Below are 109503 nucleotides of genomic sequence, written 5' to 3' on the forward strand. Positions count from 1 at the left end.
CAATGCCGAGGCGCGCATTGCGCCCACGCGCGAGGGCTACGTCAATGCCATTCAGGTCTGGCCCTTCACTGATGGCGCACTGTACCAGGTCTATGCGGCCGTGGGCCGCGTGACTGTGATCGCGCTCCAGCCGGGCGAAGAACTGGTGACGGTCGCCGCTGGCGATACCGTGCGCTGGATCGTGGGTGACACATCGAGCGGCAGCGGCGATGCGCTGCGCGTCAATGTGATGGTGAAGCCCATCCGTTCGGGCCTGAAGACCAATCTCGTCATCACGACCAGCCGCCGGACGTACCTGCTGGAGCTGACCTCGACCGAGAAGACGTGGATGGCCTCGGTGTCCTGGGAGTACCCCAAGGACAAGATGCTGGCCCTGCAGCGCCAGGCGCAGGCAGCGAGCGCCGCTGCGCCGGTCGATACCGGCTTGTCGCTGGAGAAGATCCGTTTCCGCTACGCGGTCAGCGGCAGCAATCCGCCGTGGAAGCCGCTGCGCGCTTTTGATGACGGGGAGAAGGTCTACATCCAGTTCCCGCCGGGCATTGCCCAGGGCGAGCTGCCGCCGCTGTTCGTGATCGGCGCGCAGGGTGACGGGCAGTTGGTGAACTACCGATTCCGCTCCCCGTACTACATCGTGGATCGGCTGTTCGGCGCGGCCGAACTGCGCCTGGGCGGGGACAAGGGCGACGTGGTGCGGATCGAACGCACGGATGGCACGCGGAGGAACTGACCATGAGCCAGGACGACATTTCTGACCATGCCGCGCCGCAGGCCGGCAAGGTGGCGCCCGAGGCAATGGCGCTGCGCGCGCAGCCGCGCCCGGTCACGCGCCTGAACCGGCGCACGTTGGCCATCCTCACCGGCGGCCTGTCGGTCGCCGTGCTCGGCGCCACGATCTGGTCGTTGCAGCCGCATCGGCGCAATGCGGGCGAGCAGACCGAGCTGTACAACGTGGATCGCGTGTCCAAGTCCGAAGGGTTGGACGGCCTGCCTTCGGACTATTCCAAGCTGCCGCCGAAGGTGCCGGAGCTGGGGCCGCCGTTGCCGGGCGACCTTGGCCCGGCCATCGTGAAGTCTCAGCAGCCCGTGACACCGACCTATGCGCCGCCGGGCCACGACCCGGAGGATGCGCGGCGCAAGGAGGCCGACGCTGCGGCGGCCTCGACGGTGTTCTTCCGCGCGGGCCAGCAGGGCAAGGCCGCAGCGCCTGCCGCTACGGCTGTGCCGGGCGGCGCCTTGGCGGGCTTCGACCCGCTCGCCGCTGGGCCAGCCTCGACGGCGGCCCAGCCATCCGACCCGACTGCCGTGCAAAACCGGCAAGACCAGAAAGAGGCTTTCCTGAAAGGCGGTTCTACGGAAACTCGCAATTCCGGCAATCTGCAAATGCCGGCCTCGCCCTACCAGGTGATGGCCGGAACGGTGATCGCGGGCGCGCTGGTGACGGGCATCAAGTCCGACCTGCCGGGCGACGTGATCGGCACGGTGACGGAGCCGGTCTACGACTCGGCCGCGGGAAAGTTCCTGCTGATCCCGCAGGGCTCGCGCATCCTGGGCAAGTACAACAGCCAGGTGAGCTATGGGCAGAGCCGCGTGCAGGTGGTGTGGAACCGCATCATCCTGCCCGACACGTCTTCGCTGAAGCTCGACAATCTGGCAGGCACCGACCCGGCCGGCTACGCCGGCCTGGAGGATGGGGTCGATTGGCATTGGGATCGCGTCTTTGCCGGCGCGGCGCTGACCACGCTGCTGGGCGTAGGCGCCGAGTTGGCCGCACCACAGAACCGGCAGAACGGCAACCGCGTCATCATCGCCGGACAGGGCAGCTTGCAGGACAGCGTGAACCAAGTCGGTCAGGAGATGACCCGGCGCAACATCAACATCCAGCCGACGCTGACCGAACGGCCGGGCCTGCCGGTTCGCATCATCGTCAACCGCGATTTGGTGCTGCGGCCGTACCAGCCGCTTTTCTTCAACAGGGGGGCAATGCGATGAGCACGACCAAGAAGCTGCGGCTGGGGCCGCTGCCCAATACCGAGAGTGTCAAGCTGACCTTTGCTTGTCCGGCCAGCTTGAAGGCCGACCTCGACCGCTACGCCGCGCTGCACGCGCAGGCGTATGGCGAGGTTGTAGATGTCGAGAAGTTGATCCCGCACATGCTGGAGGCATTCATGGCGGGGGATCGTGGATTCAGGAAAGGAACGAGCGCCAAGGTCGTCCCTCAGAAACAGACCTGACGACCTTGTCGTTCCGGGGGGCAGTTGGGCTACTATGGAGAAAGGCAAGTCGGCCTGCTGTTGGGAAACGTACCCGATGCAACGCGCCCCGGCTTTCTCCCTCGTCGCTCTTATGTGGCACCTAGCCCACAACGCAGCAGTCAATCCAAACTGCCCGAAACAGAGCTAACCTAACGTCCCATATAGAGTTTCAAGCCCTGGGCAATTTTCACTCAGGGCTTGACACGAGAAATTTTTTGTGCCGCCGCCCATTGCGGGTAGGCTCGCCCGCATGCCCACGCGCCGCCCCGTTCTCGCTGCCGCCACCGCTGCCCTGCTGCTGACCGCCTGCGGCGCGCCCGCACCCACGCACCGCGGCGAGGTCCAGGGCGACGGCGCCAGCGTGCAGGAATGGGGCCAGTCCGACATGAACCGCGTGGCCACCGTGGCCATGCGCGAGAACCTGCTGGCCCTGCACCGCCTGGCCGACAAGCTCTACCGCCGCAACCCCGCCGAGTGGCGCCGGGGCGGCGCCGCCAGCCGCGAGCAGGCCGTGGCGCGGCTGCGCAGCGCCACCCTCCAGCGCAGCGGCTGGCCAGCGCTGGGGCAGCGCCGCGACATCGACGCGCTGGCGCTGGCCCTGTCGCCGGGCTACGAGGGCGACCGCGTGGCCGGCTTCCTCTACGCCGTGGCCGACATGCTCATCACCGCCCACGGCGGCAAGACCGAGTTCTATCTGCTCGACGGCCAGGACGCGCAGCACCTGTACAACGCCGCGCGCAACCTGGAGGTCGCCGTATGGATGCTGGCCCAGCGCCGCGGCGCCGGCGGCGCGCCGCTGCTGCTGGCCGACGAGATCAACGGTGCCGAGCGCAACCTGAGCTACGAGCGCGAGTTCGGCAAGATCATCGCGCGCCTGGACCTGCTGGCCCAGGTGTCCACCGAGAAATACCGCCGCGCCGTCATCGGCTACGCCCAGGGGGTGGCGGGCGGCACCTTCTTGCAGTTCCTGCCGGTGCGGTGAGCGTCGGCCGCCGCGCTCACAACGCACAACGCCCCGGCCGTATCGCTACGGCGGGGGCGTTGGGTTGCTATGCAAACAGGAGCTGTCAGCGCTCGACCGACAATGGATTGACAGTCAAATGACCTGCAAATCCTTATACAGACAGCGCAAGCAGCTCACCTTTTTGCAGCATCCGCTCAGAAGCGGTAGCGGCGCATGTCGTCCACGGCGATGCCGTTCATGGCGCGACTCAGGTCGGCCATGAGGCGGGCGTCGTGCAGGGCGGCGTTCCAGGTGCGCTCGTCTTCCTGAGCGCGGCGGCGGGCCTCGGCCCAGCCGCGGGCGCCCTGGCGCAGCAGGCCCACCACGCGGCGCGCAGGGGCTGCCAGCAGCGCCAGCGAGGCGAAAGCCACCAGCCACAGCACCATCCAGGCGGCCAGCAGGTGGCCGTCGGCCCAGGCCTCGATCATTTGTGCGGCCACCACCATCAGAGCCGCAGCCACGGCCGCCAGCACCAGCGAGGACGCGCCGCGCAGCCCTTCACCGCCAAGCCGCAGGTGCTTGACGGCCTGCATTGCCTCTTCCACACGCTGCACACCCATGTGCACGGCAGAACCTTGGGTATATGCAAAACTCGTCATCATCTTCCACTCCTTGATGGGCCCGCGGTCGTCGTTTCAAGCGGGCCATGGCGCAATACTAGGGTTTTCCCTAGATTTATTCAACTTTATATCTTGAATCTAGACTATTCATCACAGTGATGATGAATCAGACACCCAACTTCCGCACGCTGGACCTGAACCTGCTGCGCGTGTTCGACGAGGTCATGGCCGAGCGCAACCTGACGCGCGCCGCCGACAAGCTAGCGCTCACCCAGCCGGCCGTCAGCAACGCGCTGCGCCGCCTACGGCGCGCCCTGGGCGACGAGCTACTGGTGCGCAGCGGCGCCGGTGTGGCGCCCACGCCGCGCGCGCTCAGCCTGTGGCCGGACGTGCGCCAGGCGCTGGCGCAGCTGCAGGAGGCGCTGGCACCGGGCGAGTTCGAGCCGGCGAGCGCCCACACCAGCTTCGTGCTGGCCATGGCCGACGCCACCGGCGCCACGCTGATCCCGCCGCTGGTGGAAATCATGGAGCGCGAGGCCGCCGGTGTGTCGCTGCGCCTGGTGCCGCTGACCACGCGCGACCCGCGCCGGCTGCTGGAGGACGGCAGCGTGGATCTGGCCGTGGGGCACTTTCCCGCGGCAATAGCCGACCTGACGGCGCGCGCGCAAAGCGAACAGCCCGTGGCCTTCGACAGCCAGCGCCTGTACGACGGCGAATACGTCTGCGTCATGCGCGCCGACCACCCGCTGGCGCGCACGCCTCTGAGCCTGGACGCCTACTGCGCCGCGCGCCACCTGCTGGTGAGCTTTTCCGGCAAGCCCTTCGGCTTCATCGACCAGGCCCTGGCCGGCCTGGGGCGCGAGCGGCGCATCGTGCTCACCGTCAACCAGTTCTTCACCGCCGGGCGCGTGGTGGCCGCCAGCGACCTGCTCACCGTGCTGCCGCGCCACTTCGTCGGCGTGGCCAGCCTGGGCGGCGAGCTGGTGTGGCGCCCCCTGCCCATGGCCGTGCCCAGCGTGCACGTGGACGCGCTGTGGCACCGCCGCCGCCAGGCCGAGCCGGCGCACCGCTGGCTGCAGCAGACGCTGGCGCGCGCCGCCCGCCGCGCCGGCACGCCGCTGCCCTTTTCCACCTCCACCGCCCCCGACGAACCGGAGCCGACGTGAACATCCAACTGCTGTCCGACCTGCACCTGGAAACCCAGCCCCAGTTCGCCGCCAGCCCAGCGCAGGGTGCCGACGTGCTGGTGCTGGCCGGCGACGTCGGTTCCTACCAGCGCGGCTCGCGTCTGGATGACGACGACTTCGGCCTGGCGCGCTTTTCGCCGCTGCCGCAGTACGGCGGCTGGCCGACGCCGGTGCTGTTCGTACCCGGCAACCACGAGTACGACCTGCTGGACTTTGACGCCACGCACGAGCGCCTGCGGTCCACCTGCGAGCGCCTGGGCCTGATCTGGCTGGAGCGCGAGAGCTTGGTGCTGGACGGCGTGCGCTTCGTCGGCACCACGCTGTGGAGCGACTTCGACGCCATCGCGGACGCGCAAGGCCTGCCCGAAGGCCCGGCGCGCGCGCAGCAGCGCACCAAGGCCTTCCGCGCCGCCAACTACTACCTGGAAAAGGCCGGCGGCACGCGCCACGGCCAGCCCTTCCTGGCTGCAAGCGTGCGCGAGCAGGGCCTGGCCTGCCAGGCCTGGCTGCGCCAAGCGCTGGCCCAGCCCTTTGCCGGGCCCACGGTGGTGGTCACGCACTTCGCGCCCAGCCTGCGCAGCGCTGACCCGCGCTACGGCCTGTCGCCCGGCACTGCCGGCTTTTGCAACGCCCTGGATGAGCTGCTGCCCAGCGCCGACCTGTGGCTGCACGGCCACCTGCACGCCCCCAGCGACTACGTGGCCAGCGGCACGCGCGCCGACGGCACGCCCTGGCGCTGCCGTGTGGTGGCCAACCCGCTGGGATACCGAGGCAAGGGCGAGCAGCGCACGTTCCAGCCGCACTGCGTGCTCACCGTATGATCCGCCGCGGAGGTGGCGCGCGCCCGCGCCGCCCATGAGGACCTTTGGGAGAAACAAGCACATGAACATCCTGCTCGCCGTGGACGGCAGTCCCTACACCAAGAAGATGCTGGCCTACCTGGCCGCGCACAACGAGATGCTGGGCACCTCGCACACCTACACGGCCCTGACCGTGCAGCCCCCGCTGCCCCCGCGCGCCCGCGCGGCCCTGGGCAAGGAGGTGGTCGAGAAGTACTACCAGGAAGAGGGCGAGAAGGTGCTGGCCACGGTGTCCAAGTTCCTCGCCCGCCACGACGTGGAGGCACGCGCCATGGTCAAGGTGGGCTCGGCCGGCGAGACGATTGCCAAGGTCGCCCAGTCGGGCAAGTTCGACCTGATCATCATGGGCACGCACGGCCACGGCGCCCTGGGCAAGCTGGTCATGGGCTCGGTCAGCACGCAGGTGCTGGCCAAGTGCAGCGTGCCGGTGCTGCTGGTTCCCTGAGCTTTTTTCTGACGCTCAGCGCGAGCGCAGGCCATCCAGGCAGGTCTGCACGGCCCAGCCGATGACCTGCTCCTTGTCATAGGCGCCGCATTCGCGCAGCAGGGCCACCATGGGCTCGGCGGTGCGCGCCAGCAGGGCGCACAGCGCAACGTCTGCCGGCAGGTCGGCGCGCAGCTGGCCGGCGGCCTGGGCGGCCTCGATCCACTCCACCAGCGTGGCGCGCAGGGACTGCTGCGCCTGCTGGTAGGCGTCGCAGCCGCGCAGCGCCTGCGCCAGCGCCGAGTGGCGCGGCGCCAGCCACAGCGTCACCTCATGGCCCAGCTGCCACTGCAGCTGCCAGTGCAGCAGCGCCTGCAGCCGTGCCAGCGCCGGCAGCTCGGGCGCCAGGCCGTGCACGAAGGCCTGCAGCTGCTGCATGCCGTGCGCCATGGCGGCGGCGCACAGATCGTCCTTGCCGGCGAAGTGCTTGTACAGGCTGGCCTTGGCGATGCCCACGGCGGCGGCCACTTCATCCACCGTCATGGTTTCGAAGCCCTTCTCGCACAGCAGGCGGCTGGCTGCCTCGACGATGGCGTCCTCGCGCGCGCGGTGCATCTGCGCCTTGAAGGACAGGCGGGGCGGCTGCGCGGTTTGGGGGGTGCTCATCGCACCATGGTAGTGCCGCCGTGGCGCGCCGGCCCGAATGCCCGCAGAAGCCCCACGCGGCGCAGCGCCATCGGCGCGCGCGGCGGCTACTGCACCAGCGCCTGCGCGGCCCCGGCGGTCAGGGCGTCGGCCAGGGCGTCCAGCACCTCGGACTGGAGGTTCCAGGAATGCCAGTACAGCTGCACCGCCACAAAGTGCCCGGGCGCCAGGTCCAGCAGCCGGCCATCGGCGATCCAGCTGCGCGCCAGCAGCTCCGGCACCACGCCAACGCCCCAGCCGGCGGCCACGGCGCGCACCTGGCCCTCGGAACTGGGCACGAACACCCGGCTGACGGCCGCGCGCTTCAGGCCAAAGGTGCGCATGATGAACTCGGTCTGCATGTCGTCCTTGCGGTTGAAGGAGACGAAGGGCACGTCGCGAAAGCTGTGGCTGGTCAGGCCCTGCGGCAGGTAGCGCGCGGCGAACGCAGGCGCGGCCACGGCCACGTAGTGCATGGCGCCCAGCGGCAGCACGCGGCAGCCACGCAGCGCGGCCTTGAGCGTGGTCACGCAGCCCAGCACCTGGCCGGAGCGCAGCCATTCCTGCGTGAAGTCCTGGTCGTCGGCAATGATCTCCAGCGGCAGCCGCTCGCGCACCAGGTCGGACAGCGCGTCCAGCGCCCAGGTGGCGATGCTGTCGGCGTTGATGGCAATCGCGATGCGCTCGTCCTCGCGGGCGCCGCCGCGCGCGCTGGGCGCCAGATCCTGCAGGTCGCGCTCCAGGTCGGCGCGCAGCAGGCGCAGCTGGCGTGTGTGCTTGAGCAGCAGCTGCCCGGCGCTGGTGGGCTTGAGCGGGCGGCTGCGCACGATGAGCACCGAGCCGACCTGGGCCTCCAGCGCGCGCAGGCGCTGCGAGACGGCGGACTGGGTGATGTGCAGGCGCTGGGCGGCGCGTTCGAAGCCGCCCTCCTCCACGATGGCGGCCAGGCATTCCAGGGCGGCGGGGTCGAAGGTGCTCATGGCCGCGGATTATTAGCGCATCTGATGAATTTCGAAGAAGGTTAATCAGGCTTTTGTTTACGCGGCCCTTCTCCGACACTGCGCGCCATGAACACCATCGTCCTGGGCGCCGGCATCATCGGCATTTCCACCGCCTGGCACCTGCGCGAGCGCGGTCACGAGGTCACCGTGGTCGACCGCCAGCCCGGCCCCGCCCTGGAGACCAGCTACGCCAACGCGGCGCAGATCTCCGTCAGCTACTGCGAGCCCTGGGCCAATCGCCAGGCGCCCTGGAAGGCGCTCAAGTGGATGTTCGACCACGAGGCGCCGCTGCTGTTTCGCCCGCAGCTGGACTGGGACCAGTGGCGCTGGGGCTTGAAATTCCTGGCACAGTGCAACGATGCGGCCTTCGCCCGCAACGTGCAGCAGATCGTGGCCCTGGGCGCCTACAGCCACGCGGCGCACAAGGAGCTGATCCGCGCCACCGGCATCGAGTGCCACCGGCTGGAGCGCGGCATCGCCCACTTCTACACCGATCAGAAAGCCTTCGAGGAAGCCGGCGCCGCCGTGGAGCTGATGCGCCAATACGGCGTGCAGCGCCGCCTGGTCAGCCGCGACGAGCTGCTGGCCATCGAGCCGGCCTTCAGCCCCTACCGCGAGCACATCACCGGCGGCACCTTCACCAGCACCGACGAGAGCGCCGACGCCCGCGTATTCACCGAGCGGCTGGCGCAGCGGGCGGCGGACCGGGGCGTGCAGTTCCTGTACGGGCACGAGGTGCGCGGCCTGCAGCGCGACGGTGACACTATCAAATCAGTAGCTGTCCGCGCAAGCCAGGCGGGCGCTGGAGGCCAAAAAGACCAGATATTGCAGGCCGATGCCATCGTCGTCGCCTGCGGCAGCTACAGCGCGCCGCTGCTGCGCGGCGTGGGCGTGGATCTGCCCATCTACCCGGGCAAGGGCTACAGCGCCACCTTTCCCATCCTCAGGCCCGAGGCCGCGCCCATGGTCTCGGCCATCGACGACGGCAAGAAGATCGCCATGAGCCGCCTGGGCAACCACCTGCGCGTGGCCGGCACCATCGAGCTGGCGGGCTTCGACCTGTCGCTGGACAGCCCGGTGGCGCGGGCGCGCTGCCACATGCTGTCGCGCCGCATCGAGGAAATCATGCCCGGCGTGTGCGACACGCGCACGCCCGAGCAGGGGGGCAACCCGCAGTACTGGTGCGGCCTGCGCCCGGCCACGCCGACCAACATTCCCTTCATCGGCCAGACGCCGCTGCGCGGCCTGTGGGTCAACGCCGGCCACGGCACGCTGGGCTGGACGCACGGGGCCGGCTCGGGCAAGGCCCTGGCGGAGCTGATCAGCGGCGAGCGCCCGGCCATGGCTTTCCGCTTCCTGGGCGAGGACGTGCAGGCCGCCCGGCCGGTGCTGGCGCAGCGCGCCTCGGCCTGAGCGGGCGCCCGGCGTTCAATACCCGGCCGGCTTTTTCTTGTGCTGCCAGACGGTCTTGTAGCCAAAGCGCCAGTCCGGCGGCAGCTCGCAGCTGCGGGTGTCAAAGCTGGCGTGGCGCGCCGGCTGGCCGCGCACCACGTCGCCCTGGTGCACGCTGGGGATGGGGTTGGCGGTGTAGGGGAAGGAGTCGGCCGACGAATACACGGGCAGCAGCAGCAGCCGCGGATCGGCCGAGCGGTTGGGGCTTGAGCCGTGCACGGTGCGGCAGTTCAGCAGCACGGTGGTGCCGGGGCCGCCGGTGGGGCGCGCCACCATGTCCTCGGTGACCCAGGCCAGGTCCGCCTCGCGGATGCGCACGACAAAATTGCCCTCGTCGTCGTACATGCTGTACAGCGGCCCGTTGTGCGAGCCGGGCAGGAAGGACAGCGGCCCCTGGTCCGGCCGGCAGCCGTTGATGTACACGCCCACGGTGACCGGGCTGTAGTCGGTGTGGGGCCAGGCGGGGATGTCCTGGTGCCAGTCAAAGCCGCCGCTGCCCTTGCCTGACTTGACGTTGAGCTTGGCGTGGTGGAACTTCACGTCCGGCCCGACCACGTCGGCCACCAGGTCGGTCATGACCGGGTCGCGCATGAAGGCCCACATCTCCTCGTGGTGGTCCTGCGGGCTGCTGACGCGGTGCAGGCGCGGGCTCTCGGCGCTGTGGCCTTCCTCCAGGATGAAGGTCGCGTCGGACTCGCGGACGGCGCGGCTGCGTTCGACCAGGTCGCGCGTGGCGGCGCGCAGGCGCTCCAGCCATGGCTCGGGGACATAGTTCTCGACGACCAGGAAGCCGTCGCGGAAAAACTGCAGGCGCTGGGCCTCAGTCAGCACGTTGCAGGGATGCTGCAGGACCTTCTCGGCAATCATGGCTAGGGTCTCCTTGGGGGCTTACGGGCCCGTGTGCACGGGCAGCGTGGCGGACACGATGCTGGCCGTGTCCGATTCGGTGATGTAGAGCGTGCGTCCGTCGGGCCCGCCGAAGACGCAATTGGTGGTCATGCGGCCGACGGGCGAGACCACGCGCCACAGCGGCTCGCCGTGGCGCGAGAAGATCCAGACCGAGGCCAGGCCCGGGTGGCACACGGCGATGCAGCCGTCCGGGCCGATGGCCAGGCCGTCCGGCCCCACGCCGCCCGAGAGATTGATAAACGCTCCCACCTTGGATACCCCGCCGCCCAGCAGCAGCGGCAGCCGCCAGACCTGGTTGGCGCGGGTGGCGGCCACCAACAGGGCCTCGCCGGAGGCCTCCAGCACCACGCCGTTGGGGCTGGGCACGTTGTCCAGCAGGCACTGCAGCCGCCCGTCGGGCGACAGCTGGTAGACGCGGCCCGTCGGGTCGTGCAGCCCTGTCTGCCCCTGGTCGGTGAAGTACAGGGTGCCGTCGGCGGCCAGGTACAGGTCGTTGACGCCCTTGAAGCGCTCCAGCAGCGGCCGGTCGCAGTGGGGCGTGACGCGGCCCTGCTCCAGGTCCAGCAGCAGGATGCCGTGCTTGTGGTCGGCGATCAGCCAGCGGCCCGGCGCCAGCGACTTGAGACCGTTGGGCTCGCCGTCGTACTCGAAGACCAGCTCGACCTGCCCGCCGGCCTGCATGCGGAAGATGCGGCCGTAGGGAATGTCGGTGAACAGCAGGCGACCCGCCTCGTCGAAGGCCGGTCCTTCGATGAAGCTGTGGGCCGGCCGGCCGCGCTGCTGCACCTGCAGCCAGGGAGCGGTCTGACCCTGCCGGCGCAGGTGCACGGGCAGTGTGGCGATCTGCTCGGCCCGCAGGATGGGAGGTGCGCTGAACATGGTGGTGGTGCCTCCTGGCGCTATTTCAGGCCCTGCGGCATCCACAGCGCCAGGGCCGGAAACAGGTAGAGCAGCGCGATCAGCACGTAGAACAGCAGGCAGAAGGGAATGCTGCCGCGGATGATCTCGCCCAGGCTGAAGCCCGAGACGCTCTTGACCACGAAGAGGTTGAGCCCGGTGGGCGGCGTGACCTGGCCCAGCTCGATCAGCACCACCAGCAGCACGCCGAACCACACCGGGTCGAAACCGTAGCCGACCACCAGCGGATAGAGCAGCGGCACGGTGATGACGATCATGCCGATGCTGTCCATCAGCATGCCCAGCAGCGTGTAGAAGACGATGATCAGCAGCAGGAATTCGCCACTGCTCAGGCCCAGGCGCTGAAGGCCGTCCGCCAGCTCATCCGTCACACCCACCATGCCGATGGCATAGGAGAACAGATAGGCGGCGTAGACGATGAACAGGATGGTGCCACTGACCATCACGGTCTTCTCCAGCGCCGCCCGCAGCTGCTTCCAGCCCAGAACGCCCCAGATCTTGGAGATGGCGAAGGCCAGCACCGCACCCACGCCGGCCGCCTCGGTGGGCGTGGTGAAGCCCAGGTACAGACCGCCCAGCACCAGAAGGATGAGCAGGAAAAAGGGCAGCACGTCGCCGGCCAGCTCGCGCATGGACGTGTTCGCGTGCTCGCCACCGCCCCGGGGCGCCAGGCGCGGGTTGATCAGGCAGCGCACGCCCACGTACAGCATGAACAGGCCGCACAGCAGCAGCCCCGGCACCACGCCGGCCATGAACAGCTTGGCGATCGAGGTATCGGTGAAGGTGCCGTAGATGATCATGGCGATGCTGGGCGGAATGAGGATGCCCAGCGTGCCGCCGGCCACCAGCGTCCCCGCGGCCAGCGGGTTGTCGTAGCCGCGGCTGCGCAGCTGCGGGATGGCGATGGAGCCGACCGCCGCCGCCGTCGCCACGGACGAGCCACTGATGGCGGAGAACGCCGCACAGCCCGCCACGTTGGTCTGCAGCAGTCCGCCGGGCAGCGGGCGCACCAGGTAGCTCATGCCGCGATACACGCGCTGGCTCAGCCCGCTCTCGAGCATCAGCTCGGCCATGAGCACGAACAGCGGGATGGCCGTGAGAGTGAAGCTGTAGGTGCTGCCCCAGGACACCAGCCCCAGCCCCTGCAGGCCGGCCCAACCGCTGGCCATCAGGATGTAGAGCACCGAGGTCAGGGCGATGGCGAAGGGGATCCACATGCCGCCCACCAGCAGCACCACGAACACGGCCGCGATCAGGCCCATCTGCGCCATCTCACTCATCGCCAGCTCCCGTGCGGATGCGCCGCACATCCCGCACCACCTGCACGACCAGCACGCCGGCCAGCGCCCCCATGCCCAGCACCATCACCGCCTGCGGCAGGTACAGCGGCGTGGCCAGCACCGTGGGCGCCCTCACTCCGCGCTGCCATGAGTCCACGGCAAAGCGCCACAACTCGCGCAGCAGCACCAGCGTGAGCGCCAGCGACAGCAGGTTGAACCCCAGCTCGAGCCAGGCGCGCAGGCGGGCCGGCAGGCGGTTGAGCACCAGCTCTACCCGGAACAGGGCGCCGCGCGCCATGGTCACGGGCATACCCAGAAAGGTGAGTGCCACCAGCAGGTAGCCGGCAATCTCGTCGGTGACCATGAGCGAAAAGCCCAGGAAGGCACGACAGACCACTTCGGCGCAGATCAGCAGGGCCATGGCCACCACCATGATCTCGATGAGGCCCTGGCCCGAGCGCAGCAGCGTGCGCGCAAGCCGGCCGGCGGCCGGGCCGCGGGCGGCGGGGGAGACATTCATGTTGCTTGGCCTTGCGTCAGCGGTTGATCGCCGCACGCACCTTCTGCAGCGCCTCGACCGCCTCCGGCCCCTGCTGGCGCGCCCACTGGTCCCAGTAGGGGCGGATCAGCTCGGTGGCCTTGTCGATGTCCGCCTGCTGCGCCGGCGAGACCTTCATGCCGGCTTCCGCGAAGCCGCGGCCCAGCTCATCCTCCTCGGCAAAGAGACCGCGGGTGGTGGCGGGGGCCAGCTCCTGCACGATGGCACGGATTTTTTGCTGCACCTCGGGCTTGAGACGCTCGAAGCGCGCCTTGTTGACGATGTACAGCCCGTCGAAGTAGTTGACCGGGAAACGGTAGTTGAAGTTGAGCGACTCGCGCCACAGCCGCCCGCCGCCGGAGTTGGCCGTGAGCGCGCCGTCGATGGCGCCCGACTGCAGTGCCGAGGCGACCTCGGGCGTGCCCATCGACACCGGAATGCCGCCGAAGCGCGTGATGATCTCCGACTGCTCGGCCGAGGTCACGCGGATCTTTTGCTGGCTGAAGTCGGCCAGGCTGGTCAGCGGCTTGGCCGAGTACGCCGTCTGGTGCGGGTAGATGTAGCGACCCAGGACGATGACGCCCTGCGCCGCGAATTCCTTCTCGATGTAGGGCTGCAGCGTCTTGGCCGCCAGCTCGTACTCCTGCGGCGTCTGCAGCAGCATGGGCAGGCGCAGGATGTTGGAGATCTTCACGTTGCCCAGGAAGAAGCCGTCCTCGGCGAATTGGATGGAACCGTTGCCCACGGCCTGGGTGATGTTGCTGGCCTGGATCGGCAGCGAGCCGCCCAGGCGCAGGCGGAACTTCAATTCGCCCCCCGTCTCCGCGGTGATGCGATCCAGGATGGTCTTCAGGCCCTTGGTGGTCGTCATCGTGTCCGACGGGCCATAGGTGTAGGCCGTCCACGTCTCGGCCTGCGCCGCCGGGGCTAGGGCCAGGGCCGCACCCGTGGCCGCTGCTGCAAACAATCGCTTCATGCTGGTCGTCTCCTTGGATGGTTTTTCCGTCACTTGTTGTCTGCGCGCGGCGGGCCGCAAGGCGCATCTGGAAAACCAGTTTAGGAAGGCCACCGTAAATAAAAAGCGATATTTATTCATCACCTCTCATTCGGAAAACGATAGGCAGAGCCAGTGCACGCCCAGCCAGCAACGGGCGGCGGCCGCCGCTCCCATCAGGAGTTTGCTCTTATTTTTATAGCTTTTCGCGCTTGACTGGCATGCGTTGGAGGCCAATTCGACACTCAGTCCCAGGGCAGGGTGCGACGACGAACCATAATAGGCGGCTCCGGCAACGCCAGCCCGTCCCCGCCCACGCGGCGCGCCTCGTGACCAGTTCCCTGCATCCCCCCTCTCCCGCCGCCCCGTCGTTTTCCGCCAGCGAGTTCCGCAACGCCCTGGGCATGTTCGCCACGGGCGTGACCATCGTCACGGCGCGCGGCAACGGGGGCGAGCCCGTGGGGCTGACGGCCAGTTCGTTCAATTCGGTGTCGCTGCACCCGCCGCTGGTGCTGTGGAGCCTGGCGCACAAAACCTCCACGCACGAGCTGTTCACCCGCTGCGAGCGCTATGCCATCCACGTGCTGGCGGTGGAGCAGCGCGAGCTGGCCGAGCGCTTCGCCACCCGCGGGGTGGACCGTTTCGCCGGCGTGCCCTGGGGCGAAGGCCGCGGCGGCGTGCCGCTGCTGCCCGGAGCGGCAGCGGTGTTCGAGTGCGTCAACCGCAGCCAGTACGTGGAGGGCGACCACACCATCTTCGTGGGGCAGGTGGAGCGCTGCGCCCATCGCGCAGGCGCCTCGCCCCTGCTCTACCACGGCGGCATGTTCTACACCGAACACCCGCTGGGCAGCCTGTCGGCGCGCGCCGCGCGCCCGCTGCACAAATAACCGGTCGGACCGACTTACTTGCCCGGCTCGGGCAGCTCGATCTTGACTTCGAGCACTTCCAGGTTCTCCTGGCGCTCGAAGTGCACCCGCAGGTCGTTGGAATCGATCTTCACGTATTTGGAGATCACCGCCAGCAGTTCGCGCTGCAGCGCCGGCAGGTAATCCGGCTGGGCGTTGCCGCGCCCGCTGCGCTCGTGCGCCAGGATGATCTGCAGCCGCTCCTTGGCGACCGAAGCGGACTTTTTCTTCTCTCCGAGAAACAGCGATAGCAGGGACATGACGGCTTACCTCCCGCCGAAGATGCGCTTGAAGAAACCGGGCTTTTGCGCCTCGGTGAAGCGCAGGGGGCGTTCCTCGCCCAGGAATCGCGCCACCACGTCCTTGTAGGCATCGGAGACGTCGGTGCCCGACAGGTGCACGGCCGGCAGGCCTTGGTTGGAGGCCTGCAGCACGGCCTCGGACTCGGGGATCACGCCGATCAGCGGGATGCGCAGGATGTCCTGGATGTCCTCCAGGCTGAGCATCTGACCGTCCTGCACCCGCGCCGGGTTGTAGCGGGTGATGAGCAGCCGCTCGCGCACGCCCTCGCCGCCCTGGATGGCGCGGCGCGTCTTGCTCGACAGCATGCCCAGGATGCGGTCGGAGTCGCGCACCGAGGACACCTCCGGGTTGGTCACCAGAATGGCCTCGTCGGCGAAGTGCATGGCGTACAGCGCGCCGCTCTCGATGCCGGCGGGCGAGTCGCAGACGATGTACTCAAAACCCATCTCGGCCAGGTCCTTGAGCACCTTCTCCACCCCTTCCAGCGTCAGCGCGTCCTTGTCGCGCGTCTGGCTGGCGGCCAGGATGAACAGGTTCTCGCACTGCTTGTCCTTGATGAGGGCCTGGTGCAGGTTGGCCTCGCCCTGGATAACGTTGATGAAGTCATACACCACGCGGCGCTCGCAGCCCATGATGAGGTCCAGGTTGCGCAGGCCCACGTCGAAGTCGATGACGGCGGTTTTGTGGCCGCTTAGGGCCAGGCCGGAGGCAAACGCGGCGCTGGTGGTGGTTTTACCCACCCCCCCTTTGCCGGAGGTCACGACGACGATCTTGGCCATGTGTGCGGTTTCCTTGCGTTGGTCTGCGAAAGTTGTGGATGGGGATGGGGATGGGGGCGATGTCAAAGGGGCTCGATCAGCAGCTTCTCGCCCTCCAGGCGCACCTGGGCGGGCTTGCCGCGCACGCTGTCGGGCAGTTCGGTCTCGGTGGTGCGGTAGATGCCGGCCACGGACACCAGCTGCGGCTCCAGACAGGTGCTGAAGATGCGCGCGCTGGTGTCGCCGCGGGCGCCGGCAATCGCCCGCCCGCGCAGCGGCGCATAGACGTGCACGTTGCCGTCGGCGATCACCTCGGCGCCGAAGCTGACCATGGCCAGCACCACCAGGTCGGCGCCGCGCGCGTACACCTGCTGGCCCGAGCGCAGGGGCTTGTCCACCACCACGGCGCCCGGCCCGGGCGACGGCGCGGCAGCCTCCAGCACCACGGCCGGGGCCGGCTCCTGCGGGGCAGGGGCGGCAGCAGGGGGGGCCACGGGGCGCGCGGCCTCGGGCGCGGCGATCAGGCCCTGCTCGTGGGCGGCCTGCATCTGCGCGCTGCTGCCGCCGCGCACGGCCACCGGGCGCGCGTGGTAGCGGCGCAGCTCGGTCACCAGGGCGGGGAAGTCGATGGGCGAGGGGTCGTCCTGGACGGCGCCCAGGTCGATCAGCACCGGGTCGTTGTCGAAGAACCCGGGCTCGTCCTGCAGCCGCGCCGCCAGTTCGGCAGCCAGCACCTGGGTGTCGGTGCTTTTGAGCACCACCGCCACCACGGGCAGCTGTGCGCTTTTGAGATCGATGCTGCTGCGGACGTGGCCCGCGGTGTCGTCGGCCATGGGAAAAAACTGCCCCTTGCGGGCGATACTGCTCAAAGCCGCAAAGTGTACCGTGCGGCCCCCCCGAAACACCGCCGGCGCCCGGCCGGCTTGCAACCGCTGGCTACGGCTTGGGGATGCGGATGCGGCTGATCATGAGCGAGCCCGACAGGGCGAACAGCAGCACCAGCGGGTGCAGCGTGAAGCCGCCCAGGGTGACGGAGCCCAGCCACAGGTTCTCCCGCACGGCGCCCAGCCAGGCCGCCAGCGACAGCAGGCCCACCAGCACGATGGAGGTGGGAATCGGCGTGCCCTCGAAGTGCGTGACCTTGCCCAGCGGCGAGCCGCCCGACAGCGCCTCGGCCGTGACGTTGTAGCGCGCCAGGCGCGAGACGCCGCAGGCCACGAAGTAGGCCAGCACGATGCGGTCGTACAGCCCCTGCATGCCGCAGGCATAGGCCAGCACCGCGGGTGCCACGCCGAAGGAGATGACGTCGGCCAGCGAGTCCAGCTCGCGCCCCAGGTCGGAGGACTTGCGCCGCCAGCGGGCCACGCGCCCGTCCAGCACGTCGAAGACCAGCGCCGCCAGCACCAGCGCCGCCGCGAAGTGCACGTGGCGCGTGTCGCCCGTCTCCAGGTAGCTCATGGCGGCGAACAGCGCGCCCACGCCGCACACGGCGTTGCCCAGGGTGAACCAGTCGGCCAGCTGGAACTGGCGGATCATGGAAAAGTGCTTGCGCGGGGGTGTGGGAGTGGCAGCCATGGCGCATTGTCCCGTGCGTGGCGGCGCGGGCGCTGTCGGACACCGTAGCGTTGTTGCGCGCCGCTTTCAGCCCTGCCCGCGCCGCTGGGCGTAGGTCACGTACCAGTCCAGGCACCCCGGGTTGGCCATGGCGTCGCGGTTGACCACGCGCTCCAGGGGCTGGCCCAGCAGCAGCTTCTTGATGGGCAGCTCCTGCTTCTTGCCGCTCAGGGTGCGTGGCACCTCGGCCACCTGCACGATGGCGTCGGGCACGAAGCGCGGGCTCAAAGCGCTTCGGATGGCGGCGCGGATGCGTTCGCTCAAGGCCTCGTCCAGCGCGCTGCCTTCGCGCAGCACCACGAACAGCGGCATGAAGCTGTCTCGGCCCAGGTATTCCAGGTCTACCACCATGCTGTCCAGCACCTCGGGCAGGGCTTCGACGGCGCTGTAGATCTCGCTGGTGCCCATGCGCAGGCCGTGGCGGTTGATGGTGGCGTCGCTGCGGCCATAGATGACGCAGCCGGGGTGGGCGGGCGAGCCGATCTCGATCCAGTCGCCGTGGCGCCAGACGCTGCCGGCCTCGGGCCCCAGGTCGCCGCCGCCGGGGCGCCGGCCCTGGCCGGGCGGGTACATCTCGAAGTAGCTGGCGTGGTAGCGCGCCCCGTCCTCGTCGCCCCACAGGTACAGGGGCATGGAGGGGATGGGCTGGGTGCACACCAACTCGCCCACGGCGTCCAGCACCGGCTGGCCGCCGTCGTCCCAGGCCTCGACGGCGGCGCCCAGCATGCGGCACTGCATGCGGCCAGGGGTCTGCGGCAGCTCGCGGTTGCCGCCGATGAAGGCGCCCGCGAAATCCGTCCCCCCAGAGATGTTGCACCACCAGACCTGGGGCACGCCCGCGCCCGCCATGAAATCCCTGCCCCACTGCTGCACCTCGGCCGACAGCGGCGAGCCGGTGCTGCCCAGGGCGCGCACGGCCGACAGGTCGCCGCACTGCGCGGGCGTGATGCCGGCCTTCATGCAGTTGGCGTAGAAGGCGGCGCCGGCGCCGAAGAAGGTGACGCCGGTCTCGGCCGCCATGCGCCACAGCACGGTCCAGTCGGGCCGGTCTTTGCTGCCGCCGGGGCTGCCGTCGTACAGCACGCAGGTGGTGCCGCCCAGGAGGCCGCCGACCTGGGCATTCCACATGATCCAACCGGTGGTGCTGTACCAGTGGAAGCGCTCGCCCAGGCTCAAAGGGTCGTAGCTGCAGCCGATGTCGTTGTGCAGCGTGCCCAGCTGCAGCATGACCAGCACCATGCCGCCGTGGCCGTGCACGATGGGCTTGGGCAGGCCGGTGGTGCCGCTGGAGTAGACGATCCACAGCGGATGGTCGAAGGGCAGCCACAGCGGCTCGAAGTCGGCCACTTCATGGTCATTTCGGGCTGTGACGCTTGTCCAGTTTGCGCAACCAGCTATGGTTTTTGATGCATCCAGGTGGTTTACCAGCACCACGTGGCGCACGCTGGGCAGCTGTTCGCGCAGCTCGGCCAGCACGCCCGTGCGGTCCAGAGCGCGGCCGCCGTAGGCCACGCCGTCCACGGCCAGCAGCACCTTGGGCTCGATCTGCCGGAAGCGGTCCAGTACGGCGCTGGTGCCCATGTCGGGGGCGCACACGCTCCACACTGCGCCGACGCTGGCGCAGGCCAGGAAGGCGACGATGGTCTCGGGAATGTTGGGCAGATAGGCGGCCACCCGGTCGCCCGGCTGCACGCCCTGCGCTCGCAGATGCAGGGCCAGCGCGGCGACCTGGCGGCGCAGCTCGGGCCAGGACAGCTCGCTCTGGCGGCCGCCTTCGCCCCGGGCGATCAGCGCCGGCTGGCCGGCGGCATGGGCCGGCTCCACATGGCGCAGCACTTGGCGTGCGTAGTTCACCTGTGCCCCAGGGAACCACTGCGCGCCCGGCATGACGTTGCACGCCAGCACCGCGCTGTGCGGTGTGGGCGACTGGATGTCGAAATAGTCCCAGATGCTCTGCCAGAACGCGTCCAGCTCGGTTACCGACCAGCGCCACAGGGCGTCGTAGTCATCGAAGGCCAGGCCGTGACGGGCTTGAAGCCACGCCTGGTAGCGGCGGATCTGCGGGACGCGGGGCGTAGCTGCCCGCGAAGCGTGGGGGGTGCTGGTCGTTGTCTCCATGGCGCCAGCGTAGCGCCTGCATGGCAGGCGCGCTGCGCAGTTGGCGACAGGGGCTCAGCGCCGCGGCTGCTCGTCCACGCTGGTGATGGCGTAGCCCTTCTCGCTCAGCTGGCGGCCGGGCTCGGGGATGCCGTAGCGATCCCAGTGCGCCTGGGTCTCGTCCATCTCCGTGCCGCGTGCCTCGCAGTTCCAGTCGGTGTTGATGGCCTCCTGGGGGATGGGGCGGCCTTCCGGCACAACCAGGTGGGAAAAGCGCCCCTCGGCTTCGGCTCGGCGGTACAGATCCACGCGCATGTCAGCTCCTTTGCTCGGCAGTTGCAAGGCTTTTCACTCTACCGACGGCCCTGAAACGGCAGCGTAGGAAGAGGCCGCACCCGGCCGCGCCTCTTGACCCAGGCCAAGGCGGGGCGCGCCCCGCTGCGGACAATGGCGCCCAGGCGCCGCCCTTCTTCCTGCCCCGCTTGCTTGCCTGCTGCCATGACCGACCCGAATCCTTCCCCTACGCCCCCCGACTGCGACGTGCTCATCGTGGGCGGCGGCCCGGCCGGGCTGTCGCTGGCGGCCAGCCTTGGCCAGGCCGGCCTGCGCGCCACGGTGCTGGAGCTGCAGGCCCGCGAGCAACTGGCCGCGCCCGCGCCGGACGGGCGCGAGATCGCCCTCACCCACCCCAGCGTGGCCCTGCTCTCGCGCCTGGACAGCTGGCAGCGTCTGGCCGCGCACGAGGTCGGACTGCTGCGCGCCGCCCAGGTGCACGACGGCCCCGTGGGCCGGCGCGGCGCTCTGGACCTGCACGCCGGCGGCACGGGCGTGGACCACCTGGGCTGGATCGTGCCCAACCACGCCCTGCGCCGCAGCGCCTGGGAGGTGGCCAGCACCACGCCACTGGTGCGCGTGGTGCCCGGCGCGCGCGTGCTGCGCGTGGCCGCCGCGGCGGCGCAGGCCAGCGTCGAATACACCCTGGCGGACCAGCCCCAGGCACCCGTGCAGCGCCTGACCGCCCCGCTGGTGGTGGCCGCCGACAGCCGGCTGTCGGCCACGCGGCGCCAGCTGGGCATCGGCGCGGCCATGACGGACTTCGGCCGCACCGTGATCGTCTGCCGCCTGCGCTGCGAGCGGCCGCACGGCGAGGTGGCGCACGAGTGCTTTGGCTACCAGCGCACGCTGGCCATCCTGCCGCTGCCGGCCGACCCGGCCGACGGCGCGCCGCTGTGCTCGGCCGTGGTCACGGCCGACAGCGCCCAGGCCCAGGCCCTGCTGCAGCTGCCGGCGCAGGCCTTCGCCGACAGCGTGGCCGAGCAGTTCGGCCACCGCCTGGGCGCCATGCAGCTGGTGGGCGAGCGTCACGCCTACCCGTTGATTGCCGTCTACGCCCAGCGCTTTGCCGCCGCCCGCTGCGCCCTGCTGGGCGACGCCGCCGTGGGCATGCACCCGGTGACGGCGCACGGCTACAACCTGGGCCTGTCCGGCGTGGCCACGCTGACCCGGGTGCTGGCCGAGGCGCGCGAGCGCGGCGAGGACATCGGCGCAGCCCGCGTGCTGGCCCGCTATGCCCGCGCCCACCACCTGCACGCCTGGCCGCTGTTCGAGGGCACCAACGCCGTGGTGCGGCTGTACACCGACACCCGCGCGCTGCCGCGCCTGGCGCGCCGCGCGGTGCTGTCCGGCGCGCGCGTCCTGGCGCCGCTGCAGGCGCTGATCGTCAGCCAGCTCACCGGGCGACGCCCGGCCTGGCCCGCGGCAGGGCGCGGCCGATAATCCCGCGCCATGACCGCCGTCGTCGAACAGCTCGCCCAGTCGCTCACCCGCGCGCACACGCTGGAAGAACTGACCCGCCCGCTGCTGCAGCTGCTGCAGGACGTGACGGGGCTGGAGTCCACCTACCTCACCACCATCGACCTGCAGGCCGGCCAGCAGCACGTGCTGTACGCGCGCAACACGCAGCAGCACGCGCTGGAGATCCCCGAGGGTCTGACGGTGCCCTGGCACGACACGCTGTGCAAGCGGGCGCTGGACGAGGGCCGGCCCGTGACCGAGGACGTGGCCTCCTGCTGGGGCGACTCGGAGGCTGCCGCGGCGCTGGGCATACAGACCTACGCCAGCGCCCCGGTGCGCCTGTCGGACGAGCGGCTGTACGGCACGCTGTGCGCGGCCAGCGCCAGCCGCCAAGCCATGGCGCCGGCGGCGCAGCACACGCTGGCGCTGTTCGCCCGGCTGATCGCCCAGCAGGTGGAACGCGAGCAGCTGGTGCACGAACTGATGCAGGCCAACAGCCACCTGGAGCGCTTTGCCAGCACTGACGCCCTGACCGGCCTGCCCAACCGCCGCGCGCTGGAGCAGGCCCTGGCGCGCCAGCTGGCCCAGGGCCAGCGCCAGCACACCACGGTGCTGGTGGCCTTCGTGGATCTGGACGGCTTCAAGGCCATCAACGACGTCCACGGCCACGAGATGGGCGACCTGTTTCTGGTGCACACCGCGCGCCGCCTGCAGGGCGCGCTGCGGGCGCAGGACCTGGCGGCGCGCCACGGCGGCGACGAGTTCGTGGTGCTGGGCCCGGGCCCCGCACCCGGCGAAGCCGTGCCGGCCGCCGTGCAGGCCTTCGCGCGGCGCATCGCCACAGCCACGGTCGGGCCGTTCGAGGCCGATGACCTGCGCATCGACTACGCCGGCGCCAGCGTGGGCGCGGTGGCCGTGGACCCCGGCGCCATGACGGCGCAGCAGGCGCTGCGCGCGGCCGACCAAGCGATGTACGCCACCAAGCAGGCGCGGCGCGCGCAGGCGGCGCAGCCCAGGCACTGAGCGGCCGCCTTTCACTCACTTATTGATAGCTGTCAGCGCTTGCCAGTCAAGCGCTGCGGCCGTTTTTTGCCTAAAACTTACAACCGGGCACCAAACCCTCTACCATCGCCCCACCTTTTTCAGGCAGGAGAACAACGCTATGGGGTGGTTTCAATGGCAGGAGCGCGGCGCCGAGGTGCTGCACGCCGGTGGGGTCATAGGTCCGGATGAGCGGCTGCCCTGGCCGCAGACCGGGCTGATGGGCGTGCAGCACGTCATCGCGATGTTCGGCTCCACGGTACTGGCGCCCATCCTGATGGGGTTCGACCCCAACCTCGCCGTGCTCATGAGCGGCATCGGCACGCTGATCTTCTTTCTCATCACCGGCGGCAAGGTGCCCAGCTACCTGGGCTCGTCGTTCGCCTTCATCGGCGTGGTCATCGCGGCCACGGCCTATGCCGGCACGGGGCCGAATGCCAACATCGGCGTGGCGCTGGGCGGCATCATCGCCTGCGGCGCGGTGTATGCCCTGGTGGGCGTGGTAGTGCACCTGATCGGCACCGGCTGGATCGAGCGCTTCATGCCGCCGGTGGTCACCGGCGCGGTGGTGGCCGTGATCGGCCTGAACCTGGCCGGCGTGCCCATCAAGAACATGGCAGCCAACAACTTCGAGGCCTGGATGCAGGCGCTGACCTTCGTCTGCGTAGCGCTGGTGGCGGTGTTCACGCGCGGCATGGTGCAGCGCCTGCTGATCCTGGTGGGCCTGATCCTGGCCAGCATCGCCTACGCACTGCTGACCAACGGCCTGGGGCTGGGCAAGCCGGTGGACCTGTCGGGCGTGGCCGCCGCGCCGTGGCTGGGCCTGCCGCAGCTGCACGCGCCGGTGTTCAGCGCGCCGGCCATGCTGCTGATCGTGCCGGTGGTCATCATCCTGGTGGCCGAGAACCTGGGCCACATCAAGGCCGTCACGGCCATGACCGGCAAGAACCTGGACCAGTACATGGGTCGGGCCTTCATCGGCGACGGCGTGGCCACCATGGTCAGCGGCGCCGCCGGTGGCACGGGCGTGACGACCTACGCCGAGAACATCGGCGTGATGGCGGCCACGCGCATCTACTCCACAGCGGTGTTCCTGGTGGCGGCGCTGATCGCCGTGCTGCTGGGCTTTTCCCCGAAGTTCGGCGCGCTGATCCAGGCCATTCCGCTGCCGGTGATGGGCGGCGTGTCCATCGTGGTGTTCGGCCTGATCGCCATTGCCGGCGCCAAGATCTGGGTGGACAACAAGGTGGATTTCTCGCGCAGCAGCAACCTGCTGGTGGCCGCCATCACGCTGATCCTGGGCACGGGTGAGTTCACGCTGAAGTTCGGCGAGTTCGCCCTGGGCGGCATCGGCACCGCCACCTTCGGCGCCATCTTGCTCAACGCGCTGCTGTCGCGCGGCGAGCCGGCGGCCCTGCTCAGCGCGCCGCGGTCGCGGGACTGAAGCCGAAGAACGCGGCCGCCGGCTGCGTCTCGGGCAGCACGTAGACCACGCCGGCGTGCTGCCCGAACGTGGGCGCGACGAGGCGGTCGTAGAACGCCACCGGCACGTTGATGCAGCCGTAGGAGATGCGGTTGTCGCTGATGGTGGCGCTGGCCAGGCGCTGCAGCCGGCGCTCCGAAGCCTTGGTGGCCCGCACACGGTGCATGGAAATGGCATCGTCGTAGTCGACCCAGACGATGTCCTCGCCCTTCAGGTTCTGGCCCGGTTCGCTGACGAACCGGCCCGCCGGCGTGGTGCGCTCGTGCGGCGCGATTTGTGCCATGGGGCGCTCGCCGATGCCAGGCACCGAACGGTCCCCACGGGCCAGGCCCAGCAGCACGACAGACGAGCCTTGCCAGGCGCCCTCGGCGTCGAAGACGTGCACGGCGGCAGAGCGTTTGTCCACCAGCGCAAAGGGCAGCTCGGCGTTGTTGCCGCTGGCGCGCACCCAGTCGAGCACCTCGCGCGCCTCGCCGGACAGGGCGGGGCCGTGGCGCTGCTGGCCGTGCTCCGAAGCAGCAGCTGCCGGCAGGCCACAGGCCAATGCGACGCCCAACGCTGCGGCCATCAGGGCTGCGCGGGCATGTCGGGGCGGATGCGCCATGGAAGGTTCAAACGGACGGAAGAGGGGGTACATGCCCGCCAGGATGCGCCTTTTGCGAAGCCATGGCGCATCCGGGGGCTGGGAGCGCAGATGCTTAGTTGCGATCGGCGCGGGCTGCGCGCATGCCGGAGCGGTTGTTGGAGGTGTCATTCATGCCGGCCTGCTGGTTGCCGCTCATGCCCGTGTTGTTGCCGGTGGTGGAGTTCATGGAGCTGGCACCGGTGTTGGCATTGGCACCGTTGTTCGTGCCCGTCGCGCCGCTGTTGCCCATCGCGGCCTGGCTGTTGCTGACCTGGGGTGCGGGAGAGTTACCCTGCGGCGACGGCGCCACCGGAGGCGTGGTGTCGCTATTGGGCGAGGTGCTGTTGGTCTGGGCCCAGACACCCGTGGCGGACAGGGCCAGGGCGGCGGTCAGGGAGAGAGTCTTGATGGCGGTCTTCAACATGGTGTGCTTTCCTGCAAAAGGTGGTGGTGGATGAACTTGCCTGGCCCGATCCGGCATGCCTTCGATCAGCGCTGTCGGCAGAGCCTTGGGCCGTCCCCTCAACTGTCGCTAGTGATGCTTCTAGTGTTTCTGAACACCAGGAATGGCCCGTGGACAGTCTTCCCCTGACCCTGTAGGCAGTTTGCCCAGCACCGCGCCGGGTGGCGGCGGGCACGATTTGCATGAAATCGAGCTACAGCCCGCCCTGGTCATGCGCAAGCAGCTATATTTTCAGTAGCAAAAGTCAGCGCCTGAACCATGACCAGACCAGCTCGATGCCCGCGCTCAGCAGGTCGAACTGGTCGTTGCCGCCGCCCTCCAGCCGCTGGCGCTGGCGTTCGCGCTCCTCGCGCGAGCGGTTGCGCTCCAGGGCGATGAGGGCATCGGCCAGTTGCTCGGGCGAGCCTGCCTGGCCGGCGCCGGCCGGCGCGGCGTTGCTCGCCGCCTGGCCGTAGCGCGACAGCGCCTGCTGCACCGCCTGCGGGTCCAGCAGCGACAGGGCCGAGCGGCACCAGGGGCAGGCGTGGTCGCGGCGGATGTCCACCGTGCCGCCGCAGGCCGTGCAGGCGATGGTGCCCAGGCGCTGCGCCAGGGCCTCGATCTCCAGGCTGGTGAGATGGCGCACGAAGCCCTTTTCCACCATGAAGGCGCCGAAGGTGCCGAAGCGCCCGTGCCGCTGCGGGCAGCGGTAGGTGACGTAGCGCCCGCTTTGCGCCATGTCGTAGCCGCGCACCAGCGCCTGGCGGCAGCGCGGGCAGCCCAGGCGCTCGGCCACGGGGCGGCTGGTCTCGCCGCGGCGCTCGTGCAGCAGCTTGAACAGCGCCAGCACCGAGGCCGGTGCCAGGCGCGTGTTCTCCTGCGGATCGAACCACAGGCCCTGGCAGGCAAAGCACACGTCCAGCACCAGGTCGCCGCTGTGCCCGGAGGCGAAGCGGTGCTGCTCCATGGTCTGGCGGCAGGAGGGGCAGGCAAGGAGAGAGGCGGGCATGAGGGCGCGATCGTATACAACCGCCGCACCCGGGTTAACCCTGGCTAAGATGCCGCTTCCTTCCGTTCGAGCGAATGCCTGGAGCCCGCGTGCCTTCTTCTTCCTCTTCTGCCCCTTCCTCCCCTCCTGTTTCCTTCGAAGCCATGGCGGCCATGGCGGCCGCGCGCATCCAGCATCCCGGCATGGCCGCCCGCGTGATGGACGCCGCCCAGGCCGCGGCGCTGATCCCCGCCGGCGCCACGCTGGGCATGAGCGGCTTCACCGGCTCGGGCCACCCCAAGCGCGTGCCCCAGGCCCTGGCCGCGCGCATCGAGGCCGAGCACGCGGCCGGCCGGCCCTTCAAGGTCAACCTGTGGACGGGTGCCTCCACCGCGCCCGAGCTGGACGGCGCCCTGGCCAAGGTGGGCGGCATCGCCCAGCGCCTGCCCTTCCAGTCCGACCCGGCCTGCCGCGAGCGCATCAATGCCGGCGAGATCGATTACGTGGACGTGCACCTGTCGCACGTGGCGCAGCAGGCCTGGTTCGGCTTTCTTGGGCCTTTGAACGTGGCGGTGATCGAGGTGCTGGGCATCCTGCCCGACGGACGCCTGATCCCCTCGGCGGCGGTGGGCAACAACAAGACCTGGCTGGACATCGCCGAGCACGTGATCCTGGAGGTCAACACCCTGCCGCCCGCCGGCCTGGAGGGCATGCACGACATCTACTACGGCACGGCCATTCCGCCGCGGCGCAAGCCCATCCACCTGGAGCAGGCCACCGAGCGCATCGGCGAGCCCTACCTGCGCGTGGACCCGGCCAAGGTCATCGCCGTGGTGCCCACGCACCACGCCGACCGGCACACGGCCTTCGCCAAGCCGGACGCGGACTCCAGGGCCATTGCCGGGCACATCATCGACTTCCTGGACCACGAGGTGAAGAAGGGCCGCCTGCCGCGCAACATGCTGCCGCTGCAGTCCGGCGTAGGCAACGTGGCCAACGCGGTGCTGGCCGGGCTGCTGGACGGCCCGTTCGAGGACCTGCTGGGCTTTTCAGAGGTGCTGCAGGACGGCATGCTGGAGCTGCTGCGCACGGGCAAGATGCGCGCCGCCTCGGCCACGGCGATCTCGCTGAGCCAGGAGGCGATGCGCGAGTTCACCGACCACATCGGTTTCTACCGCGAGCGCATCGTGCTGCGCTCGCAGCAGATCAGCAACCACCCGGAGCTGGTGCGGCGCCTGGGCGTGATCGCCATGAATGCCATGATCGAGGCGGACATCTACGGCAACATCAACTCCACCCACCTCATGGGCAGCGCCATGATGAACGGCATTGGCGGCTCGGGCGACTTCGCGCGCAACGGCTACCTGTCGTTCTTCGTCACGCCCTCCACGGCCAAGGGCGGGGCCATCTCGTGCATCGTGCCCATGGTCTCGCACGTGGACCACACGGAGCATGACACGCAGATCATCGTTACCGAGCAGGGCCTGGCTGACCTGCGCGGCCTGAGCCCGCGCCAGCGCGCGCAGCTGATCATCGACCGCTGCGCCCACCCGGACTGGCGGCCGCTGCTGCAGGACTACTTCGACCGCGCGCGCCAAAGCGGCGCGCAGCACACACCGCACCGCCTGGCCGAGGCGCTGTCGTGGCACCAGCGCTATCTGGAAACGGGCAGCATGCGGCCCTGAGGCCTGGGCGCCGCGCGCCCCAGGCGCGGGAAGCCGAGCAAGGGCCACCCCGCAGCGACGGCTGCGTCCCCCTGCCCGCATTGCGCAGCAATGCGAGAGCGGGGGAAAGCGGCGCAGCCGCTCAGGGGGGTGTCCCCATCAAGCGATGAAGCGGCCGGTGGCGCCCAGCACGCCCAGATCCAGGAAGCGCGAGCCCACGTAGGGCGGTTGGCCGCCGTAGTCCACCACGAAGCCGCCCAGGTCGAGCTGGCGGATGCCGGCCAGCGCCGTGCGCAGCTTGGCCGGCGTCACATCCTTGCCGGCGCGCTCCAGGCCCTCCAGCAGCACGCGGGCGTTCACATAGGCCTCCAGGCTGCCCTGCGAGAGCTCGTTGTGGCCCTGGGCGCGCATGGCGCTCTGGTAGTCGCGCACCAGTTGCAGTTTGCCGCGGTGCGGGTCGGGCACGATCATGGACAGCGCGATGCCGCTGCCGTCGTCACCCAGCTGGGGCAGGCTGGAGCCGGGCAGCGTGACGCTGACGCAGGCCATCAGCACGCCGGGCACCTGGGCCTTCAGGCCGCGCACCAGGTTGACCGACACCGTACCGGCCGTGGCCAGCAGCACGGCCGAGGGCCGGCCCGCGGCCACGGCCTTGAGCACCTCGGGCAGGTTCTTGCCGTCGGTGGCGACGGCCACCTGCACGGCCGGCTTCACGCCCAGCTTTTCCATCGAGGTGGTGGCCACCTCCAGCAGCTCGCGGCCGTAGCCGTTGTCCAGGTAGACCACGCCCAGGCCTTTCAGGCCCATGCCGGTCAGGCGCTCGATCAGCCGCTGCACCTCGTCGGTGTAGCTGGCGCGCACGTGGAAGGTGTTGCGCATGCCCTTGCGCAGCGAGGCCGCGCCGGTCAGGGGCGCGACGTGGGGAATGCCGCCCTCCTCCACCACCGGCAGGATGGCCGTGTTGTTGGGCGTGCCCACACACGACAGCAGGGCCAGCGCACTGCCCTGGGCAATGATCTGCTTGACGTTGGCCAGCGTGCGCTCGGGCACATAGCCGTCGTCCACCAGCTGCAGCTGCACGTTGCGCCCGTGCACGCCGCCGCGCGCGTTGACCTGCGCGATGGCCGCGCCCGCGCCCTGCTGGATCTCGTTGCCAAAGCCCAGCAGCGGCCCGGTCACCGGTGCCGAGCAGCCGATGGTGATGCTGCGCGCGGTGACGCCCGGCGCATCCTGCGCGTGGGCGCTGGGCAGGAATGCGGGCGCGGCGGCCATGGCGGCGCCGGTACGGCAGGCGAGGGAGACGAATTGACGACGTTGCATGGCGAAAAGAACGAGCAGGAAGGAAGAAAAAGGCGCAAGCGCCGTGGCCGCGCAGCATGCAGCGACGGCGCCGGGGCCATTGTTGCGCGCGCGACAGCGGGTGGACAGCCGCCGCCAATAATGGACGCCCACGGGCGTGGCGCGGGTGGGCGGATTCTACGGAGCCCCCGGCCCCTCCCTTTGTGCCTTTTTTCTTACGCTACTCACGCCATGACGACTCTCTGGACCCAGCCCATCACCGTCGAACAGCTCAACGCCATGGGCGCCAACACCGCCGTGTCGCACCTGGGCATCGAGTTCCTGGAGGTGGGAGAGGACTGGCTGCGCGCCCGCGTGCCGGTGGACGAGCGCACACGCCAGCCCTATGGCCTGCTGCATGGCGGCGTGAGCGTGGTGCTGGCCGAGACCATGGGCTCGATCGGTGCGGCCTGCTCCTGCCCGCCGGGCCACCGCGCGGTAGGCCTGGAGATCAACGCCAACCACCTGCGCGCGGCCACCAGCGGCTGGGTGACGGGCACGGCCCGCCCGTTGCACCGCGGGCGCACCACGCAGGTCTGGCAGATCGAGATGGTCAACGACGCGGGCGAGTCGACATGCGTGTCGCGCATCACCATGGCAGTGCTCAAACCAACCCCCTGAGCGGCTTACGCCGCTTCCCCCTTCTCTGGCGCACTTCGCGCGCAGGGGGACGACGCCACTGGGCCGGCGCAGCCGGACCCACGGCCTCTGCTGGGGTGAGTAAGCGCCTATGCTGGCGTTGCCAGATTTTTGAGCGTTTTTGGCCTCTGGCGCTTATCCAGCAAGCGCTGACAGCTATCTATTCAGTAGCACTCTGCCGCGCCAGGCGCTCGCTCTTCCAGTACACGTCGTCGCCGCCATCCATGCGGTTGAGCACGCGCGACAGCACGAACAGCAGGTCGGACAGGCGGTTCAGGTACTGGCGCGGGGCGGCGCGCATGTCCTCGGCCTCCTGCAGCGCCACCACGGCGCGCTCGGCGCGGCGCGCCACGGTGCGGCACACGTGGGCCTGCGCGGCGGCGCGGGTGCCGGCGGGCAGGATGAATTCCTGCAGGCGCGGCAGCTGGGCGTTGTAGTGCGCAAGTTGCTGGTCCAGCTGGGCCAGCGCATCGTCCTTGAGCAGCGTGAAGCCGGGGATGGACAGCTCGCCCCCCAGGTTGAACAGCTGGTGCTGCACGTCGATCAGCAGCTCGCGCACGTCCTGCGGCAACGGCTCGCACAGCAGCAGACCGATGTGCGAGTTGAGCTCGTCCACGTCGCCCATGGCGTGCGGGCGTCCGCTGTTCTTGGACACGCGGGTGTTGTTGCCCAGCCCGGTCGTGCCGTCGTCACCGGTGCGGGTGGCTATCTGTGTCAGTCGGTTACCCATGTGCGTTGTCCTTCCTGTGCGTCAGAGGCAGCGGGGCATTGTGCGTTACAAGTTCCCGGGCCATTGGCGACAGGGGAAACAGCGGGCAAAAGTGCTGGCCCCGGCAACGCATGCTGCGATGCAATGAAGCCTTGTTCCACTCTTTCTCTCCGGAGATCGCATCGATGCCTCAGACGACACGACGACACCTCCCCTCCTTCGATGCCCGCAGCGTGATGCTGTTTGCAGCGCTGAGCATGGGAGGCGCACTGGCGCAGGCCCAGCAGCCCGCCTCGGCGCCTTCCGCCCAGCCGAAATACCAGATCGGCCCCAGCGCCCCCGCGGCCCAACCCACCATCGGCCCGGCCTCTGCCGGCTCACCCACCGCCAGCGCCTTCGAGCGCGCCGACACCAACCGCGACGGCCAGCTGAGCGCCGCCGAGGCCGCCCAGCTGCCCGCCATCGGCAACCGCTTCAAGCAGCTGGACAAGGACCACAACGGCAGCCTGTCGCGCGCCGAGTTCGAGGCCGGCGCCAAGCCCTGACACCCGGCTGAATGCCCGGCCCCGCCTGCGCTGTACTCCAGGGCGCGGGCGGGGCTTTTTTCGCCCCGGCCGGGCGCCACCCCCCATCCTAGAATGGAAGGCTCTTTTCCCCTGCCGCCAGGAGCCTGCCATGAACGCGCCCACCTCCGCCCACCACCTGCAGCCCCCGCGCGACACCCCCCCTGCCCTGCTGCAGGCGCTGGCCGCGCGCTTCGGCGCCCAGTACTCGGTCGCCGCGGCGGTGCGTGAGCAGCACGGGCGCGACGAGGGCTCCATCAGCGCCCCGCCGCCGGCCGCCGTCGTTTTCGCCGAAAGCACGCAGGACGTGCAGGACGCCGTGCGCCTGGCCTCCAGCCACGGGGTGCCGGTCATCCCCTACGGCGCCGGCTCGTCGCTGGAAGGCCACCTGCTGGCCGTGCAGGGCGGCATCAGCCTGGACGTGAGCCGCATGAACCGCGTGCTGTCCATCGACGCCGACGACCTGACCGTCACCGTGCAGCCGGGCATCACGCGCAAGCAGCTCAACGAAGCCGTCAAGCACACCGGGCTGTTCTTCCCCATCGACCCGGGCGCGGACGCCAGCATCGGCGGCATGGCCGCCACGCGCGCCTCCGGCACCAACGCCGTGCGCTACGGCACCATGCGCGAGAACGTGCTGGCGCTGGAAGTCGTCACCGCCAGCGGCGAGGCCATCCGCACCGGCACGCGCGCGAGGAAAAGCAGCGCCGGCTACGACCTGACGCGGCTGATGGTGGGCAGCGAGGGCACGCTGGGCATCTTCACCGAGGTGACCGTGCGCCTGTACCCGCTGCCCGAAGCGGTGAGCGCGGCGATTTGCTCCTTCCCCAGCATCGAGGCGGCCGTGCGCACCGTCATCCAGACCATCCAGCTGGGCGTGCCCATCGCCCGCGTGGAGCTGATCGACGCCAACAGCGTGCGCGTGGTCAACGCCCACAGCAAGCTCGCCCTGCGCGAGGAGCCCATGCTGCTCATGGAATTCCACGGCTCGCCCGCCGGCGTGCAGGAGCAGGCCGAAACCGTGCAGCAGATCGCCCAGGACTGGGGCGGCAACGCGTTTGAATGGGCCACCACGCCCGAGGAGCGCACGCGCCTGTGGACGGCGCGGCACAACGCCTACTTCGCCGCCGTGCAGAGCCGTCCGGGCTGCAAGGCCATCAGCACCGACACCTGCGTGCCCATCTCGCGCCTGGCCGACTGCCTGCTCGATTCGGTCGCCGAGGCCGACGCCAGCGGCATCCCCTACTTTCTGGTCGGCCACGTGGGCGACGGCAACTTCCACTTCGGCTACCTGCTGGACCCGAGCATCCCCGAAGAGCGCGAGACGGCCGAGCGGCTGAACCACCAGCTCGTCGCCCGTGCGCTGAGCATGCAAGGCACCTGCACCGGCGAGCACGGCGTGGGCATTCACAAGATGGGCTTTCTGGTGGACGAGGCGGGCGAAGGCGCGGTAGAGATGATGCGCGCCATCAAGCGCGCGCTGGACCCGCAGAACATCCTGAACCCGGGCAAGATCTTCGCGCTCTGAACGCGCTATACATTCAATAGCTGTCCGCGCTTGCTGTAAGCGCGCTGCAGCCTGATTTGCCTCAATGCCCGGGCTGCGCCAGCGGGTAGCGCACGGGCGCGGCGGCATCGCCCGGCACGTGCAGCAGGTTGACCACGCCCGCCACGTCGTCCACCAGCCCCACCGCCTGCTCCAGCGCGCGGCCCTGCTGCACGGAGCGCACGCAACCCATCAGCGTGACGATGCGCCGCTGGCCCAACAGCCACACGCTGGTGTCGCCGAAACGCCCGTCCTCGCGGATGAACTGGCGCACGCGCGGGATGATCTCCGCGTCGTACAGGTACGAGTTGGGCAGCCGGCAGCGGCCCGAGCGGTAGCAGCTGCCGCCGTGCTGGGCGCGGATATGCGCCAGCGCGCGCACCTCCTCGGCGGTGTAGAGCGGCCCCTCGGGCACGGGGCAGCCCGCCAGGGCGGACGTGGCCTGGACGAACGGGTCATCGAAGGCGTTGGTGCGCGGCTGCGCCCCCGCCGCGGCACCGGCCAGCAGCAGCGTCAGCGTGGTGCACGATAAAACAAGCCTCCAACGCCCGTCCATCCAACGCCTCCAGCTCTCTTTTCAGGAGCAAACGGCCGTCCCGCCTCAGGCCGGCACGGCAGCCCGGCGCGAGCGCGCGGCCACGCCCACGCCGACAAAGCCGGCCGACACCACGCCCAGCACCAGCGCCAGCGCCGAGCCGTAGAAAATGGCGCCGTTCATGCCGCCGTCCAGCAGGGCGCCGAATACCGGCGCCGCCACGCTGAAGCCCAGGTCCAGCCCCGAATACACCGTGCCGTACACGCGCCCCGTGGCGCCGGGCGGCGCGGCGCGCTTGATCAGCATGTCGCGCGAAGGCCCGGCGATGCCGATGCCCGCGCCAGCCAGCGCCGCCACGGCCAGCGCCACCATGCCCGGCAGCACGCCCAGGCCCACCAGCGTCAGCAGCGCGGCCGAGGCCAGCAGGCAGACGCTGATGGTCTTCTCCAGCCGCTGCACCCGCCCCACCAGGAAGCCGCCCAGCACCATGCCGGCGGCCCCGCACAGCATGTAGCCGGTCACCACCAGCGCCGTGGTGGTCAGCGGGATGCCATAGAGGTTTTGCAGTGCCGGGCCGGCAAAGCTCTGGATGGCGCTGAGCGAGCAAGTGCTCCAGAAAAAGAACGAAAAGCACAGCCACACCGCCGGCAGCCGCAGGAAGGCCAGCGGATGCTCGGGCACGGCGCCCGCCGTGCCAGCCCCGGCCGGCTGCGTGCCGCGTGCGCCGTGGCGGTCGTCCAGCGCGTCGCGGTTGATGACCATGATGGCCAGCACCACCAGCGCCAGCACCGCTCCGCTGGCGCAGGCCACGCGCCAGGAGCCCGCGGCCGTGGCGATGCCGGCCATGAACACCGGCGCCGTGGCCCAGCCCAGGTTGCCCGAGATGCCGTGCACCGAGAAGCCGTGGCCCAGGCGCGCCGGCGATACGCGCTTGTTCAGAATGGTGAAGTCCACCGGATGGAAGGGCGCGTTGCCCAGCCCGGCCAGCACCGAGGCCACGAGCAGCCCTGCATAGCCACTGGCGCTGGCGGCCGTCAGCCCGGCGACGGCGAAGCACGCCAGGGCGAAGAACAGCACCGGCCGCGCGCCCACGCGGTCGACCACGAAGCCGGCCAGCGCCTGCCCCACGCCCGAAACCACGAAGAACACCGACAGCAGCAGCCCCAATTCGGAATACGAGAAGCCGAAGTCCGCGATCAGGAACGGGAACAGCGGCGGCAGCAGCATGTGAAAAAAGTGCGACGAGCCATGGGCCAGCCCGATCAGGCCGATGGTGCGCGCGTCCTCGCGCAGGGAGGCCGGGGCGCTGGCGTTGGGAGTGGGTTGCATGGGGCCGATCTTAGGCAGGCCGGGCGCGGCGTGATTACGATAGCTGGCCAAACCCTGTCGCGATCATGCCAAGCATTGCCGCCGCCGGCCCCGGCCGGGCCCTGTCCTATGTCGAGTCGCTCACGCCGCACCTGTTCGTGCCCAGCCGGGCGCGGCCCGTGCGCGCCAAGTACCGCCAGCTGGGCGCCGACACCCAGGTGCGCCCGCACAGCCACGCCTGGGCGCAGGTGGCCATCTCCACCAGCGGCGTGCTGCGCCTGACGGTGCCGGGCGGCACCTTCATCGTGCCACCCTCGCGGGCGCTGTGGATCCCGCCCGGCGTGGAGCACGCCGTGACCATGGTGGAGGACGCCGACCTGCGCACGCTGTACTGCCACCAGCCGCCCGGCCACTGTGGCCCCGCCGTGGCGCGCGCCGAGCAGACGCCCTGGCGCCAGTGCCGGGTGCTGGAGGTCTCGCAGCTGCTGCGCGCCCTGGTGCGCGAGATGCCCACCGCCGCCGACGGCGAGCCGCTGCCGCCCGAGCAGCTGCGCCGCGAGCGCCACCTGAGCGCCTTGATCCTGGACGAGCTGCGCCGCGCCGCCAGCGTGCCGCTGGGCATCGACCTGCCAAGCGACAAGCGCCTGCGCCAGCTGTGCGAGGCCGTGCTGGCCGATCCCACGCGCCACGAGACGCTGGCCCATTGGGCGCGCGGCACCGGCGCCAGCCCGCGCACGGTGGCGCGGCTGTTTCGCCAGGAGCTGTCCAGCACCTTTACGCAGTGGCGCCAGCAGGTCATCCTGGCCCAGGCGCTGGCCCTGGCGGCGCGGCGCCGGCCCATCAACCAGATCGCCGCCGAGCTGGGCTACAACAGCCCCAGCGCCTTCTCGGCCATGGTGCGGCGCGCGGTGGGCATGTCGCCGGGGCGCTTCCTGGGCACGCCGCAACCGTGAGGCGGGCGCACTGTTATATGAAAAACGGCTCCAGCGCCCGCCCCTCTTGCGCAAGCAGCTATCAATAGAGAAGCATCACAAATCCAAACTCACTGCGCAATACAAGGGTTTTCCCTGACGTGCGGTATGGAATGGATCAAGGCGCCGACCGCTCCTAGTCCCCATGATTTCCACGGCCGAGTCGCGCTACAACCAGTGGGTACGCGAGCACTACCGCTTCCTGCTGCGCAGCGCCTGGGCGCTGACGGGCTCGCGCGCGCTGGCCGAGGACGTGGTGCAGGACTGCTTCACCAGCGCCTGGCGCCACCGCGACCAGCTGCGCGACGCCAGCCTGGCGCGCGCCTGGCTGTTTCAGATCATGCGGCGCCACGCGCTGCGCCACCTGCTGCCGCAGCAGCCGCTCCAATACAGCGCCGACGACCCGGCGCACGACGTCCCCGCCCCGCCCTCGCCCATCGACGACCGGCTGGACGTGGTCAAGGCGCTGGCCCGCATCGCCCCCATCCACCGCGAGGTGCTGGTGCTGTACTACTTCGACGACATGTCCACCGCGCAGATGGCCGAGGCGCTGGACATCGCGCCCGGCACGGTGCTGTCGCGCCTGGCCCGGGCGCGCGATGCACTCAAGGCCGCGCTCGGCCCGGCGCCGGCCGCCGGCGCCAGCGTGATCCCTCTGCGAAAGGCCAGCCGATGACCCGTCCCACCCCGCCGCAGGACACACCCGTGCAGACGCTGCAGGAGACCGATTTCGACCTGCGCGCACGCGCCGAGATGGCCCTGGCCTTTCCAGCCGACGAACCGCCCGCGCACCTGTTCAGGCACACGCCCTGGCATGCGCGCCGCGGCGTGCGGCGGCTGCTGGCCGCGCTGCTGGCCGGCAGCACCGCGGCGTCCGCCGTGTTCGCCATGCGCCCGCCCTCGCTGGTGCGCTCGGCCATCGAGCACGAGTACTACGAACGTACGCTGCGCGGCAGCTTCATGCCCGAGGCCGAGGTCGCCCGCCACCTGGACCTGCCGCCCGGCCAGCCCTTGCCCGGCTTCACCCAGCTGCTGCGCCCCTGCGAGATCGAGGGCAGCCGCGCCTACCACCTGACCACCTTCTTCGAGAAGGGCGGCATCGTCACCGTCATGGCCTTCGACCAGCCCACGGCCCTGCCCGACGGCCAGGGCTGGTGGGCCAACAGCTACTGGCAGGTGGCACGCTCGCGCGAAGGCCGCCCGCTGGTGCTCATCGCGCAGAAGAAACAGGCGCTGGCGGTGGCCAGCCGGGCGCTGGCGGCGCCGGCGCCCGCCAACTGAGCGGCCTGCCGCCCACCGATTTTTCTTTTTTTCCTTTTTTCCCACCAACGACTCCCAGGAGACACGCCCCATGCACACCCAAGCCCCTGCCTCCCTGCCCCGCCGCCGCCTGCTGGCGGGCAGCGCCAGTGCGCTGGCCGCCGCCGGCCTGGCCAGCTTCCACCAGGGCGCCGCGGCGCAGTCGGCGGCGCCGGCCGCGGCCAAGCCGCTGCCCGGCTACGCCGGCTGGAAGAACGCCGATGCCGTCATCGTGCACAGCAGCACCACCATCGAGACGCGCCGCGGCGCCTTCGGCACCAGCGTCATCACGCCCTCGGACCAGCTGTACGTGCGCAACAACCTGCCCACCCCGCCCGAGTCCATCGTCGCCGACCGCGACGCCTGGCAGGTGCAGGTGAGCGGCGTGAAGGAGCCGCGCCGCCTGTCGGTGCGCGAGCTCAAGTCCATGGGGCTGGAGACGGTGACCATGGTGCTGCAGTGCTCGGGCAACGGCCGGGGATTTTTCCCCAGCAAGCCCAGCGGCACGCCCTGGACGGTGGGCGCCGCCGGCTGCGTGGTCTGGAGCGGCGTGCCCGTGCGCGACGTGGCGCGCGCCCTGGGTGGCGTGGCCGATGGCATGAAGTACATGACCGGCACCGGCGGCGAGGTACTGCCCCCGGGCATCGACCCCAAGACGGTGGTCGTCGAGCGTTCGGTGCCGCTTGAGGCCATGCAGGACGCGCTGCTGGCCTGGGAGATGAACGGCGAGCCCGTCCCGCTGGCGCACGGCGGGCCGCTGCGCCTGATCGTGCCGGGCTACACCGGCGTGAACAACATCAAGTACATCGGCCAGCTCGCCTTCACCGACAAGGAGAGCGAGGCGCGCATCATGAGCCACGGCTACCGCATCTCGCCGCCGGGCGGCAAGGGCGACCCCAGCCAGCCGTCGGTGCAGCAGATGAGCGTCAAGTCCTGGATCAACGGCCCGCTGCCCGAAGATGGCGAGCTGGCCCCAGGCCGCGTGCAGATCCACGGCGTGGCCTTCGGCGGCATGCACGCCGTCAAGGGTGTGGAGGTGTCCGTGGACGGCGGCAAGACCTGGCAGGCCGCGCGCCTGGTGGGCCCGGACATGGGCCGCTACGCCTGGCGCCAGTTCGTGCTGCAGGCCGATCTGCCGCGCGGCAGCCACACCCTGGCCAGCCGCGCCACCGACGCCCAGGGCAACGTGCAGCCCGAGCAGCGCGAGGAAAACCAGGCCGGCTACAACAACAGCAGCTGGGCCGATCACGCGGTGACCGTCAAGGTGGGCTGAAGCAGCGCCCGCCCCGCCCTCTCCTTTCCTCTTTCACCCTGCGCGGCAGCTGCCGCCCGTCCCCAGCGGGGCCGGGTGGCGCGCTGCGACTCGTCCTCGCCATGATCCAGAAACTGCCCTCCCTCGCCCTGTCCACCCTCTTGCTGGCCGCCGGCCCCGCGCTGGCCGATGACGCCGCCCAGATGGCCCTGGGCAAGAAGCTGTTCAACACCGCCACGCCGGCCTGCGCCGTCTGCCACACCCTCAAGGACGCCGGCGCCGAGGGCGCCATCGGCCCGGTGCTGGACGAGCTGCAGCCCGACGCCGACCGCGTCACGCGCGCCATGCGCAACGGCATCGGCAGCATGCCGTCCTTCAAGGGCACGCTGAGCGATGCGGAGATCGCCGCTGTCGCCCTGTACGTGAGCCGCGCCAGCCGGGGCAAGTGAGCCTGGCGCTCCGGCGCGCCTCGGCGGATTTGGAGCCAAAACCACCTCCAGCCCTTGCTGTACAAGCGCTGGCAGCTACCAAAAAGAGAGTTGGAAGCAAAAACGCCAGCGCGGCTCAAGGCCGCGCTGGCGTTTTTTAATCAAGGGTACCGGTGGATCAGCGCGACAGCGCACCCGCCGTGGCCGTGTCCAGCCGGCCCGTCACCGGCAGGCCCTGGGCCTGCTGGAATTCGCGCAGCGCCCTGGCCGTCTTCGGACCTGCGGAGCCGTCGGGCGTGCCGACGTTGTAGCCCAGCGCATTCAGGCGCTCCTGCGCCTCGCGCACCGACATGGCTGCGCCCGCCCTGGTTTGCGACGGAGCGGCCCCGCCGTCCACCGACAGCTTGCCGCCGCCGCCCAGGCCCTGGCCCTGCACGCTTTGCGCGCGGTAGCTGCGCAGCGCCACGACCATCTGGTTGTACGCGTCCATGAAGGCGGCCGTCAGCACCTTGCCCTGCGCGGTGTTCTGGTAGCCGCCCAGGCCGCCGGCGCCACCGCCGCCGAACACGCTGCCGAAGCCGGCGAAATCGGTCTTGGAGGCGCTGCCCTCGGAAGCCGCCACCTGCACGCCCGAGCGGTTGTCCACCAGCGTCAGCATGGCGCTGGCCTCGCGCGTCTTCATGCTGCCACCGATGGCCGCCACCGCCCGGCCGCGACCGCCGCCGATCAGGCCGCCCAGCGCGGCGCCCATGCCGCCCGCGTCGTTGTTGCTGAAGATGATCTCGGGCGACAGGCCGTAGTCGGAGGCCACCATCTGGCCCTTGCCGAAGTTGCTGCCGCCGCGCATCTCGCCCGAACCCATGAGCTGGCGCTCGCGGTCCATGGCGCGCATGCCGGCTGCACCGCGCTCCACCACGATGAAGCAGTTGGACTGCTGGATCAGCAGACGCAGCAGGTTGGAGGTGGGCGGCAGCTTGTATTCGTTGCGCAGGATGGTGTACCAGCCGGCGTCTTGGTTCTCCACCAGCGACACGGTGCCCAGCGGGGCCGGGCAGCGCTCCAGCTGGCTGCTTTCATTGGCGGCGCTGCCGCCGGCGGCAGCGCCGGTGGCCACGGTCTTGGACTCGGCGCTGCCCATCTTCATGTTGGTGGTTTCGCAGCCGGTCAGCACCAGCGCGGCGCAGGCTGCAGCCAGCAGCGTCAGGGTTTTCTGGGACATGGCTCTCCTTACCTCTGTCTTTCTTGTCGTCATTCGGTTGATGGGAAAAGGGATGGCCCGCGCTGCCGCAGTCACTGCTGCGGCGCGCGGACCGGCGGCGCAAAATCCTAGCAGCCCCTTCCAGACCGCAACTTTTTCTTTCAGTTTGTTTCTTCTGCCGTTGCTTCCACGGCCACGGAGGGGGCGAAAGGCAGGCGGTACAGCCACAGCGGCGTCCCGCCTGCCGCTTGTGCCTGCAGTCGCGCCTGGGGCACCGCGCCGGGCACGGCGAACTCCAGGCTTGCCAGCCACGCTCCGGGCGCCATCTGCTGCTGCGCCTTGGCCGCCGCGCGGCCCATGGTCTCGGGGCGCTGGAACAGGTAGACCAACTGATAGTCCCCCCAGTCGGCGGCCCAGATGTCGCCCCGGCGCACGCGCGCGAAGCGGCAGCGCAGCCGGCAGGCCAGGGCCAGCGGCCAGCTCCATTCGATGCCCTCCAGGCGCGCACCCGGGTAGGCCTGGCGCAGCGCCAGCAGGCCGTCGCCCAGGCCGCAGCCCGCGTCCAGCACGCGCGCACCGGCGGCCAGCGGCGCGGCCCGCTCCAGGCCGGCCAGGGCGCCGCGCGGCGTGGGGAACACCGGCGCGTCGCGCCAGGCGTGCAGCGGGTACAACAGCAGGAGCAGGCCCAGAGGCAGCAGCCAGGCCCAGGCGGGCAGCGCCGCCGCGCCCGACAGCAGCAGCGACAGCGGAAAGCCCAGCGCGATCAGCAGCCGGCGCCACCAGGCGGCAGCCCACAGGCTGGCCGCCACGCCCACGGCGCTGGCCAGCAGCAGGGCCGTCAGCGCGCCCAGCGCCGGCCGGGCGGCGGCATGCACCAGCCACGCTGCGGCCCACGCCAGCACGGCGGGCAGGGGCCAGCGCAGGCGGGGCATGGGTTGTTGGGTATGAGGGGGCGAGGCCGTGGCAGCGCGTCAGTCTTGCTCGGCGCTTCCGCCGCGCAGGCGCTCGATCAGGCCGTTCAGGGCCTCCAGCGAGCCGAACTGGATGGCCAATTCGCCCATCTGCTCGGTGCGCCCGCCGCGGCGCACGCGCTTTTTCACGCGCACCTCGACCTGGGCGGTGAGCAGGTCGGACAGCTCTTCTTCCACCCGGCGCAGGTCACGCGGTTTGTCGTCCTTGCGCGCCCTGCTGGCCGCGCCGCTGGCGCCGCCGTCCGGTGCGGCAAGCTTCTTCGCCAAGCCCTCGGCCTCGCGCACGGACAGCTTCCTGGCGGCGATCTGGTGGGCCGCGGTGATCTGCTGCGCGCGCTCCAGCGCCAGCAGGGCGCGCGCGTGGCCCATGTCCAGGTCGCCGGCCATCAGCATGGTCTGCACCGGCTCGGCCAGGTTCAGCAGGCGCAGCAGGTTGCTGGCGGCGCTGCGCGAGCGGCCTACGGCCTGCGCCGCCTGCTCGTGCGTCAGGCCGAACTCGCGCGTCAGGCGCTGCAGGCCCTGCGCCTCTTCCAGCGGGTTCAGGTCCTCGCGCTGGATGTTCTCGATGAGCGCCATGGCAGCGGCGGCCTCGTCGGGCACGTCGCGCACCAGCACCGGCACCTCGGCCAGGCCGGCCAGGCGCGAAGCGCGGAAGCGCCGCTCGCCGGCGATGATTTCGTACTTGCCGGCGTTCTCGCCCTTGGTCAGGCGGCGCACCAGGATGGGCTGCATCACGCCCTGCGCGCGGATGCTCTCGGCCAGCTCGTACAGCGCGCCCTCGTCCATGCGAGTGCGCGGCTGGTAGATGCCGGGCACCAACTGGTCCAGGGCCAGCGCATGCGGCACGCCGTCGGCGGCGCCGGGCTGGGCCGGCGTGTCTGCGACCTTGGGGCCGAGCAGCGCTTCGAGCCCGCGGCCCAGACCCTTGGGTTTCTTGGTGGCCATCGTGATGTATCTCTTTTCGTCAAAAAGGGGCGCAAACGCCCGTGCCGCTGCCGCTGCCGTCATCGCTGTCGCCCTCGGCCAGCGCCTGCAGCAGCGCCCGCCCCTGCGGCCACAGGCCCAGGGCGGATTCGGCGTTGATGTGCCCGCGCTCGCCCAGGTCGACGAAGCGCGCGCCCCAATCCGCCGCCAGCGCCTGTGCGCGTGCGAAGCTGCAGTACGGATCGTTGCGGCTGCCCACCAGCACGGCGGGAAACGGCAGCCGCTGGCGCGCGATCGGCGCCCAGCCGGGGATCTGCGCGGCCAGGCCGGGCTGCTCCACATCACCCGGTGCCACCAGCAGCGCGCCGCGCACCTTGTGCGCATGGCGCGTGTGCACCGCCCACCAGGCCGTGAGGATGCAGCCCAGGCTGTGCGCGGCCAGCACTACGGGGCCGGGTGCGTCGGCCACCACATCCTCCAGCCGCGCCGACCAGTCGCCGCGCTTCGGAGCCATCCAGTCGTGTTGCTGCACGCGCAGGTCGCCATAAGCCCGCTCCCACTCGGTCTGCCAGTGGCCTTCGGTGGAGTTCTGCCAACCGGGCAGGAGGAGCACTTCGGGGCGGGTCATTGCTATTGATTCAGGAGCTAGCGGCGCTTGATGGGTGGGCGCTGGAGGCCGATTTCATTGAAATTTTCAAAACGGTATTCTGCCCTAGCCCACAAAACACATCGCCGCCGCGACACCCTGGCGGGCGTGGCGGCGGCGATGTGGCTCGTGTCAGCGCGGCGCGGCGCTTACATGCGTCGGCCCGGCTGGACGCCAGAGCGGCGCAGGGCGAAGCCGGCCATGAGCATCGAGAGGATGATCAGACCCCACTCAGAGAGGGTGGGGATGGCCTGGGCCGGGGGCGGGCCTTCGACGGGCAGTTCCTTCTCGTCGGGATCGTTACCGGGGTTCGGGTCGCCAGGGGCATTGACCGTGGCACGGTTGACCAGCGGACGGGACCCCTTGTAGGGCGTGTCGAGCATAACGGTAACGGTGAAGGCGCGTGTGGCCTGCGGCGCCAGCGTGCCGACCTGGCAGGTTACGGTGCGGGTGGCAGTGTCGTGGGCGCAGCCCGGAGCGGAGACGAAGGTCACCCCGGTGGGCAGGACGTCGGTTACCACGCCCAGGGTGCTGTTGCGACCGGCCTCGGTTTCTTCGTTCTTCACGGTCAGCGTGTAGACCACGGTGTCGCCAGCCTTGAGCCTGTCGGTGGGTCCAGCCAGGGCGGAAGATGTGCCTTCCTTGTTCAGCGACAGGTCCACGTCTTCGATGGAGCCGGGTGGCACGCTCGGATCACGCGTGGAGGTGCGGTCGTTAGTGTCGTTGTTGGCCAGCACGTCGAGGGCTGGGTCGGTCAGGCCCTCTTCCAACGCGCTCACCGAGGCGTTGTGGAAGATGGTGCCGGTCAACCGGCCCGCGGGCAGGCTTTGGGCCGTCATCTTAAACTTGATGGTCACGATTTCGCCCGGCGCCATCGTGCCGAGATTGCAGACCAGCGGGCCGGCAGTGGCCCCAGCGGTAAGGTCAGGACACGCTGTCGCCACCGGAACCAGCGTGGTAGCGCCGTTGCTGGAGGCTACCTCCAGCGTGCCGGCCTGCCAGTTGAACGTGGCCGACGAGGCCGCCGAGCCCGGCACCTTTGGGTTGAGCACGCCGGGAAACACGTCTGTCATCACCACGTTGGTGGCGAATGCCGGGCCGTTGTTGGTGACGGTGATGGTGTATTGCGTCTCCTGGCCCAGGGCGATGGCATCGGCGCTGTGCGACATATTGATGAGCACGTCCAGTTCGGTCCGGTCGAGGGGAACCACGGCTTGCGCGTCGTTGTTGTCCTTTTTCGGTTCGTGGGTGGACGTGTCCACATGCACCGTGTTGCTCAGTTCCACGGGCGGCGTAAGGCCGCCGACATCGCCGGACGAGCGCTGCTCGTAAGTCACCGCGTACTGGGCGCCGCTGTTCAGCGTGGGCCACGAGCATTCGAGCGTACCGCCCAGCTCGCCGTTAGCGGGCTGCGTGGCGCAGGTTCCGCCGTTATTCACCTGCAGGCTGTCGCCGATCCAATAGCCGTTGGTGGGCAGGGTGTCCACCATCGTCACGTCACGGGCGACGGACGGGCCCAGGTTTTGCACGACCACTGTGTAAGTGACTGGCTCGCCGGCCTTCGCGGGCGAAGGGGTGGGAGTCTTGTGGGCTGCCAGATCGACGATCGGGCGCACCAGGATTTCCGTCCTGGCCTCATTGTTTCCGTCATTCGTGTCGCGCACCTGGGTGCTGCTGACACGGGCTATGTTTTCCTGGCGGTAGTAATTCGCCGGGTCGGTGGGAGTCGGGGTCTGCGGGGAACGGTCGGGGGCGAAGTGACGCACCACCAGCGTGATCGTGGCCGAGGCGCCTGGCTCGAGCTCCATGCCCTCGCAACTCCACTCGCGGGTTGTGTTGGTCGCATTGCCGCCGATCGAGCCGTTGCCAGCACCGAGGGCGGAGCCGTTGGTGCAAGCGCTTCCTTGGGCGGCACCGCCATTGATAGAGACCGAGGCAGAGACAAAACCGCCGTCCGGGAACGGCGCGGTGGCGCCGGCGACGGGCGTGCCGTCGGCGTTGCGTGCCAAGCCGTGGGTGGACGTGATCAGGTTGGTCAACTGATCTGTCACGGTGATGCCGGTCGAGCGCTGGAAGCCGGCGCCCGGGGCATTGGTCACGGTGAGGGTGTAGGTCACCTCCTCGCCGAAGTCATCGACCCGTACCTTGCTGGCCGATTTGGTGATGCCCAAGTCGCCCAGCTCAGGCGACGCGGCCACGCTGACGCTGTCGCTTGGCGTGATCGGGAAGGCGCGGTCGCCCACGCCGGTGATGCCGACGTGGTTGATGATGGCAGTGGAATAGCCAGCCGGCAGGGGCATGACCGTGGCGTTGAGCGTCAGGTCCTTGTAGCCGTTAGGCTCGAAGCCCGCGGCGTTGGTGCAGGTCAGGTCAGCGGCCCCTGTAACCGGCAATCCTGGACAGTTCCATCCTGCCGCGGTGGATGCCGCGGAGATGCTGTCGATGCGGATGTACTGCGGCACGTTGTCGACCACGGTGACCGTGGACGCGATGGGCAGCGTGCTGGTGTTGCGCGCACGGATGCCGTAGGTAAACGTCTCGCCCTGTCGCACGACCGGCAGGCTCGTCGACTTGCTCACGCTCATGGAAACGGTGTCGCTGTAGGTCACAGTGCTGGTGTCGGTGTTGAGCGCGTTCACGCAGGCCGTGCATTCGTTGGAAGCGGATACGGTGCCGGTGTTCGTCACCGCCGCTCCATCCGCCCCTCCGGCGGGCACCGTGGTCTGGAGCCTGAGAGCCGAATAGGCACTCCCCACTGCGGGCGCGCTGCCGCTGTAGTCACAGGTGATGACCTGGCCTGCCGCGGAGCAAGCCCAGCCGTTACCGGTGAAGCCGTTGTAGACGACCCCTGCGGGCAGGGTATCGACCACTCGAACGTTTTGCGGCGCGTCGCTGCCGCTGTTGCGGGTCACGCTCAGCGTCCATTCGACGGCGGTCGGCGCGTCTGTGTCGACAACCCGGGGAACGGGACGGCTGTTCCACTTCTCCAGGCTCACGTCCACTTCTAGGTTGGCGCCGACATTGGCGATTGTTGCCGAGCGGGTGTTGTTGTCGATCACCGCATCGGGGAAGGGCGTCGTGCCACCGCCGCCCGCATCGAAGCCGCTGACGTTGACGCTCGCGGCAATCGACGAGCCGGGTGCAGCCGTGGCGATGGCCGGGAAGGTGAGCTCGGGAAGCACGTCACCCAAAGCAATGCCGCCCGCGGGCGCGGGGTAGTTGCAGGTAAAGACGGTACCCGGGTTCTGATTAACGGCCGAGGGCGTGCAGTTCCAGCCGCTGCCGGAGGGTGTGCTCCCGGTCGCGCCCACGGGCACTGTAAAGGTCACCTGTGCCGAACCTCCACTAGGGACGGTCGATGGCCCGTGGTTGGTAACCACGGCGGTGTAGCTGTAGGGGGAATACTGCGTAGGCGTCGTGACCGGGCCGTTGAAGACGATGCCCAGGTCGGCTGCCTTGGTGGTGGTGATGTTGCGTTCAAGATCCTGGTTGTTGGTTGGATCGGAATCCGTTTCGCTTGACATCGCCGAGGCATACGCCCGCCACTTGTTGGTTTCAACGCTGGGTAGCGTGACGTTGAAACCGATGACGCGGCTGTCGCCTGACGAGGACAGCGTGCCCAGGGGGCAGGTGAAGGTCTGGTTGCCTGCCGTGATGGTTGTGCCACTGGCCAGCACGGGCGTGCAGCTCACGCCTGCCGGCGCGCTGATGGAACGGAAGATCGCATCCACCGGCAACCGCTGCGTCATCACGACATTGGTGGCCGCCGCCCCCAGGTTGAGCTGTGTGGTCACTTCATAGGTGAAATCCCCGCCCGCCAAGCCTGTGGCGCTTGCAGGAATGGCGTTGTGGTTGACCAGAACGTCTACCGCCTGAGCCTGCGCGCCTGCGGCGAACAGGACCAGCGGCACGGCGAGAAAAAAGGCGCGAGGGCCGGACTCAAGCAGGTGAGGCTTGGCGGCGAAGAGCGACGCCAGCGGCACGGCGGCACCACGTGAAAGCAAATGTTTAGGCATGGCTGTAACTTTCTTGAGAAAGTGCCGAAGTGGGTTCCCTGAACAGGCCGTTAACTTCGGAGAAACGATGCAACTGCAGTAACCGCAGGTTGCGACCCAGCCGAGTCTAAGTAGACCTGTTCAGCAATTGCCTACATTCGCTCACAAGCACCCACACAAATAGTAATTGTTTGCAATTCGTATGGTTTTGTACGGCTTTAACGCACGTTCGTGCCCTTACATCCGCTTGATGCGACCCACCATTTCCTGTGCGAACTCGACGAAAGCCTGGCTTCCCTTGGCGTTCGCGTCGAAAACCACCCCCGGCAGGCCATAGCTGGGCGCCTCGGCCAGCCGCACGTTGCGCGGGATGACGGTGTCGAACACCTTGTCGCCGAAGTGCTCCTTGAGCTGCTCGCTCACTTGCTGCTGCAGCGTGATGCGCGGGTCGAACATGACGCGCAGCAGGCCGATGATCTGCAGGTCGGGGTTGAGGTTGGCGTGCACCTGCTTGATGGTGTTGACCAGGTCGGTCAACCCTTCCAGAGCGAAGTATTCGCACTGCATGGGCACGATGACGCCGTGCGCGGCGCACAGGCCATTCAGGGTCAGCAGGCTGAGGGACGGCGGGCAGTCGATCAGGACGAAGTCGTACTCGCCGCCCACCTCGGCCAGGGCGTTTTTCAGGCGCCTCTCGCGCTGCTCCAGCTCCACCAGTTCCACCTCGGCGCCGGCCAGCTCACGGTTGGCGCCCAGCACTTGGTAGCCGCCGGGCTCGGACAGCACGGCGGCGTCGCGCACACCGGCTTGCCCCAGCAGCACGTCGTAGATGGTCTGCTGCAAAGCCCGCTTGTCCACGCCCGAGCCCATGGTGGCGTTGCCCTGGGGGTCCAGATCCACCAGCAGCACGCGCTGGCCTATCTTGGCCAGACCGGCGGCCAGGTTGACGGTGGTGGTGGTCTTGCCGACGCCACCCTTTTGGTTGGCGATACAAAAAATCTTGGCCATGCGGTGCAGGGGTGGCGCGCGAAGCGCGCTTAATTAGAGACGGCCAGCTTGATGCCGAAGCCGATAAGAAAGGTGCCTGCCGTTTTTTCCAGCACCCGGGTGATGCGGGGGCTGGCGCGCATGCGCTCGGCCAGGCGGTGCGTGAGCAGCACGACGATCAGGCAGTAGATGAAGGTCAACACGGCGATGGTGGCCGCCATGACGGCGAAAGTCAGCAAGCCCTGGTGGCGCGCCGGATCTACGAACAGCGGGAAGAAGGCCATGTAGAACACGATGGCCTTGGGATTGAGCAGCGTGATGATGGCGGCCTGCTTGAAGTAGTGCCGCGACTCCATGCGCAGGACGGGGGCGTCGCCCGGTTTGGCGGTGAACATCTTCAAGCCCATCCACGCCAGGTAGGCGGCGCCCAGCCACTGCATTGCGTGGAAGGCCGCGGGCCAGGACGCCAGCAGCGCGGCCACGCCGGCCACGGCCGCCCACATGAGGACTTGGTCGGCGGCGATCACCCCGGCGGTGGCCTGCAGGCCGGCGCGCACGCCCCCCTTGCCGGTGGAAGTGATGAGGGCCAGGTTGCCCGGCCCGGGGATGGCCAGGAACAGGACAATGGCGGCGACGAAGGCGCCGTAATCAGCGATGCCGAACATGGTGACCAGCCTCAGAGGACAAGCTGGCAAGTGTACGCGGGCGGCCGCTCAGGCGGGCCGCATCCAGACGATGCAGCGCTCGGCATCCAGTCCGGGTACGGCGATTTGTTCCACGTGAAACACCTGCACGTCGGCGCCCAGCGCGGCCATCTCGTACTGTGGATACTTGCCCTTCATGGCCAGCCACGCGCCGTCCGCACGAATGGCCGCGCGGGACCACTGGGTGAAGTCCGCCAGCGAGGCAAAGGCGCGGCAGCTGACTACGTCGTAAGGACCATCCAGCGTCTCTACCCGGGCATGCAGGCCCTGCAGGTTGGGCAGGCGGAGGGTGGCCGCCGCCTGCTGGATGAAGGCAGCCTTCTTGGCCACCGTATCCACACAGTGCACCTGTAGCCGCGGGCAGCAGATGGCAAACACCACGCCGGGCAGGCCGCCGCCGGAACCTACGTCCAGCAACCGCGCACCCGCGCCCTGCCCTGCCAATGAGCCCAAGTGCCGGCGAAGGGGAGCGACGGCCGCCAGACTGTCCAGCAGATGGTGGGTCAGCATCTCCTGCGGGTCGCGCACGGCCGTCAGGTTGTAGACCTTGTTCCACTTCTGCAGCAGCTGCAGGAAGTCCAGCAGCTGCTGGCGCTGCACATCGGAAAGTTCCAGGCCCAGCGCCTGTGCGCCTTCGCGCAGGCCCTTGGCCAAACTCTCCAAACCCGTCAGGCCGCTCATGCCGCGCTCTCCGCCTCGGCAGCAGCAAAACCCTTGAAGCCGCCCTTCTTCAAGTGAACCAGCAGCAGCGAAATGGCCGCCGGCGTGACGCCCGAGATGCGCGATGCCTGGCCCAGCGTCTCCGGCCGATGCTTTTGCAGCTTTTGCCGCACCTCGATGGACAGGGCCGCCACCTGCATGTAGTCCAGCTCCGGGGGCAGGCGCAGCTTTTCGTAATGGGCAGCGCGCTGCACTTCTTCCTTTTGCCGGTCGATGTAGCCCGAATACTTGGCGGCGATCTGCACCTGCTCCACCACACTGTCGGCCAACTCACCCAGTGTTTCACGTGAAACGTTGGCGCTGGCATGCCTGCCGTCGTCCAGCGTCATCAGGCTGGCGTAGTCCACATCCGGGCGGCGCAGCAGGTCGAACAGGTTGTATTCGTGCTCGATGGCCTTGCCCAGCACGCGCAGACTCTCCTCGGCGGGCAGGTTGCGCGGATTGACCCAGGTAGCCTTCAGGCGCTGCGTCTCAGCCGCCACGGCGTCGCGCTTGCGGCTGAACAGCTCCCAGCGAGCGTCATCCACCAGTCCCAGACGGCGGCCGATCTCCGTCAGACGCATGTCGGCGTTGTCCTCGCGCAGCTGCAGACGGAACTCCGCACGGCTGGTGAACATACGGTACGGCTCCGTCACGCCGCGGGTCACCAAGTCATCCACCAGCACGCCCAAATAAGCCTCGTCGCGCGCCGGCAGCCAGGGCGATTCGCCATGGCACTGCAGGGCGGCATTCAGGCCGGCGAACAGGCCCTGGGCGGCGGCCTCTTCATAGCCCGTCGTGCCGTTGATCTGGCCGGCAAAGAACAGGCCCTGGATCTGCCTCGTCTCGAAGCTGCTCTTGAGCGAGCGCGGGTCGAAATAGTCGTACTCGATGGCGTAGCCCGGGCGCAGGATGTGGGCGCTCTCCAGCCCGCGCATGCTGCGCACCAACGCCAGCTGGATATCGAACGGCAGGCTGGTGGAGATGCCGTTGGGGTAGTACTCGTGCGTGGTCAGGCCCTCGGGCTCCAGGAAGATCTGGTGGCTTTCCTTGTCGGCAAAGCGGTTGATCTTGTCCTCCACGCTGGGGCAGTAGCGCGGCCCCACCCCTTCGATCTTGCCGGTGAACATGGGACTGCGGTCAAAGCCCGAGCGGATGATCTCGTGCGTGCGCGCGTTGGTGTGCGTGATCCAGCACGGCACTTGGCGCGGGTGCATGGCGCGCGAGCCCATGAAGCTGAACACCGGCACCTCGCCCTCATTCACGCCGCCTGGCATGCCGTCGCCGGGCTGCTGCTCGCAGGCCGAAAAGTCGATGCTGCGCCCGTCGATGCGCGGCGGCGTGCCGGTCTTCAGCCGGCCCTGGGGCAGGCGCAGCTCCTTGAGCCGGGCCGACAGCGTGACGGCCGGCGGGTCGCCGGCGCGGCCGGCGGCGTAGTTGTCCAGGCCGACATGGATGCGCCCGTCCAGGAAGGTGCCGGCCGTCAGCACCACCGCGCGGGCGCGGAACTTCAACCCGATCTGCGTGACGGCGCCGACCACGCGGTCGCCCTCCACCATCAGGTCGTCCACCGCCTGTTGGAACAAACTCAGGTTGGGCTGGTTCTCCAGCATGCGGCGGATGGCGGCCTTGTACAGCACCCGGTCGGCCTGGGCGCGGGTGGCGCGCACGGCCGGGCCCTTGCTGCTGTTGAGGATACGGAACTGGATGCCCGCCTCGTCGGTCGCCAGCGCCATGGCCCCGCCCAGCGCGTCCACCTCTTTCACCAGGTGGCCCTTGCCGATGCCGCCGATGCTGGGGTTGCAGCTCATCTGTCCCAGCGTCTCGATGTTGTGGGTCAGCAGCACGGTCTGGCAGCCCATGCGCGCGGCGGCGAGGGCGGCCTCGGTGCCGGCGTGGCCGCCGCCGACGACGATGACGTCAAATTCCTGGGGATACAGCATGGGCAGGCAAGAAGGAGCGTAGGAGCCGGCAAATGCCGGGAAAACCCGCGATTTTCCCACCTTTAGAGAAAAACCGTGCACGGTGATGGCTTGGCTGCCGGCCTGTTTCACGTGGAACAACGCACCGCAGGAATCCTGCCCGGTCCCTGTGCTCCAATTCCCACCATGAAACTCCTCGTCTTCGCGGGCAGCACCCGCCAGCAATCCTTCAACCGCCGCTTGGCCGCCGTGGCCGCAGATATCGCGCGCGAACTCGGCGCACAGGCCACGCTGCTGGAGTTGGCCGACTACGACATCCCCATGTACCACGCCGAGCTGGAGGCGCGCGGCACCCCGCCCGACGTGATCCGCCTGAAGGAGGCCATGGACGCGCACCCGGCCTGGATCATCTGCTCGCCCGAATACAACGGCAGCTACACCGGCCTGCTCAAGAACACCATCGACTGGGCCTCCAGCCCCGTCGCCGGGCATCCCGTGTGGGCCGACGGCTCGCGGCCCTTCGGCGGAAAGGTGGTGGGCATGCTCAGCGCATCCAACGGTCTGCTGGGCGGCCTGCGCTCGCAAAGCCACCTGGCGCCGCTGCTCATCAACCTGGGCTGCTGGCTGGCGCCGCGCCACCACGCCCTGGGCCAGGCCGCCAGCGCCTTTGGCGACGACGGCCGTTTGCTGGATGCCGGCCAACAGGCCCGCGTGCAGGCCGTGGTGCAGCAGGTGCTGTGGGCCGCCGAGCGGCTGCAGCAAGCCGACTGAAATCACAGTCAAATCCGCCTCAAACGCTTTCCGCACAAGCGCTGACAGCTATCAATTACATAGTGAGTGAGTCCATAGATTGCCGCCCCGGCTGCGGCGCCTGCTGCATCGCGCCGTCCATCAGCTCGCCCATCCCCGGCATGCCGCGGGGCAAGCCGGCCGGCGTGCGCTGCGTGCAGCTGGACGATCATGATCGCTGCCTTGTGTTCGGCCAGCCCACGCGCCCGGCGGTGTGCGCATCGCTACGGCCTCATCCCGGCCTGTGCCGCGCCAGCCGCGCCGAGGCGCTAGCGCACATCGCCTGGATGGAGCGCGCCACCGCCCCGCAGCAGCAGCGGCCGGGGTCCAAAGACCCTGGCTGACAGACGTCTTGCCGAGCCCCTAGCATGTGCCTTGCGCTTGTCTTCACCACCCAACAACCGCGCAAAGAATGAAGAAAGGACGGTTCCCATGAAGCTGTACTACTCCCCCGGCGCCTGCTCGCTGTCGCCGCACATCGTGCTGCACGAGGCCGGGCTGGCCTACACGCCCGTGCTGGCCAGCACCAAGAGCCACAAGCTGCAGGATGGCACGGACTTCTATTCCATCAACCCGCTGGGCTACGTGCCCATGCTGGAGCTGGACGACGGCACCCGCCTGCGCGAAGGCCCGGCCATCGTGCAATACCTGGCCGACCAGGCACCGCACAAGAACCTGGCGCCCGCCCATGGCACGCTGGCGCGCTACCGCCTGCAGGAGTGGCTGAACTTCATCGGCACCGAAGTGCACAAGGGCTTCACGCCGCTGTTCAAGCCCAACACGCCCGAGGCCTACAAGCCGATCGCCCGCGAGGGCCTGCTGTCCCGCCTCAGCTGGGTGGATGGCGAGCTGGCCGGCAAGGACTACCTGATGGGCGAGCACTTCAGCGTGGCCGACGCCTACCTGTTTGCCGTGACCGGCTGGGCGCCGCACGTCGGGCTGGACATCTCCCACCTCAAGCACATCGCCGCCTGGCGCGAGCGCGTCGCCGCCCGTCCGGCCGTGCAGGCCGCGCTGAAAGCCGAAGGCCTGCTGAAATAAGAACCGCCCCTGTGGCGCCAGGCGCCCTCCCCTTCTTCTTCAGGAAGGGGACGCCGCGCACGGCCGGGCAAAGCCCGTTCCGTGGCGTCTGTCGGCATGGCCTGCTCCGCAGCCTTGTGAGCGGCCAGCATTGCTTCAAAAAAGAATTTTTCTCATGACCACCCTGTTCGACCCCCTGCAAGCCGGCGCGCTGCGTCTGGCCAACCGCATTGCCATGGCCCCGCTGACGCGCAACCGCGCGCCCCAGGCCACGCCCGGCGAGATGAACGTCACCTACTACCGCCAGCGCGCCAGCGCCGGCCTGATCGTCTCCGAGGGCACGGCCATCAGCCACCAGGCCCAGGGCTATGCCGACGTGCCCGGCCTGTATGGCAGCGAGCAGCTGGACGGCTGGAAGCGCGTGACCGACGCAGTGCACGAGGCCGGCGGCACCATCGTCTGCCAGCTGTGGCATGTGGGCCGCGTGTCGCACGACAGCCTGCAGCCGGAAGGCGGCGCGCCCGTGGCGCCCTCCGCCGTCACGGCGCACAGCAAGACCTATCTGATCGACCAGGCCAGCGGCAAGGGCGGCTTTCAGCCCACCTCGGCGCCGCGCGCGCTGCAGGCCGAGGAGCTGCCCGGCATCGTCCACACCTTCGCCGCCGCAGCGCGCAACGCGGTGCAGACGGCGGGCTTTGATGGCGTGGAGATCCACGGCGCCAACGGCTACCTGCTGGACCAGTTCCTGAAGACCGGCGCCAACCAGCGCACGGACGATTACGGCGGCAGCATCGAAAACCGCGCGCGGCTGATGCTGGAAGTGACCCGTGCCGTGGCCGACGCCGTGGGCGCCGACCGCACCGGCCTGCGCCTGTCGCCCGTCACCCCGGCCAACGACATCGTGGACGCCGACCCGCAGCCCCTGTACGAGTACCTGGCGCGCCAGCTGGCGCCGCTGGGCCTGGCCTTCATCCACGTCATCGAGGGCTCCACCGGCGGCCCGCGCGAGGTGGAGGGCCGCCCCTTCGACTACGACGCTTTCAAGGCCGCCTACCGCAGCGCCGGCGGCCAGGGCGCGTGGATCGTCAACAACGGCTACGACGGCGAAATGGCTGCCCAGGCCGTGGCCAGCGGCCGGGCGGACGCCGTGGCCTTCGGCCGCGCCTTCATCTCAAACCCCGACCTGGTGGAGCGCCTGCGCACCGGCGCGCCTTTGAACGAATCGGACCGCGCGACCTTCTACGGCGGCGGCGAGCACGGCTACACCGATTACCCTGCCCTGAACGGCCAGGGCTGAAACAGCAAGGGGCGCCGCGGCGCCCCTTTTTTGTTTTCAAGCCAAATCGGCCTCCAGCGCTCGTCGTACAAGCGCCAGCAGCTACTGAATCAATAGCGCATCAGCCTTGCAGCCGCAGCGCCCCCGGCTGGGCCTGCAGGGCCGGCGAAGGCGCCGGCGCGGCGGTGGCAGCTGCGGCTGCCATGTGCAGGCCGGCGTGCTCGCCCTCGTCGGCCAGGCGGAACTGCTGCACCACCAGCGACAGCCGCGCCGCCTGCTCGCGCAGGGATTCGGCGGCGGCGGCGCTCTCCTCCACCAGCGCGGCGTTTTGCTGCGTCATGCGGTCGATCTCGCCCACGGCGCCGTTGACCTCGCCGATGCCGGCGGACTGCTCGGCGGCGGCGGAGTTGATCTCGCCGATGATGTCCGTCACGCGCTGCACGCTGCCCACGATCTCCTGCATGGCGCGGCCGGCGTCTTCCACCTGGCGCACACCGCCGTCCACGGCGGCCACGCTGGTGCCGATCAGCTGCTTGATCTCGCTGGCCGCGGCGGCGCTGCGCTGGGCCAGGCTGCGCACCTCGCCGGCCACCACGGCAAAGCCCCGGCCCTGCTCGCCGGCGCGCGCGGCTTCCACGGCCGCGTTCAGCGCCAGGATGTTGGTCTGGAAGGCGATGGAGTCGATCAGCCCGATGATGTCGCCGATCTTGCGGCTGGAGCTGGCGATGCCGTGCATGCTGGTCACCGCCTGGGCCACGATGTCGCCGCCGCGCGTGGCGGTGCCCGAGGCCGAGGTGACCAGCTGGTTGGCCACCTGCGAGGACGAGGCCGTCTGCTGCACCGTGGCCGTCAGCTGCGACAGCGAGGCCACCGCCTCCTGGGCGTTGCTGGCCGTCTGCTCGGTGCGGGCGGACAGGTCCTGGTTGCCGGTGGCGATCTGCTGGCTGGCGGTGGCGATGCTGCCGCTGGCGTCGCGCACCTGCGAGACCAGGCCGGACAGGCCCTGCTGCATCTCCACCAGGGTGCGCTGCAGGTCGGCCGCCTCGTCGCGGCCCTGCACCTGCACGTGCTGCGACAGATCGCCCCCGGCGATGGCCTGCGCCATGGAGCGCGCCGCCTCCAGCGGGCGGCAGATGGAGACCATGTTCAGCAGCGTCAGCGGCACGACCACCACCACGGCGACGATCACCGCCAGGATGAACAGCCACTTGGTCTGTTCGGCGATGCGGTTCTGGCCGGCAATGGCCTCCTGCACGTCGATGGCCAGCGCCTTCTCCAGCTGCTGGACCTGGGCGTTGGCGTTGGCGAACTGCTCCACGGCGCGCTCGCTCATGCGATTGGCAATGGTGGCGGTGTCGTAGCCGCCGTCTTCCAGCTGGCGCGCCACGCCCTGAAACAGCTTGCGATAGGCCTGCAGGTATTCACCCGCCTGGGCGGCCTGCGCGCGATCGTCCTCGGACAGCACGCGGGCGAACTCCTGCGTCAGGCGCTCGGCGCCGTCCAGCGCACCCTCCCACTGCGTTTTGGACATGCGCACCTGGTCGGGCTTTTCGTAGTTGATGATCATGTCCTTCTCGTACTGGCGCACCTGGCCCAGGTCGCCGCGCAGCTGGCCCAGCAGCGCCACGGCAGCGTGCGACTGGTCGATGAAGGCCTGGCTTTGCGCGTGAATGCGCAGCATGCCCATCATCCCTGCGCTGCCGAGCAGCGCCAGCAACAGCATCACCACGGCAATGGCGCCGATCATGCGGGTACGGATCGTAAAGGCCCGCATCAGTGCGTAGAAGTTCATGTCCCTGTCTCTCAGGGCGCCCCATACCGCGGGGTGCGGGAAGCAGGACGCCGTTTAACTTGCAACAAAAAGTTGCAGTGTACGGGAACCTACCAAGTGCGCGTGTGCAAATTTCTCAACCACGCCAGCGCTTCAATAGCAAAGCATTGGTCATCACGCTGACCGAACTGAGCGCCATGGCCGCGCCGGCCATCACCGGGCTCAGGTAGCCCAGCGCCGCCAGGGGAATGCCGGCCACGTTGTAGATGAAGGCCCAGAACAGGTTCTGGCGGATCTTGGCCACGGTGCGGTGCGAAATGTCCAGCGCCGCCGCCACCAAGCGGGGCTCGCCACGCATCAGCGTGATGCCGGCGGCGTGCAGGGCCACATCCGTGCCATTGCCCATGGCCAGGCCCACGTCGGCGGCGGCCAGGGCGGGCGCGTCGTTCACGCCGTCGCCCACCATGGCCACCACCGTGCCGCCCTGCTGCAGCTGGCGCACGGCGTCGGCCTTGCCATCTGGCAGCACCTCGGCCATGACTTCACCGGCTTCCGGGTCCAGGCCCAGGCGGCGCGCCATGGCGGTCGCCGCGCCCCGGTTGTCGCCAGAGATCATCACACAGCGCACCCCGCGGGCCTTGAGCTCGGCCAACGCCGCGCGTGCGCCGGGTTTGGGCTCGTCGCCGAAAGCCAGCAGGGCGCGCACGGCCAGGGCGCCGCCTGGCGTGCGCTCGGCCAGAGCGGAGACGGTGGCGCCCCCCTGCTGCAGCGCCTCGGCCGGCGCCTGCAGCGCGCCCAGTCCTGCGCCCAGCTCCTGCATCCAGCGCAGGCTGCCGACCAGCCAGTCACGGCCCTGCACGCGGCCTTCGGTGCCACGGCCGGGCACGGCGCGCACGTCCTGCGGCTCGGGCACGGCCAGGGCGCGTGCGCCTGCTGCCTGTACCACCGCGCGCGCCAACGGGTGCTCGCTGCCGCTTTGCACGCCGGCCACGGCAGCCAGCAGCGCGGCTTCGTCGCCGTCTGGTTCCACGTGAAACGCCGTCAGCACCGGCTGGCCCACGGTCAGCGTGCCGGTCTTGTCAAAGGCCACGGTGGTCACGCGGTGCGCCGTTTCCAGCGCCTCGGCGTCCTTGATCAGCACGCCGTGCTGCGCCGCCACCCCCGTGCCGGCCATGATGGCCGCCGGCGTGGCCAGGCCCAGGGCGCAGGGGCAGGCGATGACCAGCACGGCCACGGCGTGGATCAGGGCGCTTTCCAGCCCCGCCCCGCTCCACAGCCAGCCCGTCAGCGTAGCCAGGGCGATCAGCAGCACCACCGGCACGAACACGGCCGCCACCCGGTCCACCAGGCGCTGGATGGGCGCCTTGGCGGCCTGTGCGTCCTCCACCAGCCGGATGATGCGTGCCAGCACGGTCTCGCTGCCCACGGCCGTCACCTGCATCAGCACGCGGCCCTCGCCGTTGATGGCGCCGCCGGTCAGGCGGTCACCCGGCTCGCGCGCCACGGGCAGGGGTTCGCCGGTCAGCATGGACTCGTCCACCTGCGTCTGGCCCTCCAGCACCGTGCCGTCCAGCGGGATGCGCTCGCCCGGGCGCACCACCAGACGGTCGCCGGCCAGGATCTCGGCGATGGGCACGTCCACCTCGCCGTCCCGGCCCAGCAGGTGCGCCACGTCCGGGCGCAACGCATGCAGCGCGCGGATGGCCGCGGTGGTCTGGCGCTTGGCCCGCGCCTCCAGCCACTTGCCCAGCAGCACCAGGGAGATGACCACGGCCGAGGCCTCGAAGTACAGGTGCGGCGCATGCCCTTCGGGCGCAGTGGCCCACAGCCACAGCGACAGGCCATAGCCGGCACTGGTGCCCAGAGCCACCAGCAGATCCATGTTGCCGGTCAGCGCCCGGGCCGCGTGCCAGCCGGCCTTGTAGAAACGCGCGCCCAGGATGAACTGCACCGGCGTGGCCAGCAGAAACTGCACCCACGCCGGCAGCATCCAGTGCTGCCCGAACAGGTCGCCCACCATGGGCAGCACCAGCGGCGCCGACAGCAGCAGGCCGATGCCCACCGGCATGAAACCGGCCCAGGGCGAATCGGCGCCGGCCGCGGCCTGCTCGGTCTGCGGCGTGCGCGGCTCGTAGCCGGCGTTGCGGATGGCGCGGCGCGCCAGGGCCGGCATGTCGGCGGCCTGGGCGGCGTCGTAGGTCAGGTGCACCGACTCGGTCGCCAGATTCACGGCCGCGTCCTGCACGCCGGGCAGCTTGCGCAGCGCGCGCTCCACGCGGGCCACGCAGCTGGCGCAAGTCATGCCGCCCACGCCGAGGTCCAGCGCGGCGGCGGGGGCGGACATGGCGGCCGAAGAAGTGGAAGGGGAAGTCATGGCGCCACCTTAAACCTTGACAGCATGTCAGAGTCAAGGGCCGCGCGCCCGCTTGACTTTGCCATCGTGTCAAGCTTCATGATGGCCGCCTCGACCCCGCCCTTTGTTCGATTTTTGCGTTTTCAGGAAAGGAAACCGCCATGCAACACCAATTCACCGTCCAGGGCATGACCTGCGGCCACTGCGAGCGCGCCGTGGTGCACGCCGTGCGCGAGGTGGACACCGACGCCCTCGTCAAGGTGGACCTGGCCACGGGCCAGGTCACGGTGGACAGCGACAAGTCGCGCGACGCCATCGCCAACGCCATCCGCGAAGAGGGCTACCAGGTCGCCGCGTGAACGCGCCCCGCGCCGCCCGCTGGCCCGTGCCCATCGGCGTGGCCGCCGAGCGCGCGGGCGTGTCCGCGCGCATGGTGCGCCACTACGAAAGCCTGGGCCTGCTGACGCCCGTGGCGCGCACGGGCAGCGGCTATCGGCAATACGCCGAGGCCGACGTGCACACCCTGCGCTTCATCCGCCGCGCGCGCGACTTAGGGTTCTCGATGGAGGAAATCGCCCAGCTGCTGGGCCTGTGGCAGGACAAGGCGCGCGCCAGCAGCCAGGTCAAGCGCATCGCGCAAAAGCACATCGACAACCTGGCCGAACGCATCGCCGCCATGCAGGCCATGCAGCGCAGCCTGCAGCAGCTGGTGGGTTGCTGCCAGGGCGACGAGCGGCCTGACTGCCCGATCCTGGACGACCTGGCGGCGCATTAGCGCGCCAGGCGCGGCGGCGCCGCTTGCTTCTATTTTCATAGCTTCTTGCGCTTGAAGGATAAGGGTTAGAGGTCGAAAACACCCAAACCTGCGGCCGCGGCTCATCCGCCGCATACTCGCAAGCCGACCGGCGCCATGCGCCCTGCCCTTTCTCAGGAGACCCGCCCATGACCGAGCCCACTACCGCCTACACCCCGCCCGCCGTCTGGCAATGGAACCAGGCCAACGGCGGCCGCTTCGCCAACATCAACCGCCCGGTGGCCGGCCCCACGCATGACAAGGAATTGCCCGTCGGCCGCCACCCGCTGCAGCTGTACTCGCTGGGCACGCCCAACGGGGTCAAGGTCACCGTCATGCTGGAGGAGCTGCTGGCCCTGGGCCACGTGGGCGCCGAATACGACGCCTGGCTGATCCGCATCAACGAGGGCGACCAGTTCGGCAGCGGCTTTGTCTCCGTCAACCCCAACTCCAAGATCCCCGCGCTGCTGGACCGCAGCAACCCAGAGCAACCGGTGCGCGTGTTCGAGTCCGGCGCCATCCTGATGTACCTGGCCGAGAAGTTCGGCGCCCTGCTGCCACCAGAGCCGGCACGCCGCGCCGAGTGCCTGTCCTGGCTGTTCTGGCAGATGGGCAGCGCGCCGTTCCTGGGCGGCGGCTTCGGGCACTTCTATGCCTATGCGCCGTTCAAGATCGAGTACGCCATCGACCGCTACGCCATGGAGGTCAAGCGCCAGATGGACGTGCTGAACCGCCGCCTGGCCGAGCACGAATACCTGGCCGGAGCCGACTACACCGTGGCCGACATCGCCGCCTGGCCGTGGTATGGGCTGCTCGCCAAGGGCCAGCTGTACGAGGCCGGCGAATTCCTGCAGGTGCACGAATACACACACGTGCTGCGCTGGGCCGAGCAGATCGCCCGGCGCCCGGCCGTGCAGCGCGGGCGCAAGGTGAACCGCACCTTCGGCGCACCCGAGAGCCAGCTGCACGAGCGCCACGACGCCAGCGATTTCGACACCCGCACCCAGGACAAGCTGCAGCCCGCCGCCTGAAGGCCGCGCCGCCAGGAATCATCAAGGAGACCCGCCCATGCCCCTCACCCTGTACGACTGCGCCAGCGCGCCCAGCCCGCGCCGCGCGCGCATCTTCCTGGCCGAAAAGGGCGTGGCCCACGACACCGTGCAGGTGGACCTGAAAAACGGCGAGCAGCTGGGCGAGGCCTACCGCCAGATCAACCCGCAGTGCACCGTGCCGGCCCTGCGCACCGAGGACGGCCTGCTGCTGGCCGACAACGCCGCCATTGCCGCGTACCTGGAGGCGCGCTTTCCCGAACCGCCGCTGCTGGGCACCACGCCCGAGGAGAAGGCCGAGATCGCCAGCTGGAACTGGCGCATGGAGTTCGACGGCCTGCTGGCCGTGGCCGAGGCACTGCGCAACGGCTCGCCGGCCATGGCCGGGCGGGCGCTGCCGGGCAGCGTGGCCTACGCGCAGATCCCGCAGCTCGCCGAGCGCGGGCTGGCGCGCACGGCGCAGTTCTTCGACCTGCTGAACGCACGCCTGCAGGGACGCGAGTTCGTCGCCACGGATGCTTTCAGCGTCGCCGACATCACGGCCGTGGTGGCGGTGGACTTCGCCCGCATCGTCAAGTGCAAGCCGCAGGAAGAGCGCCACCCGCACCTGCTGCGCTGGCGCGCGCAGATGGCCGAGCGGGCGTCGATGGCGCTGTAGCGCGGCGCCTCAGCTTTACAAGCCAAAACAGCTCCAGCGCCCGTCCATCAAGCGCTGGCAGCTCTCTTTTTTGCAGTGCTGCGTGTTGTGCGGGGCGCGCGTGCCAGCACCCCGCCCAGCAGCGTCTCTATGCACTGCTGCGCAATCTCCTCGGGCGTGTGCGCGCCCTCGGGCTGGTACCAGCGCCCGATCCAGCTGAGCGCTCCGGCGATGACGAAGGCCGTCATCTTCGGGTCGCAGGGCGCCAGGGAGCCGTCTTCCACCCCCTGCGCCACCAAGCGGCGGAAGGCCAGGTCGATCTCGGATTTCATGCGCCGCAGCTCGCCGCGCGCGGGCTCGGGCACCTCCTCGTCGCCCACGCGGATCAGGCACATGCCGAAGGGCTGCATGACGATGCCGGCATACACCTGCATGCAGGCGCGCAGCTGGTCCACGGCGTTGCCGCCGGCGGCGCGCGAGGCCTCGATGCCCTGCAGCGTCATGCGCAGGCCCTTGTCCACGCAGGCCAGCAGGATCTCGTCCTTGTTCTTCACGTAGTAGTACAGCGTGGGCTTGCTCACGTGCAGCCGCGCGGCGATGTCGTCCAGCGAGGTGGCGTGAAAGCCGCGCTCGTTGAACATCTGCGCGGCGGTGGACAGCACGGCATTGCGCTTGGCCTCGCGCTGGCGCTGGCGCTCGCCGGCGCCCGACCAGGGCGAGGCTGCGGGCGCGGCGGCATCTGCGGCGGCGGCCACATCGGGGCGGGGAGTACGGCGAAGTTGGGTGGCCATGCAGCGGTCGGACGGTTGCGTTACCGGGAAAGTCCGGATGCCTGGGGTGGCGGGGCGCTCCAAGAATCTACTTCAAAGTAACCAGTCTACGTACGAGTAGAAAAAAGCCGGGTTGCGAGAAACCCGTAGAGGAGACCGATGGACACAACGCCTGCGCCCGGCGGCACCGCTCCCAGCGCGCCGCCCCTGCTGCAAGTCGACGGCGTGACGCTGGCCTTTGGCGGCGTGCGCGCGCTCTCCGGCGTGGGCTTTGCCGTGCAGCGCGGCTCCATCACCGCCGTCATCGGGCCCAACGGCGCGGGCAAGACCTCGCTGTTCAACACCATCTCGGGCTTCTATCGCCCCACGGCGGGCAGCATCCGGTTCAAGGGCCAGGACATCACCCGCGTGCCCGCGCCGCAGCGCGCACGCCTGGGCCTGGCGCGCAGCTTCCAGAACATCGCGCTGTTTCGCGGCATGACGGTGCTGGACAACATCAAGCTGGGCCGCCATGCGCATCTGAAAACCAACGTGCTGGACGCGCTGCTGTACGTCGGCCGCGCCCGGCGCGAGGAGGCCGAGCTGCGCCGCGACGTGGAGGAGCGGATCATCGACTTCCTGGAGATCGACCACATCCGCCACGCGCCCGTGGCCGCCCTGTCCTACGGCCTGCAAAAGCGCGTGGAGATGGCCCGGGCCCTGGCCATGCAGCCCGAGATCCTCATGCTGGACGAGCCCGTGGCCGGCATGAACCGCGAGGAAACCGAGGACATGGCCCGCTTCATCCTGGACGTGCGCGCCGAGTGGGGCGTGACGGTGCTGATGGTGGAGCACGACATGGGCATGGTCATGGACCTGTCGGACCATGTGGTGGTGCTGAACTTCGGCCAGGTCATCGCCAAAGGAACGCCGGCGCAGGTGCAGGCCGACCCCGAGGTGGGCCGCGCCTACCTTGGCTCGGGCGACGTGGGCGCGCTGCGCGCCAAGCTGCAGGCCGCCGCCGGCCGCACGCAGGTAGCCGCATGATGGATTGGGCCTACCTGTTCGAGATCAGCCTCACCGGCATCGCCAGCGGCGGGCTGTACGCGCTGGCGGCGCTGGCCTTCGTCATGGTCTACAAGGCCACGCGGGTGGTGAACATCGCCATCGGCGAGATGCTGATGGCCGGCGGCTACCTGTTCTTCACCTTCGCCGCGATGTGGTCCCTGCCGCTGTGGCTGGCCATCCCCGCCGCGGTGCTGGCGTGTGGCCTGCTGGGCGCGGTGATCGAGCGCACCATGATCCGCCCGCTGCTGGGCGAGCCGCCGATTTCCGCCTTCATGGTCACCGTGGGCCTGGGCTCGGTGCTCGTCGGCCTGGTGGAGATGATCTGGAGCGCCGACCAGCGCCGCCTGCCGGACTTCATGCCCACCCAGCCCATCATGATCGGCGACGCCTTCCTGGCGCCCAAGGTCTTCTGGGGCGCCGTCATCGCCGCCGTGTTCATCGCCGCCGTGCTGCTGGTGTTCCGCTTCTGGCGCGGCGGCGTGGCCCTGCGCGCCACGGCCAGCGACCAGGCGGCCGCCTACTCCGTGGGCATCAACGTGCCGCGCGTGTTCTCGCTGTCCTGGGTGGTCTCGGCCATGCTGGCGGCGGTGTCCGGGATCATCGTCGGCTCCATCGGCGGCATTTCATCGAGCATGGGCGTGTTCGGCCTGTCGGTGCTGGTGGTCGTCATCGTCGGCGGGCTGGACAGCGTGCTGGGCGCCCTGGTGGCCGGCCTGGTCATCGGCCTGGTGGAGGCCCTGGCCGGCGCCTACCTGGGCGGTGAATACAAGCTGCTGGCGACCTTCGTGGTGCTGGTGGCCATCCTGATGGCGCGGCCCTACGGCCTGTTCGGCACCCGAGAGATAGAGAGGTTGTAGATGCGCATCGGAACCCTCAAGGAAAGCTACACCGGCGACGCCGCGCTGTTCGACTCGCGCACCCAGCATGCGTGGCTGGCCGTCGCCGCCGCCGCGCTGCTGCTGTTTCCCTTCATGGCCAGCGACTACTGGCTGTACCTGGCCTGCCTGATCGCCATCAACGTGGCCAGCAGCACGGGGCTGAACATCCTCACCGGCTACACCGGCCTGGTCAGTCTGGGCCAGGCGGCCTTCATGGGCCTGGGCGCCTACACGGTGGCCATCCTGCAGGCGCGCTGGGGCACGCCGCTGCTCGTGAACCTGCTGGCCGGGGGGCTGGTGGCCATGGTGGGCGGCATGGTGGTGGGCATTCCCTCGCTGCGCGTCAAGGGCCTGTACCTGGCCATCGTGACCATCGCCGCGTCGTTCATCGCGCATTTTCTGTTCGCCAACTTCCAGCTCACCGGTGGCACGGCCGGGCTGTCCATGCAGCCGGGGCGCTTCTTCGGCATCGATCTGGACACGTCGTTTCGCCTGTACTGGCTGATCGTGCCCGTCACGCTGCTGATGCTGCTGGGCGCGGCCAATTTGTTCCGCACCCGCATCGGCCGGGCCTTCATCGCCATCCGCGACCGCGACATCTCGGCCGAGGTGCTGGGCATACCGCTCCTGCGCTACAAGCTGCTGAGCTTTGGCCTGTCCTCGTTCTACGCCGGCCTGGCGGGCGGGCTGTGGGCGTATTTCTTTCGCGTGGTCACGCCCGAGAGCTTTCCGCTGTCCATGTCGATCTTCTTCCTGGCGGCCATCATCGTCGGCGGCATGGGATCGATTCTGGGCGGCATCCTGGGCGCGGTGTTCATGACGCTGGTGCCCGAGGTGCTCAAGCTCCTGGTCGACCTGCTGCCCGGCGGCGCCGAGCTGGCCGTCTTCCTCTCGCCCGTGCGCCTGGTGGTGTTCGGCGCGCTGATCATCGGTTTTCTGGTCTTCGAGCCGCTGGGGCTCGCAGAAATGTGGCGCCGCGTGCGCCGGTTCTTCCACCTGTGGCCCTTCCGCAATTGATTGACTGACTGACTGACAACGAGGAGACAGACATGGCACAGCAACGCATTTCCCCCCGCCGCCGCCGCATCATGCTGACGGCAGCCGCCGCCGGCGCCGCCGCCCTCACCCAGCCGCTGTCCGTGCTGGCGCAGGGGGCCGAGGACATCGTCATCGGCGGCTCCATCCCCATGACCGGCGTCTTCGCCTTCGCCGGCGTGGGCATCAACGCCGGCATCCAGGATTACGTGAAGATCGTCAACGACGCCGGCGGCATCAAGGGCCGCAAGGTCAAGTACGTGCCCGAGGACACGGGCTACAAGGTCGACGTGTCGGTGGCCGCCTTCAAGAAGATCACCAGCCAGAACAAGGTCAACCTGTACTACGGCGACTCCACGGGCTTCGCCAAGACCATCAACCCCGAGCTGGACCGCAACGGCAACATCCTGATGGCCGGCGCCTCGTTCGCCACCGAGCTGAACGACCCCAAGAAGTACCCGCACCAGTTCCTCGTCGGGCCGGACTACACCGAGATGTTCGGCATCCTGCTCAAGCACATCGCCAAGGAAAAGCCCGGCGCCAAGGTGGCCTTCGTCTATTCCGACTCCGAGTTCGGCCGCGACCCCATCGACTCCAGCGAGGCCCTGGCCAAGAAGCTGGGCCTGACGGTGCCCATCAAGATCATGACCCCCGCCGGCAGCGTGGACGTGTCCACCGAGGTCATCAAGCTGCGCCGCGCCGCGCCGGACTACACCATCTTCCACGGCTACATCCTGGCGCCCATCCCCGAGTTCATCACCCAGGGCAAGCAGCAAGGCATGACCAGCAAGTGGATGGGCACCTTCTGGACCATGGACAGCTCCACCGTCATGAAGATGGGCCCGGACGGCGACGGCTTCATGGGCGTCATGCCCTTTCGCTACTACTACGACACGGAGAAGGCGCCGATGCTGGAGAAGATCCGCGCCATGCGCCCGGAGTACCAGAGCACGGCCTACATCCAGGGCTTCCTGGCCGCCATGCTGTTCCTCGAATCGGCCAAGCGCACGCTGGAGGCGAACAAGCCGCTCACGGGCGACAACCTCAAGGCCGCGCTGAACTCCATCAAGGACTTCGACACCGGCGGGCTGATCGGCGTGCCGATCACCATCAGCGGCAACTCCATTCCCGTGGGCCGCGTGTACCGCGCCGACATGAAGGCGCAAAAGATGGTTGCCGCCTCCGACTGGATAAAACTGTGAATTCGGACAACCCCCTGAGCGGCTGCGCCGCTTCCCCCTTCTCTCACGCTGCGCGTGGGAAGGGAGACGCCGCCCGTGCTGCGGGGCGGCCCTTGCACGGCGGCCCTGGCCTGGGTTGCGCCAGTTTCGCAGGCCGTGGGTAGCACCCAGCGCCATGAATTACTAACATGACCCAGCAAGCCATAGACCTGGTCCTCGAAGTCAACAACATCGAGGTCGTCTACAACAAGGTCGTGCAGGCCCTGCGCGGGCTGTCGCTGGCGGTGCCGCGCGGGCAGATCGTGGCGCTGCTGGGCAGCAACGGGGCGGGCAAGAGCACCACGCTCAAGGCCATCTCCGGCCTGCTGGCGCTGGAGGACGGGCTGCTGGCCTCCGGCCGCATCGCCTTCGACGGCCAGGACACGGCGCGCCTCGCGCCCCAGCAGCTGGTGCGCCGCGGCCTGTCGCACGTGATGGAGGGCCGGCGCGTGTTCGAGGACCTGACGGTGGAGGAAAACCTCGTCGCCTCGACCTACGCCCTCTCCGGCCGCGAAGGCGCCGCGCGACCCGACTTCAACCTGGTGTACGAGTACTTCCCGCGGCTGCACGAGCGCCGCCGGGGTCTGGCCGGCTACCTGTCGGGCGGCGAGCAGCAGATGCTGGCCATCGGCCGCGCCCTCATCGCCCAGCCGGCGCTGATCCTGCTGGACGAGCCCTCGCTGGGCCTCTCCCCGAAGCTCACCGAGGACATCTTCACCATCATCGCCCGCATCAACGCCGAGCGCGGCACCAGCATGCTGCTGGTGGAGCAGAACGCCACCGTGGCCCTGGCCGTGGCGCACAGCGGCTACATCATGGAGAACGGCAAGATCGTCATCGACGGCCCGGCCGAGCGCCTGGCGGCCGACCAGGACGTGCGCGAGTTCTATCTGGGCATGGGCGGGGCCGGCGAGGCCAAGAGCTTCAAGGACATCAAGCACTACAAACGCCGCAAGAGATGGCTGTCATGAAACTCCCCGAACTCACCCTGCCGCAGATGCTGCGCCAGCGCGCGCAGCAGGACGCGGGGCGCGTCGCCATCCGGCAAAAGGACTTCGGCATCTGGAAGCCCTTCACCTGGGCCCAGTACTACCTGCGCGCCAGCCACTTCGGCCAGGGCCTGCTGCAGCTGGGGCTGCCGCCTGGCGGGCATGTGGGCGTGATCGCCGAGAACCGCATCGAATGGGTGGTGGCGCAGATGGGCGCAGGCCTGGTGGGCGGCATCACCGTGGGCGTGTACCCGACCAGCCCCACGGCCGAGGTGGCCTACGTGGTCGGCCACGCCGACATCGAGATCATGGTCTGCGAGGACCAGGAGCAGACCGACAAGGTGCTGGAGGCCCTGCCCCGCCTGCCGCGCCTGAAGAAGATCATCGTCATGGAAACCAAGGGCCTGCGCAGCTTCGCGCCAGAGCAGCGCGCCCTGATCACCGCCTTCGCCGAAGTGGAAAAGCTCGGTGAGAGCGTGCACAGCCAGGCCCGCATCGACGAACTGCTGGCGCGCCAGCGGCTCGACGACATCGGGCTGATGATCTACACCTCCGGCTCCACCGGGGCTCCGAAGGGCGCCATGATCTCCTGGCGCAACATGCGCGGCGTGGTGCCGGGCATCGCCGAGCGGCTGCAGCTGCAGGCCGGCGCCTCGCACCTGTCCTATCTGCCGCTGTGCCACGTGGCCGAGCAGATGCTGACCACCTTCGTGCCCTTGTTCCTGGGCTGCACCGTCAACTTCGGCGAATCCATCCGCACCGTGCAGGAGGACCTGCGCGAGGTGGCGCCCAGCATGTTCCTGGGCGTGCCGCGCATCTGGGAAAAGCTGCACTCGTCCATCACCATCAAGATGCAGGAGACGGGCGCGCTGCGCCGCGGCCTGTACGCGCGCGCCATGGCCGGCTGCGCGCCGCTGGCGGACAAGCCGCGCGCGCAGTGGTCGCTCCTTGAGCGCGCGCGCTACGCCCTGCACTACGCGCTGGTGCTGCGCGCGCTGCAGAACTTCATCGGCCTGCGCAAAGCCCACGTGGCGCTGACCGGCGCCGCGCCCATCGCGCCGGACGTGGTGCGGTTCTTCCGCACCCTGGGCGTGCCGCTGATCGAGGTCTACGGCCTGACCGAATCCACCGGCATGGTCACCGGCCACCGGCTGGACCAGGTGCACATCGGCACCGTCGGCCCCGTCACGCAGGGCGTGCAGTACCGCCTGGGCGAGAACGGCGAATTCCAGATCCGGGGCGAGATGGTCTTCGCCGGCTACTACAAGAACCCCGAGGCCACGGCGCAAAGCATCGTGGACGGCTGGCTGCACACCGGCGACGTGGTGAGCGAGGTGGACGGCCAGATCAAGATCGTGGACCGCCTCAAGGACATCATGATCACCGCCGGCGGCAAGAACCTCACGCCCTCGGAGATCGAGAACACCATGAAGGCCAGCCCCTTCATCAAGGAATGCATCATCGTCGCCGACGGCCGCAAGTTCGTCGGCGCCCTGGTGCAGATCGACATGGAGACCGTGGGCAAGTGGGCCGAGGCACGGCGCATCGCCTTCACGCACTTCCGCTCGCTGGTCGAAACGCCGGAGGTGCGCCAGCTCATCGACGCCGAGATCGCCGCCGGCAACGCCAAGCTGGCCCAGGTGGCGCAGATCCGCAAGTTCCACTTGCTCACCAAAGAGCTGGACCACGACGATGGCGAAGTCACCGCCACCATGAAGGTGCGCCGCGCCAGCATCTACAAGACCTACGCCGGCGAGATCGAGGCGCTGTATTCATAAGAAAATGGCCTCCAGCGCTTGATGCACAAGCGCTGGCAGCTCACTTTTCAATAGCAAACATGACCGATACCGCCCCCCTCATCATCAGCCGCCAGGGCGCCGTAGCCACGCTGCGCTTCAACCGGCCCGCGTCCATGAACGCGCTGGACCTGCCCGCCGCCCTGGCCCTGCGCGACGCCGTGCGCGCCATCGCCCAGGACGGCGACGTGCGCGCCGTGCTGCTGCAGGGCAGCGGCCGCGCCTTCGTCGCCGGCGGCGACCTGGCCGCCCTGCGCGCCGATCCGGTCCAGGCCGCCCAGGACCTGCTCGGCCCGCTGAACGAGACCCTGCTGCTGCTGCAGGCGCTGGACGCGCCCGTCATCGCCCAGGTGCACGGCGCCGCGGCCGGCGCCGGCCTGTCGCTGATGCTGATGTGCGACTTCGTGCTGGCCGCCGAAGGCACCAAGTTCAACCTGGCCTACATCAACCTGGGAACCAGTTGCGACGTCGGCGCCTCGTGGGCGCTGCCGCGCCTGGTCGGCCTGCGCCAGGCGCTGGAGATCGCCCTGCTGGGCGAGACCTTCACCACCGACGACGCGCTGCGCCTGGGCCTGGTCAACCGCGTGCTGCCCGCCACCGAGCTGGACGCCGCCGCGCGCGCCTTCGCCGAGCGCATCGCCAGCGGCCCCACCGTGGCCTATGGCCATATGCGCCGCCTGATGCGCGCCAGCCTGGACCGCGACTTGGCCGCCCAGCTGGCCGCCGAGGCCCAGTCCTTCGACTCCTGCGCCCGCACGGCCGATCTGCGCGAGGGCATCGAGGCCTTCTTCGCCAAGCGGACGCCGCAGTTCAAGGGCGAATGACGACCGTCCGGGTGTGCCGGCCACGCCCGGCAAAGCCGTGAAAAAAGCACAGGGGGCCTCGCGGCCCCCTGTGGCTGTTGGGCGCTTGCGCGCGCTGCGCAATCACGGCTTGTAGAACGCCTCCACGCTGCCCTTGAGCGTGATCAGGAGCGGCTGCCCGCGCCGGTCCAGCGTCTTGCCCGCGGGCACCTTGATCCAGCCCTCGCTCACGCAGTACTCCTGCACGTCGAAGCGCTCCTTGCCGTTGAAGCGGATGCCGATCTCCGCCGGCTGCTGGAACACGGCGGCGGCGTGGTGCGGGCTGCGCGGGTCGATGGCGAGGCGGTCAGGCAGGGGGATCAGGGAGGCGTCGGTCACGGAAGTGTTCTCGGGGCGAGGGGGTTTCGGGGTTAATGCTATTTGATTGATAGCTTCTAGCGCTTGTCCTGCCTGGCTTTGAGCCGTTTTTCATGCTCATTCCACGCGGTGTGGACAACTGTGGGGAGATTTTCCCCGCAACCATGATGTTATCCACACCCCGGCGCCGCCCTGCAGAGTTCTCCCCAAACCGCAGCCGTCCGCCGCCACGCCTGCCCACACCCTTGGCGCCACGCCAAGCTGCTGATGCGCAAGGAAAAAACCGGCTTGCGCACAGCCTGGGCCCGGCTCTACCTACTACCACTATGTTTAAAAACCAGAAAAGGAATAAACGGCAGCGAAGCGTCGCCGGGGCACACACGGAGAATGCACGGCCATGACACTCAAGCAACTGGAGGCCTTTTACTGGGCGGCGACGCTGGGCACCTTCGCCATCGCCGCGGAGCGCCTGCACGTCACCCAGTCCACGCTGTCCAAGCGCATCGCCGAACTGGAGGACAGCCTGGGCAACGCCCTGTTCGACCGCTCCGGCCAACGCGCCCAGCTCACACCGGCCGGCACCGCCCTGCTGCCGCGGGTGCGCGCCATGCTGGACCTGGAGAACGACATCCGCGAGACGCTGGCGCGCGGCGAGGTGATCGAGGGGCGCTGCCACGTCGGCATCAGCGAGCTGTCGGCCACCACCTGGTTCCCGGCCTTCGTGGCCGCCGTGGGGCAGCAATACCCGCTGCTGCAGATCCACCCCCAGGTGGGCTTGACCAAGGAGCTGGAGCGCCTGGTGGAGCGCGGCAAGCTGGACTGCGCCGTGGTCACCGGCAGCTCCGTGTCGGCCGAACTGCACTGCGAGACCATCGCCGAGGTGGACTTTTCCTGGATGGCCTCGCCGGCGCGGCTCAAGCGCGGGACGGTGCTGGACGCCGCGCGCATGGCGCTGCACCCGGTCATCGCCTCCAGCGTGGACTCCGGCCTGGCCGAGCCGCTGCAGGCCTGGGCCACCCACGCCGGCGTTCAGCTGCGCGAGGTGCTGCCCTGCAACAGCCTGACCACCATCCTGGCCATGACGGTGGCGGGCATGGGCATCAGCTTCCTGCCGCGCCACTACGTGCAGCCCCTGGTGCGGCGCAAGATGCTGGTGGAGCTGCGCAGCGACCCGCCCCTGCCCACCATCGCCTACCGCTTCATCCGGCGCCGCGACGACACGCGCCAGCTGGTGGCCCGCATGCGCGCCGCCGTGGTGCAGGAGATCGACTTCGACATGCCCAACCCCCTGTGGTCCGCCGGTTCGGGCTGATCGGACATTCGTTTTAAGAATGTGATCTGTTGAATAAATATCGCTTATTTTCTCAACGGATTCTTCCTATGCTGCGCTCTCCAAGGACAAGAACGTACAGGAGACAGCATGGAAAAGAACTTCTTCGCACGGCTGGCCAAGGGCAGCGGCGCACTGGGGCTGGCGCTGCTGGCGTGGGCGCCGCAGGCGCATGCCGCCTGGCCGTCCGACGCGCCCATCCAGGTGGTGGTGGGCTTTGCGCCCGGCGGCACCACGGACATCATGGCGCGCACCATCGCGCCCTTCATCGCCAAACACCTGGGTGACGGGGCCAACCTGGCCATCATGAACAAGCCCGGTGCGGGCGGCGAGATCTCGGTGGCGCAGGTGATGCGCGCCAAGCCCGACGGCTACACCATCGGCATCGTCAACCTGCCGGGCTATTTCTTTTTGCCCATGCATCGCAAGACCTCCTACACCACCAAGGACCTGACCCTGGTGGCGCGGGTGGTGAGCGACCCCACCGTGGTCGTCACGCGCAAGGACGGCCCCTACACCAGCCTGCAGCAGGTGGTCGGACAGCTGAAGAAGGACCCGCAGTCGGTCTCCGGCGGGCACAACGGCATCGGCACCAACGGCCACATCGCCATGATCAACTTCGACAAGGCGGCGCAGGTCCAGATCAACTCCATCCCTTACAGCGGCAACGCGCAGCAGCGCACGGCGCTGGTGTCCAAGCAGCTGGACCTGGCATTCATGTCCGCCTCCGACATGATGAATCCCGAGGCCGAGCCCGTGCCGCTGCGCATGCTCAGCCAGTTCACGCGCAGCAAGGTCGAGCGCCTGGGCGACGTGCCTTCCTCGTTCGAGCAGGGCTATCCGGTGGAGATGACGGCCGAGCGGGGCTTCGCCGCGCCCAACAACGTGCCCGCGCCCATCCTGGCCCGGCTGCAAAAGGCCATCGAAGCGGCCATCAAGGACCCGGAATACGTGAAGGCTGCGCGCAACGACGCACCCTTCCTGTCCTACCTGGACGGCGCCAGCTGGAGCGCCGCCATCGAGCGCGAGCTGCCCGCCTACGAGGCCATCGCCAAGACGCTGCCCAAAGACTGAAGGGAAAAAGCCGAACCATGAGCGCAGCACTGTCGCATCTGCGGGTTCTCGACATGTCGAGGATCCTCGCCGGGCCCTGGGCCAGCCAGACACTGGCCGACCTGGGAGCGGAGGTCATCAAGATCGAGCGCCCCGCCAAGGGCGACGACACCCGTGCCTGGGGCCCGCCCTTCCTGAAGGACCAGCAGGGCCGCGACACCAGCGAGACCGCCTACTTCCTGTGCGCCAACCGGGGCAAGAAGTCGCTGACGCTGGACATCGCCGCCCCGGCCGGTCAGGACATCATCCGCAGACTGGCCGCGCAGAGCGACGTGCTGATCGAAAACTTTAAGGTCGGCGACCTGGCGCGCTACGGGCTGTCCTACGAGGACCTGAAGCAGGTCAACCCCAACCTGATCTACTGCTCCATCACCGGCTTCGGCCAGAGCGGCCCGTTCAGCGCGCAGGCCGGCTACGACTTCATGATCCAGGGCACGGGAGGCCTCATGAGCCTGACCGGCACACCCGATGGCATGCCGGGCGGCGGCCCGCAGAAGGTGGGCGTGCCCGTCGCCGACCTGATGACCGGCATGTACGCCACCGTGGCCATCCTGGCGGCGCTGACCCGGCGCGACCGCCAGGGCAGCGGCGGCGAGTACATCGACATGGCGCTCTTTGACTGCCAGCTGGCCATGCTGTCCAACCAGGCGCAGAACTACCTGATCTCGGGCAGCGTGCCGCGCCGCTACGGCAACGCCCACCCCAACGTCGTGCCCTACCAGGCCTTTCCCACGCAGGACGGCCACATCATCGTGGCCATCGGCAACGACTTCCAGTTCGGCAAGTTCTGCGAGGCCGCGGGTGAGCCTGCGGTGGCGCAGGACCCGCGCTTTCTCACCAACGCCGACCGGGTGCGCAACCGCCAGGCCATCGTGGCCGAGATGGAGCGCATGGTGCGCCGGCGCACCACGCAGGAGTGGCTGGAGGATCTGGGCCCGCGCGGCGTGCCCTGCGGGCCCATCAACACCGTGCAGCAGAGCTTTGCCCACCCGCAGGCCGTGCACCGCGGCATGCAGGTGGACATCGAGCACCCCGCCAACGCCCACGCCAAGGTGCCGCTGGTGGCCAACCCCATCCGCTTCAGCGAGCATCCCATCGCCTACGACCGCCCGCCGCCGCTGCTGGGCGAGCACACGCGGCAGGTGCTGCACGAGGTGCTGGGCCTGTCCGAGGGCGAGGTCCAGGCTCTCAGCGATGCGGGGGTGCTCTGACATGCTGGCCAACGCCTTCGAACCCTGCGAGCTGCCGCCCCAGGCGGACGCCCTGCGCCAGGAGATCCGGCAATTCCTGCAGGAAGCTCTGAAGGACTACCCGCGTGCCGACCGGGCGCACTCGTGGATGGGCTTCAGCATTGACTTCACCAAGGCGCTGGCCGAGCGGGGCTGGATCGGCATGACCTGGCCCGTGGAGTACGGCGGCGGCGGGCAGTCGGCGCTGTGCCGCTACGTGCTGGCCGAGGAGCTGATGGCCGCCGGCGCCCCCGTGCTGGCCCACTGGACGGCCGACCGCCAGAGCGGCCCACTGATCCTGGCCTACGGCACCGAGGCGCAAAAGCGCCACTTCCTGCCGCCCATCGTGCGCGGCGAGTCGTATTTCTGCATCGGCATGAGCGAGCCCGACTCCGGCTCCGACCTGGCCGCGGCGCGCACCAAGGCAGTGCGCGTCGAGGGCGGCTGGCGCGTCAGCGGCACCAAGCTGTGGACCACCAACGCCCACCGCTGCCACTACATGATCACGCTGGTGCGCACCACGCCTGGCTCGCAGCGCCACGAGGGGCTGACGCAGCTGATCATCCCGCTGCACAGCGAGGGCGTCACGGTGCGTCCCATCCGCGACCTGGCGGGCGAGTCGCACTTCAACGAGGTGGTGTTCGACGAGGTCTTCGTGCCCGATGACCACCTGATCGGCACCGAGGGCCAGGCCTGGCAGCAGGTCATGTCCGAGCTGGCGTTCGAGCGCAGCGGCCCCGAACGCTACCTGAGCACCGTGGCCCTGCTGGCCGAGCTGCTGCGCACGGTGGGCACCCGCCCCTCGGCGGCAGTGCAGGCCGCCATCGGCAACCTGGTGGCCCACATGGTGGTGCTGCGCCAGATGTCGCTGTCGGTGGCCGCGCAGCTGGACGCGCACCGTGACCCGGCCCTGGAGGCCGCCTGCGTCAAGGAGCTGGGCACCACGCTGGAGCAGCGCATGCCCGAGCTGATGCACACCCTGCTGGATGTGCAGCCCAGCCTGCAGGGCGACGGGGACTTTGCCCGCGTGCTGGCCTACACCATGCAGGTGGCACCCTCTTTTTCCCTTCGGGGCGGCACCCGCGAAATCCTGCGGGGCGTGATTGCGCGCGGCCTGGGGCTGCGTTAAAGGCGGCGGCGATGCGAGACCTACTGATCCAAAGCCTGGAGCGCCTGCTGGCCGACCAGTGCACCTCCGAATTCCTGCGCCACTGCGAGGAGCAGCACGGCCCCGAGCTGCCCGACGTCTGGCAGACGCTGGAGGACAGCGGCTTCGCCCTGGCGGCCGTGTCGGAGGCCGGCGGCGGCGCCGGCCTGCCCTGGAGCGACATCTATCCCCTGCTGCAGCTGATGGGCGCCCACGCCCTGCCCCTGCCGCTGGCCGAGAACCTGCTCGCGGCCGCCCTGCTCGACCAGGCCGGCATCGACCTGCCCGAGGGCGCGCTGACCCTGGGCGACGGCGCCTGCGCCGGCCTGCGCCTGGAAGGCGGCCCCGGCACGTGGCGCCTGAGCGGCAGCGTGGCACACGTGCCCTGGGCACGCCAGTGCGCCCACGTCGTCGTCGATGCACTGGACGCCCAGGGCCGGCCCTGGATCGCCCTGGTGGCGCGCGCCAGCGCGCAGCTGCAGCCTGACCTGAACGTGGCGCGCGAGCCGCGCGACCGCCTGCTGCTGGACGGCGCCGTGCCCGTGGCGGCCGCTCCCTGGCCGCAGCCAGAGTTGGCCGCACCCGTGCGCGTGCACGGCGCCATGGCCCGCAGCGCGCAGATGGCCGGGGCCATGGAGCGCATCGTGCAGACCAGCGTGCAGTACGCCGGCGAACGCGTGCAGTTTGGCAAGCCCATCGGCAAGTTCCAGGCCATACAGCAGCAGCTGGCCACGGCCGGCTGCGAGTCCGCCGCGGCGGGCGCCGGCGCGGCCTTCGCCTTCGCCCGCGCCGGCCTGCCGGGCCACCTGCTGGCCGTGGCCGCCGCCAAGCTGCGCGCCAGCGAAGCCGCCGGCCACGTCGCCTCGGTGGGCCACGGCACGCACGGCGCCATCGGCTTCACCTACGAGCACCACCTGCACTTCCTCACGCGGCGCCTGTGGTCCTGGCGCAGCGAATTCGGCAACAGCCAGTGGTGGTCGCTGGCCATCGGCCGCAGCGTGCTGGCCTCGCCCCTGCCCTTCTGGGAGCAGATCACCGACCGGCGGCAGGAGCACCTGCGCATCGACCCATCCCTCAGCCTGGAGCATCCATGAGCGGCTTCCTCTTGAACGAACGCCACGGCCCCGTCGTGGTGCTGACCATGAACCAGCCGGACAAGCGCAACGCGCTGTCCGAAGAGCACGAGATGCTCGAATTCGTCGACATGTGCGACCAGCTGGCGCGCGACACCAGCGTCAAGGCCGTGGTGCTGACGGGCGCCGGCTCGGCCTTTTCCTCGGGCGGCAACATCAAGCACATGCGCGACAAGAAAGGCTTCTCGGCCGGCTCGCCGCTGCAGATCCGCAATGCCTACCGCCAGGGCATACAGCGCATCCCGCTGGCGCTGTACGAGCTGGACATCCCCACCATCGCCGCGGTGAACGGCCCGGCCATCGGCGCCGGCATGGACCTGTCGTGCATGTGCGACATCCGCATCGCCTCCGAGCAGGCCCAGTTCGCCAGCAGCTTCGTCAAGCTGGGCATCGTGCCGGCCGACGGCGGCGCCTGGCTGCTGGCGCGCACGGTGGGCGCACCGCGCGCCATGGAGCTGATGCTGACTGGCGAGACCATCGACGCCCGGCGGGCGCAGGAGATCGGCCTGGTCAACTCGGTGGTGCCCCACGCCCAGCTGATGGAGGCGGCCCTGGCCATGGCCCACAAGATCGCCGCCAACCCCGGGCCCACGCTGCGCCTGAGCAAGAAGCTGCTGCGCGAGAGCCTGCACGCCAGCCTGGCCTCGTCGCTGGAGATGGCCGCCGCCTACCAGGCCCTGGCCCACTACACCCGCGACCACGACGAGGCGGTGCGCGCCTTTCTGGAAAAGCGCGCGCCCCGGTTCACCGGCGAATGAGCCGCCGTCAGCGCAGCAGCGCGTAGCCCACCACGATGGCCGCCACCACGCCCACCGCGTCGGCCAGCAGCGCGCAGGCCAGGGCGTGGCGGGTGTTCTTCACGCCCACGCTGCCGAAGTACACGGCCAGCACGTAGAAGGTGGTCTCGGTCGAGCCCTGAATGATGGCCGCCAGGCGCCCGGCGAACGAATCCACGCCATGCGCCTGCATCACGTCGATCATCAGGCCGCGCGCGCCGGCGCCCGACAGCACCTTCATCACGCCCACCGGCAGGGCCGGCAAAAAGTCCGTATCCAGCCCCAGCGCGGCCACGGCGGCGCCGACCGCTGCCAGCAGCGCGTCCATGCAGCCGGCGGCGCGGAACACGCCGATGGCCGCCAGGATGGCCACCAGGTAGGGAATGATCTGCACGGCCACGCCAAAGCCCTCCTTGGCGCCGTCCACGAAGGCCTCGTAGACGTTCACCCGCCGCCAGGCACCGGCCAGCACGAAGGCCAGCACCACCGCCAGGATGGTGCCCGCGCCCACGGCGGAGGTGATGCGCGCCGCTTGGCTTGCCGGCAGGCGCGCTAGCAGCGCCACCGCCGCCGCCAGCGCCCCGCCCACCCCTGCCAGGGCCAGCAGCGGCTTGGGCCGCAGCAGCGGCAGGCGCTGGCGCACGGCCACGGCCAGCACGCCGGCCAGCAGCGAGATGAAGGTCACGATCAGCGTGGGCAGAAAGATGTCCGCCGCGTTGAAGCCCGCGCCCAGGCCCTGCTGCACGGCCACACTCTGGCGGATGGCGATGACGGACGTGGGAATCAGCGTCAGCCCGGCCGTGTTCATGACCACGAACATGATCTGCGCGTCGCTGGCCGTGCCCTCGCGCTCGCGGTTCAGGCCTTGCAGCTCGCGCATGGCGGCCAGGCCCAGGGGCGTGGCGGCGTTGTCCAGGCCCAGCAGGTTGGCTGAGACGTTCATGGTGATGGCCCCCTGCGCCGGGTGGCCCTGCGGCACGGCCGGGAACAGCCGGGCCAGCAGCGGCGCGGCCAGGCGCGCCAGCAGCTGCACCATGCCGGCGCGTTCGCCCACGCGCATCAGGCCCAGCCACAGGGCCATGATGCCGGCCAGGCCCAGCGAGATCTCGAAGCCCGAGCGCGCGCCGTCGAACAAGGCTTTCAGCAGCGCGCCGAAGATCTCCGGTTCGCCCAGCCAGGCGCGCACCGCGGCCGTGGCGATGGCCGTGGCGAACAGGCCGATCCACACCCAGTTCAGCGCCATCGGTGGACCGCCGCTTCAGTGAGACAGGGTTTTTTAGAACGGGGCGTCGTCGTCGCCGGCCGCAGGGGCCGTCGCGGACACGGGCGCGGGTGCGCTCAGGCCGGTACGGCCCTCGCCGCCCAGCGCCTCCACCAGGTCGGCGATCAGGCGCGACAGCTCGCCGGTGGCGATCGCCACGTCGGCATCGAAGCCGCCGTCGTCCTGCGCCTGACCCTCCAGCACCGTGTCCAGCAGCGCCACCTTTTTGAGCTGCAGGCCCTCGGTCAGCACGAAGCTCACCCGGCCGTCCCAGCTCATGGCCAGCTTGGTGGGCAGCTTGCCGGCCTCGATGTGGGCGCGCACCTCGTCGATATCGAGCGGGTGGCGGGCGTAGCGCACCACCGCCTTGTCCTCGGCGGCGCTCTTGAGCTCGCACTCGCGGTCGATTGAAAAGCCCGCCGGCGGCTCCTGCTCGCGCAGCCAGTGGGCCATGGCGGCCTGCGGGCTGGTCTGGGTGTCCACCAGCGCCAGTGACAGGCCGGGCAGGGCCTCCACCAGCGCCGTGGTGATCTCGTCGGCCCGGCCCTGGCTGCCGGCGTCAATCACCAGGGTGCGCGCCTCGCGGTCGATCCACACCCAGGTCGAGCCCTGCTTGGTGAAGGCCATGGGCAGCAGATCCAGCTTGGCCTCGTCCTTGAGTTCGCGCGACTCCTTCTTGCCGGGCTTGCGGCCGGTCTCGCGCTCGATGCGCTCGGCCTTTTCCTTCACCTTGCGCGCCAGCACGGCGCCGGGCAGCACCTTGGCCTCGCTCTGCCAGCGCAGCACCCACTGGCCGGCCACGCTCTCGGCCAGCGGGCCGTGGGCCTCGCCGCGCGGGGGCACCCAGCCGGCGCTGCGCTCCTGCGTCGCGCCGCATTCCGCGAACGGGGTCTTGGCCAGCGCTTCCTCCACGGCGGTGAGGTCGGGCTGCCAGCCCTGGGCAATGCGGTAGACGATGATGTTCTTGAACACGTTTTCAGCTTTCCTACTATCGAAAAATGAGCTGCTGGCGCCTGTCCCATAACGGCTGGAGGCCGATTTGACCCATAAACGCGCGGCAGCGGGGCCGCAGCCTGGCTGCAACTTTACACAGGCGCAGCATTGCCACACGGGCGCGAAACACCCGCCGCGCACACTGGCCTCCATCGCAGCACTTCGCTGCCATCCTGGAAGGAGAGCCCTCATGACCCGTACCCGCACCACCCTCGCCGCCGCCGCCTGCGCCACCCTGCTGGCCCTGGCCGGCACCCCTGCCATGGCCCAGACCGCGGCCCCCGCCAGCGCCACGGCAGCCGCCACCAGCCAGACGGCCGACGCCGCGCCGCAAGCCCGCCAGCGCCACGCCATGACGCCCGAGCAGCGCCAGCAGGCCCGTGCCCAGCGCGCCGAGGCCTTCAAGCAAAAGCTCGCCCTGACGCCCGCGCAGGAGCCCGCCTGGGCCGCCTTCCAGCAGGCCATGCAGCCCGGGCAGCAGCACGCCCGCCTGGACGGCGGCCAGCGCCAGGACTGGAAGCAGCTGACCACGCCCGAGCGCATCGACCGCATGCGCGCCCTACAGGCGCAGCGCGCGGCCGCGTTCGACCGGCGCGCCGAGGCCGTGAAGACCTTCTACGCCACGCTCAACGCCGAGCAGCAAAAGACCTTCGACGCCGAGGGCAGCCGCATGATGGCGCGCTTCGGCAAGGGCGGCCGCCACGGCATGCACGGCCACAAGGGCATGCACCATGGCGAACACCACGCCCAGCACCGCGGCGACCAGAGCGTGCCGCAGCAGCAGCAGCCTATGCCGCAGTAAACCGTCAGGCAGGGCCGGCCGCAGCTTGCCGGCCACCCCGCGCGGCGCCCGCCTACACGGCTGCACAGGGGAGCAGCCCTACAGTGGTTACATATTTTTATAACCACAAGCGCACGCCATGTTCCTGCCTGCTTTTTCCCTTCAGCGCCGCCCGTTTGCACACCGCACGGGCGGCGTTCTTGCGTTGCTGTTCGTCCTGGCCTCCGCCCAGCCGGCGCTGGCCCAGCAGCCGCCCTCCGGCACACCCGCCGCAGCGGACACGCCCTCGGTCTACGTGCAGGCCGGCCGCGCCCGCGGCGACACCGACGCGCTGACGCTGGGCGTCACCCTGCCCTGGCGCTCCTTTCAGCACGAACTGTGGGGCGGCCAGCTGCGCGGCTACTGGGATATCTATCTGAGCCGCTGGTCCTACGACGCCGCGCCCGGCCGGGGCGGGCACAGCACGCTGCTGGGCATCACGCCCACGCTGCGGCTGACACCCGACCACGGCCGCTCGGCCCTGTTCTGGGAGGCGGGCATCGGCGCCACCTATGCCGACAAGCGCTACGTGACGCCGGACCGCGAGTTCAGCACGCGCTTCAACTTCGCCTCGCACCTGGGCGTGGGCCTGCAGTTCGGCGAGCGGCGCCAGCACGAGCTGGCGCTGCGCGTGCAGCACGTCTCCAACGCCGGCATCAAGAAGCCCAACCCGGGCAACAACTTCGTGCAGCTGCGCTACGCGATGCACTTCTGACCTGCCGCGGCGCCGCCTGTGGACAAGCCTGGGGAGGGCTGTCTGGCAACCCGGCGCTTATCCACAGGCCGGGGCCGGCGCGCCAGGTTGTACCCAATCCGGGTACGCCGCGGAAGCACAGCGGGGCACAGCCTTGGCGCATGCGCAAGTACGCGCCGCCATTGGAGAAAAGCCGCTTTTCCACAACCAGCGCCGGCCTCTACTACTACCACTATGTATTGATAGAACCATTAAGGAATAACAGGCAGGCGTAGCGGGCGACGCCAGCATGCCGGCCCTGACGCTCCTGTTTTTATAGCTTGCAGCGCTTGCTACACAAGGGCTGAAGCCGTTTTTCATTCATATTCAGGCCCAACCCATGACGGTGCAGATTGCCCTGGTGCTGACCATCGCCGCGGTGGCGACCTATCTGTTCATCAGCGAAAAGCTGCGCATGGACATCGTGGCCCTGCTGGTACTGCTGGCCCTGGCGCTGACGGGGCTGGTCACGCCGGGCGAGGCGCTCAGCGGCTTCAGCAACGAGGCCACCATCACCGTGGCGGCCATGTTCATCCTGGCCGCCGGCATCGAGAACACCGGCGCCCTGTCGGCCATCGCCCGGCTGCTGGGCAAAAGCCGCTCGCCCACGGTGTTTCTGCTGGTGCTGTTCGGGCTGCTGGGGCTGATTGCCCCGTTCGTCAGCAACACCGCGGTGGTGGCGGTGTTCATCCCCATCGTCATCAGCGCCAGCATGCACATCGGCATGTCGCCCACCAAGGCGCTGATCCCGCTGTCCTACGTGTCGCAGATGACCGGGGTGTGGACGCTGATCGGCACCTCCACCAACCTGATCGTCAACTCGGTTGCCAAGGACCTGGGGCACCGCGGCTTCACCATGTTCGAGTTCCTGCCGCTGGGCCTGATCTGCTGGCTGGCCGGCTGCCTGTACCTGCTGACGCTGGGCCGCTGGCTGCTGCCCAGCCAGGGCCAGTCGGACCTGCCGGCGGCGCAGGAGTCCGGCCACTACGTGACCGAACTGACGGTGGCCGAAGACTCCGCCTGCCTGGACCAGACGCTGGAGCAGGCCGACATCGGCAGCAAGTACAAGGCCTACGTGCTGCAGCTGTGGCGCGGCAGCGAGCGCATGTGGGCCCCCAAGGCGCAGCAGCTGCAGCAGGGCGACGTGCTGCTGGTGCGCGGCCGCTGGTCGCAGCTGGAAAAGCTCAAGGAGGACCTGGGCCTGCAGTACCACCGCCGGCCCGCGGCGCAGCGCGGCGGCGGCCAGGACAAACCCCAGGATGAGACCGAGCGCGAGAAGGAGCTGATGGTGGAGGTCATGGTCGCCCCCAATTCGCCCCTGCTGGGGCGCAGCATCCAGGCCCTGGACCGGCGCCTGCCGCGGCACCAGGCCATCCTCGGCATACAGCGGCGCGGCCAGATCATCCGCGACCACCTGGACGGCGTGCGCCTGGCGGTGGGCGACATCCTGCTGGTGCTGATGCGCGAGTCCGACGTCGGGCGGTTGCGCAGTACCAACGCCATCATCGTGCTGTCCGAGCGCACCGCGCCTCTGCCGCGGGATTGGCGCGCCACCTTCGCGCTGGCCGTCATGGCGCTGGTGGTGGTCAGTGCCGCGCTGGGCTGGACCAGCATCGCCATCTCCGCCCTGGCCGGCGCCGTGGCGCTGGTGCTCACGCGCTGCGTGGACGTGGACAACCTGTATGACGCCATCGACGGGCGCATCCTGCTGCTCATGGCCTGCCTGCTGCCCCTGGGAACGGCCGTGAGCAGCAGCGGCGCGGCGCAGTTCATCGTCGACAACACCGTCGGCCTGGCCAGCAGCTGGGGCCCGCACGTGGTGCTGGCGGTGCTGTACCTGATGGCGCTGGTGCTGGGCGAGCTGATGAGCAACGCGGCCGCGGCAGTGCTGCTCACGCCGATCGCCATCTCAACCGCGCGGCTGGTGGATGCCGACCCCACGCCCTTCCTGATCGCGGTGACGTTCTCGGCCTCCACGAGCTTTCTAACCCCCGTGGGCTACCAGACCAACACCATGGTCTACAGCGCCGGCGGCTACCGTTTCTCGGACTTCGTCAAGGTGGGCGGGCCGCTGAACCTGATCTTCTGGGTGGCCGGGGTAGTGTTCATCCCGGTCTTCTGGCCGTTCTAGCGGGCAGGCGTGGCCAGGCGGCCCTGTAGCCACTGCTCCAGCTGGTCGGCGGGCAGCGGGCGGCTGAACAGGTAGCCCTGGAACAGCGTGCAGCCCGCGCTGGCCAGCCAGTCGCGCTGCTCCATCGTCTCCACCCCTTCGGCGATGGCCTGCAGGTCGAGGCTGGAGGCCAGGGCGATGATGGTGCGCACGATGGCCGCGTCGCTGGCGTCCTGCAGCAGATCGCGCACGAAGCTCTGGTCGATCTTGAGCTGCGCCAGCGGCATGCGCTTGAGGTAGGCCAGCGACGAGTAGCCGGTGCCGAAGTCGTCCAGCGAAAACCCCACGCCGTGCGCGCGCAACGCCTCCATGGTGGCGATGGTGGCCTGCATGTCCTCCACCAGTAGGCTCTCGGTCAGCTCCAGCTTCAGGCGGTCGGCCGGCGCGCCGGTCTGGGCCAGGGCCTGCACCACCTCCTGCACGAAGCCGGCATCGCGGAACTGCCGCGAACTGACGTTCACCGCCATGGTCAGGTGCTCCCAGCCCGCCCGGTCTTTCCAGTCGGCCAGCTGCGCGCAGGCCGTGTGCAGCACCCAGCGGCCCAGCGGCAGGATCAGGCCCGTCTCCTCGGCCAGCGGGATGAAAGCGGCCGGCGAGACCATGCCGCGCTGGGGGTGAGCCCAGCGCGCCAGCGCCTCCACGCCCAGGATGTGGCCGCAGACGTCCACCACCGGCTGGTACACGAGCAAAAATTCGCCCTGCGCCAGCGCTTCGCGCAGGTCCGCCTCCAGCTGCGCGCGCTCGGCCACCGCCTCCTGCATGGCCGGGTCGAAGAAGCGCAGCGTGTTGCGCCCGGCCGTCTTGGCCTCGTACATGGCCATGTCGGCCTGCTTGAGCAGCTCGCCCACGGTGGTGGCCGGGCCGGGGCCGAACAGGGCGATGCCCACGCTGGGCGTGCTGCGCACCTGGTAGCCCGCCAGGGCGTACGGCGCGCCCAGGGCGGCCAGCACCTTCTCGCCCATCTGCCGCGCGGCCTGGCAGCGCGGCTCGCCCTGGCCGCTGAGCGCCTGCACCAGCACGACGAACTCGTCGCCGCCCAGGCGCGCCACGGTGTCGGTGGGGCGCACGCAGCCGGACAGGCGCTGGGCCACGATCTGCAGCAGCTGGTCGCCCTTGTCGTGGCCCAGGGTGTCGTTCAGGGTCTTGAAGTTGTCCAGGTCGATGAACAGCAGCGCGCCGCCGCTGCCCTGCCGCTGCGCCAGCGCCAGGGCGTCGCCCATGCGCTCGAGCAGCTGCAGCCGGTTGGGCAGGCCGGTGAGCGGATCGAAGAAGGCCAGGCGCTGGATCTCACGCTCGCTGGCCTTGCGCTGGCGGATGTCGGTGTTGATGGCCAGCACCGACTGCGGCCGGCCCTGCTCGTCGCGCACCAGCGTCCAGCGGCCCTCGGCCTCCAGCGCCTGGCCCTGGCGGTCGTAGTGGATCAGCTCGCCGCTCCAGCTGCCCTCGCGCATGAGCACCTCCATGGCGCGCTCGAACTGCGCCTGGTCGCGGTACAGCAAGGTGGTGATGCGCTGGCCCAGCGCCTCCTCGCCGCGCCAGCCGTACATGCGCTCGGCGCCGTGGTTCCAGTAGGTGATGCGGTGCTCCAGGTCGCGCACCAGGATGGCGTCGCCCGCCTTGTCCAGCAGCGAGGCCTGGCGCAGGATGTGGGCGTCGGCTTCCTGGCGCTCCAGCTCGGCCGTGGCGCGGGCGGCGAAGATCTGCAGCATGTGCACCACGAACTGCGCCTGCTCCAGCGCCCGCGTGAAGGCCACGAACAGGATGCCCAGCGCCCGCCCCCGGCTGTCCGTGAGTTGCTGGCCCACGTAGCTGCGCGCATGCGCCAGCGCCAGGATGGGCGCGCGCGGGTACAGCTCGGCGGCGCGGTCGGCCACCACGAACTGGCGGTGCACCAGCAGCTGTTCGCTGGGCGTGCCCTCCAGCAGGTATTCGCCCGGGGGCTGCACCTGGTCCTGGTGCACGTAGGACAGTGTCACGGCCCGCGTCGGCTGGCCCTCGGGCACCGGCACGAAGCGCGCCACGCAGGCGATGCGCGCGCCCAGGGCCTTGGCCATGTTGCCGGCCAGCTGGTCGAAGAACTGCGTGCCCATGCCGGCCGAGACGGCCGAGGCCACCTGCAGCAGCGCCGACTGCAGGCGCTGCTGCTCGGCGCGGGCGCGCAGGCCCTGGATGCCGAAGGCCAGGTCGGCGGCCAGCGCTTCCAGCAGCTGGGTCTCCTCGGTGCCGATGTGCAGCACCTCCGGCGCGTACAGATACAGCAGGCCGAAGGTGTGGTCCTCGCTCTTGAGCGGCAGGCAGACCATGGCGGCAAAGCCCAGGTGCGCCAGCTCGGCCGTGCGCGGGTGGGCCTGGCCGTCGGCGCCCAGATCGCGCACGATCACCGTCTGGCCGCTGCGCACCGCCTTGCCGGCCGGTCCCCGGCCTGCCTCGTGCGTGTGCGACCAGCTCAGGCGCAGCTGCTCCAGGTGCTGCGCGTGCTGCCCGGCGCGCGCCACGATGTCGATGCTGCGGGCGGCGTCGCTGCGCACCATGCCGACCCAGCCCAGGGCGTAGCCGCCCATGTCGACCGCCACGCGGCAGATGGCGTGCAGCAGCTCGTCCTCGGACGTGGCGCGCACCAGCACCTGGCTGCAGGCGCTGCGCATGCGCCGGGCGCGGTTCACGCGGGCCAGCTCGTCCTCCATGCGGCAGCGCTCGGTCACGTCGCTGGCCAGCACCTGCCAGGCGGCGCGGCCGTCGAAAGTGGTCGGGCCCAGCACCACCTCCACGTCGATGGGGGCGCCGCTGCGCCGCTGGTGGCGCCACAACGTGGGCGCGCGCGTGCGCCCGGCGCGGTCCACGGCGTCCGGCACGTCGGCGCGCCGTGCCGGTGGCCACAGCGCCGCCATGTCCATGGCCAGCAGGGACTCCTCGGCGTAGCCGTAGTGGCGCGCCATGGCGTGGTTCACGGCCAGCAGGCGCAGACTGCCCTGCTCGCACACCCACATGGGCTGGGCATGGCCGGAAAACAGTGCCTGGTACTGGTGCTCGGAGGCGCGCAACCGGGCGTCCACCCGGCGCAGCTCGAGCATCGCGGCCAGCGACTCGGCCAGGATGTGCAGGTGCTCCAGCCGGGGTGGCGCGAAGGCCTGTCCGGGCGGCGCCAGCACCTGCAGCAGGCCCACCAGCTGCCCGTTGGCCACCAGCGGCGCGGCCACGAAGGCGCGCCCACCGCTGTCGCCCAGAACGTGCGCAGGCGCATCTAGCAGCCGCTGCCACAGGGGGTGGGTGTCCAGCGCCCGCAGGCTGCCGACGGCGGGCAGCGGGGCGGGTCCGGTGCAGGCAGCCACGCGCAGCTGCCGGCCCTCGCGCAGCTCGATCAGCGCCGCCTGGCCGCCGGCCAGCTGGCAGGCCACGCCCGCGGCGCGGTCCAGGGCCTGCTCCAGCGGCTGCTCCAGCAGGGTGATCTGCTGCTGCACCTGCAGCAGCAGGGCGTGTGCCTGCGCTTCGTCGTGATCGCGGCTCATGGCCCTGCCTCGGCTGCGCCGGCCCGTGCGCGGCGGGCCCGTGCGGTCGCGGGGCAAGGGGCGGGGCGGGACGAGCGGGAAGGCATGGTGGGCAGGTCGTGCGGCGGGGCGCGGCGCGGCAGCGCCGGGGCGTGCCGGGCGGCGGTCATGGTACACCCCGGCGCGGCGGCAGCAGCCCGCGCAGAGATCTGGAAAACACGTATTGGCGCTATCTTTTAAATAGCTGATTGCGCAGTGTTGGCAACATCTTTGGGCGTTTTCGTCACAATTCCTCGGGTGCGGCGCGCGGGCACTCGGCCTGCGCCAGCTGCGCCGTGAGCAGCTGACCCAGCTCGGCCTTGCGCTCGGGCGGCAGGCGCGGCGTGATGGCGCCGAAGCTGATGGCTGCCAGCGTGCCGGCCGAGGGCGCGAAGGTGGCGCCCACGCCCGACACGCCCGTGGTCAGCGTGTCCACGATGTCGGCCCAACCCGCGGCACGCGTGCGCCGCACGGCCTGCAGCAGCCGCTCGCGCGCAAAGCCGGCCTGCGCGTACTCGGCCGCGTGGCGCTCGAACAGGCGCTCGATCTCCGCGTCGGCCAGCGCCGCCATCAGCGCCAGGCCGCCCGCGCCCAGGCCCAGCAGCCGGCGCCCGCCCACGTCGGTGGTGAAGACCTTGACCGGAAAGTGCCCCTCCTCGCGGTGCAGGCACAGGCAGTAGTCGCCCTGGCGGATGACCAGGAACACCGTGTCGCCCGACATGCGCGCCAGCCGCTGCATCAGCGGGCGGCAGGCGTCCACCAGCGGCACGCGCCGCATCGAGGCAAAGCCCAGCTGCATGGCGTCGATGCCCAGGCGGTAGGCCTTGTCCTCGCCGCGCTCGGCGAACTGCTCCTCGGCCAGGCACGACAGCAGCCGGTGCGCGGTGGAGCGCTCCAGGCCGGTGGCGGCCATGACGTCCGTCAGGCGGATGCCGTCCTCTTGGTGCTCGGCCAGCAGGCGCAGCAGCTGCAGGGCGCGGCGCAGGCTCTGGGCTCCGGCGGTGGCGGATGGTTTGTCCATAGTGTGGGAAACATGAATGATCATGTTTGTAATGCAGGAAAACCCAAGTCTAGACTGGCCGTGAACGGAACCCCAAGGAGACACGGTCATGGCTTTCGCCACACTGGAGATAGAAAACCACGGCGCGGTGCGCCGCATCCTGCTGGCCCGCGAGGCGCAGCGCAACGCCCAGAGCCAGCAGATGCTGGACGAACTGATGGCCGCCTTCGACGACGCGCAGCACGACGACGCCGTGCGTGCCGTGGTGCTGGGGGGCAAGGGCGAGCACTTCTCGGCCGGGCACGACCTGAAGCAGGCCCAGGCCGAGCGCGCCAACTTCACGGTGGAGGAGCGCTGGGCCTACGAGGAGCTGCGCTACTACGACTATTCGCTGCGCATCTGGGACTTTCCCAAGCCCACCATCGCCCAGGTGCAGGGCGCCTGCGTGGCCGGCGGCTTCATGATCGCCAACATGTGCGACCTGGTGGTGGCCAGCGAATCGGCGTACTTCTCCGACCCGGTGGGACACACCCTGGGCGCGGCCGCCACCGAGGTGCTGATCCACCCCTGGGTCATGGGTGCACGCAAGGCCAAGGAGATGCTGTTCACGGGCGGGCGCATCGGCGCGCAGGAGGCCCACGCCATCGGCATGGTCAACCGCGTGGTGCCCGATGCCGAGCTGGGCGAGGCTGCGCTGGCGCTGGCCCAGCAGATCGCCCAGGCCCCGGCCTTCGGCCTGCGCCTGATCAAGCGTTCCATCAACCGCGGCCTGGACGCGCAAGGCCTGCGCACGGCGCTGGCCGCGCACTTCGACACGCACCAGTTGTCGCACCTGAGCGAGGGCTTCCTCACCGCCCGCGACCGCGGCCTGGCCAAGGCCATCCAGAAGAACCCCGAGAAGGCCGCCTCCTGATGCTCGCACCCGTCAAGACCACCACCCACCGGCTGGAGCCGCTGCTCAACCCGGCGTCCATCGCCATCGTCGGCGCCAGCAACAACGCCGCGCGCATCGGCGGCATGCCCATCGCGCACCTGACCAAGTTCGGCTACGCCGGGCAGATCTATCCGGTCAACCCCAAGTACGAGGAAGTCTTCGGCCTGCGCTGCTGGCCCGACATCGAGGCCCTGCCGGCCGCACCCGACCTGGTGGTGCTGGCCATCGGCGCGGCCGACGTGCTGCCCATGCTCCGTCGCTGCGCCGCCAAGGGCGTGCGCGCCGTCATCGTCTATGCCGCCGGCTTCGCCGAGGAAGGCGCCAAGGGCGCGGCGCTGCAGGCCGAGCTGGAGACCTATGTGGCCACCACCGGCATGGTCGTGGCCGGCCCCAACGCCATGGGTTTCGCCAACCTCAACACCCAGGCGCACACCAATTTCGCCTCGGTGTTCAACACCGCGCCCATGCAGGCGGGCAAGGGCAGCGTCAGCCTGCTGACGCAAAGCGGCAACGTCTGCGCCGCGGTGTATGCCATCGCGCGCCGCCTGGGGGTGGACTTCAGCCACTTCATCAACACCGGCAACGAGGCCTGCGTGGACTTCGCGCAGTACCTGGAGTACCTGGCGCAGGACGACGCCACCGAAGTCGCCATCGGCTACATCGAAGAGCTGCGCGACGGCGAGCGCTTCATGGCCGCGGCGGCCGAGTTCGCGCGCCAGGACAAGCTGCTCATCCTGTACAAGGCCGGCGAGACCGACAAGGGCTCGGAGGCCGTGCGCTCGCACACCTCGGCCCTGGCCGGCGACCGCGCCATCTACCAGGCGGCCTTCCGCCAGCTGAACGTCATCCAGAGCCACGACTTCGTGCAGATGGCGCAGCTGGCCCACCTGGCCGGCTACCGGCGCCAGAGCGCCGGCAAGCGCGTGGCCATCATCACCATCAGCGGCGCCCTGGGCGCCATCCTGGCCGACAAGTTCATCGGCGCGGGGCTGGAGGTGCCCACGCTGCCGCAGGCGCTGCAGGACACGCTGCGCGCCGGCATCCCGGACTACGGCATGGTCTCCAACCCCGTGGACGTGACCGGCAACGTGGTCAACGACCCCGGCTTCGTGCGCACCGCCATGGAAGCGCTGGCCCAGTCCGACGCCGTGGACAGCGTGGTCATCTATGCCCCCGGCTACATGCTCGACCGCATGGCCGACGACTTGTGCGCCGTGTCGGCCCGCTTCGGCAAGCTGTTCGTGGCCATCGACACCGGCGCCGCCACGACCCGCGAGCAGCTGCGCGCCGGCGGCGTGCCGGTGTTCGAGGACATCGGCGTGGCCGTCTCGGCGCTCTCGCCCTTCCTGCTGTGGCAGGAGCGCCGGCGCGCCAACCGCTGGCTGCAGGTGCGCCAGCAGGCCGCACCGGCCCGCGCCGCGCTGCCGGCTGCGCTGGACGAATACCGCACCAAGCAGTTCCTGGCGCAGCACGGCGTGCCCATGGCGCCCGAGCGCGTGGCCGCTAGCGCCGACGAGGCGGCGGCCGCGGCCGATGCCATCGGCTACCCCGTGGTGCTCAAGGTGCTCTCGCCCGACATCGCCCACAAGACCGAGGCCGGCGGCGTGCGCCTGCGCCTGCAGGACGCCGCCCAGGTGCGCCAGGCCTTCGACGAAATCATCGCCAGCGCCCGCCGCTACGACCCGCAGGCCCGGATCGAGGGCGCCTTGGTCTGCCCGATGGAGTCCGGCGTGGCCGAGCTGATCGTGGGCGCCACGCGCGACCCGGTGTTCGGCATGACGCTGACCGTGGGCCTCGGGGGCGTGCTGACCGAGCTGTACCAGGACGTGAGCCACCGCCTGCTGCCCGTGGACGAGCAAATCGCCCGCGAGATGCTCTCCGAGCTCAAGGCCTTCCCGCTCCTGACCGGCTACCGTGGCCGCCCCGAGGGCGACGTGGACGCGGCCTGCGCCGCCATCGCCGCCTTCTCGCGCGCCGTGCTGGCGCTGCAGGAGCAGGCCGACGAGGTCGAGGTCAACCCGCTGCTGGTGCGCCCGGCCGGCCAGGGCGCCTGCATGCTGGACGCGCTGGTGCTGGCGCAGCCGGCGCAGGACTGACCCGCCGCGCGCCCCTTTCCTTTTTTCTTGTTCGCAACCACCACAACCACTCAGGAGACAACCATGACCTTCAAGAAGATGCTGGCCACCGTGGCCCTCGCCGCTGCCGCCGTGTGCGGCGTGTCCGCCCACGCCCAGGCCTACCCGAGCAAGCCTGTCACCGTCGTCGTGCCGTTCTCGCCCGGCGGCGCCACCGACATCATGGCCCGCACCCTGGCCGAGCGCCTGGGCAAGCGCATGGGCCAGCCGGTGATCGTGGAGAACAAGCCGGGCGCCGGCACCATGATCGCCTCCGAGCACGTGGCCCGGGCCACGCCCGACGGGCACACCGTACTGCTGGCCGCCTCGTCGCTGGGCATCGCGCCGGCCCTGTACAGCAAGGTCAACTACGACCCGGTGAAGGACTTCACGCCGATCTCGCTGGTGGCCTCGGTGGTGCACGTGCTGGAGGTGCACCCCAGCGTGCCGGTGAAGAACGTGGCCGAGCTGGTCGCCTGGCTCAAGGCCAACCCCACCAAGGCCAACTACGGCTCGGTCGGCGCCGGCACCTCCACGCACCTGGAGGCCGAGCTGTTCAACACGGTGGCCGGCGTGAAGATGGAGCACATCCCCTACAAGGGCAGCGCCCCGGCCCTCATGGATCTGGTGAGCGGCAACCTGCAGGTCATGTTCGATGCCTGGGCCTCGTCCGGCCCCTTCGTCAAGGACGGCAAGGTGCGCCTGCTGGCGGTGACCACGGCCCAGCGCTCCAAGCTGCTGCCCGACGTGCCCACCGTGGCCGAGTCCGGCCTGCCCGGCTACGAGGCCATGCCCTGGCTGGGCCTGGTGGCGCCGGCCGGCACGCCCCAGCCGGCCATCGACAAGTTCCACGCCGAGCTGATGGAAGTGCTCAAGGAGCCCGCCGTGCAGGAGAAATTCCGCTCGCTGGGCCTGGACATCATCGGCAACAGCCCCAAGGAGTTCGGCGAGTTCATCAAGAAGGACATGGTCAAGTGGGCCAAGGTCGTGAAGGACTCTGGCGCACGGGCGGACTGACACCCCCCTGAGGCGCTGCGCGCCTTCCCCCCTCTCTCGCAGCGCTGCGCGCTGTGGGAGGGGGGACCACGCCACCGGACCGGCGAAGCCGGATCCGCGGCGTGCGCTGGCCTGGGTTGCGCCAGCTGCATGCGGCACGTCCCGTGCGCATGCCTTCTCACAAGTACAGAAAGAACACGCATGCAAGTGGGCTATTCGGCGGAAGACGAAGCCTTCCGCCTCACGCTGCGCGAGTGGTTCGAGAGCCACTACCCGCGCTTCAAGGCCGGCTGGCCGGGCACGCCCGACCCCAACGAGCTGGGCTGGCGCCGCGCCTGGGAGGACTACGTGTGCCAGGCCGGCTGGTCGGGCCTGGGCTGGCCGGCGCAGTACGGGGGCAAGGCCTGGTCGCTGACGCGCCAGGCCATCTTCCATGAGGAGCAGGCGCGCATCGGCGCGCCGCTGGGCGTGAACATCATCGGCCACGGCATCCTGGGCCCGACGCTGGTGCACTTCGCCAGCGAGGCGCAGAAGGCGCGCTTTCTGCCCGGCATCCTGTCCAACCGCGAAATCTGGTGCCAGGGCTATTCCGAGCCCGGCGCCGGCTCCGACCTGGCGGCGCTGGCCACCCGCGCTGAGCGCCGGGGCGACCACTACGTGCTGAACGGCCACAAGGTCTGGACCTCGTTCGCGCACATCGCCGACTGGTGCTTCGTGCTGGCGCGCACCGACGCCAGCGCCCAGCGGCACAAGGGCATCAGCTTCTTCCTGGTGGACATGAAGAGCCCGGGCGTGCGCGTGGAGCCCATCCGCCAGATCACCGGCGAAGCCGACTTCAACGAAGTCTTCTTCGAGGACGTGCAGGTGCCGCTGGACGCCCTGGTGGGCGAGGAAAACGGCGGCTGGCGCCTGGCCATGGCGGCGGCCAGCTTCGAGCGCGGCACCTACTTCATCCCGCGCCAGGTGCGCTTTGCGCAGGAGGTGCAGGCGCTCAAGGCGCTGGCGGCCGACACGCCGCGCCCTGGCGGCGGCAACGCGCTGCAGGCCGACCCGCATCTGCGCCGCGGCATCGCCCGCCTGGCGGCCGACAGCCACGTGCTCAAACTCAAGGGCCTGCGCGCGCTCACCAATGCCTTGCGCAGCGGCCCGCCGGGGGCCGAGGGCTCGTCCACCAAGCTGCAGTGGAGCGAGTCGCACCAGAAGATGATGAACATCGCCACCGAGCTGCTGGGCGAGCGCGCCCTGGCCGGCCCCGAGCCTGGCGGCTGCGACCTGCGCGCCGCGCTGTGGACGCGCGACTACCTGTGGACCCGCGCCGAGACCATCCTGGCCGGCACCTCGGAGGTGCAGCGCAACATCCTGGCCGAGCAGATGCTGGGCCTTCCCAAGAACTGACGGCAGGCACCGCATGGATTTCGCACTGAACGAAGAGCAGCAGATGCTGCAGGCCTCGGCCCGGCGCTTCTTTGCCGACCGCCACCCGCTGGCGCGGGCGCGCCGCGCCCTGCCCTGGAGCGACCCGCTGCAGCAGCGGCTGTGGGCCGACATGGCCGGCATGGGCTTCATGGCGCTGCTGCTGCCGGAGGACGACGACGGCCTGGGCCTGTCGCTGACCGAGGCCAGCCTGGTGGCCGAGGAAGCCGGCCGCCAGCTGGTCAACCTGCCCTGGGCTGCCAGCGCCGTGCTGCTGGCGCTGTGGCTGAAAGCCGCGCCGCGCCCCGCACCCGCCGTGCTGCAGAGCGCCGTGCAGGCGGCCCTGGCCGGCGAGCGCGCCCTGCACTGCGTGGCCGAGACGGACGCCTGGTGGGACCACGCGGGCCAGTGCAGCGACATCGTGGTGGTGCGTGGCTGGCACGACCCCGCAGCGCCGCTGCAGATCGCGCTGGTGGACGCGTCGGCCTTGCCGTGCGCCGAGGCGCTGGACCCCACGCTGCGCCAGTGCGCCGCGCCGCCGCCGCAGCAGCAGCAGGCGCTGCAGTGGCACACGCTGGAGATCCCGGCCGAGGCGCGGGCGCACGCCCGCCTGGCCCACCGCCTGATGCTGGCGGCCGAGCTGGTGGGCGCCGCGCAGGCGGCGCTGGACCTGTCCGCCGCCTATGCCCGCGAGCGCGTGCAGTTCGGCAAGCCCATCGGCAGCTACCAGGCCATCAAGCACCAGCTGGCCAACGCCTGGATGGGCGTGGACAACGCCCGCCTGGCCGTGCTGTACGCCACGGCGGCGCTGGACGGCAGCCTGCCCGACGCGCGCTTTGCCTGCGCCGTCGCCGAGCTGGAGGCCATCGAGGGCGCGCTCGCGTGCACCCGCACCGCCATCCAGGTGCACGGCGGCATGGGCTTCACCTGGGAGCACGACGCGCACCTGTACCTCAAGCGCGCTCAGCACCTGGCGGCGCGCCTGGGCGGCGCCTCGCGGGCGCTGGATCAGGTGGAAGCGCTGGCCCTGGCCTGATCAGAAAAATACAAGCCAAATCGGACTCCAGCGCTTATCTGATAAGCGCTGACAGCTATCAAAAGTGAAGCGCAAGGAGGCGCTTCAGCGCCCTGCCCGCCGCGCCCGCACGGCGGCGGCCAGCGCCTGCAGCAGCGGCACCGTCTGCGCGAAGCTGATGCAGGCATCCGTCACCGACACGCCGGGCTTCAGGGGCTGGCCGGGCACGATGTCCTGGCGGCCCTCTTCCAGGTGGCTCTCGATCATCACACCGGTGATGCGCGCGTCGCCGCCGGCGATCTGCGCCGCCACGTCGTGGCCCACGTCGATCTGGCGCGCGTGCTGCTTGCTGCTGTTGGCGTGCGACAGGTCGACCATGACCTGCTCGCGCAGGCCACTCTTGGCCAGCAGTTCGCAGGCCGCCTGCACGTGGGCGGCGTCGTAGTTGGGCGCCTTGCCGCCGCGCAGGATGACGTGGCAGTCCTGGTTGCCGCGCGTCTCGAAGATGGCCGCCTGGCCCATTTTGGTCATGCCCATGAAGGCGTGCGGCGCGCGCGCGGCCAGCATGGCGTCGGCGGCCACGCGCACGCCGCCGTCCGTGCCGTTCTTGAAGCCCACCGGGCACGACAGGCCGCTGGCCAGCTGGCGGTGGCTCTGGCTCTCGGTGGTGCGCGCGCCGATAGCGCCCCAGCTCACCAGGTCGCTGATGAACTGCGGGCTGAGCAGGTCCAGGAATTCCGTGCCCACCGGCAGGCCGACTTCCAGCACGTCCAGCAGCAGCGCGCGGGCGCGCTCCAGGCCCTCGTTGATGGCGAAGCTGCCGTCCAGGCGCGGGTCGTTGATGTAGCCCTTCCAGCCCACGGTGGTGCGGGGTTTTTCGAAGTACACCCGCATCACGACCAGCAGATCGCCCGCCAGCGCGTCGGCCTCGGCCTTGAGCCGGCGCGCGTACTGCAGCGCCTCGTCATGGTCGTGGATGGAGCACGGCCCCACGACGACCACCAGCCGGTCGTCCTGCCCCGCCAGCACGCGGGCGATGGCGCCGCGGCTGTCCTCGACCAGCTGCTGCGCCGCGGCCGGCGCGGGCAGCCATTCCTGCAGCAGCGCCGGGGTGATGAGCGGGCGCACTCCTGCAATGCGCAGGTCATCAATGCGCGTGGTGTCACGGGTCGAAAGTGCTTGGGCGCTGCGATGGGAAGGGGGCAAGGGCAAGGGCGTGGTCATAGCCGGCGATTGTCATGCGCGGCCCCGGGCGCTGGCGCGGCAGCGAGAGAGGATCGAATCCGATATTCGGGGAAAACCCTGAGCAGATTCTGCATCCATATCCTGTTTATGCACACTAAACTTCAATTTTGCATACAAAACACAGAACTGCATACGAAATGACATGGAGCTGGTCATGAACCGCCTGTTGAATGTTTACTGCCGAGCCCTCGAAGCCGTGTGCGCGCTATTCATGGCCGCCATGGTGATCCTGGTGTTTGGGAACGTGGTGCTGCGCTACTTCTTCAACACCGGCTGGCTGATCTCCGAGGAGCTGTCGCGCTGGCTGTTTGTCTGGATGGTTTTCATGGGCGCCGTAGTGGTCATGCGTGAGCGCGGCCATATGGGCACCGACATGGTGGTGGTGAGGCTGCCGGCCTGGGCGCAGCGCCTGTGCCTGGTGGTGGCGCAGGTCGTGATGCTCTACATCACCTGGCTCATGGCCACGGGCAGCTGGAGCCAGGTCATGGTGAATTGGGAGACCGAGGCTCCTGTGAGTGGTCTGTCCGTCTCGATCTTTTATTTCGCAGGCGTGCTGTTTGCCGCATCCACGCTGCTCATCCTGCTGCACCAGCTCTGGCTGAACTTGAGCGGCAGGCTGTCGAACGCCGAATTGGTGATGGTGCACGAGTCCGAGGAGACGGCGCACCTGGTGCTGCCTGCCGCTTCGGACAGCACCACGGACGAACGCCGCTAGGCCAACCAGGAGATCCTAATGACGGTGTTCATCTTTGTAGGCGCGCTGCTGGCGGCCATGGCCATCGGCATGCCGATTGCGTATGCGCTGCTTTTTTCGGGTGTGGCTCTCATGCTGCACCTGGATCTGTTCGATGCACAGATCCTGGCCCAGAACGTGATCAATGGCTCGGATAGCTTTCCGCTGCTGGCCGTGCCTTTCTTCATGCTGGCAGGCGAAATCATGAACGTGGGCGGCCTGTCCAAGCGCATCGTCAATCTGGCGATCACCCTGGTAGGGCACCGCCGTGGCGGCCTGGGATTTGTGGCCATCATCGCGGCGTGCCTGATGGCCGCCTTGTCGGGCTCGGCCGTGGCCGATACCGCTGCGCTGTCGGCCTTGCTGCTGCCGATGATGGTCAAGGCCGGGCACGACAAGGCGCGGGCCGGCGGGCTGATCGCCTCGGCCGGCATCATCGCGCCGGTCATCCCGCCGTCCATCGGCCTCGTGGTGTTCGGGGTGGCGGCCAACGTTTCCATCGGCAAGCTGTTCATGGCCGGCATCGTGCCCGGCCTGCTGATGGGAATTTCCATTGCAGTGGCTTGGTGGTTGGTCGCGTCCCGGGAGAACGTCGCCCTGCCTCCCGCATCGACTGCCCGTGAAAAGCTGCATGCCCTCAGGGAATCGGTTTGGGCCCTGGGCCTGCCGGTCATCGTGCTGTTCGGGCTGAGGTTCGGCATCTTCACGCCGACGGAGGCCGCGGTGGTGGCTGCGGTGTACGCGTTGCTGGTCTCCACCGTGGTGTACCGGGAAATCAGCCTGCGCCAGATGTATGCCGTGTTTGTCTCGGCAGCCAAGATCACCTCGGTGATCATGTTCCTGGTGGCCGCATCCATGGTGTCCGCGTGGCTCATCACCGTGGCCGACATCCCGGACCAGGTCATCGAACTGCTCCAGCCCTTCATGGGCAACCCCACCCTGCTGCTGGTCGCCATCATGGTGCTGGTGATGGTCGTGGGCACGGCCATGGACATGATGCCCACCATCCTCATCCTGACCCCCGTGCTGATGCCCGTCGTCAAGGAGGCGGGGATCGATCCGGTGTACTTCGGCGTGTTGTTCATCATGAACAACGCCATCGGCCTGGTCACTCCGCCGGTGGGCTCGGTATTGAACGTGGTGGCGGGCGTGGGAAAGATGCGCCTGGACCAAGTGGCCAAGGGCGTGCTGCCCTTCATGGCCGCTCAGTTCATCGTCATGTTTCTGTTGGTGCTGTTCCCCGCCATCGTGATGGTGCCGCTGAACTTCCTGACCAACTGATCCCTATCCGCGTTTCGCCATGAATACCAAGGTATCCCCCAAATCCACCAGCCTGGATGTCTTCGAGGCCGTGAGCGCCCACCTGAGCGAGCTGCGCGCGGCTATCACCGAGCCCGTGCGTGTGCGCGAGGAGGATCTGGCCAGCCAGCTGGGCGTGAGCCGCACTCCGGTGCGCGAGGCGCTCATCCGGCTTGACAGTACGGGGCTCATCAGCCTGCGCCCAGGACGGGGCGCGCTGCTGCAGCCTGTCAGCGACCGCGACTACCTGGAATGGCTGCAGCTGCGCGAGCAACTGGAGGGTTTCGCCGCACGCGAAGCAGCGCTCAATGCCTCGCAGCGCGACGTCCAGACGCTGCGCGCCCTGTTCGAGCCGTTCCTGGAGCCGGGCGTGGCGGAAGCGAAGGCTGCCGAATACTCGCAGGCCAACGTCGCCTTCCACACGGAAGTCATCCGCCTGGCGCGCAACCACCTGCTGGAGCGCGTATGGGCGTCTTTTGGCCACCGCCAGACCAGCTACCGGCGGCGGACCATCGCCCGCCTGCACCGCAGCGCTGATTCGCTGCGAGAACACCTGCAGATCATCGACGCCATTGAGCGGCGTGACGCCGACCAGGCCGAGGCCCTGGCGCGCGCCCATGTCCACGAGCTGTACGTGGCGGTCGAGCAATCCAGTGCGCCCAGCACGCATTCCTCGGAATTTCCCCACTGATACAAGACCCCATGAAGTTTCTCAATTTCCTCCACGCCGAGCACGGCGCACGCCTGGGAGCGCTGGTAAGCGACGAACATGTACTCGACCTGACTGCAGCCTGGCCCCAGCAGCCGGCGCCTGCCTCGGTCGACGAACTCATCGCGGCAGGTGATGCAGCCTTGGCTGAGGCGAAAAAGCTGTTGGAAGCGGCCAGCGCGGGCATCGGACGCAAGAGCATGGACAACGTGCTGGACTACGCCACGACCGCCCTGCTGCCGCCGGTCGCCTCCACGGGACGCAATATCTTCAACGTTGGCCGCAACTACCGCGACCACATCATCGAAGGCAACCTGGCCAATGGCCGTCCAGCCGACGCCTTTCCAAAGGCCATCGAATTTTTCACCAAGCCTCGCACCGCCCTGTTGGAGCACCGGGGAGGGATCCAGCGCCACGGCAGGCTTTCCGACAGCCTGGACTATGAGGTGGAGCTGGCTATCGTCATCGGCAAGGGGGGGCGCGACATCCCGGCCGAGAGGGCGCATGAGCACGTGTTCGGCTACACCATCGTGAACGATGTGACGGCGCGGGATCTGCAGCGGTTGCACGGCCAGTGGTTCAAGGGCAAGAGCCTGGACAGCAGCTGCCCGATAGGCCCGGTGGTGGTGCATGCCAGCGCCATCGGCAATCCGGATGCCCTGGATCTGGCACTGGAGGTGGACGGCGAGGAGCGCCAGAACGACAACACCAGCTCCATGCTTTTCGATGTGGCCAGCGTCATCGCTCAGCTGTCGGCAGGCATGACCCTGATACCCGGGGACGTCATCGCCACCGGTACCCCCAAGGGCGTGGGTTTCGCTCAGCGTCCGCCGCGCTGCCTGCAGGTTGGCCAGACCGTGCGTGCCCGCATCGAGGGCATCGGCGAGCTGGTCAACGTCGTCGTCGAGTAACGCCGTGGCCCCCGGGCCCGCCCGGTTTCCTGCTTTCCGCTCTTCCTAAGCACAAGGAGTTCCCATGACTTTAATGACCCCCTTCCTGCCCAACGCCGATCAGTACGGGCCACTTGATTCTCGCAACATGGCCGTGGACGACCTGCCGTGGAAGCCGACTCCCACGCCCGGCATCGACATGAAAGTGCTGGTGCAGGACGAGGAAACCGGGCTGCTGACCGCCTTGTTCCGGTGGCAGCCGGGCACGGAGCTCGCGCTGCACGAGCACGTGGAAATCGAGCAGAGCTATGTACTCGAGGGCGAGTTCGAGGACGACGACGGTGTTTACCCGGCAGGCAACTTCGTCTGGCGTCCCAAGGGCCACCGCCACGTCGCGCGCTCACCCAAGGGCGCGCTGGTGCTGTGCTTCTTTCTCAAGCCCAACAAGTTCCTGGGCGGGAAGCTGGACGGCCAGGAGCTGAAGTAACCCCTTCGGCAGACCACATACATCAACGCAAAGGAGACAAACCATCATGACCCCATCCCGCACCCTGCCCCGCATCCGCCATCTGGCCCTCGCACTGGTGGCTGGCACTCTTGCCGTCGGCAGCCTGCAGGCCCAGGCACAGGACATCCGCGAGCGCAAGATCAAGTTCAGCTACGCCGTGGCCAAGGACAACCCGATCGGCCTGGCTGTAGACAAGTACGCCGAGCTCGTCAGCGCCAAGAGCGGCGGCAAGATCAAGGTCACCGGCTATCCGAACGCCACGCTGGGCAATGAGATTCAATCCATGGCCTCCGCCCAGGGCGGCATTCTGGAGATGTCCGTGGTGTCCACCGCCGGCGCCGCCGGCAACGTGAAGGAACTGGCGGTCTTCGATCTGCCGTTCCTGTTCCGCACCGAAAAGGAAGCGGACGCGGTCGTGGATGGCGAAGTGGGCCAGTCGCTGCTGAAGAAGTTCTCGGAAAAGAACCTCATCGGCCTGTGCTACATGGACTACGGCTTCCGCCAGGTGACGAACAGCAAGCACCCCATCCAGCGCCTGGAGGATTTCCGCGACCTGAAGCTGCGTACGCTGCAAAACCGCGTGTACATCGACATCTTCAAGGCGCTGGGCGCCACGCCGCTGCCCCTGCCCTATCCGGAGACCTATACGGCGCTGGAAACGAAGGCCATCGACGGGCAGGAAAGCGCCTATCTGGTGACCAAGTCCAGTTCCTACCAGGACATCCAGACCTACCTGACCGAAACCCGCCACGTCTACCTGCCCGCTGTGGTGCTGGTCAGCAAGAAGTTCTGGGACCGGTTGAGCCCTGCGGAGCACGAGGTGCTGGAGGCGTCGTGCAAGGAGGCCTCGGCCTATCACCGCACCGTCAGCCGCAAGATGGAAGCCGATGTGGTCAAGGAACTGGTCAAGGCCGGCATGAAGTTCAACACGATCGACCCTGCGGAGCACGCCCGCATGGTGCAGGCGACTGCGCCGGTGATTGAGAAGTACAAGCCTGAGCTGGGTGCCGAGCTGGTCAGCAAGACCATGGCCACCATCGAAAAAGTGCGCAAGGCTCAGTGAACGTGGCCAGCGCAACCCTGCAGCAGGGCTTCCAGGGCCTGCGTGTCATGGTGACGGCGGGGGCTTCGGGCATCGGTCTGGCTATTGCCCAGGCCTTTGCCCAGGCGGGTGCACGCGTGCAGGTCAGCGATCTGTCCGCCGAAGCCCTGCAGGCCGCCTTGCCCACGCTGCCCGGCGGTGGCGGCTGGTGCATGGATGCGTCGCAGCCCGGCGATGTGGACGCCTGGTTTGCACACGCCCTTGAAGTGCTGGGCGGACTGGACGTGCTGGTGAACAACGTAGGCATCGCCGGCCCGACGTCGCGCATCGAGGACATCGAGCCGCATGAATGGGACGAGACCCTGGCGGTCAACCTGCGCAGCCAGTACCTGTGTGTGCGCCGCGCCGTGCCGGCGCTGCGCGCCTCGGACTGCGCCACCATCATCAACCTCAGCTCGGTGGCCGGCCGCCTGGGATACCCGCTGCGCACGCCCTATGCGGCGTCCAAATGGGCCGTGATCGGGCTGACCCAAAGCCTGGCCCTGGAGCTGGGCGACGACGACATCACCGTGAACGCCATCCTGCCCGGCATCGTGGACAGCGAGCGTTCGCGCAGCGTGACGGCAGCCAAGGCGCGCGCGCGCCAGATCAGCGAGGCCGAGATGCTCCAGGAAATCCTGGAGAACGTGGCCCTGCACCGCAAGGTGCCGCTGGCCGATGTGGCCGATACCGCCCTGTTCCTCGCCTCCCGCGCGGGACGCAGCTTCACCGGCCAGAGCCTGAACGTCTGCGCCGGCATCCAGTCCCTGCGCTGAAGAAATCCTCTGCATGTCTACACCATCGTATTTCCACAAGACCTTCGGCCTGCACGGCCGCACCGCCTGCGTCACGGGAAGCGCGTCCGGCCTGGGCCTGGCGATCGCCCGGCATCTGGGACTGGCGGGGGCGCGTGTCGTCATCAACGACCTGGACGAGGAGCGCTGTCTTGCGGCCGTCCAGCTGCTGGCGGCCGAGGGCGTCGAGGCGCAGCACGCCGTGTTCAACGTGTCCCAGGCGGAGGGGGTGTCCCAGGCCGTGGACGCACTTGCGGCCCAGGGGTGGGCGCCTGACATCCTGGTCAGCAACGCCGGCAACCAGAACCGCAAGCCGGTGACCGAGATGGCTCTGCCCGAGTGGCAATCGCTCTTCGACGTGCATGTGAATGGGGCCTTCAACTGCGCCCACGCGATGCTGCCGCACATGGCCCGCCAGGGGTTTGGCCGCATCGTGCTGATGTCGTCCGTCGCGGGGCAGGCCTGCATGCCGGGCATTGCGGCCTACGCGTCGGCCAAGGGAGCCATCGCCGCCTTCACCCGTGCCTTGGCCGTGGAATACGGCGCTGCCGGCATCACCAGCAATGCCCTCGCCCCGGGCTTCGTCCGCACCCAGTTCACCCGTGGACTGCAGGAGCGCGAAGGCTTCGATGGCTTCCTGCAAAGCGCGGTGCCCCTGGCCCGCTGGGGCGAGCCGGACGACATTGCTCCTGCCGTGGTGTACCTGGCCTCTCCGGCCGGGGCTTTTGTGAACGGGCATGTGATTGCCATCGACGGCGGCATGCTGGCGCGCATGTGAGCGTGCTTCACCCCCCTCAGTCTGCAAAATTAAAAGGAGGCTACCCCGTGTACATGCACATCGTCATGATGGAGTTCGTCCCAGGCACCGATGCCGCGTTCTTTCAGAAGGTGGAAGACTACGCCGAGCGCATCCGCAAGGAATGCCAGGGCGTCCGGCTGTATCACTTCGGCGCCAATGAAGCTGCCAGATCGCAGGGCTACACGCACGCCGTCGTGTCCGCGTTCGACGATGCGCCCACGCACGACGCCTACCAAGTCAGCAAGGCCCATGTAGAGATGAAGACCTATATGGGCCCCAGCATTCAGCGCCTCGTGGTCTACGACGGGGCTGCCCCGCTGCTATGAAGGTGCGCCGCACTTACGGCCGCCGAAAGCGCGCGTTCTGCTGGGCCCAGTAGCGCGAGTTCAGGGAGTCCAGCCGCACCGTGCCGCCGCTGGAGGGCGCGTGCACGAAGCGGCCCTCGCCCACGTAGATGCCCGCATGCGTGGCCGCGCTACGGCCGAAGACCACCAGGTCGCCGGTGCGCAGGTCGCCCTGGCCGATCTCCGCGCCAAAGCCGCTGAGCTGCGCCACCGTGCGCGGCGGCGCCACGCCGGCGCGGTGGGTGTAGACATAGCCGATCAGGCCGCTGCAGTCGAAGCCGCCCTCGGGCGTGTTGCCGCCGTAGCGGTAGGGCGTGCCGACCAGGCCCAGGGCGTGGATGGCGATGTCGCTGGATTGCTCGGGCGACAGGCGCGAATAGGCGGGCGCGCGCGTGCCGCCGGGCGGGGACGAAGCGCAGCCAGCCAGCACGGCGGCCAGTGCCAGGGCGGCAGCGGAAGCGGGAAAGCGACGGGCCATGCGGCCGAGGATAGCGGCAGTGCACCGCCGGGTGGGCCCAGGGCCGCGCGCACTGCCGCGGCGCCAGGCAAAGTTTGAAGTAAAAAAGCTGCCCACGCCTTGCTGGCAAAGCGCGGAAAGCTCCTCAAACGATAGCAATGGGCAGCGTCAGAATTTGTCCAGCGTGCTGCCGCGCTGCTGCTGGGGCTGGTTGTTGCTGCCCATATCGTTCTGCCGATCGCGGCGCTGAGCCGATTCCTGGGCGTTAGCCTGCGCTGCCTTGTCCATTTCGTCCGGCCGGCCCTTGCCGGTCTGGGGCGAGACGTCCTTGGCGGTTTTCTGGTCTTGCGGGTGCATGGTGGGGCCTCCTGGCGGGGTGGGAAAGAAGACGGTCAGAGGTTGACCTCGCGGTGCTCGCCCAGGGCCTTGGGCCGCTCGCCGGTCATGGCGGCGGTGGCCAGCTTGAACATCTGGGTGAGCTTGCTTTCCTGCACGTCCCAGTACTCGGCGTGCTGGATGTTCACGGCCAGCAGCACCAGGTTCGGGTCGCCCGGGCCGTCGGGGAACCAGGCCTTGGCCATGGGGTTCCACAGCTCCTCCTTGCGCCGCGCGTCCTCGATGAAGGCGGCGGAGCCGGAGATGGAGACGTAGCAGTCTTCCTCCGGGTTGGCGTAGCCCACGTTGACCTGCGAGTCGGCGGACAGGCGCTGGTGCAGCTCGCTGCCGCGCGGAATGAAGAAGTACAGCTGCGCCTGCTCGTCGATGTCCTTGTTCAGCGTGGTCAGCGGGTGGGCGTGCAGCATGCCGTTGTCGCCGCGGTGGGCGAGCATGCCGAAGCGGATGTCCTTGATGCGCTCGAACAGAGCGGTGCGGTCGTTCTGGGGAGAGTCGGTCGTCATGGGCAGGGCTCCTGCGTGAGGGAAAACGGGTGGTGTGTGAACGACCCACTCTAAGAGCCCTGCCCGGGCAGGCAGGTCGGCGCGGCGCCAGGGCGGCTGTGGGGGCCGTCCGACGCGCGCGGGCGCGCCGCTCAGGCGGCGTGGCGCTGCAGCGTGAAGGGCGGCAGGCCCGACAGCAGGCGCTGGCCGTAGCCGGTGCGCACCAGGCGCTTGTCGTAGCAGTAGACGTGCGCGCGGTCGTCTTCGGTGCGGATCGCGCGGCCCACCCACTGCGCCAGGCGGATGGCGGTGGCCGGCACCACCAGCTCGCTGAACGGGTCGCGGCCGGCCGCGCGCAGCCACTCGGCGCGGGCCTCGCCCACCGGGTCGTCGGGCGGGGCGAAGGGCAGCTTGGTGATGAACAGCGACTCGCACAGCCGGCCCGGCAGGTCCAGGCCCTCGCCGAAAGACTGCATGCCGAAGATGATGGACGGCTGGCCGGCGGCCACACGCTCGCGGTGGCGCGCCAGCAGCTCGCGCCGCGGCAGCTGGCCCTGCACCAGGATGCTGGCGCGCAGCACAGTGGGCAGCTCGTCCACGGCGCGGCGCATCTGCTCGCGCGAGGTGAACAGCACCAGCGCGCCGGCCTCCACCAGGGCCAGATCGGCCAGCAGCGCATCCACCATCTCGGCCGTGAAGCTGCTCACGTCGCGCGGCTCGGCGCGGGTCTCGCGCGCCACCAGCGTGCCCTGCAGGGCGTAGTCGAAGGGGCTGGCGACGGCCAGGGTCTGCACCGCCTCGTCGCCGGCCAGTCCCGATTCGCGCAGGAAGAAGTCGAACTGCCCGCAGCTGGTCAACGTGGCCGAGGTCAGCACCGCGCCGCGCACCTGCTGCCACAGGTGCTGGCGCAGCGCGCTGCCCGGCAGCACCGGCGAGGCATGCACGCGCAGCGACAGGTATTCGCCCTGCACCGCCAGCGTGAACCACTTGGCCGCCGGCACGGCTCCTTCAGGCGCGTCCTGCAGCAGCAGCTGGGCGCAGGCGTGCACGCCCTCCAGCCGCGGCGCCAGGGCGCCCACCTGGGCGTACAGCTGCGACAGGCGCCGGGCCTCGTCCGGGCTGTCGCGCATGGCCGTGCGCAGCGCCTTGGCGATGGCCCGCAGCGCGGCCAGAAAGCCTTCGGCGTGGTGCGCGGCCCGGCCGAAGGGCTCGATGAGCGCCTCGGGCAGCGCGCCGCCGGGCACGCGCGCCCGCGTGGGCGGGGCGTTGGCGGCGCTGCCAAAGCGCGGCGCGGCGCGCAGCTCGGGGCCGTACAGGTCCATGGCTAGCCGGGCGGCGTCCTGCAGCGCGGCGCGCAGGCGCGCGGCGTGGTTGGGGATGTCGGCTATTTCTTCCACCTCCACCAGCTGGCCGATGCGCAGCGCGCGGCTGGCCAGCTTGTCGATCCAGGCCAGGTGCGACAGGTCGGCCTCGCAGGCGAACTGCGCCAGCGCCGTGCCCGGCAGGTGGTGGGCCTCGTCCACGATCAAGAGGCAGTTGTCCAGCTCGGGCAGCAGCCGCGCGCCGATGGACGACAGCAGCAGGTCGTGGTTGGCCACGATGACTTGGGCGGCCACCAGGTCCTTGCGCCGCTCGTAGTAGGTGCAGCGCGAAAACAGCGGGCAGTGCTTGCCGGTGCACGAGTGCGCCTCGGCCGCCACGGGCGACCAGGCCTCGGGCTCGGGCTGCGTCTGCAGGGTGTCGCGGTCGCCGTCCCAGGCGCCGCTGCCCAGCGCGTCCGCCATGCTGGCGTAGAACTTCACGCGCGACTGCTCGGCCTGGCGCGCGGCGGGCCGGGGCGCCTCGGTGGGGCCGAACAGGTCTTCGGTGGCCGCCCAGTCCTCGTCCTCGTCCAGGCCGCCGCTGGCCAGGCGCTCCAGCTTGAGCTTGCACACGTAGCGCCCGCGCCCCTTGGCCAGGGCGAAGCGCACCGGCTCGCTCAGGTGCGGCATGAGGGCCGGCAGGTCCTTGTGCACCAGCTGCTCCTGCAGCGCCACGGTGGCCGTGGAGATCAGCACCCGCGTGCCGCGCGACAGCGCCATGGCAATCGCCGGAGCGCTGTAGGCCAGCGACTTGCCCACGCCCGTGCCGGCCTGGATGACGGCGATGGCGCGCGTGGGCTCGGCATCATCGTCCTCGGCCTTGCCCAGCTCGGCGGCGGCGAAGGTCTGCGCCACCTGCTCGGCCATGCGCCGCTGGCCTTCGCGCGCGCGAAAGCCGGCGGTGGACTGCACCACCGCCTCGAAGCTGTGCAAGGCCTCGTCGGCCCACTGCTGCGTGGACATGGAAGGATGGAAAAGACTGGGGGAGGAAGGGGAAGGCACGGCAGGGGCGGCGGCGCCGAAAACAGCTGTGCTTTCGTACAGCCATGGTAGCCCAGCGGGCCTGGGCCTGTCGCCTATGGGGACAACCGGCCCAGGCCTACGCCGGCGGCGCGTGGCCAGCCTAGCATGGCCTGCACCGGCGGCGCCGCGACGGAGCCGCCCTTTCTCTGCACAGAAAAGGTCCGCCATGCCCCTGAAGCCCCCCGTTCCCGAATCGCCCCAGAAGCAGGACCCGCCCGGCAAGCCGGCCGACGTGCGCGGCATCGACCTGACGAACGACGACGGGCCCGGCGCCGAGCCCACCCAGCCGCACCTGCCGCACGAGCGCGACCAGCGTGCGAACATGACCGACGGCAACCCCGACGCCCAGGTGCAGCAGGCCTGGGAAGACGTGGAGCGTGGCCTGCAGGACACGGACCGGGGGCCGCCCTCGGACGACGCCTACCGCAAGCTCAAGAAGGAGTGAGCGCAGAACACTCATATTTCAATAGCTGCTCGCGCTTGACTGGCAAGCGTTAGAGGCACTTTTGGCATAAAAAACGGTGGCGGCCGGTCAGGCGCCATCGCCCTCCTTTTCCTCATCCTCTTCTTCATGCACCCGCAGGTGCCGCACCTGCGCGCCCGTGGCCGCCTGCAGCTGCAGGGCCGCGGCCCGCGCCACGCCGTCGGGCGCGGCGGCGGTCAGCAGCAACAGCTGGGGCCCCTGGCCCGGCCCGTCCGGGCATAGCCAGGCGCGCCGGCGCACCGCCACGCCGGCGCGTGCCAGCAGGCGCACGGCGCCGGCCTCGCACAGCGCGCGGCCGGGCAGCACGCGCAGCAGGTGGCGGCCGCAGGCCTGGTCCAGCGGCACGGGCGCCAGCGCCGCGCCGCCCTCGGCCGGCACGCCGAAGGTCGGCACGGCCTGCGCCGCACCGGCACCGCGCGCCAAGTCCACCAGATCGGCCAGCACGGCGCTGGCCGTGGGCGCGGCGCCCGCCCCGGCGCCGCACAGCAGCAGCGGCCCGGCCGCGTCAGCGTGCACCAGTAGGGCGTTGCCCGCGCCCTCCACCCGCGCCAGCGGGTGCGACAGCGGCAGCAGCGCCGGGTGCACGCGCAGCTCCAACCCCTGGCCGCCCTGCAGGCTGGGCACGCGCCGCGCCAGGGCGAGCAGGCGCACGGCGTAGCCCAGGTGGGCGGCGGCGGCCAGGTCGCCGGGCTGCAGTTGGGCGATGCCCTCGGCATGCACCGCGCCCTCGCGCAGCGGCGCGCCGAAGGCGTTGGCGGCCAGCAGGGCCAGCTTGTGCGCGGCGTCCTGGCCGTTCACGTCCAGCGTGGAGTCGGCCTCGGCGTAGCCCAGCGCCTGGGCCTCGGCCAGGGCGGCGGCGTAGCTGCTGCCGTGGGCGGCCATGCGCGTCAGGATGAAGTTGCTGGTGCCGTTCAGGATGCCCGCCAGCGCGTCGATGCGGTTGGCCGCCAGGGCCTCGCGCAGCGTCTTGAGCACCGGCACGGCGCCGGCTACGGCGGCCTCGTAGGCCAGCACCCGGCCGCTGCGCGCTGCGGCGGCGGCCAGCTGGGCGCCGTGGCGCGCCAGCAGGGCCTTGTTGGCCGTCACCACGTGCTTGCCGTGGGCCAACGCGGCCAGCAGCCAGGGCAGCGGGGCGTCGGCGCCGCCGGCCAGCTCCAGCACCACGTCCACGCCGGGGTCGGCGGCCAGGGCCAGCGGATCGCCCAGCAGCCGCACGCCGGGCACGGCGGCCAGCAGTGGCGCGGCGCGCCCGGGGCTGCGCGTGGCCACGGCGGTGATGGCAATGCCCCGACCGGCCCGCGCGGCCAGCAGGGATTGGTTGCGCGCCAGCAGCTGCCACACGCCGGTGCCCACCGTGCCCACGCCGATCAGGCCCACGCGCAGCGCAGTGGTGGCGGCGCCGCCAATGCGCGGCTGCGCGGCGGGCTGGGGGGCGGGACGGGGTGCGGATGCGTGCGCCGGGAGCAGCGCGGGTTCGGCAAACATGGGGACTCAACTCCTTCCTTGCGGTGCTGCCCGGGCTGCCGGCATGGCCGCCCGGGACGAAAAAAAACCCGGCGGCCGGGGCTGGGTTTTCGTTCGGGAGGGAGAGGAAGGAAAAGACACCAGGTGGCCGCCGCTGCGGCCACCCCACGCGCGTCAGGGGGCCGCGGTGGTCATGGTGGTAATCATTCGTGCCGATGGCTGCGCACACGCGCCGAGGCGCGCCTGGGGCGCTGCAGGGGCGGTGAAAAGCGGGGGGCACGACATGGCTTGCAGTGTAGCGCAGCGGCGCCGGGGCGCGCTGGCGCTATGCAAATAGGAGCTGCTGGCGCTTGCCAGCATTGGGCTGGAAGCCGATTTGGTTTGAAACCACCTCAGTTCTTGAGCGTGGCTTGCAGCGTGATCTCGGGCACCGACGCGAGCGCCTTGGACAGCGGGCAGTTCTTCTTGGCGTCCTCGGCGATCTGCTGGAACTGCTGCTCATCCAGGCCCGGCACGGTGGCTGTGAGCGTCAGGGCGATACGGTCGATCTTGAAGCCCTCGCCCTCCTTGGCCAGGCGCACGCGGGCCGTGGTGTCCACCATGCGGGTGGCAAAGCCCGCCTTGTCGCAGGCAAACGAAAAGGCCATGGTGAAGCAGGCCGCATGCGCCGCGCCCAGGATTTCCTCGGGGTTGGTGCCCTTGCGGTCGTCGCCGAAGCGGCTGGCGAAGCCGTAGGGATACTTTTGCAGCGAGCCGGTCTCGGTGCTGACCTGGCCCTGGCCGGCCTTGCCGGCGCCTTCCCAATGGACGGATGCGGATTTTTCACTCATGTGCGACTCCTTGGCCTGTAGCGGTGTGGCGGCCCGCCGCCGGGGGGCGGGCCAAAGCGCACATCTGAGCACGCACCGCGCATGCACGCTGTCAGCGCGCGCCGTGCGCCGGCTGCGGGCCCTGCCTACAGCGGCGGCGGCTACAGTGCCTGCCATGTCCGAACAACACGAAGCGTCCGCCCCCATCGCCCGCCGCCTGCGCGTCCACGGCAGGGTGCAGGGCGTGTACTTTCGCCAGTCCACCGTGCAGGCGGCCCACGCCCTGGGCGTGGCCGGCTGGGTGCGCAACCGCCACGACGGCACGGTGGAGGCGCTGGCCGTGGGCGCACCCGACGCCGTGCAGGCGCTGATCGACTGGGCGCACCGGGGCCCGGCGGCCTCGCGCGTGGAGCGTGTGCTGGTGTGTGAAGAAGCGCTGCCCGAACCGCTGCCGCAAGCCTTCGCGCAGGAAGCGACGGCTTAGCGCGGCGGCTCTTCCCCCGCGGCGTGCATGGCCTGGGCCAGCGCGCCGTGCCCGCGTTCGCGCAGGGCGGCCACGGCGCCGTCGCGGTCGGGCGCCGTGCGGTTCTGGCTCAGCTTGCGCTTGCCCTCGATGCGGGTGATGGCCAGCTCGATGCCGACGATGGCGCGCAGCATCTCGTTCAGGTAGTCGGCGGGTGCGTCGCCCATCTTCCAGGGCCGGGGTTCGGTGGCCTCGTGCCGGCGCGTCAGGCGGGCCACCACGCCGCGCACGTGGCGCTCGTCGTCATGCACCGTGAGCCGGCCGTGCACGTGCACCGCCTCGTAGTTCCAGGTGGGCACGGCGCGGTGCGTCTCGTGCTTGGAGGGGTACCAGTTGGGCGAGATGTAGCCGTGCTGCCCGCGAAACACCACCAGCGCATCGACCGCGCCGCCGGCCGGCACCTCGCCCCACAGCGCATTGGCGCGCGCCACGTGCGCCACCAGCGTGCCGTGCGGGCCGCGCTCGGCATCCAGCAGGAAGGGCAGATGGTCGGCGTCCAGCCCCTGCGGGCCCTGCCGGCACAGCAGGCCGAGCGGGTACTGGCAAATCAGCTGGTGCAGCGCCTCAGGGCGCTCTTCGGCGAAGTGGGCAGGGGTGTACATGGCGCAAGTGTGCAGCAGGCGGAGCCGTCAGGCGCGGGCGCGCGGCCCATAGGCGCACCAGCCGGGGCGGGGGCTCTTCTTTTGCGGGTGCAGGCGGCAGGTCTCGGGGCGGCGTTCATACACCGTGCAGCGGCGCGTGGTTGCGTCCAGGAACTGGCAGTCCCCGCTGGCGCGCCGCGCCAGGGTGAACAGGCCGTGCTTGGGGCTGTAGTGGTCGATCAGCCGGGCCTTCGTCAACCGGCGGGCGATCAACCGCTCCTCGACATGCTCGGCCTCGAACGCCTCGACCCAGCCCAGGCGCACCAGGTCGGACAGCGCCGCCTCCAGCGGCATGGTGCAGCAGTTGGCATTGCACGATTCGCACAACCCGGCGCGGTAGCGCGTCCAGGTGTCGCAGCGGTTGGTGTCGACGATGGGGATGGGCCGGGAGGACATGAGGGGCGGATTGTGCGCCTGGCCAGGACTGTGCTGCTGGAACGCTTCGGGCTATCCGGATTTGACCCAGGACAAACATGGTCGCGTCAGTGTATTGCCAAATGAAATAGAAAGTAAATTAACAAGGACAGGATTCTCAGAACTTAGAGGAGGCGCATGGCGGCACCTTGGGCGCATTCCGGTGGGCACTTGCTGGCCAGTCACTTGCACGCTGTGGCACGGATGGCGGCGGATTTCGCGTCTGCCTGGCCCGATGGCGCCCCGTCTGCTGCCTGGGTGGAGCTGGCGGGCCGCTGGCACGACCTCGGCAAGTACCGCCCGGGCTTCCAGCGCTACGTGCGCCAGAGCGAGGACGCGCACATCGAGCGCCC

General features: G+C 69.5%; 110 protein-coding genes (2 of these 110 only partly in view). 63 read left to right on the forward strand and 47 right to left on the reverse strand.

From position 1 onward, the window contains the following. From trbG to RT282_RS00285, 4 genes are all read left to right on the forward strand, one after another. On the forward strand, positions 1–727 hold the 3' portion of the coding sequence (gene trbG, locus RT282_RS00270; protein WP_313311044.1) for a P-type conjugative transfer protein TrbG. 266 nt of this gene lie to the left of the window's left edge; the window shows 727 of its 993 coding nt (coding positions 267–993); the start codon falls outside the window, past its left edge; the stop codon is at positions 725–727. 2 nt (positions 728–729) lie between these two features. Continuing rightward, entirely contained in the window at positions 730–1989 is a 1260-nt protein-coding gene (locus tag RT282_RS00275) for a TrbI/VirB10 family protein (protein ID WP_063598512.1), read from the forward strand. Continuing rightward, on the forward strand, positions 1986–2231 hold the full coding sequence (locus RT282_RS00280) for a DUF2274 domain-containing protein (RefSeq protein WP_063598513.1): 246 nt from the start codon (positions 1986–1988) through the stop codon (positions 2229–2231). The genes RT282_RS00275 and RT282_RS00280 overlap by 4 nt, the downstream gene beginning before the upstream one ends. A gap of 271 nt (positions 2232–2502) precedes the next feature. Further along, positions 2503–3234, forward strand: a complete 732-nt coding sequence (locus tag RT282_RS00285; protein ID WP_313311046.1) for a hypothetical protein — start codon at positions 2503–2505, stop codon at positions 3232–3234. 176 nt (positions 3235–3410) lie between these two features. Here RT282_RS00285 and RT282_RS00290 read toward each other — a convergent pair whose 3' ends face one another. Continuing rightward, a complete protein-coding gene (locus RT282_RS00290) occupies positions 3411–3854 on the reverse strand; it encodes a hypothetical protein (protein ID WP_313311047.1) in 444 nt (147 codons plus the stop codon). A gap of 122 nt (positions 3855–3976) precedes the next feature. On the opposite strand from RT282_RS00290, the gene RT282_RS00295 reads away from it, so the two are divergent. From RT282_RS00295 to RT282_RS00305, 3 genes are all read left to right on the forward strand, one after another. Then, on the forward strand, positions 3977–4981 hold the full coding sequence (locus RT282_RS00295) for a LysR family transcriptional regulator (RefSeq protein ID WP_312756920.1): 1005 nt from the start codon (positions 3977–3979) through the stop codon (positions 4979–4981). Beyond that, on the forward strand, positions 4978–5823 hold the full coding sequence (locus tag RT282_RS00300) for a metallophosphoesterase (RefSeq protein WP_313311048.1): 846 nt from the start codon (positions 4978–4980) through the stop codon (positions 5821–5823). Before RT282_RS00295 ends, RT282_RS00300 begins: the two co-directional genes overlap by 4 nt. Positions 5824–5884: 61 nt before the next feature. Continuing rightward, positions 5885–6307: a universal stress protein gene (locus tag RT282_RS00305; RefSeq protein WP_312756916.1), complete on the forward strand. Its 423-nt coding sequence runs from the start codon at positions 5885–5887 to the stop codon at positions 6305–6307. A gap of 15 nt (positions 6308–6322) precedes the next feature. On the opposite strand, the gene RT282_RS00310 is transcribed toward RT282_RS00305, so the two are convergent. Continuing rightward, on the reverse strand, positions 6323–6952 hold the full coding sequence (locus RT282_RS00310; RefSeq protein WP_313311049.1) for a TetR/AcrR family transcriptional regulator: 630 nt from the start codon (positions 6950–6952) through the stop codon (positions 6323–6325). A gap of 86 nt (positions 6953–7038) precedes the next feature. Beyond that, positions 7039–7950 (reverse strand): LysR family transcriptional regulator ArgP, encoded by a 912-nt coding sequence (locus RT282_RS00315; RefSeq protein ID WP_312756912.1) that lies wholly within the window; start codon positions 7948–7950, stop codon positions 7039–7041. Positions 7951–8037: 87 nt separating this feature from the next. Between RT282_RS00315 and RT282_RS00320 the strand changes: the two genes are divergently transcribed. Further along, positions 8038–9384, forward strand: coding sequence for a D-amino acid dehydrogenase (locus RT282_RS00320; protein WP_313311051.1), 1347 nt, complete (start codon positions 8038–8040; stop codon positions 9382–9384). 15 nt (positions 9385–9399) lie between these two features. On the opposite strand, the gene RT282_RS00325 is transcribed toward RT282_RS00320, so the two are convergent. The 5 genes from RT282_RS00325 to dctP are packed head-to-tail and all read right to left on the reverse strand — an operon-like array spanning position 9400 to position 14044. Then, positions 9400–10290 carry a phytanoyl-CoA dioxygenase family protein gene (locus RT282_RS00325; RefSeq protein ID WP_313311053.1) on the reverse strand — a complete coding sequence of 297 codons (891 nt, stop codon included), beginning with the start codon at positions 10288–10290 and terminating at the stop codon, positions 9400–9402. Positions 10291–10311: 21 nt separating this feature from the next. Then, on the reverse strand, positions 10312–11211 hold the full coding sequence (locus RT282_RS00330; protein WP_313311055.1) for an SMP-30/gluconolactonase/LRE family protein: 900 nt from the start codon (positions 11209–11211) through the stop codon (positions 10312–10314). Positions 11212–11231: 20 nt separating this feature from the next. Further along, positions 11232–12530: a TRAP transporter large permease gene (locus RT282_RS00335; RefSeq protein WP_312303960.1), complete on the reverse strand. Its 1299-nt coding sequence runs from the start codon at positions 12528–12530 to the stop codon at positions 11232–11234. Further along, on the reverse strand, positions 12523–13050 hold the full coding sequence (locus RT282_RS00340) for a TRAP transporter small permease (RefSeq protein ID WP_313311057.1): 528 nt from the start codon (positions 13048–13050) through the stop codon (positions 12523–12525). The genes RT282_RS00335 and RT282_RS00340 overlap by 8 nt, the downstream gene beginning before the upstream one ends. Before the next feature lie 16 nt (positions 13051–13066). Continuing rightward, on the reverse strand, positions 13067–14044 hold the full coding sequence (gene dctP, locus RT282_RS00345) for a TRAP transporter substrate-binding protein DctP (protein WP_313311058.1): 978 nt from the start codon (positions 14042–14044) through the stop codon (positions 13067–13069). On the opposite strand from dctP, the gene RT282_RS00350 reads away from it, so the two are divergent. Both RT282_RS00350 and RT282_RS00355 read left to right on the forward strand, forming a co-directional pair. After that, entirely contained in the window at positions 14043–14264 is a 222-nt protein-coding gene (locus RT282_RS00350) for a hypothetical protein (protein ID WP_312303969.1), read from the forward strand. The two genes, dctP and RT282_RS00350, sit on opposite strands and share 2 nt — an antisense overlap. A 127-nt stretch (positions 14265–14391) precedes the next feature. Beyond that, a complete protein-coding gene (locus RT282_RS00355) occupies positions 14392–14949 on the forward strand; it encodes a flavin reductase family protein (protein WP_313311059.1) in 558 nt (185 codons plus the stop codon). Positions 14950–14963: 14 nt separating this feature from the next. On the opposite strand, the gene minE is transcribed toward RT282_RS00355, so the two are convergent. From minE to RT282_RS00385, 6 genes are all read right to left on the reverse strand, one after another. Further along, positions 14964–15227, reverse strand: a complete 264-nt coding sequence (minE, locus tag RT282_RS00360; RefSeq protein ID WP_313311060.1) for a cell division topological specificity factor MinE — start codon at positions 15225–15227, stop codon at positions 14964–14966. A 6-nt stretch (positions 15228–15233) separates the two neighbouring features. Continuing rightward, positions 15234–16049 (reverse strand): septum site-determining protein MinD, encoded by an 816-nt coding sequence (gene minD / locus RT282_RS00365; protein ID WP_312303978.1) that lies wholly within the window; start codon positions 16047–16049, stop codon positions 15234–15236. A gap of 62 nt (positions 16050–16111) precedes the next feature. Then, complete coding sequence (gene minC, locus RT282_RS00370) at positions 16112–16861, reverse strand: septum site-determining protein MinC (protein ID WP_313311062.1); 750 nt, start codon at positions 16859–16861, stop codon at positions 16112–16114. Between the two features lie 103 nt (positions 16862–16964). Beyond that, the gene (pssA, locus tag RT282_RS00375) at positions 16965–17603 is read right to left on the reverse strand and encodes a CDP-diacylglycerol--serine O-phosphatidyltransferase (RefSeq protein WP_313311063.1); all 639 of its coding nucleotides are present in this window, start codon (positions 17601–17603) and stop codon (positions 16965–16967) included. A gap of 66 nt (positions 17604–17669) precedes the next feature. Further along, a complete protein-coding gene (locus RT282_RS00380) occupies positions 17670–19760 on the reverse strand; it encodes an acetoacetate--CoA ligase (protein WP_313311064.1) in 2091 nt (696 codons plus the stop codon). A gap of 54 nt (positions 19761–19814) precedes the next feature. Continuing rightward, positions 19815–20054 carry a DUF6139 family protein gene (locus RT282_RS00385; protein WP_312303989.1) on the reverse strand — a complete coding sequence of 80 codons (240 nt, stop codon included), beginning with the start codon at positions 20052–20054 and terminating at the stop codon, positions 19815–19817. Positions 20055–20237: 183 nt separating this feature from the next. Here RT282_RS00385 and ubiM point away from each other — a divergent pair, with 183 nt between their 5' ends. The 3 genes from ubiM to RT282_RS00400 all read left to right on the forward strand — a co-directional run bounded on the left by ubiM (position 20238) and on the right by RT282_RS00400 (position 24018). Continuing rightward, a complete protein-coding gene (ubiM, locus tag RT282_RS00390; protein WP_313311066.1) occupies positions 20238–21515 on the forward strand; it encodes a 5-demethoxyubiquinol-8 5-hydroxylase UbiM in 1278 nt (425 codons plus the stop codon). A 9-nt stretch (positions 21516–21524) separates the two neighbouring features. After that, positions 21525–22556, forward strand: coding sequence for a sensor domain-containing diguanylate cyclase (locus RT282_RS00395; RefSeq protein ID WP_313311067.1), 1032 nt, complete (start codon positions 21525–21527; stop codon positions 22554–22556). Positions 22557–22695: 139 nt separating this feature from the next. Then, positions 22696–24018 (forward strand): solute carrier family 23 protein, encoded by a 1323-nt coding sequence (locus tag RT282_RS00400; protein ID WP_312756895.1) that lies wholly within the window; start codon positions 22696–22698, stop codon positions 24016–24018. Here RT282_RS00400 and RT282_RS00405 read toward each other — a convergent pair. The 3 genes from RT282_RS00405 to RT282_RS00415 all read right to left on the reverse strand — a co-directional run bounded on the left by RT282_RS00405 (position 23993) and on the right by RT282_RS00415 (position 26133). Next, entirely contained in the window at positions 23993–24661 is a 669-nt protein-coding gene (locus RT282_RS00405) for a hypothetical protein (RefSeq protein ID WP_313311069.1), read from the reverse strand. The two genes, RT282_RS00400 and RT282_RS00405, sit on opposite strands and share 26 nt — an antisense overlap. 94 nt (positions 24662–24755) lie before the next feature. Continuing rightward, on the reverse strand, positions 24756–25106 hold the full coding sequence (locus RT282_RS00410; RefSeq protein WP_313311070.1) for a hypothetical protein: 351 nt from the start codon (positions 25104–25106) through the stop codon (positions 24756–24758). A gap of 283 nt (positions 25107–25389) precedes the next feature. Beyond that, positions 25390–26133, reverse strand: a complete 744-nt coding sequence (locus RT282_RS00415) for a zf-TFIIB domain-containing protein (protein ID WP_313311071.1) — start codon at positions 26131–26133, stop codon at positions 25390–25392. A gap of 152 nt (positions 26134–26285) precedes the next feature. Here RT282_RS00415 and RT282_RS00420 point away from each other — a divergent pair, with 152 nt between their 5' ends. Beyond that, the gene (locus tag RT282_RS00420; RefSeq protein WP_409519457.1) at positions 26286–27797 is read left to right on the forward strand and encodes an acetyl-CoA hydrolase/transferase family protein; all 1512 of its coding nucleotides are present in this window, start codon (positions 26286–26288) and stop codon (positions 27795–27797) included. 138 nt (positions 27798–27935) lie between these two features. Here the strand turns inward: RT282_RS00420 and RT282_RS00425 are convergent, their stop codons facing one another. Beyond that, positions 27936–29096, reverse strand: a complete 1161-nt coding sequence (locus tag RT282_RS00425; protein ID WP_313311073.1) for an ABC transporter substrate-binding protein — start codon at positions 29094–29096, stop codon at positions 27936–27938. A gap of 210 nt (positions 29097–29306) precedes the next feature. Here RT282_RS00425 and RT282_RS00430 point away from each other — a divergent pair, with 210 nt between their 5' ends. Then, a complete protein-coding gene (locus RT282_RS00430; protein ID WP_313311075.1) occupies positions 29307–29735 on the forward strand; it encodes a hotdog fold thioesterase in 429 nt (142 codons plus the stop codon). Positions 29736–29913: 178 nt separating this feature from the next. Here the strand turns inward: RT282_RS00430 and RT282_RS00435 are convergent, their stop codons facing one another. Further along, positions 29914–30483 (reverse strand): cob(I)yrinic acid a,c-diamide adenosyltransferase, encoded by a 570-nt coding sequence (locus tag RT282_RS00435; RefSeq protein WP_313311076.1) that lies wholly within the window; start codon positions 30481–30483, stop codon positions 29914–29916. Positions 30484–30647: 164 nt separating this feature from the next. Here RT282_RS00435 and RT282_RS00440 point away from each other — a divergent pair, with 164 nt between their 5' ends. Both RT282_RS00440 and RT282_RS00445 read left to right on the forward strand, forming a co-directional pair. Further along, positions 30648–31007 (forward strand): EF-hand domain-containing protein, encoded by a 360-nt coding sequence (locus RT282_RS00440; RefSeq protein ID WP_313311078.1) that lies wholly within the window; start codon positions 30648–30650, stop codon positions 31005–31007. 130 nt (positions 31008–31137) lie between these two features. Further along, positions 31138–32553 carry an FAD-binding oxidoreductase gene (locus RT282_RS00445; RefSeq protein ID WP_312756883.1) on the forward strand — a complete coding sequence of 472 codons (1416 nt, stop codon included), beginning with the start codon at positions 31138–31140 and terminating at the stop codon, positions 32551–32553. Between the two features lie 61 nt (positions 32554–32614). On the opposite strand, the gene RT282_RS00450 is transcribed toward RT282_RS00445, so the two are convergent. Together RT282_RS00450 and RT282_RS00455 are read right to left on the reverse strand one after the other, a co-directional pair. Continuing rightward, positions 32615–33127, reverse strand: a complete 513-nt coding sequence (locus tag RT282_RS00450; RefSeq protein ID WP_313311080.1) for a BON domain-containing protein — start codon at positions 33125–33127, stop codon at positions 32615–32617. A 45-nt stretch (positions 33128–33172) separates the two neighbouring features. Further along, positions 33173–34435 carry an MFS transporter gene (locus RT282_RS00455; protein ID WP_313311082.1) on the reverse strand — a complete coding sequence of 421 codons (1263 nt, stop codon included), beginning with the start codon at positions 34433–34435 and terminating at the stop codon, positions 33173–33175. 65 nt (positions 34436–34500) lie between these two features. Between RT282_RS00455 and RT282_RS00460 the strand changes: the two genes are divergently transcribed. The 5 genes from RT282_RS00460 to RT282_RS00480 all read left to right on the forward strand — a co-directional run bounded on the left by RT282_RS00460 (position 34501) and on the right by RT282_RS00480 (position 38385). After that, positions 34501–35367 (forward strand): helix-turn-helix transcriptional regulator, encoded by an 867-nt coding sequence (locus tag RT282_RS00460; protein WP_313311084.1) that lies wholly within the window; start codon positions 34501–34503, stop codon positions 35365–35367. A gap of 163 nt (positions 35368–35530) precedes the next feature. Next, entirely contained in the window at positions 35531–36061 is a 531-nt protein-coding gene (locus RT282_RS00465) for a sigma-70 family RNA polymerase sigma factor (protein ID WP_312756875.1), read from the forward strand. Continuing rightward, on the forward strand, positions 36058–36666 hold the full coding sequence (locus RT282_RS00470) for a hypothetical protein (protein WP_312756873.1): 609 nt from the start codon (positions 36058–36060) through the stop codon (positions 36664–36666). Before RT282_RS00465 ends, RT282_RS00470 begins: the two co-directional genes overlap by 4 nt. A gap of 70 nt (positions 36667–36736) precedes the next feature. Further along, positions 36737–37957 (forward strand): sulfite oxidase, encoded by a 1221-nt coding sequence (locus RT282_RS00475; RefSeq protein ID WP_313311087.1) that lies wholly within the window; start codon positions 36737–36739, stop codon positions 37955–37957. Between the two features lie 101 nt (positions 37958–38058). Then, entirely contained in the window at positions 38059–38385 is a 327-nt protein-coding gene (locus RT282_RS00480; RefSeq protein ID WP_313311089.1) for a cytochrome c, read from the forward strand. A gap of 157 nt (positions 38386–38542) precedes the next feature. Here RT282_RS00480 and RT282_RS00485 read toward each other — a convergent pair whose 3' ends face one another. From RT282_RS00485 to mnmG, 9 genes are all read right to left on the reverse strand, one after another. After that, the gene (locus RT282_RS00485; RefSeq protein WP_312304025.1) at positions 38543–39583 is read right to left on the reverse strand and encodes a peptidoglycan-binding domain-containing protein; all 1041 of its coding nucleotides are present in this window, start codon (positions 39581–39583) and stop codon (positions 38543–38545) included. A 140-nt stretch (positions 39584–39723) separates the two neighbouring features. Continuing rightward, positions 39724–40494, reverse strand: coding sequence for a class I SAM-dependent methyltransferase (locus RT282_RS00490; protein ID WP_313311091.1), 771 nt, complete (start codon positions 40492–40494; stop codon positions 39724–39726). A 39-nt stretch (positions 40495–40533) separates the two neighbouring features. Further along, positions 40534–41478 (reverse strand): ParB/RepB/Spo0J family partition protein, encoded by a 945-nt coding sequence (locus RT282_RS00495; RefSeq protein ID WP_313311093.1) that lies wholly within the window; start codon positions 41476–41478, stop codon positions 40534–40536. Between the two features lie 19 nt (positions 41479–41497). Further along, positions 41498–42085 carry an alpha/beta hydrolase gene (locus RT282_RS00500; RefSeq protein WP_313311095.1) on the reverse strand — a complete coding sequence of 196 codons (588 nt, stop codon included), beginning with the start codon at positions 42083–42085 and terminating at the stop codon, positions 41498–41500. 167 nt (positions 42086–42252) lie between these two features. Continuing rightward, positions 42253–46119: an IPTL-CTERM sorting domain-containing protein gene (locus tag RT282_RS00505; protein WP_313311097.1), complete on the reverse strand. Its 3867-nt coding sequence runs from the start codon at positions 46117–46119 to the stop codon at positions 42253–42255. A gap of 216 nt (positions 46120–46335) precedes the next feature. After that, a complete protein-coding gene (locus tag RT282_RS00510; protein ID WP_313311098.1) occupies positions 46336–47106 on the reverse strand; it encodes a ParA family protein in 771 nt (256 codons plus the stop codon). Between the two features lie 29 nt (positions 47107–47135). Further along, on the reverse strand, positions 47136–47750 hold the full coding sequence (locus RT282_RS00515) for a LysE family translocator (RefSeq protein WP_313311100.1): 615 nt from the start codon (positions 47748–47750) through the stop codon (positions 47136–47138). Positions 47751–47798: 48 nt separating this feature from the next. Next, entirely contained in the window at positions 47799–48470 is a 672-nt protein-coding gene (gene rsmG, locus RT282_RS00520; protein WP_313311101.1) for a 16S rRNA (guanine(527)-N(7))-methyltransferase RsmG, read from the reverse strand. Continuing rightward, positions 48467–50431, reverse strand: a complete 1965-nt coding sequence (mnmG, locus tag RT282_RS00525) for a tRNA uridine-5-carboxymethylaminomethyl(34) synthesis enzyme MnmG (protein WP_313311103.1) — start codon at positions 50429–50431, stop codon at positions 48467–48469. Before mnmG ends, rsmG begins: the two co-directional genes overlap by 4 nt. Positions 50432–50596: 165 nt before the next feature. Here mnmG and RT282_RS00530 point away from each other — a divergent pair, with 165 nt between their 5' ends. From RT282_RS00530 to RT282_RS00545, 4 genes are all read left to right on the forward strand, one after another. After that, the gene (locus RT282_RS00530) at positions 50597–51181 is read left to right on the forward strand and encodes an NAD(P)H-dependent oxidoreductase (RefSeq protein WP_313311104.1); all 585 of its coding nucleotides are present in this window, start codon (positions 50597–50599) and stop codon (positions 51179–51181) included. 74 nt (positions 51182–51255) lie between these two features. Then, positions 51256–51543: a YkgJ family cysteine cluster protein gene (locus tag RT282_RS00535; RefSeq protein WP_313312558.1), complete on the forward strand. Its 288-nt coding sequence runs from the start codon at positions 51256–51258 to the stop codon at positions 51541–51543. A gap of 88 nt (positions 51544–51631) precedes the next feature. Next, positions 51632–52240: a glutathione transferase GstA gene (gene gstA, locus RT282_RS00540; protein WP_313311105.1), complete on the forward strand. Its 609-nt coding sequence runs from the start codon at positions 51632–51634 to the stop codon at positions 52238–52240. A gap of 154 nt (positions 52241–52394) precedes the next feature. Further along, a complete protein-coding gene (locus RT282_RS00545; protein ID WP_313311106.1) occupies positions 52395–53516 on the forward strand; it encodes an alkene reductase in 1122 nt (373 codons plus the stop codon). A gap of 100 nt (positions 53517–53616) precedes the next feature. On the opposite strand, the gene RT282_RS00550 is transcribed toward RT282_RS00545, so the two are convergent. Further along, positions 53617–55287 carry a methyl-accepting chemotaxis protein gene (locus RT282_RS00550; RefSeq protein WP_313311108.1) on the reverse strand — a complete coding sequence of 557 codons (1671 nt, stop codon included), beginning with the start codon at positions 55285–55287 and terminating at the stop codon, positions 53617–53619. A 115-nt stretch (positions 55288–55402) separates the two neighbouring features. After that, positions 55403–57640 (reverse strand): heavy metal translocating P-type ATPase, encoded by a 2238-nt coding sequence (locus RT282_RS00555; protein ID WP_313311110.1) that lies wholly within the window; start codon positions 57638–57640, stop codon positions 55403–55405. A 140-nt stretch (positions 57641–57780) separates the two neighbouring features. On the opposite strand from RT282_RS00555, the gene RT282_RS00560 reads away from it, so the two are divergent. From RT282_RS00560 to RT282_RS00575, 4 genes are all read left to right on the forward strand, one after another. Beyond that, positions 57781–57978: a cation transporter gene (locus tag RT282_RS00560; protein ID WP_312757036.1), complete on the forward strand. Its 198-nt coding sequence runs from the start codon at positions 57781–57783 to the stop codon at positions 57976–57978. Then, positions 57975–58394, forward strand: a complete 420-nt coding sequence (gene cueR, locus RT282_RS00565) for a Cu(I)-responsive transcriptional regulator (RefSeq protein ID WP_312307367.1) — start codon at positions 57975–57977, stop codon at positions 58392–58394. Before RT282_RS00560 ends, cueR begins: the two co-directional genes overlap by 4 nt. Before the next feature lie 167 nt (positions 58395–58561). Then, on the forward strand, positions 58562–59443 hold the full coding sequence (gene yghU / locus RT282_RS00570) for a glutathione-dependent disulfide-bond oxidoreductase (protein WP_313311111.1): 882 nt from the start codon (positions 58562–58564) through the stop codon (positions 59441–59443). Between the two features lie 37 nt (positions 59444–59480). Beyond that, on the forward strand, positions 59481–60119 hold the full coding sequence (locus RT282_RS00575) for a glutathione S-transferase (protein ID WP_313311113.1): 639 nt from the start codon (positions 59481–59483) through the stop codon (positions 60117–60119). Between the two features lie 47 nt (positions 60120–60166). Here RT282_RS00575 and RT282_RS00580 read toward each other — a convergent pair whose 3' ends face one another. Continuing rightward, the gene (locus RT282_RS00580) at positions 60167–60889 is read right to left on the reverse strand and encodes a TetR/AcrR family transcriptional regulator (RefSeq protein ID WP_313311115.1); all 723 of its coding nucleotides are present in this window, start codon (positions 60887–60889) and stop codon (positions 60167–60169) included. Between the two features lie 138 nt (positions 60890–61027). On the opposite strand from RT282_RS00580, the gene RT282_RS00585 reads away from it, so the two are divergent. The 7 genes from RT282_RS00585 to RT282_RS00615 all read left to right on the forward strand — a co-directional run bounded on the left by RT282_RS00585 (position 61028) and on the right by RT282_RS00615 (position 68657). Then, positions 61028–61894: an ABC transporter ATP-binding protein gene (locus RT282_RS00585; protein WP_313311116.1), complete on the forward strand. Its 867-nt coding sequence runs from the start codon at positions 61028–61030 to the stop codon at positions 61892–61894. Continuing rightward, the gene (locus RT282_RS00590; protein ID WP_409519424.1) at positions 61891–62772 is read left to right on the forward strand and encodes a branched-chain amino acid ABC transporter permease; all 882 of its coding nucleotides are present in this window, start codon (positions 61891–61893) and stop codon (positions 62770–62772) included. Before RT282_RS00585 ends, RT282_RS00590 begins: the two co-directional genes overlap by 4 nt. Further along, the gene (locus RT282_RS00595; protein WP_313311118.1) at positions 62773–63810 is read left to right on the forward strand and encodes a branched-chain amino acid ABC transporter permease; all 1038 of its coding nucleotides are present in this window, start codon (positions 62773–62775) and stop codon (positions 63808–63810) included. A 32-nt stretch (positions 63811–63842) separates the two neighbouring features. Beyond that, positions 63843–65030 carry an ABC transporter substrate-binding protein gene (locus RT282_RS00600; protein WP_313311119.1) on the forward strand — a complete coding sequence of 396 codons (1188 nt, stop codon included), beginning with the start codon at positions 63843–63845 and terminating at the stop codon, positions 65028–65030. Positions 65031–65197: 167 nt separating this feature from the next. Continuing rightward, complete coding sequence (locus RT282_RS00605) at positions 65198–66019, forward strand: ABC transporter ATP-binding protein (protein ID WP_313311120.1); 822 nt, start codon at positions 65198–65200, stop codon at positions 66017–66019. Then, on the forward strand, positions 66016–67815 hold the full coding sequence (locus RT282_RS00610; protein WP_313311122.1) for an AMP-binding protein: 1800 nt from the start codon (positions 66016–66018) through the stop codon (positions 67813–67815). The genes RT282_RS00605 and RT282_RS00610 overlap by 4 nt, the downstream gene beginning before the upstream one ends. Before the next feature lie 59 nt (positions 67816–67874). Beyond that, positions 67875–68657 (forward strand): enoyl-CoA hydratase-related protein, encoded by a 783-nt coding sequence (locus RT282_RS00615; protein WP_313311123.1) that lies wholly within the window; start codon positions 67875–67877, stop codon positions 68655–68657. A 102-nt stretch (positions 68658–68759) separates the two neighbouring features. Here the strand turns inward: RT282_RS00615 and RT282_RS00620 are convergent, their stop codons facing one another. Beyond that, positions 68760–69014 carry a DUF3297 family protein gene (locus tag RT282_RS00620; protein WP_312304564.1) on the reverse strand — a complete coding sequence of 85 codons (255 nt, stop codon included), beginning with the start codon at positions 69012–69014 and terminating at the stop codon, positions 68760–68762. A gap of 376 nt (positions 69015–69390) precedes the next feature. Between RT282_RS00620 and RT282_RS00625 the strand changes: the two genes are divergently transcribed. The 6 genes from RT282_RS00625 to RT282_RS00650 all read left to right on the forward strand — a co-directional run bounded on the left by RT282_RS00625 (position 69391) and on the right by RT282_RS00650 (position 75703). Then, on the forward strand, positions 69391–70305 hold the full coding sequence (locus RT282_RS00625; protein ID WP_313311124.1) for a LysR family transcriptional regulator: 915 nt from the start codon (positions 69391–69393) through the stop codon (positions 70303–70305). Positions 70306–70413: 108 nt separating this feature from the next. Then, complete coding sequence (locus RT282_RS00630) at positions 70414–71397, forward strand: tripartite tricarboxylate transporter substrate binding protein (protein WP_313311126.1); 984 nt, start codon at positions 70414–70416, stop codon at positions 71395–71397. Positions 71398–71414: 17 nt separating this feature from the next. Continuing rightward, positions 71415–72647 carry a CaiB/BaiF CoA-transferase family protein gene (locus RT282_RS00635; RefSeq protein WP_313311128.1) on the forward strand — a complete coding sequence of 411 codons (1233 nt, stop codon included), beginning with the start codon at positions 71415–71417 and terminating at the stop codon, positions 72645–72647. A 1-nt stretch (position 72648) separates the two neighbouring features. Then, complete coding sequence (locus RT282_RS00640; protein ID WP_313311129.1) at positions 72649–73794, forward strand: acyl-CoA dehydrogenase family protein; 1146 nt, start codon at positions 72649–72651, stop codon at positions 73792–73794. Between the two features lie 11 nt (positions 73795–73805). Then, positions 73806–74906 carry an acyl-CoA dehydrogenase family protein gene (locus tag RT282_RS00645; RefSeq protein ID WP_313311130.1) on the forward strand — a complete coding sequence of 367 codons (1101 nt, stop codon included), beginning with the start codon at positions 73806–73808 and terminating at the stop codon, positions 74904–74906. Further along, a complete protein-coding gene (locus tag RT282_RS00650; protein WP_313311131.1) occupies positions 74903–75703 on the forward strand; it encodes a crotonase/enoyl-CoA hydratase family protein in 801 nt (266 codons plus the stop codon). Before RT282_RS00645 ends, RT282_RS00650 begins: the two co-directional genes overlap by 4 nt. Positions 75704–75710: 7 nt before the next feature. On the opposite strand, the gene RT282_RS00655 is transcribed toward RT282_RS00650, so the two are convergent. Next, positions 75711–76964 carry a nucleoside recognition domain-containing protein gene (locus RT282_RS00655; RefSeq protein WP_313311132.1) on the reverse strand — a complete coding sequence of 418 codons (1254 nt, stop codon included), beginning with the start codon at positions 76962–76964 and terminating at the stop codon, positions 75711–75713. 33 nt (positions 76965–76997) lie between these two features. After that, entirely contained in the window at positions 76998–77954 is a 957-nt protein-coding gene (locus RT282_RS00660) for a recombination-associated protein RdgC (protein WP_313311134.1), read from the reverse strand. A gap of 211 nt (positions 77955–78165) precedes the next feature. On the opposite strand from RT282_RS00660, the gene RT282_RS00665 reads away from it, so the two are divergent. From RT282_RS00665 to RT282_RS00675, 3 genes are all read left to right on the forward strand, one after another. After that, positions 78166–78777: a Spy/CpxP family protein refolding chaperone gene (locus RT282_RS00665; RefSeq protein ID WP_313311135.1), complete on the forward strand. Its 612-nt coding sequence runs from the start codon at positions 78166–78168 to the stop codon at positions 78775–78777. A gap of 118 nt (positions 78778–78895) precedes the next feature. Next, positions 78896–79510: an acyloxyacyl hydrolase gene (locus RT282_RS00670; protein ID WP_313311136.1), complete on the forward strand. Its 615-nt coding sequence runs from the start codon at positions 78896–78898 to the stop codon at positions 79508–79510. A gap of 358 nt (positions 79511–79868) precedes the next feature. Beyond that, on the forward strand, positions 79869–81659 hold the full coding sequence (locus tag RT282_RS00675) for an SLC13 family permease (protein WP_313311137.1): 1791 nt from the start codon (positions 79869–79871) through the stop codon (positions 81657–81659). Here the strand turns inward: RT282_RS00675 and RT282_RS00680 are convergent. After that, the gene (locus RT282_RS00680) at positions 81656–85204 is read right to left on the reverse strand and encodes an EAL domain-containing protein (protein ID WP_313311138.1); all 3549 of its coding nucleotides are present in this window, start codon (positions 85202–85204) and stop codon (positions 81656–81658) included. The genes RT282_RS00675 and RT282_RS00680 overlap by 4 nt on opposite strands. A gap of 262 nt (positions 85205–85466) precedes the next feature. Continuing rightward, positions 85467–86243: an IclR family transcriptional regulator gene (locus RT282_RS00685; protein WP_313311140.1), complete on the reverse strand. Its 777-nt coding sequence runs from the start codon at positions 86241–86243 to the stop codon at positions 85467–85469. Between the two features lie 88 nt (positions 86244–86331). Here RT282_RS00685 and RT282_RS00690 point away from each other — a divergent pair, with 88 nt between their 5' ends. The 5 genes from RT282_RS00690 (at position 86332) to RT282_RS00710 (ending at position 92715) form a co-directional block, all read left to right on the forward strand. Further along, complete coding sequence (locus RT282_RS00690; protein ID WP_313311141.1) at positions 86332–87135, forward strand: enoyl-CoA hydratase; 804 nt, start codon at positions 86332–86334, stop codon at positions 87133–87135. Continuing rightward, on the forward strand, positions 87135–89252 hold the full coding sequence (locus RT282_RS00695) for an acetate--CoA ligase family protein (RefSeq protein ID WP_313311142.1): 2118 nt from the start codon (positions 87135–87137) through the stop codon (positions 89250–89252). Before RT282_RS00690 ends, RT282_RS00695 begins: the two co-directional genes overlap by 1 nt. A 63-nt stretch (positions 89253–89315) precedes the next feature. Further along, entirely contained in the window at positions 89316–90287 is a 972-nt protein-coding gene (locus RT282_RS00700) for a tripartite tricarboxylate transporter substrate binding protein (RefSeq protein WP_313311144.1), read from the forward strand. A gap of 180 nt (positions 90288–90467) precedes the next feature. Further along, positions 90468–91661, forward strand: a complete 1194-nt coding sequence (locus tag RT282_RS00705; protein WP_313311145.1) for an acyl-CoA dehydrogenase family protein — start codon at positions 90468–90470, stop codon at positions 91659–91661. A 13-nt stretch (positions 91662–91674) separates the two neighbouring features. Continuing rightward, complete coding sequence (locus tag RT282_RS00710) at positions 91675–92715, forward strand: acyl-CoA dehydrogenase family protein (protein WP_313311146.1); 1041 nt, start codon at positions 91675–91677, stop codon at positions 92713–92715. An 84-nt stretch (positions 92716–92799) separates the two neighbouring features. Here the strand turns inward: RT282_RS00710 and RT282_RS00715 are convergent, their stop codons facing one another. Beyond that, on the reverse strand, positions 92800–93918 hold the full coding sequence (locus RT282_RS00715) for a 3-deoxy-7-phosphoheptulonate synthase (protein ID WP_313311148.1): 1119 nt from the start codon (positions 93916–93918) through the stop codon (positions 92800–92802). A gap of 175 nt (positions 93919–94093) precedes the next feature. On the opposite strand from RT282_RS00715, the gene RT282_RS00720 reads away from it, so the two are divergent. The 9 genes from RT282_RS00720 (at position 94094) to RT282_RS00760 (ending at position 101078) form a co-directional block, all read left to right on the forward strand. Beyond that, on the forward strand, positions 94094–94654 hold the full coding sequence (locus RT282_RS00720) for a TRAP transporter small permease (RefSeq protein ID WP_313083525.1): 561 nt from the start codon (positions 94094–94096) through the stop codon (positions 94652–94654). 18 nt (positions 94655–94672) lie between these two features. Continuing rightward, entirely contained in the window at positions 94673–95953 is a 1281-nt protein-coding gene (locus tag RT282_RS00725) for a TRAP transporter large permease subunit (protein WP_313311151.1), read from the forward strand. A gap of 19 nt (positions 95954–95972) precedes the next feature. Beyond that, the gene (locus RT282_RS00730; RefSeq protein WP_313311153.1) at positions 95973–96662 is read left to right on the forward strand and encodes a GntR family transcriptional regulator; all 690 of its coding nucleotides are present in this window, start codon (positions 95973–95975) and stop codon (positions 96660–96662) included. 11 nt (positions 96663–96673) lie between these two features. After that, positions 96674–97591 (forward strand): fumarylacetoacetate hydrolase family protein, encoded by a 918-nt coding sequence (locus tag RT282_RS00735; protein ID WP_313311154.1) that lies wholly within the window; start codon positions 96674–96676, stop codon positions 97589–97591. A 64-nt stretch (positions 97592–97655) separates the two neighbouring features. Next, positions 97656–98057 carry a cupin domain-containing protein gene (locus RT282_RS00740; RefSeq protein WP_313083517.1) on the forward strand — a complete coding sequence of 134 codons (402 nt, stop codon included), beginning with the start codon at positions 97656–97658 and terminating at the stop codon, positions 98055–98057. Between the two features lie 46 nt (positions 98058–98103). Then, positions 98104–99141 (forward strand): TRAP transporter substrate-binding protein, encoded by a 1038-nt coding sequence (locus RT282_RS00745; RefSeq protein ID WP_313083515.1) that lies wholly within the window; start codon positions 98104–98106, stop codon positions 99139–99141. A gap of 2 nt (positions 99142–99143) precedes the next feature. Then, positions 99144–99935 carry an SDR family oxidoreductase gene (locus tag RT282_RS00750; RefSeq protein WP_313083513.1) on the forward strand — a complete coding sequence of 264 codons (792 nt, stop codon included), beginning with the start codon at positions 99144–99146 and terminating at the stop codon, positions 99933–99935. 13 nt (positions 99936–99948) lie between these two features. Continuing rightward, the gene (locus RT282_RS00755; protein ID WP_313083510.1) at positions 99949–100731 is read left to right on the forward strand and encodes an SDR family NAD(P)-dependent oxidoreductase; all 783 of its coding nucleotides are present in this window, start codon (positions 99949–99951) and stop codon (positions 100729–100731) included. 53 nt (positions 100732–100784) lie between these two features. Next, positions 100785–101078, forward strand: a complete 294-nt coding sequence (locus RT282_RS00760) for a Dabb family protein (protein WP_313312563.1) — start codon at positions 100785–100787, stop codon at positions 101076–101078. Positions 101079–101091: 13 nt separating this feature from the next. Here the strand turns inward: RT282_RS00760 and RT282_RS00765 are convergent, their stop codons facing one another. The 4 genes from RT282_RS00765 to dinG all read right to left on the reverse strand — a co-directional run bounded on the left by RT282_RS00765 (position 101092) and on the right by dinG (position 104755). Then, the gene (locus tag RT282_RS00765) at positions 101092–101574 is read right to left on the reverse strand and encodes a C40 family peptidase (RefSeq protein WP_313311156.1); all 483 of its coding nucleotides are present in this window, start codon (positions 101572–101574) and stop codon (positions 101092–101094) included. Between the two features lie 147 nt (positions 101575–101721). Next, on the reverse strand, positions 101722–101910 hold the full coding sequence (locus RT282_RS00770; protein WP_313311159.1) for a hypothetical protein: 189 nt from the start codon (positions 101908–101910) through the stop codon (positions 101722–101724). Positions 101911–101945: 35 nt separating this feature from the next. Further along, the gene (locus RT282_RS00775) at positions 101946–102452 is read right to left on the reverse strand and encodes a pyridoxamine 5'-phosphate oxidase family protein (protein WP_313083503.1); all 507 of its coding nucleotides are present in this window, start codon (positions 102450–102452) and stop codon (positions 101946–101948) included. Between the two features lie 131 nt (positions 102453–102583). Then, positions 102584–104755, reverse strand: coding sequence for an ATP-dependent DNA helicase DinG (dinG, locus tag RT282_RS00780; RefSeq protein ID WP_313311164.1), 2172 nt, complete (start codon positions 104753–104755; stop codon positions 102584–102586). A 226-nt stretch (positions 104756–104981) separates the two neighbouring features. Between dinG and RT282_RS00785 the strand changes: the two genes are divergently transcribed. After that, a complete protein-coding gene (locus RT282_RS00785; protein ID WP_313311166.1) occupies positions 104982–105260 on the forward strand; it encodes a hypothetical protein in 279 nt (92 codons plus the stop codon). A gap of 87 nt (positions 105261–105347) precedes the next feature. Here the strand turns inward: RT282_RS00785 and RT282_RS00790 are convergent, their stop codons facing one another. Then, positions 105348–106784: a homoserine dehydrogenase gene (locus RT282_RS00790; protein WP_313311168.1), complete on the reverse strand. Its 1437-nt coding sequence runs from the start codon at positions 106782–106784 to the stop codon at positions 105348–105350. Between the two features lie 371 nt (positions 106785–107155). Next, complete coding sequence (locus RT282_RS00795) at positions 107156–107593, reverse strand: OsmC family protein (protein ID WP_313311169.1); 438 nt, start codon at positions 107591–107593, stop codon at positions 107156–107158. Positions 107594–107747: 154 nt separating this feature from the next. Between RT282_RS00795 and RT282_RS00800 the strand changes: the two genes are divergently transcribed. Beyond that, positions 107748–108056 (forward strand): acylphosphatase, encoded by a 309-nt coding sequence (locus tag RT282_RS00800; protein WP_313311172.1) that lies wholly within the window; start codon positions 107748–107750, stop codon positions 108054–108056. Here RT282_RS00800 and RT282_RS00805 read toward each other — a convergent pair. Both RT282_RS00805 and RT282_RS00810 read right to left on the reverse strand, forming a co-directional pair. After that, positions 108053–108697, reverse strand: a complete 645-nt coding sequence (locus tag RT282_RS00805) for an FMN-binding negative transcriptional regulator (protein WP_313311175.1) — start codon at positions 108695–108697, stop codon at positions 108053–108055. The two genes, RT282_RS00800 and RT282_RS00805, sit on opposite strands and share 4 nt — an antisense overlap. Positions 108698–108724: 27 nt before the next feature. Further along, on the reverse strand, positions 108725–109132 hold the full coding sequence (locus RT282_RS00810; RefSeq protein ID WP_313311176.1) for a YkgJ family cysteine cluster protein: 408 nt from the start codon (positions 109130–109132) through the stop codon (positions 108725–108727). Between the two features lie 156 nt (positions 109133–109288). Here RT282_RS00810 and RT282_RS00815 point away from each other — a divergent pair, with 156 nt between their 5' ends. Further along, positions 109289–109503 carry the 5' portion of a CRISPR-associated endonuclease Cas3'' gene (locus RT282_RS00815; RefSeq protein ID WP_313311178.1) on the forward strand. It continues 2050 nt past the right edge of the window, so 215 of the gene's 2265 nt are visible here — the first part of the coding sequence; the start codon lies at positions 109289–109291; the stop codon falls past the right edge of the window.

The organism is Pulveribacter sp. (assembly GCF_032079985.1).
Taxonomy (GTDB): Bacteria; Pseudomonadota; Gammaproteobacteria; order Burkholderiales; family Burkholderiaceae_C; genus Melaminivora.

Excerpts from the sequence above, each read along its gene's own strand:
- ubiM (WP_313311066.1), top strand. The coding sequence starts at position 20,238 with ATGACCGACCCGAATCCTTCCCCTACGCCCCCCGACTGCGACGTGCTC.
- RT282_RS00455 (WP_313311082.1), bottom strand. The coding sequence starts at position 34,435 with ATGCAACCCACTCCCAACGCCAGCGCCCCGGCCTCCCTGCGCGAGGAC.
- RT282_RS00705 (WP_313311145.1), top strand. The coding sequence starts at position 90,468 with ATGCAAGTGGGCTATTCGGCGGAAGACGAAGCCTTCCGCCTCACGCTG.
- RT282_RS00625 (WP_313311124.1), top strand. The coding sequence starts at position 69,391 with ATGACACTCAAGCAACTGGAGGCCTTTTACTGGGCGGCGACGCTGGGC.
- gstA (WP_313311105.1), top strand. The coding sequence starts at position 51,632 with ATGAAGCTGTACTACTCCCCCGGCGCCTGCTCGCTGTCGCCGCACATC.
- RT282_RS00775 (WP_313083503.1), bottom strand. The coding sequence starts at position 102,452 with ATGACGACCGACTCTCCCCAGAACGACCGCACCGCTCTGTTCGAGCGC.
- RT282_RS00550 (WP_313311108.1), bottom strand. The coding sequence starts at position 55,287 with ATGAACTTCTACGCACTGATGCGGGCCTTTACGATCCGTACCCGCATG.
- RT282_RS00545 (WP_313311106.1), top strand. The coding sequence starts at position 52,395 with ATGACCACCCTGTTCGACCCCCTGCAAGCCGGCGCGCTGCGTCTGGCC.
- RT282_RS00720 (WP_313083525.1), top strand. The coding sequence starts at position 94,094 with ATGAACCGCCTGTTGAATGTTTACTGCCGAGCCCTCGAAGCCGTGTGC.
- RT282_RS00295 (WP_312756920.1), top strand. The coding sequence starts at position 3,977 with ATGAATCAGACACCCAACTTCCGCACGCTGGACCTGAACCTGCTGCGC.
- RT282_RS00435 (WP_313311076.1), bottom strand. The coding sequence starts at position 30,483 with ATGGGTAACCGACTGACACAGATAGCCACCCGCACCGGTGACGACGGC.
- dinG (WP_313311164.1), bottom strand. The coding sequence starts at position 104,755 with ATGTCCACGCAGCAGTGGGCCGACGAGGCCTTGCACAGCTTCGAGGCG.
- RT282_RS00395 (WP_313311067.1), top strand. The coding sequence starts at position 21,525 with ATGACCGCCGTCGTCGAACAGCTCGCCCAGTCGCTCACCCGCGCGCAC.
- RT282_RS00755 (WP_313083510.1), top strand. The coding sequence starts at position 99,949 with ATGTCTACACCATCGTATTTCCACAAGACCTTCGGCCTGCACGGCCGC.
- RT282_RS00695 (WP_313311142.1), top strand. The coding sequence starts at position 87,135 with ATGCTCGCACCCGTCAAGACCACCACCCACCGGCTGGAGCCGCTGCTC.
- RT282_RS00610 (WP_313311122.1), top strand. The coding sequence starts at position 66,016 with ATGAAACTCCCCGAACTCACCCTGCCGCAGATGCTGCGCCAGCGCGCG.
- RT282_RS00685 (WP_313311140.1), bottom strand. The coding sequence starts at position 86,243 with ATGGACAAACCATCCGCCACCGCCGGAGCCCAGAGCCTGCGCCGCGCC.
- RT282_RS00470 (WP_312756873.1), top strand. The coding sequence starts at position 36,058 with ATGACCCGTCCCACCCCGCCGCAGGACACACCCGTGCAGACGCTGCAG.
- RT282_RS00690 (WP_313311141.1), top strand. The coding sequence starts at position 86,332 with ATGGCTTTCGCCACACTGGAGATAGAAAACCACGGCGCGGTGCGCCGC.
- RT282_RS00475 (WP_313311087.1), top strand. The coding sequence starts at position 36,737 with ATGCACACCCAAGCCCCTGCCTCCCTGCCCCGCCGCCGCCTGCTGGCG.
- RT282_RS00460 (WP_313311084.1), top strand. The coding sequence starts at position 34,501 with ATGCCAAGCATTGCCGCCGCCGGCCCCGGCCGGGCCCTGTCCTATGTC.
- RT282_RS00425 (WP_313311073.1), bottom strand. The coding sequence starts at position 29,096 with ATGCAACGTCGTCAATTCGTCTCCCTCGCCTGCCGTACCGGCGCCGCC.
- RT282_RS00315 (WP_312756912.1), bottom strand. The coding sequence starts at position 7,950 with ATGAGCACCTTCGACCCCGCCGCCCTGGAATGCCTGGCCGCCATCGTG.
- RT282_RS00740 (WP_313083517.1), top strand. The coding sequence starts at position 97,656 with ATGACTTTAATGACCCCCTTCCTGCCCAACGCCGATCAGTACGGGCCA.
- RT282_RS00760 (WP_313312563.1), top strand. The coding sequence starts at position 100,785 with ATGCACATCGTCATGATGGAGTTCGTCCCAGGCACCGATGCCGCGTTC.
- RT282_RS00275 (WP_063598512.1), top strand. The coding sequence starts at position 730 with ATGAGCCAGGACGACATTTCTGACCATGCCGCGCCGCAGGCCGGCAAG.
- RT282_RS00285 (WP_313311046.1), top strand. The coding sequence starts at position 2,503 with ATGCCCACGCGCCGCCCCGTTCTCGCTGCCGCCACCGCTGCCCTGCTG.
- RT282_RS00465 (WP_312756875.1), top strand. The coding sequence starts at position 35,531 with ATGATTTCCACGGCCGAGTCGCGCTACAACCAGTGGGTACGCGAGCAC.
- minD (WP_312303978.1), bottom strand. The coding sequence starts at position 16,049 with ATGGCCAAGATCGTCGTCGTGACCTCCGGCAAAGGGGGGGTGGGTAAA.
- RT282_RS00380 (WP_313311064.1), bottom strand. The coding sequence starts at position 19,760 with ATGGAGACAACGACCAGCACCCCCCACGCTTCGCGGGCAGCTACGCCC.
- RT282_RS00735 (WP_313311154.1), top strand. The coding sequence starts at position 96,674 with ATGAAGTTTCTCAATTTCCTCCACGCCGAGCACGGCGCACGCCTGGGA.
- RT282_RS00575 (WP_313311113.1), top strand. The coding sequence starts at position 59,481 with ATGCCCCTCACCCTGTACGACTGCGCCAGCGCGCCCAGCCCGCGCCGC.
- RT282_RS00725 (WP_313311151.1), top strand. The coding sequence starts at position 94,673 with ATGACGGTGTTCATCTTTGTAGGCGCGCTGCTGGCGGCCATGGCCATC.
- RT282_RS00580 (WP_313311115.1), bottom strand. The coding sequence starts at position 60,889 with ATGGCCACCCAACTTCGCCGTACTCCCCGCCCCGATGTGGCCGCCGCC.
- RT282_RS00385 (WP_312303989.1), bottom strand. The coding sequence starts at position 20,054 with ATGCGCGTGGATCTGTACCGCCGAGCCGAAGCCGAGGGGCGCTTTTCC.
- mnmG (WP_313311103.1), bottom strand. The coding sequence starts at position 50,431 with ATGCTGTATCCCCAGGAATTTGACGTCATCGTCGTCGGCGGCGGCCAC.
- RT282_RS00650 (WP_313311131.1), top strand. The coding sequence starts at position 74,903 with ATGAGCGGCTTCCTCTTGAACGAACGCCACGGCCCCGTCGTGGTGCTG.
- RT282_RS00715 (WP_313311148.1), bottom strand. The coding sequence starts at position 93,918 with ATGACCACGCCCTTGCCCTTGCCCCCTTCCCATCGCAGCGCCCAAGCA.
- RT282_RS00615 (WP_313311123.1), top strand. The coding sequence starts at position 67,875 with ATGACCGATACCGCCCCCCTCATCATCAGCCGCCAGGGCGCCGTAGCC.
- RT282_RS00700 (WP_313311144.1), top strand. The coding sequence starts at position 89,316 with ATGACCTTCAAGAAGATGCTGGCCACCGTGGCCCTCGCCGCTGCCGCC.
- RT282_RS00405 (WP_313311069.1), bottom strand. The coding sequence starts at position 24,661 with ATGGCGCATCCGCCCCGACATGCCCGCGCAGCCCTGATGGCCGCAGCG.
- RT282_RS00560 (WP_312757036.1), top strand. The coding sequence starts at position 57,781 with ATGCAACACCAATTCACCGTCCAGGGCATGACCTGCGGCCACTGCGAG.
- RT282_RS00645 (WP_313311130.1), top strand. The coding sequence starts at position 73,806 with ATGCGAGACCTACTGATCCAAAGCCTGGAGCGCCTGCTGGCCGACCAG.
- RT282_RS00410 (WP_313311070.1), bottom strand. The coding sequence starts at position 25,106 with ATGTTGAAGACCGCCATCAAGACTCTCTCCCTGACCGCCGCCCTGGCC.
- RT282_RS00630 (WP_313311126.1), top strand. The coding sequence starts at position 70,414 with ATGGAAAAGAACTTCTTCGCACGGCTGGCCAAGGGCAGCGGCGCACTG.
- RT282_RS00430 (WP_313311075.1), top strand. The coding sequence starts at position 29,307 with ATGACGACTCTCTGGACCCAGCCCATCACCGTCGAACAGCTCAACGCC.
- RT282_RS00325 (WP_313311053.1), bottom strand. The coding sequence starts at position 10,290 with ATGATTGCCGAGAAGGTCCTGCAGCATCCCTGCAACGTGCTGACTGAG.
- RT282_RS00530 (WP_313311104.1), top strand. The coding sequence starts at position 50,597 with ATGAAACTCCTCGTCTTCGCGGGCAGCACCCGCCAGCAATCCTTCAAC.
- RT282_RS00730 (WP_313311153.1), top strand. The coding sequence starts at position 95,973 with ATGAATACCAAGGTATCCCCCAAATCCACCAGCCTGGATGTCTTCGAG.
- RT282_RS00400 (WP_312756895.1), top strand. The coding sequence starts at position 22,696 with ATGGGGTGGTTTCAATGGCAGGAGCGCGGCGCCGAGGTGCTGCACGCC.
- RT282_RS00680 (WP_313311138.1), bottom strand. The coding sequence starts at position 85,204 with ATGAGCCGCGATCACGACGAAGCGCAGGCACACGCCCTGCTGCTGCAG.
- RT282_RS00495 (WP_313311093.1), bottom strand. The coding sequence starts at position 41,478 with ATGGCCACCAAGAAACCCAAGGGTCTGGGCCGCGGGCTCGAAGCGCTG.
- RT282_RS00795 (WP_313311169.1), bottom strand. The coding sequence starts at position 107,593 with ATGAGTGAAAAATCCGCATCCGTCCATTGGGAAGGCGCCGGCAAGGCC.
- RT282_RS00330 (WP_313311055.1), bottom strand. The coding sequence starts at position 11,211 with ATGTTCAGCGCACCTCCCATCCTGCGGGCCGAGCAGATCGCCACACTG.
- RT282_RS00500 (WP_313311095.1), bottom strand. The coding sequence starts at position 42,085 with ATGACCCGCCCCGAAGTGCTCCTCCTGCCCGGTTGGCAGAACTCCACC.
- RT282_RS00490 (WP_313311091.1), bottom strand. The coding sequence starts at position 40,494 with ATGCCCCGCCTGCGCTGGCCCCTGCCCGCCGTGCTGGCGTGGGCCGCA.
- RT282_RS00585 (WP_313311116.1), top strand. The coding sequence starts at position 61,028 with ATGGACACAACGCCTGCGCCCGGCGGCACCGCTCCCAGCGCGCCGCCC.
- RT282_RS00350 (WP_312303969.1), top strand. The coding sequence starts at position 14,043 with ATGCTGGTCGTCTCCTTGGATGGTTTTTCCGTCACTTGTTGTCTGCGC.
- RT282_RS00310 (WP_313311049.1), bottom strand. The coding sequence starts at position 6,952 with ATGAGCACCCCCCAAACCGCGCAGCCGCCCCGCCTGTCCTTCAAGGCG.
- RT282_RS00595 (WP_313311118.1), top strand. The coding sequence starts at position 62,773 with ATGCGCATCGGAACCCTCAAGGAAAGCTACACCGGCGACGCCGCGCTG.
- RT282_RS00505 (WP_313311097.1), bottom strand. The coding sequence starts at position 46,119 with ATGCCTAAACATTTGCTTTCACGTGGTGCCGCCGTGCCGCTGGCGTCG.
- RT282_RS00555 (WP_313311110.1), bottom strand. The coding sequence starts at position 57,640 with ATGACTTCCCCTTCCACTTCTTCGGCCGCCATGTCCGCCCCCGCCGCC.
- RT282_RS00335 (WP_312303960.1), bottom strand. The coding sequence starts at position 12,530 with ATGAGTGAGATGGCGCAGATGGGCCTGATCGCGGCCGTGTTCGTGGTG.
- RT282_RS00450 (WP_313311080.1), bottom strand. The coding sequence starts at position 33,127 with ATGGACGGGCGTTGGAGGCTTGTTTTATCGTGCACCACGCTGACGCTG.
- RT282_RS00515 (WP_313311100.1), bottom strand. The coding sequence starts at position 47,750 with ATGTTCGGCATCGCTGATTACGGCGCCTTCGTCGCCGCCATTGTCCTG.
- RT282_RS00600 (WP_313311119.1), top strand. The coding sequence starts at position 63,843 with ATGGCACAGCAACGCATTTCCCCCCGCCGCCGCCGCATCATGCTGACG.
- RT282_RS00790 (WP_313311168.1), bottom strand. The coding sequence starts at position 106,784 with ATGTTTGCCGAACCCGCGCTGCTCCCGGCGCACGCATCCGCACCCCGT.
- yghU (WP_313311111.1), top strand. The coding sequence starts at position 58,562 with ATGACCGAGCCCACTACCGCCTACACCCCGCCCGCCGTCTGGCAATGG.
- RT282_RS00305 (WP_312756916.1), top strand. The coding sequence starts at position 5,885 with ATGAACATCCTGCTCGCCGTGGACGGCAGTCCCTACACCAAGAAGATG.
- RT282_RS00420 (WP_409519457.1), top strand. The coding sequence starts at position 26,286 with ATGGCGGCCGCGCGCATCCAGCATCCCGGCATGGCCGCCCGCGTGATG.
- minE (WP_313311060.1), bottom strand. The coding sequence starts at position 15,227 with ATGTCCCTGCTATCGCTGTTTCTCGGAGAGAAGAAAAAGTCCGCTTCG.
- RT282_RS00670 (WP_313311136.1), top strand. The coding sequence starts at position 78,896 with ATGTTCCTGCCTGCTTTTTCCCTTCAGCGCCGCCCGTTTGCACACCGC.
- RT282_RS00770 (WP_313311159.1), bottom strand. The coding sequence starts at position 101,910 with ATGCACCCGCAAGACCAGAAAACCGCCAAGGACGTCTCGCCCCAGACC.
- RT282_RS00800 (WP_313311172.1), top strand. The coding sequence starts at position 107,748 with ATGTCCGAACAACACGAAGCGTCCGCCCCCATCGCCCGCCGCCTGCGC.
- RT282_RS00440 (WP_313311078.1), top strand. The coding sequence starts at position 30,648 with ATGCCTCAGACGACACGACGACACCTCCCCTCCTTCGATGCCCGCAGC.
- RT282_RS00745 (WP_313083515.1), top strand. The coding sequence starts at position 98,104 with ATGACCCCATCCCGCACCCTGCCCCGCATCCGCCATCTGGCCCTCGCA.
- RT282_RS00320 (WP_313311051.1), top strand. The coding sequence starts at position 8,038 with ATGAACACCATCGTCCTGGGCGCCGGCATCATCGGCATTTCCACCGCC.
- minC (WP_313311062.1), bottom strand. The coding sequence starts at position 16,861 with ATGGCCGACGACACCGCGGGCCACGTCCGCAGCAGCATCGATCTCAAA.
- RT282_RS00665 (WP_313311135.1), top strand. The coding sequence starts at position 78,166 with ATGACCCGTACCCGCACCACCCTCGCCGCCGCCGCCTGCGCCACCCTG.
- pssA (WP_313311063.1), bottom strand. The coding sequence starts at position 17,603 with ATGGCTGCCACTCCCACACCCCCGCGCAAGCACTTTTCCATGATCCGC.
- RT282_RS00785 (WP_313311166.1), top strand. The coding sequence starts at position 104,982 with ATGCCCCTGAAGCCCCCCGTTCCCGAATCGCCCCAGAAGCAGGACCCG.
- dctP (WP_313311058.1), bottom strand. The coding sequence starts at position 14,044 with ATGAAGCGATTGTTTGCAGCAGCGGCCACGGGTGCGGCCCTGGCCCTA.
- RT282_RS00640 (WP_313311129.1), top strand. The coding sequence starts at position 72,649 with ATGCTGGCCAACGCCTTCGAACCCTGCGAGCTGCCGCCCCAGGCGGAC.
- RT282_RS00655 (WP_313311132.1), bottom strand. The coding sequence starts at position 76,964 with ATGGCGCTGAACTGGGTGTGGATCGGCCTGTTCGCCACGGCCATCGCC.
- rsmG (WP_313311101.1), bottom strand. The coding sequence starts at position 48,470 with ATGAGCGGCCTGACGGGTTTGGAGAGTTTGGCCAAGGGCCTGCGCGAA.
- RT282_RS00340 (WP_313311057.1), bottom strand. The coding sequence starts at position 13,050 with ATGAATGTCTCCCCCGCCGCCCGCGGCCCGGCCGCCGGCCGGCTTGCG.
- RT282_RS00810 (WP_313311176.1), bottom strand. The coding sequence starts at position 109,132 with ATGTCCTCCCGGCCCATCCCCATCGTCGACACCAACCGCTGCGACACC.
- RT282_RS00510 (WP_313311098.1), bottom strand. The coding sequence starts at position 47,106 with ATGGCCAAGATTTTTTGTATCGCCAACCAAAAGGGTGGCGTCGGCAAG.
- RT282_RS00415 (WP_313311071.1), bottom strand. The coding sequence starts at position 26,133 with ATGCCCGCCTCTCTCCTTGCCTGCCCCTCCTGCCGCCAGACCATGGAG.
- RT282_RS00590 (WP_409519424.1), top strand. The coding sequence starts at position 61,891 with ATGATGGATTGGGCCTACCTGTTCGAGATCAGCCTCACCGGCATCGCC.
- RT282_RS00710 (WP_313311146.1), top strand. The coding sequence starts at position 91,675 with ATGGATTTCGCACTGAACGAAGAGCAGCAGATGCTGCAGGCCTCGGCC.
- RT282_RS00480 (WP_313311089.1), top strand. The coding sequence starts at position 38,059 with ATGATCCAGAAACTGCCCTCCCTCGCCCTGTCCACCCTCTTGCTGGCC.
- RT282_RS00635 (WP_313311128.1), top strand. The coding sequence starts at position 71,415 with ATGAGCGCAGCACTGTCGCATCTGCGGGTTCTCGACATGTCGAGGATC.
- RT282_RS00445 (WP_312756883.1), top strand. The coding sequence starts at position 31,138 with ATGAACGCGCCCACCTCCGCCCACCACCTGCAGCCCCCGCGCGACACC.
- RT282_RS00765 (WP_313311156.1), bottom strand. The coding sequence starts at position 101,574 with ATGGCCCGTCGCTTTCCCGCTTCCGCTGCCGCCCTGGCACTGGCCGCC.
- RT282_RS00290 (WP_313311047.1), bottom strand. The coding sequence starts at position 3,854 with ATGACGAGTTTTGCATATACCCAAGGTTCTGCCGTGCACATGGGTGTG.
- RT282_RS00485 (WP_312304025.1), bottom strand. The coding sequence starts at position 39,583 with ATGTCCCAGAAAACCCTGACGCTGCTGGCTGCAGCCTGCGCCGCGCTG.
- RT282_RS00280 (WP_063598513.1), top strand. The coding sequence starts at position 1,986 with ATGAGCACGACCAAGAAGCTGCGGCTGGGGCCGCTGCCCAATACCGAG.
- RT282_RS00675 (WP_313311137.1), top strand. The coding sequence starts at position 79,869 with ATGACGGTGCAGATTGCCCTGGTGCTGACCATCGCCGCGGTGGCGACC.
- RT282_RS00605 (WP_313311120.1), top strand. The coding sequence starts at position 65,198 with ATGACCCAGCAAGCCATAGACCTGGTCCTCGAAGTCAACAACATCGAG.
- RT282_RS00805 (WP_313311175.1), bottom strand. The coding sequence starts at position 108,697 with ATGTACACCCCTGCCCACTTCGCCGAAGAGCGCCCTGAGGCGCTGCAC.